We start from the raw sequence: 87,027 nt of genomic DNA, 5'->3' as shown, positions 1-87,027 counted from the left end.
CCTCGGGGGTGGCGGGCTTCGGGGTGACGGGGGTGCTGCCGTGGGTCTCGGTGCCCACCTCGACCGCGCCGGCGGGCGAGGTGATGAGGCCGGTGGTCGCGATGAGCGCTGGCACGAGCAATACCGTGGCCAGCAGATGTCTGGTGCTCCGCATGGATACCTTTCGCCTTTGAAGGGGGTTGTGGTCACCCTCCAAGCGGCGACTGGGTCCGGTCAAGGCGTTTTGCCCAAACGCTCAACCGGCCTGCGGCTTTCTGCGGTCTACCGGTCTTGGGGCTCCTCCGGGCCCAGTTGCTCCTTCGGATCCGGAGTGCCCTCGAGTGGGCGGCGGCGCATGAGCTTGCCGAGCCAGCCGGTGCCGTCGACGCGGGCCACTTCGCCGTCGGGAAGCTCCACGGTGGCACGATCCGTGCCCTCCTCCACCTCGCGGCGGGCGGTGCGGCGGCGCACCAGCGCGCGGAAGAACGCGGCGTGCTGCTCGCCCTCGAAGGCGACGGTGTGCCCGTCGTCGGTGGCCCAGCGGATGTCCTCAGCACCCAGGTCTCCGGTGCGCAGGTCGATCAGGTCTTCCAGGTAGCGCATCACGACGGCGATGGAAGCCGCCACCGGAACTGCGAGGAAGGCGCCGATGATGCCGCCCCAGACGCCTCCCAGCAGCACGGCGAGGAGCACGATGACCGGGTGGAGCTGCATGACCCGGGACTGGAGCATGGGCTGGAGGACGTTGCCCTCCAACTGCTGCACCGCGAGGATCAGGATGAGGGTGAACAGGGCGGTGTAGATGCCGCCGGACACGAGCGCGACGAGTACTGCGAGCACGCCGGCCGTGATGGCGCCGACCATCGGGATGAAGCCCGCCATGAACGTGATCACGGCCAGGGGGAAGGCCAGCGGCACGCCCAGCACCAACAGGCCGAAGCCGATGAACACCGCATCGACGAAGCTGACGATGGCCTGGGTGCGGACGTAGCCGGACAGGGTGGTCCACAGCCTGGTGAGCAGTTCAGTGGCGTGGAACCCGGCCTTGCGGCCCACGACGCGACGGGTGAAGGCCAGGAACCCGTGGCCGTCCTTGAGGAAGAAGAACGTGAGCACGAGTGTCAGCAGGAGCGTGACGATGGCGCTGCCGATGGAACCGCCCACGTTGAGGGCCTGCCCCACCAACTCGCCGCTCCTACCCTGGATCCAGTTGAGGCCCTGGTCGATCCAGCTGTCGAGCTGCTCGTCGCGGATGTTGAGGGGCGGGCCGGCGGCCCAGTCCTGCAGCTGCCGGACGCCCTTGATGGCCTGGCCGGACAACGTGGACCACTGCGACGCGATGCTGGGGGCGATCAACCAGATGAGCCCGGCGAGGGCGCCGAAGCCGCCGAGCAGTGAGATGGCAGCGCCGGCGACGTACGGTACCCCGCGGGCCTTGAGCCAGGCGGTCACGGGCCAGAGGACCGAGGCGAACAGGAGCGCGAGCACGACGGGGAGGATGCCGTCCCAGAACTTGGCGGCCAGCCAGCCGATGACGAACAGTGCGGCGGCCATGAGGATCAGGCGGCCGGCCCAGCCCGCGACCCAGCGGCCACCCTCACCGATGACGTCGGCCCGGTCGACGGGCGCGGATGGGTCAGGCGATGGCAGCGCGACGAGGGTCTCCTCGTCGAACGGCAACCCCTCAACCGGCCTGGGGTCCGTCGGTTCGCCAGTTCTGTCGTCGCTCACGCGATCTCCTCATCTCGATCTGGGGCAACCTTATCCAACCCCACAATGAACGACGGGCGCCCCACCCAAAGGTGGGGCGCCCGTCGCTGCGCGGCTCAGAACTCGATGAGGGCCTGGCCGCCCTGCACCGCGTCGCCGGGGGCGACGAGGATGCTGGCGACCTTGCCGGCCGTGGGGGCCGTGATCTCGGTCTCCATCTTCATGGCCTCGAGCACCAGCAGCACCTGCCCGGACTCGATCTCTTCGCCTTCAGCGACGAGGATCCGTGCGACGGACCCTGCCAGGGGCGCGACGACAGCGTTGGAGCTGACAGCGCTGACCGAGGCCTTCGTCGGGATGGGATTGGAGCCTGCGTTGACGCCGATCACGATCGGCCCCAGCCCGGGACGCTCCTCCTCCTCGATCTCGACATCGATTTCGTACTCCGTCTGGTTGACGGTCACCTTGAGCTTCATTGTGGTGTCTCCTTAACGGACGTGCGGGACGGAGCGGTCATGGACGCGGGTTCGGGTGGCGGCGGCCCAACGGGTCTGCGAGCCGTACCGGATGGCGCGCACCCGGGCGCGGTGCCCGAAGTACGCCGCCACCGCGGCGCCGATGGCGATGAGGTCCGCCTCTGGGATCTCCTTGGCGGACTGCAGCTCGGAGACCTGCGCCTCCAGCCCCGCGATTCTGTCCGTGAGTTGCGCGACGAGGTCGCGCAGCTCCTGCATCTGGGTGTCTTCCATGTCGACTCCGATCACGCAGGGCCGAGGCCGTGCTTCTTGGCCGGGCGGATCTCGCGCTTGCCGATGAGCAGTTCGAGCGCCATGGCGATCTCGCGGCGGGTGTCGGCGGGATCGATGATGTCGTCGACGAGGCCACGGCTGGCCGCCATGTACGGCGTCGAGAACGTCTCCCGGTACTCCTCCACCAGCTCGGCGCGGCGCGCGTCCTGGTCTTCGGCTGCGGCGATCTCACGACGGAACACGACGTTGGCCGCGCCCTCCGCACCCATCACCGCGATCTCTGCGGTGGGCCAGGCGAACACCTTGTCGGCCCCGAGGTCCTTGGAACACATGGCCAGGTACGCGCCGCCGTACGCCTTGCGCAGCACCACGGTGATCTTCGGAACGGTGGCCGCGGAGTAGGCGTAGAGCATCTTCGCGCCGTGGCGGATGATGCCGTTGTGCTCCTGGGCGACACCGGGGAGGAAGCCCGGCACGTCGACCAGGTTCACCACGGGGATGTTGAAGGCGTTGCAGAAGCGGACGAACTTGCTGGCCTTGTCCGAGGAGTCGATGTCGAGGACACCGGACATGACGCTGGGCTGGTTGGCGATGATGCCGATGGTGCGGCCCACGATGCGGCCGAAGCCCACCACGATGTTCCGCGCCCAGCCGGCCTGCACCTCGAGGAAGTCCGAGTGGTCGACGATCTCGTGGATGATCTCGCGCACGTCGTAGCCCTTGTTGGACTCGACGGGGATGATGCCCCGCAGCTTCTCGTTGGGCTCCACCACGTCGTCGGGATTGACGACGGGGGCGTCTTCGGTGTTGTTCTGCGGCAGGAAGCTCAGCAGCTTCTGGGCGATCAGGATGGCCTGCTCGTCGTCGTCCGCGACGAAGTGCACGACGCCGGAGCGACCCATGTGGGCGTCAGCGCCGCCCAGGTCGTCCTGCGTGACCTCTTCGCCGGTGACCTGCTTGATCACGCCCGGGCCCGTGATGAACATGTGGGCCTTGCGGGTCTGGATGATGAAGTCCGTCAACGCCGGGGAGTAGGCGGCGCCACCGGCGCAGGGGCCGGCGATGATCGAGATCTGCGGCACCGCGCCCGAGAGGAGCACGTTGGCGTAGAAGACCTTGCCGTAGCCGGAGAGCGAATCGATGCCCTCCTGCACGCGCGCGCCACCCGAGTCGTTGATGAAGACGAACGGGGTGCCGGTGCGCAGCGAGGCGTTGAGGGCCTCGGTCACCTTGATCGAGTGGGCCTCGCCCGCGGAGCCGCCCATGACGGTGAAGTCCTGCGAGGCGATGTGGACCGGGCGGCCCATGACGTAGCCGGAGCCGGTGACGACGCCCTCGGCGGGCATGTCCGCCTTGTCCATGCCGAAGGTGGTGGTGCGGTTCTTGCGGAACGCGCCCGTCTCCTGGAAGGAGCCCTCGTCGAGCATGGCGGCGACGCGCTCACGGGCGGTCAGCTTGCCCTTGTCGCGCTGCTTCTGGAGTTTGTCCTCGCCGCCGCCCGTCTGCACGTGCGCGCGGCGTTCGGCGAGCTGCGCGAGGCGCTCCTCCATCGTGTGCTGCTTTGCCATGAATGTTCTCCTTAGGCCGGCTCGACGGCAACGCTGTGCGAGCGGCCGGCAATGGTGACGTTGTACTTGACGGGGCCGCTGATACCGGGGCGGTCAGCGCCGGCCTTCTGGGCGGTCGCTTCGGACTTGAGCTGGGCGTGGGTCTTGCCGACGCTCTTGGGGCCCTCGTCGCGCGACTTGAGGAACTTCGGCGCCACACCCGGGAACATCGCGTTGGTGAGCACGTCCTCCTCGGAGCCGTCGTAGCCGTCGAGGTTCGAGGCGGCCTTGACCAGTGCGTCCCATTCGGGCTTCAGGTGGTCTGCCGGACGGTCGGTGATGACCTCCTTCTTGGCCTGAGCCTGCGCCAGGGCGACGACATCGGGGTTGCGCTCGCCCAGGCATTCGCCGTAGTAGCCGAGCATCAGGTCCGCGAATTCACCGGTGAGCACCTTGTAGCGGCCCATCAGAACGTTGAACACGGCCTGCGTGCCCACGATCTGCGACGACGGGGTGACCAGCGGCGGCTGGCCCGCGTCGGCCTTGACCCGGGGCACTTCCTCCATGACCTCGCGGATGCGGTCGCCCGCGCCCTGCGCCTTGAGCTGCGACTCCATGTTGGAGAGCATGCCGCCGGGGATCTGGGAGGAGAAGATGTCGGTGTCGACCAGGGTGGCCGACTCGAACTCCTTGTACTTGGGGCGCACCGTGGCGAAGTGGTCACGGATGCGCAGGAGGCGCTCCATGTCGAGGCCGGTTTCGTAGCCGGTGCCCTCGAGCATCGCGACGAGCGACTCCGTGGGGTTGTGTCCGGGGCCCAGCGACATCGACGAGATCGCGGTGTCCACGACGTCGGCGCCGGCCTCGATGGCCTTCATCAGCGACACGAGCGTCACGCCGGTGGTGGAGTGGCAGTGCACGTTGATCTGAACGTCGCCGTAGGTGTCCTTGATGCCCTTGACGATGTCGTAGGCCTGCTGCGGCTGCAGGAGCGCGGCCATGTCCTTCAGGGCGATGGACTCGGCGCCCATGTCCAGGAGCTGGCCGGCCAGCCGGATGTAGCCCTCAACCGTGTGGACGGGAGAGACGGTGTAGCAGATGGTGCCCTGCGCGTGCTTGCCGACGTTCTTGACGGCCTGCATCGCCTTGGCCATGTTGCGGGGGTCGTTGAGGGCGTCGAACACGCGGAACACATCCATGCCGTTCTCGGCGGACTTCTCCACGAACTTGTCGACGACCATGTCCTCGTAGTGGCGGTACCCCAGGAGGTTCTGGCCGCGCAGCAGCATCTGCAGCTGCGAGTTCGGCATCAGCTCGCGGAAGGTCCGCAGCCGCTTCCAGGGGTCCTCGTTCAGGAAGCGGATGCACGCGTCGAACGTCGCGCCGCCCCAGCATTCAACCGACCAGTAGCCTGCCTGATCAATGTCTTCGCACGCATCCACCATGTCTTCCATGGCCATGCGAGTCGCCATCAAACTCTGATGTGCGTCGCGGAGCACGAGCTCCGTCACGCCGATCTTTCGCGCTGTCATGGCAACTATCCAATCATGGCCACTGCGCGCTCCATGGGGCACCCCCGAGAAAGCCGGGCGTCAGGGGAAAGTAGTCTGTTGTGTTGTCCGTTCGCGGACGCTCCGGGTACGCGGAGACAGCAAACGGGACCACCCGCGAGGGATGGTCCCGTTTGGTTCAGGGCCGTGTGGCCGAACCGTTGTCAGTGACGACGGTCGTCGGTGACGGAATCCTTGAAGTCCTCAACCTTGTCGGCGACTGAGCCAGAGGCATCGCCAACCTTCTCATCGACCTCGTGACCCACTTCCGAGACATTTGCCTCAATGCGATCACGCTGGCCGCTTCGACGGAGTTCTTCGTTGTCGGTTGCGTCGCCGATGCCTTCTTTGGCCTTACCGACGGTTTCCTTCATCTTGTCTCCGAGTCCCATAGGCTGCCTCCTAGCGGTCGGTGGATAGGACTTCCCAATGTACCCGCGGGGCTCGGGTCAACCAAGGGTTTCGGGAAATCCCCGCCATAGGGGTGGGATCTGGGCCGCTCCGCCTCGGCCGAGGACCGCCCCGCACCCCGCCCACAGCGCGGGGCCACCAGGCACCCGACGACGGATCGTGCCGCGGATCGTGCCGACTGTGCATCGGTGCCGGTGCCCACTCCCACGCCTGTGGTCGACTTTCGGACGACCCCTTCCCGGGCCGCCCGCACCGGCTCCGGGGGACGCGAATCAATGGAGATACCCATGACCCAGGAACTCACGACGCTTGAGAAGGCCGCCCTGCTGAGCGGCCAGAACGTCTGGCAGTCACGCGACCTGCCCAGGCACGGCGTCCCGTCGTTCTTCATGGCGGACGGCCCGCACGGCGTCCGCAAGCAGGTGGGCTCCGGCGACCACCTCGGCCTCAACGCCTCCGAACCGGCCACCTGCTTCCCCACCTCGGCGACGGTGGCCTGCAGCTGGGACGTCGAACTGGCCGAGGAGGTGGGGCACGCGCTCGGGCGCGAGGCCGCCGCGCTGGGCGTCAACGTGCTGCTGGGCCCCGGCCTCAACCTGAAGCGCAGCCCCCTGGGCGGGCGCAACTTCGAGTACTTCTCCGAGGACCCCTACCTGAGCGGCAAGCTGGCCGCCGGCTACGTGCGGGGCATCCAGGCCGAAGGTGTCGCGGCCACTCCCAAGCACTTCGCGGTCAACAGCCAGGAACTGCGCCGGATGGCGTCAGATTCCGTCGTCGACGAGCGCACGCTGCGCGAGGTGTACCTCACCGCCTTCGAGATCGTGGTCCGCGAGGCCGAGCCCCGTGCACTGATGAGCTCCTACAACCTCGTCAACGGCACGTATGCCCATGAGAACCGCCACCTGCTCACGGACATCCTGCGCGGTGAATGGGGCTTCGACGGCGTGGTGATCAGCGACTGGGGCGGCAGCAACGACCCCGTCGCCGCCGTCGCCGCCGGCGCCAACCTGGAGATGCCGGCCCCAGGGCTGGATTCAGTGCGCCAACTGGTCGAGGCCGTCCGCGACGGGCGCCTGGCCGAGGCCGACCTCACAGCCCGCGCCGCCGAAGTCGTCAGGCTCGCCCTCGCCGGCGCCGACGCCGAGCGCCCCACCGTCGACCACGACGCCCACCATGCACTCGCCCGCCGCGCCGCCGAGGAGTCGATGGTGCTGGTGCGCAACGAGGACGCCATCCTCCCCCTCTCCCCCGGCACCCGCGTGGCGCTCATCGGCGACATGGCCGACACGCCGCGCTACCAGGGGGCTGGCTCGTCCCAGGTCAACCCCACCCGGCTGAGCTCCGCCCGCGAGGCCATCGCCGACAGCGGCCTCGAGCTCACCGCGTTCGCGCAGGGCTACCGTCGCCACTCCGGCATCGACGGCGACCTCGAGGCGCAGGCGGTATCCGCCGCGCGCGCCGCCGACGTGGCGCTGGTCTACCTGGGCCTCGACGAGATCAGCGAATCCGAGGGCGTCGATCGCCGCCACATCGACCTCCCCGACGCCCAGCTTTCCCTGCTGCGCGCCGTCGCCGCCGTCAACCGCAACGTGGTCGTCGTGCTCAGCGCGGGCTCCGTCGTCGACCTGGCATGGGCGGAACAGACCCGGGCGGTGCTGCACGGCTACCTGTCCGGCCAGGCCGGCGCCGAGGCGGCCCTGCGCGTGCTGACCGGCGGGGTCTCCCCGTCGGGCAAGCTCGCCGAGACCTACCCCGTCTCGCTGGCGGAGACGCCCACGTTCGGGCGCTTCCCCGCCGAGGGCCGGCCAAGCGTCTACCGCGAGGGCGTGTTCGTCGGGTACCGCCACGCGGAGGCCGCGGGCCGCGCGGTCCGCTACCCGTTCGGCCACGGCCTGAGCTACACGAATTTCACCTACTCCGACCTGCACCTCAGCGAGGCGGGCGCGCAGTTCATCATCACGAACACCGGCCCCGTCGCGGGCGCGGAGATCGCCCAGCTCTATGTGTCGACGCCGGGCAGCGCCGTCGTCAGGCCGGTCAAGGAACTCAAGGGCTTCGCGAAGGTGCACCTCGCCGCGGGCGAATCCGCCAGCGTGACCATCCCCTTCGACCGATACACCTGGCGCCACTTCGACGCCACCTCCGGCGGCTGGGAGATCGAAGGCGGGCTCCGCCGCGTCCTGGTGGGCGCCAGCTCCGCCGACCTGCGGCTGAGCGGCGAGCTGCAGCTCCCTGGCGTCGCCGTCGACGCGACCGTCGCGCCTGAGACCGTGCGCCGGGCGATGCTGCGCGGCCTCGCCGACGACGAGTTCAGCGACCTGTTCGGCATCACCGTGCCCAGGGACGCCACCTCCGGCGCGCTGGACCGCAACGACCCGCTCGGCGACCTCAGCCGCGCCCGCAGCCCCCTGGGCCGGTTGGCGCACTGGATCCTCGTCACCCTGCGCCGTCGAAGCGAGGCCAAGGGCGAGCCGGACCTCAACATCCAGTTCCTGTACAACATGCCGTTCCGGGCCATCGCGAAGATGTCCAACGGCGTGGTCAGCGACGAGATGGTCGACGGCATCGTCGCGTTCGTGAACGGCCACCACTTCCGTGGGCTGCGCACCATCGTCGGCGGCTTCCTCCGCAACCGGCGCCTGGGCAGGGACCTGTCCCGCCAGCTCAACGCACACTGAAATCACCAAGGAGCAGACCCGCCCATGTTCACCAAGATCCGCACCGCGTGGGGCCGTTACAGCGAGCGCCACCCGGAACTGTCGAAGTTCCTGATGTTCTTCCTCCTCAGCAACGGGGTCACCGTGCTGCAGATCATCGTCATGCCGTTGTTCCGCGCCATCTTCGCGCGCACCTCGCTGATCGACACCAACTTCCAGGTGTGGCCGGTGGGCGCCAACGTCGACGGCTCGCAGTACTTCATCTTCGACTACGCAGCCGGCGCCCTGCCCGACGGCGGGGGCGGCCTGGCCTACTTCCTCGCCGTCCAGCTCGCCATCGGCATCGCGCAGATCATCAACTTCTTCGCCCAGCGCAACATCACGTTCAAGTCGAACACCAGCATCTGGCGGGCCGCCTTTTGGTACCTGGTGGCCTACGTCGTCATCACGGTGGTGGCGGCGGCCGCACAGGGCTTCTACAAGGCGCCGATCTACACCTTCCTGATCGACACCCTCGGCTGGGGACAGACCGGCGAGACCGTCGCGGATGTCGTCACGATGATCATCAACGCGGCCATCTCGTTCTGGGTGTTCTACCCCATCTTCAAGCTCATCTTCCGTCAGGAGCCCGTGCCCGCCGAAGACGTCGCTGAGCAGACGGTCTGAGGACCGGACATGACGACCCTGACCCTGGCCGTGCCGAGCTACAACTCGGCCGCCTACCTCCACCGCTGCCTCGACTCCCTGATGCCGCTCGACGACGACCTCGAGGTCATCGTCGTCAACGACGGCTCCAGCGACGACACCTCGGCCATCGCGCACCGCTACGCGGAGGCGCACCCCGGGCAGGTGCGCGTGGTGGACAAGGCCAATGGCGGCCACGGGTCGGCGGTCAACGCCGGCCTGGACGCCGCCACGGGACGCTACTTCCGGGTGGTGGACAGCGACGACTGGCTCGACCGCGAGGCGCTCACGGCGCTGCTCGGCGTGCTGCGCGGCCAGGACCGGCTGGACCTCGTCGTGACGAACTTCGTCTACGAGAAGGAGGGCCGCACGCACCGGCACGCCATGCGCTACCGCTCCACCCTCCCCATCGGGCGCGAGTTCGGCTGGGACGAGGTGGGCCGCTTCCGCGCCGACCAGGGGATGCTGATGCACGCGCTGACCTACCGCACGGCGGTGCTGCGCAACTCCGGCATGCGCCTGCCGGAGCACACCTTCTACGTCGACAACCTCTACGCCTTCGTGCCCCTGCCCTATGTGCAGCGGCTGTTCTACCTGGACGTGGACCTGTACAGGTACCACATCGGCCGGGCCGACCAGTCGGTCAACGAGGCCGTCATGCTGAAGCGCCTGGACCAGCAGCTGCGGGTCAACCGCCTGATGATCGGCGCGCTGCCGTCGCCCGGTTCGACGCCGAAGGCCCTGCACCGCTACCAGGTGCACTACCTGGGGCTGGTGTGCGCCGTCTCCTCGATCATGCTGATCCGCGCCGGCGGGCCGGAGCAGCTGCAGCAGAAGCGCGAGCTGTGGCGCGACCTTCGCGCCGCCCACGCGCCGGCGCACCGACAGCTACGACGCAGCGGCATGGGCCAGTTGGTCAACCTGCCCGGCCGCACCGGGCGCAGCGTCTCGGTGCTTGCCTACCGTGTGGCCCAGTCGGTCGTCGGGTTCAACTGAGCGGGAGTAGCACCGTCAGGGTGAACCAGTTGTCGCGGCCGACGAAGGTGGCCTCGCCGCCGTACTTCTCGGCCGCCTGCTTGATGCTCTTCACGCCCAGGCCGTGCGTGCCCCCCACCTTCCGGGTGGCGAGTTCGCCCTCCTCGTAGCGCAGCTCGCCGTCGAAGTAGTTCTCGAACTTCAGCACGACGAAGCGGGCCTGGTTGAACACGGCCACCCGGATCAGTCGCTGCTCCGGGTCCGGCAGGCGCAACACCGACTCGATGGCGTTGTCCAGCGCGTTGCCGCAGATGCTGGCCAGGTCCATCACGTCGACGAAACCCAGGGCGCCGCCGTCAGCCACGGCCGTGAAGTTGATGCCCCTGGATCGGCAGTAGCGGGCCTTGGAGGTCAGCACCGTGTCCAGCACCGGGTTGCCGGTGTCGAACGCGGCGCCGAACTCGTTGAGCGACTCCTCCAGGGCATCGAGGTGCTTGCCCCGCTGCTCCGGATCCCGCTCGGACCGGATCACGGCCAGGTGGTGCTTGAGGTCGTGGGAGGCGCGGCTGACCTGTTCGATGTCTCGCTTGGCCGCCAGGTACTGGTCGTGTTGGGTGCGCAGGATGGCGTCCATGGCAGCCACCTCCAGGTCTGCCCGCTGCTTGCGCAGCTGCTCGTGCTGGGCGTACAGCGCGATGTAGCCGGCCAGGTCCACCAGCGTGCGGATGTAGAAGACCTCCAGGGAGATCTCGCCGCTGAACGGCGTGTTGGGGGTCACGAAGCTGAGGTTGCTCAAGCCGAACGTGCCCACCGCCATGGCGATGGCGATCGCCAGCATCCGCGGCTCGACGGCCGGCGCCATCCCGTCGAAATGCCGCCGCTCCAGCACGTGCGCGACCCCGAAGGCGGCCGCATACAGCGCCAGCAGCACCAGCGTGGGGAACAGTGCGGTGATCCCTGGCTCGGGGTGGAAGTAGAAGGCATGGATCTGCCACTCCAGCGACGCGACCAGCTCCGCCAGCACGAACGCCCGGGCGGTCACGTAGCCGGCGTCGCGGGCGTTGACCGTGGTGGCGATACCGACGAAGGCGAGCATGCACGCGGCCGCCAGCCCCATCCCGAGCGTCCACAGGTACTGCGGCAGCGTGCCGGCGAACAGTTGCACACCGACCAGTAGCCCCAGGCCCCCGGCCAGGGCGGCCACCGTGCCGGCGACGCCCCACCGTCGGGGCAGGACGAGGATGTAGACGACGCAGGCGAGCCACTCCGCCAGCCCTGTGAACTCCCGCGGGATGTTGGGCAGGATCTCGGTCACGCGGGGTTCCCGCCGAAGTAGGCGGACAGGGCCTCGAGGAACGGCTTCTTCCGCGCGCGGCTGACGGGCAGGGAGACACCGCCGGTGTGCTTGGATTCGCTGCCGCTGAACCCCTCCACATGACGCAGGTTCACCAGCAGGAAGCTGTTGGAGCGGTAGAAACCGCGCGGCTCGAGTTGGGTGGCCATCTCCTTGAGCGTGCCGATCATCGACAGCTTCTCGTCCACCATGTGGAAGACGAGCCGGTGCTTGATGCTCTCGATGTAGATGACGTCAGCCAGGTTCACGCGCAGCATCTCGCCGCCGACGCTGAGCATGATGTGCTCGTCGCGGGCCTTGTCGAGACGCTCCAGCGACCTCTTCAACTCCTGCGAGAACGCAAAGTACGGAACGGGCTTCAACAGGTAGCTCAGGGCGTCCACCTCGTAGCCCTTGATGGCGAACTGCGCCATGTTCGTGACGAAGATCAGGATGACGCCCGGGTCCACCTCGCGGATCAGGCGGGCGGTGGCGAAGCCGTCCAGGTTGTCCATCTGGACGTCGAGGAAGATGATGTCGAACCGGGGGCGGTAGGCGGCGGTCAGTTCCGAACCGTCGGCGAACTCCTCCACCTTGAACTGGACGCCGCTTTCGAACTCGTACCGGGCCAGATAGCCCTGCAGGAGGTTGCGGCTCTCCGGCTGGTCGTCGACGACGCCGATGGTGATCATCAGTCCCTCCTCGGTCGCCCTCACATTACCAATCTGGCCCCTGTCCACGCTGGTAGCCTTACCCGGGAGCCGCATCCGGGAGGGAACATGGATCTGTTGGTCGTAGGGTCCGGGCTCTTCGGGCTGACCATCGCGGAGAGGGCCGCCACCGAACTGGGCCTTCAGGTAACCGTCGTGGAGTCCCGCAACCACATCGGGGGCAACGCCTGGAGCACGGTCGACGAGGCCACGGGCATCGAGGAACACCGCTACGGCGCGCACATCTTCCACACCTCCAACGACAACGTGTGGGGCTACGTCAACCGGTTCACCCGGTTCACTCCCTACGAGCACCGGGTCTACGCCCGTCACCGCGGCGAGGTGTTCCCGCTGCCCATCAACCTGGGCACCATCAACCAGTTCTTCCGTCGCGGGATGAGCCCCGACGAGGCTCGCGGTCTCATCGCGGAGCAGGCAGCGGAGCTGGGCGGGCACGAACCGGGCAACCTCGAGGAGAAGGCGATCTCACTGATCGGCCGGCCCCTGTACGAGGCGTTCATCCGCGGCTACACGGCCAAGCAGTGGCAGACGGACCCGCGCGAACTCGCGTCGGGCATCATCACCCGGCTTCCGGTGCGCTTCACCTACGACAACCGCTACTTCAACGACACCTACCAGGGCATGCCCCTGGACGGCTACGCCGCCTGGCTGCAGCGCATGGCGGACCATCCCCGGATAGACGTCCGGTTGGGCGTGGATTTCCTCGAGCCCGGGCACGAATTCAGCCGCGGCTCCGCCGTCGGCCAGGTGCCCGTGGTCTACACCGGCCCGCTGGACCGCTACTTCGAGCACCGCTACGGGGCCCTCGGCTGGCGGACGCTGGATTTCGACCGTCGCGTGCTCGACGTCGATGACCATCAGGGCACCGCAGTCATCAACGAGTGCGACAAGGACGTCCCCTACACGCGCACGCTGGAGTTCAAACACTTCCACCCCGAGCGCACCCACCGTTCCGGCACCGTCGTGGTGCGGGAGTTCTCCCGCTTCGCGCAGGCCGCAGACGAGCCGTTCTACCCCGTCAACACCTCCGAGGACCGGGCCGTCCTGGAGCAGTACCGGCAGGCCGCCTCGGACGAACCACGCGTGTTGTTCGGCGGGCGGCTGGGCACCTACCAGTACCTCGACATGCACATGGCGATCGGCTCGGCGCTCAGCCGCTTCGACAGCGTCGTGCGCCCCTGGTTCTGACCCCGGACACACAGCTGCGGGGCCCGCTCGGAAGCGGGCCCCGCAGTTGTCGTCAACCTTCGGTGTGGGTCAGGCTGCGCTGACCTCACCGGAGTGCCTGCGCACCCGGCGCCACACCAGGAACGCGCCCAGCAGGACCAGGGCGCCCAGCACGGCGGTGACCGCGTACTGGATGTAGACCCAGGTGGGGGGCGTGTAGTCCACCGTCGCGCCCGGGGCCAGCCCGTTCATCGCATTGGAGTTGGCCACCGTGAACAGGATGTTGTGGGTGGCGTTGCGGATGTCCGTCACGGCCTTCGCCGACGTCGTGTCCACGAAGGACTTCGACGGCTGGAACGTCAGCGTCAGGTCCGTGCCCGCGCTGATGCTCTGGTTCGGGTTCATGTACGGGTACAGGTTGAAGTCCGAGATCGCGAAGCCCTGGAAGCCCCATTCGTTCCGCAGCACGTTGGTCATCAGCGCCTCGGAGCCGCCGGCCCACGTGGCGCCGATGCGGTTGAAGGAGCTCATGATGCCCGCCGCGCCGATGGTGGTGTCGGTGCGGGTGCCATCGGCACCCGAAATGTAGGACACGTCCATCGAGATGTTCTTGACGGCCATCTCGAAGGGCTTGAGGTACAGCTCGCGGATCGTCTGCTCGGTTGCCCACGTGGCGATACCGTTGTTGACGCGGTTGGTTTCCTGCTCATTGAGCGCGAAGTGCTTGAGCATCGTGTAGACGCCCTTCTCGGCGACACCGTTGGCCACAGAGGTCAGCAGCGCACCCGACAGCAGCGGGTCTTCCGAGTAGTACTCGAAGTTGCGGCCACCGAACGGCGAGCGGTGCAGGTTGGCCGCCGGGGCGTACCAGCCGTTGATGCCCTTGTGGAGCGCCTCGTTGCCGAGCATGCGGCCCATCTCGGTGCCCAGGTCGACGTCCCACGTCTGCGCGATGAGGAACTGCGACGGGTAGGCAACGCCGTTGATGGACGAGTTGATGAACGACGAGAAGCCCGCGGGGCCATCCGGCTCCAGGGTCTGCGGCTTGGCGATCGAGCCGATGCCTGCGGTCTGGTAGGCGCCGTTGAGCAGCAGGTCGGACATCTCGGAAACCGTCAGCGAATCCAGCAGTTCGGCCCACTGGGGATCGTCCTTGGCAAGGCCGCGCATGTCGATGAGGGTCAGGTCCGACCCCTTGCCGGTGGCAGGCTTGTCGCCGTCGAACTCGTCGGCCGCAGCCTCGTGGTCCCACGGTGCGAAGCCGGCGACGATGGCGTCGCCCGCCACGTACTGATCCTCCGAGGGGGCGGTCGGGAAGGTGCCCGCGAAGTCGGCGCGCGACATCGAGACGACCTTGCCGTCCTGGGGCTCGGCGGCGAACTGCTCCGAGACGCCGTCGAACTGGTTGGTGACCTCGGTGAGGTCCGTGGAGCGGTGGTTGTCGCCGGAGTACACCACGGTCTCGTCCACGGTGTAGGCGCCGGGCTCCACGCCGTCGGCGAGGGTGTGCGAGTCGGTGCGCAGGCTGATCTCGTAGTCGCCGGCCTCCAGGACGTAGGCGCGGTTCTCCAGGTGGTCGTAGGACGCCATGTCCTCGACCGCGAACTCGAGCGTGAGGGTCTCCGAGGCGCCCGGCTCGATCATGTCCGTCTTGGCGAAGGCGCCGAGGACCACCTCTGCCTTCTCGATGCCACCCGGCGTGTAGGGCGCCGAGTAGTACAGCTCGACGACGTCGCGGCCGGCGACGGCACCGGTGTTGGTGACCTCCACCTCCACCGAGATGGCGCCGTCCACGGCACCCGCCTCGGAGGACACGACGCGCCAAGCGAAGTCGGTGTAGCTGAGGCCGTGGCCGAACGGGTAGACCACCGCGTCGTCGTAGTCGATGAAGCCCTCAGCGGCCGCCGTTTCGTAGTAGCGGTAGCCGATGTAGATGCCCTCCGCGTAGTTCACGAACGGGGCGTCGGAGGTCAGCGTCGCGTTGGAGGTGGCGCGCTCCACGGCCGAGACCGGGAAGGAGGCCTCGATGTTGTTGTAGATGAAGTTGCCGAAGTTCGCGTAGGTGGGGTCCTTCGTGAAGTCGGCGGCCCAGACGTCGGCGGTGCGGCCCGAGGGGTTCACGTCGCCCGCGAGGATGCCGCCGAGCGCGGAGAATCCGCTGGCGCCAGGTGAGCCGGCCAGCAGGATGGCGTCGACCCCGGCGTCGTCCTGGAGATCGCCCAGTTCCATGGTGGTGGAGGCGTTGACGACGACCACCACGGTGTCGAACGACGACTTCGCGAGCTCGATGAGGTCGCGCTCGTCCTGGTTGAGTTCCAGCTGGTGCTGACCCTCGACGGCGTTCTCGTCCCAGCCCGCCATGTCACGGGTGAGGTCGCCGCCCTCGCCGCCGGGGCGGCCGATGAAGACGATGCCCGCATCCGCGAAGTCCTGGAACGAGCCCTGGAGGGCCTCGTACTGTGCGACGGGGAGCTCACCGATGGTGTAGCTGGAGGCCTCAGGGTTGTCCATCTCGATGTGGCCCCGACGGTTCTCGGCGGCGAACGCCTCGATGGCCGTGTAGACCTCTTCGTTGATCTCGAACCCGGCGCCCTCGAGCCCGCCGCGGGCGGTCACCGCGGAGCGGGTGTCGACGGAGCCGGAGCCGGCGCCGCCGAAGACGGGGTCCGCGGCCGCGCGGCCCAACATGGTGACCCGCCGGGCCGAGGCGAGCGGCAGGGCCGCGCCATCGTTCTTGGCGAGCACGATGCCACCTGCGGCGATCTCCTCGACGAGTTCCTTGGCCGCCGCGTCGACATCATCGATGGTGGCGAAATCGGCCGTGTAGTACTCGGTGTCCCACCCCTCGGATTCCTCCGAGTTGGTGAAGGTGTACGTACCAGAACCGAGCTGGGAGGCGACCCAGCCGCCGCCGACCACGAGCGCCACGTTGGCGGCGATGATCAGGGCGGTCACCGTCACGAGGACGGGGACCCAGATCCACAGGAACCTCTTGTTCGGCATTGGCGCCTTCCGGCGATCAGAGACCTTCTTCGGTCTGGCGTTCACTACTTGTCTCCTTCGAGCACAGGTTCAATGATGAGGTGTGGGGGCGGTTACTCGGAAACTTCGGAGATTTCGCCGTCCTGGTCGATCTGCCAGGTCTTGTCGTCGGCGGCGGAATCGGCTTCGATGGTGAACTTGCCGTCCTTGATCTCGATGGTTCCCTGCACGCGGGAGGTCTTCTCCGAGAAGCTGTAGGGCATCACGAGCAGGCCGTACTTCACGGTGGGGGCCTCGACGTCGCTGGCCAGCATGACCTGGTTCCAGTCGTCGTCCTTGAGTGCTTCGAGCACGGTCTGGCGGGCGTTCTCCAGGTCTTCGGCCACGTCCACCTCGCTGGCGGCGGGCGCGCTGGCGGCGGGGGCGGCGGCGTCGTCCCCGGCGGAGCAGGCGGTGACGCCCAGGGCGCCGGTCATCGCGAACAGGAGGCCGAGTCCGGTGGTCAGAATCTTGTTGGTCTTCACTTCTTGTTCCTTATCGTCTGTGGCTCCGGGCGGGTCCCGGTGCCGGGAACGGGTGGCGGGCCGGAAGGGGATTCGGCCCGCCACCCGGGCGGTGGGGTGGGTCAGCCGGCGATGGGGCCGGCGTAGTTCAGGCCGAAGCCGTAGTCGTAGGCGTTGCCGTTGGCGTCGGTGTAGGGCGTCACGTCCTTGGCGACGTCCTCGAACTGCTTCTCGACGGTGTCCATGTCCGCGGGGAACTGGATGGGCAGGCGGCCCTTGGGCTCGTACAGGCCCAGGGAGACCTCGATCAGCGCTTGGTCGCTCGTGCCGAAGCCGACGACGATGGCATCGGATTTCGCCTCGAACTCCGCCGGGATGACCGGGTTGGCCGCCTTGAGGACGGTCACGACGGGGATGTCCTTGCCGCTGGCTTCGACGGCCGCGACGGCCCGCTCGAACGAATCCAGGTCGGCCTCGTTGGAGATGCGCGAGGTGTTGCCGAAGTAGGAGCGATTCTGCTTGGTGCCGTCCTCGAGAAGGTCGCCCGAGATCGACACCTTGCGGACGTTCTCGCCGTCGGCGGTGTAGGGACGGTACTGCAAGGACAGCGGGTACCACTCGCCGGTCGCGGCGTCGAAGCCCGAGTTGCCGAACACGACGCCGGCCACGGGGCTGTCCATGCCGACGAGAACGAGGTCGACATCGCTCAGGTCTGGCGCGGTGTAGCCGACGACCTTTCCGTCAGCATCCTTCTCCACCTCGTCGGTGACGACCTTGGAGAAGTACTTGGCAGCGACGTCGAGGTCCATGGTCGGGCCCTCGGTGTAGGCCGGTTCGCCGAAGATGCTCGCCGTGCCGACGTCGTAGGACTGGGGGATGTACACGGTCTTGTCGGACCACTGTGCCGCCTCGGCCGCGGCGATGGTGCCGTCGTCGTTCTTCAGCATGACCACCGAATCGAGTTGGGCGGCGTAGCCGGCCTCCACCTTGTCCTCGCTCGCCAGTGTCTCGGCCGACTGCTCGGGGTCGAGGAAGGCGCTCTCGTAGAGGCCGGGGTTGAAGAACATGGTGAGGATGCGGGCGCCGGACTCCTGGAAGCGGGTCTCCGCGTCCATCTCGAGCTCGCCGGCCTCGAACTTCTGCTGCCACAGGTCAGCGGCCTCGAGCAGGAAGGTGGCGTCGTTCACGCCGCCGAACATGTCGTGGCCGGTGCCCAGCACCTCGACGTATCGCTCCGCCGGGCTGAGCTCCTCCGCGCCCCACGCGGTGCCGATGAAGGCGCCCTCGTCCTTGGCCCCCGTCATGACTCCCCAGTCGGTGACGATGACGCCCTGGTAGGAGTTGTCCTCCCGGAGGATCGCCATGCGGCTGGCGTCGTACGCCGTGCCCATGCGGTCCTCGAACAGCGGCTCGCCGTCGGCGTCCAGCGCGATCGAGTAGGCCGTCATGACTGCTGCGGAGTCGAGCGCACCCTGGAAGACCGAGACGTGCTCGGCCAGGTTGTCGCCCGGGTAGACGCCGTACTTGCCGGCGTCGGTGTGGGCCTCGCGGCCACCCTCGCCCGGCCCGTCGCCGGCGAAGTGCTTGATCATGGCGTTGACGGACTCCGTCCCCCAAGCGTCTTCGCCCCCGGTGCCCTGGAAGCCGTCGACGTAGGCGGCGGCCAGTTCGGCCGCCTGGGCGGCGTCCTCACCGAAGGTGCCGCCGACGCGCAGCCAGCGGGGTTCGGTGGCGAGGTCGATCTGGGGGCTCAGCGCGGTGGAGATGCCCAGCGCACGGTATTCAGCAGAGGCCATCTCACCGAAGTTCTGGGTGTGCTCCGCGTTGAACGTTGCCGCCAGGCCCAAGTTGGAGGGCCAGCGGGAGATGTCGGCGCCATCGGCGTTGTAGCCGCCGGAGCCGGCGGTCGACCGCGGGTCGGAAGCGAAGTTGACCGGCACGTAGGGGGTGTCCTCCGTGGACAGGGTCTCGACGAACGCCTGCATCTCGTTGACCCACGGCACGGTGACCTTGGCGTCGCTGCCGGCGGCGTTGAGGACGGCGCGCAGGTTGGACTCGGACAGGTAGGTCTTCTGCGCGTCGGTGAGGCCGTCCGCAGGGGTGCGCTCGTGCGAGCTGAACAGCATGAGGCCGGCGATCTGCTCGACCGACATCTGGCCGGCGAGGTCGGCGGCGCGTTCGGTGGCGTCGACCCGCCAGTCCTCCCACGTGTCCAGCTCACCGTTGGCGTTCATGTCCTTGAACGCGTACATCGCACCCTCGATCTCTTCCTCGAGCAGGGTGACGCCGCTCTCGGCGCCGTACGACAGGGTGGGGCCGTCACCAGGGTTGTCGACAACCTTGAAGGTGGTGGTGCCGTCGTTGACCTCACGCTCTGTGTAATCGCCGGTGGTGGTCTCGCTGACCGATTGCGCAGCCGAAGGTGTCGGGGACTGGGTCCCCTGCTGCGCCGGGGCTGCGGTGCAACCCGAAAGAGCCATGGCCGCCACGCCGGCAAGAGCCAGGACACGCACGGCGGAGCGCTTCATCGGATGCCCCCCTGCACCCTCACGCTGAAGTACCTTCATCTATTTCTCCTCGTCGAGTGGGACGCGGCCGGACGGCCGCGTGTTACCGCGAGAAACTCAATCAGCCGTCCGGAGAGGCGCTCGCCGCCTGAGCACAACCTGTCGGTCTGTGCGCACAATCGGCCGGGAGGGGGCCCATATACGGGCCGGAGCGGCAGCCATCAGGCTGCCGCTCCGGGTGTCGTCGATGCGAGGTGGATCAGGTGAACTGGACAATGTTGTTGAAGAGCCACGTGTCCACGACGCGGTAGGTGGTTGCGCCGGCCGACACCGGCTCAGCCACCTTCGCCATCGCGTACGCGCGGCAACCGTTGCGGCCTGAGGTGGCGGTGTCGCACTCGACGCGCCACCTCCGCCCGTCCGTGGCGGTCCACTCGCCCTTGTAGCCGACGGTGCCGTTGCCGCCCACCGGGTTGCCCTTCCACAGCGCGCGCGGCGACGGCTTGTACGTCAGGTTGTTGAACGCCCAGCCGTCGAGCCGGTTGAACGTGCCCGCCTGGTAGAGGATCTGGGTGGCCCAGATCTCCGTGCGGCACCGCTCCGTGGCGGAGTACGCCTCGCACGTCGTGCGCCACTTTCGGCCGTTGAGGTCCCACGTGCCGGGGGTGGTGTAGACGTTGAACAGCTTGCTGTCCATGGCGAGCTTCCAGTCCATGAACTGCTGCGGCGTGCCGACAGGGGTGAGGCCGGTCTCGCCGTGGGTGACGTTGACCACCCGCATCTCGTAGCGGCCGGAGACCAGCCCGACGGGGAGCTGCCCGCGGAGCTTCGTGATGCCGGCCCCGGCGCCCTGGACGGGCCCGTTGGCGTCGAGCGGGACCCACTTCGTGCCCTGCTTGAGCTGCACGCTGTAGCGCCCCGAGCTCGACGCGTTGTACAGCAGGCGCGTGAACGCACCGTCCTTCGTGGGGGCTGCCTCGAAGCCGCGGTCGCGGGGGCGCTTGCTCACCAGGGAGACGCGGTCCATCCCTGCGTACCGGTCTGCCGAGTTGAGCACCATTCCCCGCACGGGCCGCCAATCGCTGGGCTGCACCGCGATCGTCGCCTGCGAGGTGTACTCGCCGGGCAACGCGCGCGTCTTGATGCTGGCGCGTGCGACGCCGACGGTGTCGGTCGCCTTGACCTTCCTGGGAGTGACCATGACCGGGTCCGAGAGGGGGGCGAACATCACCCGGTTGTCGGCGTCGCGGACCTCGTAGACGATCGCGCTCAGCGAGACGGTCACGCCGGGCACGCCGCGGACGGACACCTGCAGCGTGACGCCCTCCTCCGGGCTGGTGGTGAGGAACTGGGAATCGATCGCGATGGAGCAGGTGGAGCCGTCGGTGGGGACGCCACCGCACAGCTTGATGGTCTCCTCCCCCGCCGTCGCCTGCGCTGCCGGGGAGCCGAAAGCGAGACCAGTCACGGCCAGGGCCGCGGCGATGACCGCTCCCAGCCAGGCTTTCGTGGACTTCATCGGGATCCTGGTGCCGGTGAACCTGCCCGCCCGGTGGAGCACTGCGCCCCCCAGGGCCAGCACCGCAGCTGCTGCGGCGCTGAGAAACTTCTTCACCATGGATCTTCCCTCTCGTTAGCGGATCCGAGGGCATTCTGTCTGGGTCCGGGGTCACCTGGGGCGCCCTGTCCAGACTGTCCACAGGCCGACGCCCGAGTTCTCGCCTCGCAGCCCGTACGCTTCTGCCATGACCAATCAGATCGCCGAACAGCACTCCGCCCTCGCCGGCAAGCTCGCCGCCATTGCGGCCAACGTCACCGACTGGGACGCACCCACCCCCGTGCAGGAATGGCGCGCCCGCGACGTGCTGGCCCACCTCATGGGCTGGCTCCCCGGCATGCTCAACGGAGCCGGAGTGGAACTCCCCACCGTCGAGGTGGGAGACGACGTGCTCGCAGCGTGGTGGAAGCACACCGCCAACGTGCAGGCCCTGGTGGAGGACGACGAGCAGGTCGCCCGCGTCATCGACGTCGGCCAGGGCGACCAGACGCTCGGCCAGGTGCTCGAGCAGTTCTACCTCTCGGACCTGTTCATGCACCGCTGGGACCTGGCGAAGGCGTCCGGCCAGGACGCCCAATGGGAACCCGAGGTGGTGGCCGGGATGGTCGAGGGCATGGCCCCCATCGCCGAGGCGCTGGGCGCTTCGGGCGAGTTCGGCACCCCCGTCGTGCTGGACGAGTCGCACACTCCTGAGGAGCGTCTCGTGGCGCTGATCGGGCGCGATCCGAACTGGGCGCCCATCGTTCACTGAGCCCACCCGCTGGGTCCCTTCTCACCCATTGGTGTCCTTCCCACCTGGGCGCTGCTGTGACAGGGTGGAAAGACGGCTGGCCGACGGCCGGCTCAACCCATCGGGAGGTAAGCGATGACTACCGCACGAGAACTCATGACCTCACCCGCCCAGTGCCTGTCGCCGGACGACACCCTCGTTGACGCCGCCAAGCAGCTGGCCCAGCACGATGTCGGCTCCATGCCGGTGTTGGAGAACGGCCGCCTGGTCGGCGTGCTGACAGACCGCGACATCGTGGTCAACGGCATCGCCAAGGGCGTCGACCCGGCGTCGTGCAGCGTCCGCGACGTCGCCACCAGGGACGTGGTGTGCGTCGACGTGGACGACGACGCCTCCGTCGTGGCCAAGGTGTTGGCAGACAACCAGATCCGCCGCGTCCCCGTCCTCGACGGCGACGAGGTGGTGGGCATCGTCGCGCAGGCCGATGTCGCCGTTCAGATGGACGTGTCCACCGTGGGTGAAACCGTGGGGGCGATCTCCGAGGAGTGACCCGCCCAGGATATTCCGAGTGCGGACCTATCAGGTGACTTCACCGGATAGGTCCGCACTCCATTTTGTCAGTGGGTCTCGTTCATGGGTCTCGACCACCGGGCAGGCGGGGCACTGCTGCATCCGCTCTGACCAACCGCCGCGACGCAGGAGGGTCGCCACCTGGGTTGCCGCTCCACAGGGCTCGTCATTGGTGTTGTGCCAGCCGTAACGGAGCGTGCGGCTGTCGTCGTCCACGATGTTGGCGTTGTCGCGGCGCATGTCGCGGGACCAGTTGCCGTGGTCACGCTGACCGTCCAGTTCGAGGATGAGACCGTATTCCTCGTACATGCCGTCGACGCGGCCCGCCTCGCGCTGGACCTGCCTGTCAGGCAGCGGCAATCCGTGGGCCTGCAGCACCTTCCGGTGGAACTGCCACTCGAGGGCCGACTCGATGCCCCTCCCAGCGGCCGTCGACAATTCCTCCAGCACAGCCCTGTGCCGGAGGGCCCTCCGCTTCCCCACCGTCGCCAGGACGCGCCCCGGTGTCGTCTTCTTCTGTGCGAAGGCACGAGCCACGGCCGAGACGGCCTCGTTCTCGTCTGCTTCGTCAGCGATGTCCAGCAACGTCTCTTCGACGCTGGTGCGCCGCGGGGTGAGACGCCCGCGACGGCTGGACCTCCGGAACCGCACGCTCCACTCGCCGACGGCGAACCCCAGGTGCTCGCGCGGCGCCCAGATGGTCACGTCCGAGGGCTCGTCGCGGACCACGCCGTGCAGGAATCCGGCCGCCCGGCTGCCGACCGCCGCGTCAGCACCGCCCCGGAGAACGCCCGACCAGGCCGCGCCGAGGAACGACGGCGGGTCGAGCAGGTACAGACCTTGGGCGACGCGGTGCCAGTCTCGCGCCATGCGCGAGATCACATCCTGGCTGAGCCCACCGTCGATCAGCTGTGCCGTGGTGAGTACTCCTGATTGGTCGTCAGCGAGGTGCCGGAGGGGTGGGGGTAGAGACTGTCGAGGTCGCATACGCCCAACCTTGAGCGCGCCGTCGGAGTAACAGCCAGCGTTTCGAGCGAACGGACAACACCCGACCGGGAACGGACAACACTTCAGCGTCCTCAGACAACACCGCTCACCGAGACAGACCCTCATCAAGTGCGGAGTTCCCGGGCATGTATGCCCAGGAACTCCGCAGTCGAAAATGCGGTCAGCGACTCAGCTCAGCCAACCACCGGTGAATCCGCTCCACCTGGTACCCGCCGCCGCCCTCGTGGCCGTTGAAGGGGTACACCTCAATGGATTTGTCGCCCGCGTAGTGGTGATAGGCGGCGTACACCGTCGACGGCGGGGTGATCTGGTCCATCAGCGCCACCGAGAACAGCCCAGGCGACTCCGCCCGCGCGGCCATCGACATCATGTCGAAGTACGACAGCGTGCGCATCACCTGCTCGGCCCGCTGCGGGTAGACCGCCAGGTAGTCGGCGACCTCCTTGTACGGATAGGCGTCGGTCAGCCCGATGGCCCGGCGGAAGTGCGACATGAACGGCACGTCGGCCGCGCACCCGGCGATCCGCACGCCCCGGTGCCGAGCCAACCCGGCCACCGCCAGCGCCATGGCGCCGCCCTGGCTGCCGCCGGTGATGAACAACCGGTCGGCATCCACCCGTTCGTGGCCGGCGGCGGCCTCGGCCAACCGCACGGCGTCGACGAACAGGCGACGGTAGTAGTAGCCCTCCGGGTCCAGGACGCCGGCGGTCATGAAGCCGGGCACGCTGCCCGACGTCCGTAGCCCCGGGTCTTCGCTGCCCGGCTTGGGGCTGCCGTTGCGCCATCCCTGACCCCGCGCGTCGATCACGAACTGCGCGTACCCGCCGACGGCGAAGTGGATGTTCTCGAACGGCATGCCGCGGCCCATGGAGTACCCGGTGTACTGCACGACGGCGGGCAGCGGCCCCTCGATGCCCCGGGGCAGCGCGAGCCACCCGTAGACGCGGTGGCCGTCGAAGCCGAGCCAGCTCACCTCGAACGCGTCCAGCACCGCGAGGTGCGTCTCGACGGGTTCGCAGGTGAAGTCGAGCGGGCCGGAGCCGTGCTCCTCGAAGGTGCGGGCCCAGAACTGGTCGAAATCGGCGGGCTCGTCGAGTTCCGGCGCGTAGGTGGCCAGCTCGGTGGGAGTGAGGTCGAAGAATGCCATGGGATCAGCCTAGGGAGATCGACGGGACCAGGACACGACCCTCGCCCACTTCGCGCACCGCGCCTGTGAGGGTGAAGGCGCCCACCAGCGGCGTGTCCTCGCTGCTCGCACCCACCTTGACCTCCATGGCGCCGGGCTCGACGATGCGGGTCTTGGCCAGCCCCGTGAAGCTCATCAGATCCGCGTGCAGGCCGAACGTGACCGTCCGCGACTCCCCCGCCTCCAGCGGGACCTTCGCATAGGCGACCAACTGCTTCAGCGGGCGCACCACCTGGCCGGTGAGGTCCGAGAGGTACACCTGGACGACCTCGGCGCCCGCCCTGTCGCCGGTGTTGGCGACGGTGGCGGTGACGGTGAGTTCACCGTCGACGGGCACCTCGGTGGCGGAGAGCCGGAGGTCCGAGATCTCGAAGGATGTGTAGGAGCTGCCGTGGCCGAACGGGAACAGCGGCCGCGGGTCCAGGTTGGACACGCCGTCGGAGAACCAGCCCAGCGGGGGCGCGATGTAGGTGCCGGGCTGGCCGCCCGGATGGTTCGGGATGCCGACGGGCAGCTTGCCGGTGGGATTCACGCGGCCGGACAGCACCCCTGCCATCGCCATGCCGCCCTCGGCTCCGGGCATGAAGGCCTGGACGATGGCGGCCACCCGGTCCGCGAACGCGCCGAGCGAGTAGGGACGACCCGAGACCACGAGCAGCACCGTCGGGGTGCCGGTGGCGAGGACGGCCTCGACGAGGTCGGCCTGGGCGCCGGGCAGGCGGAGGTCGACGGCGTCGCAGCCCTCGCCGGAGGTGCCGTGCCCGAACATGCCGGCCTTGTCACCCACCGCCACGACGGCGACCTCGGCGTTCCTGGCCGCCTCCACCGCGGCGGCGATCCCGGAGGTGTCGGGCTCGAGGATGGGCACGCCCCGCTCGACGGCGACCTCAGCCCCCGCGAACTCCGCGCGCAGGGCGTCGGCCAGCGACAGCATGTCCAGGCCCATCTCCATGTCGGGGTGCCGCTGCATGACGTGGTTCGGGAAGGAGTAGCAGCCGAGGAAGGTCAGGGCGTCGTCGGCGATGGGGCCGACCAACGCGATGCTCTTCGCCTGGAGCGGCAGCAGGTTCTGGTCGTTGGCGAGCAGCACGATGGACTCTTCCGCCACGCGGCGGGCGATGTCGCGGTTGCGCTCACTGTCGAGGTGCACGGCGGCGCCGGCCGTGGCCGGGTCCCAGCCGTCGTCGAGCAGACCGAGCTGGATCTTCTGGCGCAGCACGCGGCGGGCGGCTTGGCGGATGTCCGATTCGGCAAGGATGCCGCGCTCGACGGCCTCCGCTAGGTGCCCGAACGCGCCGGTCTCGGGCAGTTCCACGTCCATGCCCGCGTGCAGGCTGAGCGCGCCGGCCTCGGTGAGGTCGTCGACGACGCGGTGCATCGCCTGCAGGAAGCTGACGGACCAGTAGTCGGACACGACGGTGCCCTCGAAGCCCCAGCGATCGCGCAGCACGTGCGTCAGCAGGTGGCGGCTGGCGGCGGCGGGCACGCCGTCGAGGTCCGAGTAGGAGTTCATGACGCTGGCTACCTTGCCCTCGCGCACCGCCATCTCGAACGGGGGCAGGAGGATGTCCTCGATCTCGCGGGTGCCGATGCTCACCGGGGCGTGGTTGCGGCCGGCGCGCGAGGCGGAGTAGCCCACGAAGTGCTTGAGCGTGGCGAGGACGCCCGCGCCCTGCAGGCCCTTCACATAGGCGGTGCCGACGGTGCCCACCAGCATCGGGTCTTCGCCGATGGTCTCCTCGACGCGGCCCCAGCGGTAGTCGCGCACCACGTCGAGCAGCGGCGACAGGCCCTGGTGGACGCCGAGCGCGGCCATGTCCTGGCCGATGGCGGAGGCCATCTCCTCGATGAGCGCGGGGTCGAACGTCGCGCCCCACGCGATGGCCGCGGGGTAGACGGTGGCTCCCCACGCGGTGAGCCCGGTCAGGCACTCCTCGTGGGCGATGGCGGGGATGTTGAAGCGGGAGTGTTCGACGACCCGGCTCTGGAAGCTGGCCAGGTTCCCCACCCCGTCCTCCACCGTGACGGGCGCGCTGCCGAACACGCGGGTGAGATGACCCAGGCCGTTGCGGCTGACCTCCTCGAACTCGCCGCTCGACATCACAGACTCCATGGGGGCGACCTCGCCGCCGCCCTCCGCGCGCTCCTTCGGGCGCGGCCAGAAGGCGCCGAGCTGGCCGGCCATCTCGGACAGCGTCATCTCGTCGAGCAGGGAGTCCACCCGCTCATCAAGGGAGTGTTCGGTGTTGGCCCAGGGATTCATGTGCTGCTCCATCGTCATCGAGTGAGTGTGTCGGTTACGAAAACGTTACCGAAAACGTTTGACATCGTGCACTTAGCTTGCCAGGATTAGTCTCACGGCACAACTAAATGCCATCAAAGTCAATGCTGACTGGAGGAACCACACATGAAGAAGGCCCTCATCGGAACCGCGATCGCGGCTCTCCTGCTGAGCGCGTGCGGCGGCGGGGCGACTGAGCCCGGCGAGACCAATGCGCCCAGCGACGCGGCAAGCTCAGCTGCCGGCGGCGAACCCGTCACCCTGAGCTTCTGGCACAACTCCACCACAGGCCCAGGTAAGGCCTACTGGGAGGACACCACCGCGGCATACACCGCGGAGAACCCCAACGTCACCTTCGAGATCCAGGTGATCCAGAACGAAGACATGGACGGCCGCCTGCAGACGGCCCTCAACTCCGGCGACGCGCCCGACATCTTCATGGCGCGCGGCGGCGGCAAGCTGGCCGACATGGTTGAAGCCCAGCAGATCATGGACATCACCGACGCCATCTCCGACGAGACCAAGGCGGCCTACGGCGAAGGCATCGTCAACACCTTCAACGTGGACGGCAAGATCTACGGCCTGCCCACCTCGCTCCTGCCCGGCGGCATCTACTACTCGAAGGACCTCTTCGAGGCGGCCGGCATCGAGGGCACGCCCGAGAACATGGACGACCTGAACGACGCCGTCGCCAAGCTCAAGGAATCCGGCGTCGAGCCCATCGCACTGGGCGGCAAGGACGCCTGGCCGGCAGCCCACTGGTACTACTTCTTCGTGCTGCGCCAGTGCAGCGAGGACACCATCAACAAGGCCGCAGACCTCGACTTCTCCGACCAGTGCTGGCTCGAAGCGGGCAAGCAACTGAAGGAGTTCGCCGACACCGAGCCGTTCAACCAGGGCTTCCTCACCACCTCCGCCCAGCAGGGCGCGGGTAGCTCCGCCGGCCTCGTCGCCAACCACCTGGCCGGTATGGAACTGATGGGCGCCTGGAACCCCGGCGTCATCGCCTCCCTCACCCCGGACGAGCAGCCGCTGCCTGACCTCGGCTGGTTCCCGTTCCCGGCCGTCGAGGGCGGCGAAGGCGACCCGACGGCGATGATGGGCGGCGCCGACGGCTACGCCTGCCACATCGATTCCCCCGCCGAGTGCGCCGACTTCCTGAACTTCTACGCCAGCAAGGCGAACCAGGAGGCCTACGCCACGGCGTTCAACACCCTCCCCGCCAACGGCGACGCGGCAGACGCGGTGGAGGACCCCGCGCTGAAGGACATCCTCGGCGCCTACTCCAACGCGGCCTACATGACGGTCTGGCTCGACACCTTGCTGGGCCAGAACGTGGGCAACGCGCTCAACGCCGGCGTCGTCAACATGCTCGCCGGCCAGGGCACGCCTGAGGACATCGTGTCCGCAGTCGAGTCCGCCGCCGCCAAGGGCTGACACGGAGGCCGGTCGTGACTGAAACCACCACCACTACTGCTCGGGTCGGCGCCTCCACGGCGCCGGCCCGGGCCGGCCGGCCGCGCCGAGCACGGGCTGACTGGCTCAAGCGCGCGGAGATCATGCTCCTCGCGGGCCCTGCGATCGTGATGTTCGTAGGCTTCGTCATCTTCCCCGTGGTCATGGCGGCCTACTACGGCTTCTTCCGCTGGCGCGGCTTCGGCCCGCCCACCGAGTTCATCGGGCTGCAGAATTACGTCACCATCTTCACCGACGGTCTCTTCCTCTCCGCGGTGCAGCACAACGGGTTCATCGTCATCGCGTCCCTCATCATGCAGGGGCCCATCGCGATCGGATTCGCCCTCCTCCTCAACCAACAGGTCCGGGGACGCTCCGTCATCCGGGTGCTGATCTTCGTTCCCTACGTGATCGCCGAAGTCATCGTCGGCACCGGCTGGTCCCTGATGCTGCAGAGCACGGGAGCCATCAACGACTTCCTCGGCAAGATCGGCCTGGACGCGCTCCAGCAGGACTGGATCGCGAACCCGAAGATCGCCATCTGGACCCTGATGATCATCATCTCCTGGAAGTACATCGGCTTCGCCGTGATCCTCATGCTCGCGGGCATGCAGGGCATCCCCGACGAGCTGTACGAGGCCGCCGCCGTCGACGGGGCGTCCTACTGGCAGATCCAGCGCGCCATCACCCTGCCGCTGCTCGGCCCCACCATCCGCATCTGGGCGTTCCTGTCGATCATCGGCTCGCTGCAGCTGTTCGACCTCGTCTACATCATCTGGGGTCAGTACGTGGCAGACACCGCCGGCACCTCGACGATGGCCACCTACATGGTCCGAGAGGGCCGCCTCGCCGGTAACTACGGCTACGGCAACGCCGTCGCCGTCGTCATCTTCCTGATCTCGCTGGTCATCGCTCTGACCTATCAGCGCTTCGTGCTGCGCCGCGACACCGAGGGCGCCCTCACGGAGAAGCCCGGAAAGGACAAGAACTGATGTCCCAGGCCGCCCTCACTCAACGTAGCCGCGCCGCTCGCCGCCCCCGTGGCGGCAAGAGGCAGAGCAGTTCCAGCGTCCCCTGGGGTAGCCCCAGCCTCTACCTGCTCGCCACGGTGTTGATCGCGCTGTGCATCGGGCCGGTGCTGTACATCATCCTCGGCGGCTTCCGCAGCAACGCGCAGATCACGACGAATCCGTCCGGCCTGCCGAATCCGTGGATCCTGCAGAACTACACCGACGTGCTGACCTCCAGCACCTTCTGGATCCAGTTCGGCAACTCGACGATCTCCGCCACCCTGACGACGGTGGGCTGCGTCGCGCTGGCCCTGGCAGCGAGCTACGTCATCGCCCGCTACCAGTTCCGGGGCCGCAACGCCCTGTTCTCGCTGTTCGCCGCAGGCCTGATGTTCCCGCTGACGGTCGCCATCACGCCCCTGTACATCCTGATCCGGACCCTGGGGCTCACCGACAGCCTGGCAGGCATCATCCTGCCGCAGATCGCGTTCGCGCTGCCCGTCACCGTCATCATCCTCGTGCCGTTCCTGCGGGCCATCCCCAAGGAGATCGAGGAGGCCGCGATGATCGACGGTTCCGGCCGCGTCGGCTTCTTCTTCCGGATGGTGCTTCCGCTGTCGCTGCCGGGCGTCATCACGACGGGCATCCTGGCGTTCATCGGCGCCTGGAACAACTACATGCTGCCGCTGTTCATCCTGAGCTCCCCGGAGAAGTACACCCTCCCCCTGGGCGTCCAGGCGTTCGCGTCGCAGTACTCGGTGAACACCGCCGCGGTGCTGGCGTTCACGTCGCTGTCCATGCTCCCCGCGCTGCTGTTCTTCAGTATCTTCGAGCGCCGGATCGTCGGCGGTCTCAGCGGCGCCGTCAAGGGCTGATGGGGCTGACATGCACGTGTACGGTCTGTGGAGGGAGGGTTCATGCGTCGAGTGACGATCACTGATGTCGCCCGCGCCGCGGGCGTGTCGGTATCGACGATCTCGAAGGTCATGAACGGGCGCGACGGCATCGCCGCAGACACCCAGCAGCGCGTGCAGCAGGTCATCGATGAGCTCGGCTATGTCGGCAACATCGGTGCCCAGTCGCTGCGCGCCCGCCGCACGGGGGTCGTCGGGGTGCTGGTGAGCCAGTTCGAGCCCTACTCCGCCGAGATCCTCAAGGGCGTCGGCGCCGCCGCCGAGGGCACTGATCTGGAGATCATGGTCTGGGCTGGCGCCTCCCACAACCCGCACGCCCCCACCGGCTGGGAGCAGAAGCTGCTGGGTCGCCTGGCCGGCAGCCTGATCGACGGCGCCATCATCGTCACGCCCAGCGTCGAGGCAACCTCCGGGAACTTCCCGGTGGTGGCCGTGGACCCGCAGCGGCTGGACCTCACCCGGCCCGCCGTCTCGGTCAACGACGAGGGCGGCACGCGCTCCGCCGTCAACCACCTCCTGGGGCTGGGGCACCGCCGGATCGGCTACCTCGGTGGCCGCGACGACCTGGCCTCCGCCGTCTCACGCGAGGCCGGCCTGCGCAAGGCCATGGCGGCGGCCAAGGTGCCCCTCAACGAGCGGCACGTGCTGTCCGGCGACTACACCGCCGTCGGCGCTGCCGAACCCGCCGCACGGCTGCTCGACGACCCTGACCGCCCGACGGCGATCGTCGCGGCGAACGACGTGTCGGCGCTGCAGGTGATCGCAGCGGCCCACGCTCGCGGCCTGAGGGTCCCCGAGGACCTGTCCGTCGTGGGCTTCGACGACGTGCCCGAAGCCGCGAGGCAGGGTTTGACCACCGTCGCCCAGCCGTTGCAGGCGATCGGCGCGATGGCGTTGAGCATGCTGCTCGACCTGCTGGCCGGGCGCGAGATGACTGACCCGCACCGTCAGTTGCCGACGCAGCTCATCCTGCGGGGCACCACCGCCGTGGTCGCCTCCTGACGCGAGGCTCGGTGGTTGGCGTGTGGGAACCGCACGATCCCGCTCGACGTGAGCCTGGTGGGCGGACTGCCGACCGCTGCTGGCTTTGATGCCGTCCATGGACACAAACCCAGCACTGGCGTCGACCGCTCGGCCTCAGTGCTGGGAATGGTGCCATACACGGGCTCAAACTCAGCGGTGAAACCCGACGGTGAACTGAGGTCGCCTTGCGGGCCGGGGCACCCACCTGCGCGTTTGCTGCCGCTTTCAGCGCAACCCGATTCGGCCGAAACTCCCCCCGTCGGAGGTCGCCGGGGCTGGGGCGCTCGGGCGACGTGAGCTCGTCCCGGGTCAGGCGCTGGCGGCCGAGCCTGCCGTCACCTGCGCTGAGCAAGGCAGCAACCGCGAGTTCCCCGCTCGGCCGGAACTCGGCAGGCGACTTGTGCCCGCCAGCGGTCAGGCCCTGCAAGCCGAGGCTGCCATCACCTGCGCTGGGCAGGCAGCAAGCGCGTGATCCCCGCTGGGCCTGAACCCGGCGGGCGACTGCAGGTCACTGCTGGCTTTGATGCCGTCCTCAGTCACAAACCCAGCAGTAGCGTGGACCGCTCGGCCTCAGTGCTGGGAATGGTGCCATACACGGGCTCAAACTCAGCGATGAAACCCGACGGTGAACTGAGGTCGCCTGGCGGGCCGGGGCACCCACCTGCGCGTTTGCTGCCGCTTTCAGCGCAACCCGATTCGGCCGAAACTCCCCCCGTCGGAGGTCGCCGGGGCTGGGGCGCTCGGGCGACGTGAGCTCGTCCCGGGTCAGGCGCTGGCGGCCGAGCCTGCCGTCACCTGCGCTGAGCAAGGCAGCAACCGCGAGTTCCCCGCTCGGCCGGAACTCGGCAGGCGACTTGTGCCCGCCAGCGGTCAGGCCCTGCAAGCCGAGGCTGCCATCACCTGCGCTGGGCAGGCAGCAAGCGCGTGATCCCCGCTGGGCCTGAACCCGGCGGGCGACTGCAGGTCACTGCTGGCTTTGATGCCGTCCATGGACACAAACCCAGCAGTAGCGTGGACCGCTCGGTCTCAGTGCTGGGAATGGTGCCATACACGGGCTCAAACTCAGCGATGAAACCCGACGGTGAACTGAGGTCGCCTGGCGGGCCGGGGCGGCACCCGCCTCCGCGTTTGCTGCCGCTTTCAGCGCAACCCGATTCGGCCGCAACTCCCCCGTCGGAGGTCGCCGGGGCTGGGGCGCTCGGGCGGACATGAGCTCGTCCCGGGTCAGGCGCTGGCGGCCGAGGTGCCGTCACCTGCGCTGGGCAAGGCAGCAACCGCGTGGCCCCCGCTCAGACTGAGCCCGGCAGGCGACTGCAGGTCACTGCTGGCTTTGATGCCGTCCTCAGACACAAACCCAGCACTGGCGTCGACCGCTCGGCCTCAGTGCTGGATTTGGCGCCGTAGACGGGCTCAAACTCAGCGATGAAACCCGACGGCGAACTGAGGTCGCCTGCCGGGCTCAGGCCACACAGGGTGTTGTCCAACCCGCGCCAAGTGTTGTCCCAGAGGACCTTCGTGTTGTCAGTTGCCCCTGAGGTGTTGTCCGTTGCCGCCATCCCCTCCCCATCGCACCCACGCGAGCACAGACTGGCGCCGTGCGACATCGACAACATCTCTCTTCATCCCTCGAGAAACTGGCCGCAGACCAGGCCGGGGTGCTCAGCACGCGGCAACTCCTCGACGGCGGGCTGAGCCGCAAGGTCATCTCACGCATGGCGCAGGGCTGGCGGCCGGTGGCTCAAGGGCTGTACCTCCTCGGGGCGCCGTCGTTCACAGCGGCCGCCTGGGCGGGAATCCTCCGCGGAGGCAAGCACGCGGCGGTCGGCGGCCGCGCGGCCGGGCACGTGTACGACATCGTCCGCGAGGCTCCTACCGACGTGACCATCTGGGTCCCCACCGACCATCATGACTTCGCCCTCGACGAGTGGCGCATCACCTTCCGCAGAGGCGAGCGCAGACGGCTGTACACGCTGCCTCGGACGTCGGTGGAGGAGGCGCTCCTCGACATCGCCGACACTGGGGACGAGAACGAAACCGTCAGCGCAGTGGCCAGGGCACTGGCGAAGGACAAGACGACGACCCAGCGGATCAGCGAGGCTGTCGACGGCCGGTCGCGCGTCGGGCACCGTGCTGTCCTGGCCCAACTCTGCACCGAGGCAGCGAAGGGCATCGAGAGCGCGCTGGAGTGGCGGTTCCACACCAACGTCCTCGTCCCCCATGGCCTCCCCATCCCGGAGCGTCAGGTTCGCCGCCAGGCCGGACGTGTGGATGGGATCTACCGCGACTACAAGCTCATCCTCGAACTCGACGGGCTGGCCGACCACCAGGACGCCACGCGCGACATGGACCGGGACAACCTCAACGTCGTGCAGGACGACAGCCGGACCCTGCGCTATGGCTGGACCGGCGCGAATCAGGAAGCATGCGCCGCCGCCCGCCAGATGGCGACCGTCCTGGGGAGGGGCGGCTGGCCGGATCAGCTCCGACGCGCACTGTGCTGCCGGACATCCTGAGCCCTCCAGCGCTGGATGTGGTGCCAAGCCCCTGCCCTGCGACGACCGATTGTGCCGCCGAGGCGTCCGATCATGCAGCGGCCCTCCGTCCTGCACCCCACGAGGCCGGGTAATGATCATGTCCGCCACGACCTCCACGACGAGGCCCACGGCGGATGCGTTGGACAAATCCCAGCCCAGACGAAGGAGTCTCGGAATGATGCAACCCCTCACACGACGTGCCCTGCTCGGTTCGGCCGCAGCAATCCCCGCAGTGGCCGCCCTCCCGCAGTTGGCCTCGGCGTCCACCTCGGTGGGCTTCGACCTGAACGCCACGGTGCTCGACGGCGGCGAGCAGGTGACGTCGCTGACCATCCGGGCCGGCGTGCTCGGACAGTTCGACCCCTCGAGCCTGACCCTCGAGACCTTCTCGGTGCTTGCACGGGCGGAGAGCCCGCTCCCCGCCTCCTCGAACCAGCTCACCCTCGGCACCTACGACGTCCAACGCGACGTGACCGCGGCCCGCATCGACAACCGGGGCAACATCACCCTCGAACTGGCAACCGCCGAGGGCGTTCCAGGGGGCGCCACCTTGGGCTACACCGTCCCGGCCGGGCGCAACGTCGAATTCAACCTCACCTACACGATCACGCAGAACGCCCCGCTCCGGCTGCGCAACCTGCGCCAGGTGACGATCGCCCGATTCGTCCAAGGTGAACTGACGAACCCCGAGGTGGACGCCTTCAGCTACGGGACCTCCATCTCCGGGCTGAACTACCGCCTGTTCACCCCCAGGAACAACGGCCACGGCCAGGGCGGCAAGCACCCGCTGATCGTATGGCTGCACGGAGGCGGCGAAGGCGGCATGGGCGCGCGCCAGACGAACGAGGCACAACTGCGCGGCAACCGTGGCGCAGTCGGTTTCGTGACGCCGGAGGCGCAGCAGATCTTCGGCGGCGCGTACGTCGTCGCCCCGCAGTCGCCCAGCGCGTGGATGACCGACGGCGACGGTTTCGCGCCGAAGATCGCCGCGCTCGTCAACGAGCTGCTCGCGTCGAACCACAAGATCGACCCGCAGCGGGTGCACGTCCTGGGCTGCAGCAACGGCGGCTACATGTCGCTCAAGATGGCGGTCGAGTACCCGGAGAAGTTCGCCTCCATCGTCCCCATCTGTCCCGGTGCGACGCCCAACTTCTTCACCGACGCTGAGTTGCAGAGCGTCAGCTCAACCCCGACGTGGCTGGTGCACTCGAAGGACGACACCGTCCTACCGTGGGAACCCAACACCGGGCGGGCGGCGGCGCTGATCGACGACGACATCGTCACGCTGTACGACACGGTGACGTGGCAGGGCCACCAGTTCATGGGGCACTGGTCCTGGATCTACGTCGCCCGTAACGACCCCCAGCACAACGGTCAGCACATCTGGCAGTGGATGGCCCAGCAGCACCGCTGACCTCCACACACCGGCCCGGGACGAGGGCCCGGCGGCTGACGGGTGTCAGTTCCGGGCCCTCCTGCGGGTTGAGCTCTGGAAGCCGAGGTCGCCTTTCGCCTGCGCTGGGCAAGGCAGCTAGCGCGTCAGGCCGCAGAGCCTGAGCCCGGCGGGCGACTCTCGGCCGGCTGCCGAGTTTGATGCCGTCCTTGGGCATGAACTCAGCACTGGCGCTGGGCCCTTGGTTTGAGTGATGAGTTTCGCGCCATAGACGGGCTCAAACTCAGCAGTGAAGGGCGACGGTGTGCTGGGGTCGCCTGCCGGGCTGCGGTCCGCGCCGCCTGTCGCGAGGCTGCGTCTTTGAGGCCAAACCTGGTCGACCTGACGGCTGCCGCCCGTCGTCGCGCTTCCTGGGCTATCAGCGGAGTGGTGCTCGTGTGGCTTGAGCGTTGGAAGCCGAGGTCGCCTGTCGCCTGCGCTGGGCAAGGCAGCCAGCACGTGAGGCCGCAGAGCCTGAGCCCGGCGGGCGGCTCTCGGCCGGGTGCCGAGTTTGATGCCGTCCTTGGGCATGAATTCAGCACCGGCGCTGGGCCCTTGGTTTGAGTGATGAGTTTCACGCCATAGACGGGCTCAAACTCAGCAGTGAATTGCGACGGAGTGCTGGGGTCGCCTGCCGAGTCTGGGGTGCGCCGGCCTCGCGTTTGCTGCCTTCTCCAGCTGCACCCGATGCGGCCGAAGCCTCAGCGCAGCGTCAGGTCCTCAGGTTGGGCGTCGACGAGGTCGAAGTCCACGGCGACCCCATCAGCGACAGCCCGGTAGCGCCCCTTCCACCCCTCGACGGCGAGCCGACCCTCGGCGTCCGTCCGCAGCGTGGCCGGCGGCGTCCACCACTCCTCCTTCACCAGGCGACGCAGCGCGTCGTAGGCCGGCTTCGGAGTGCCGTCGAGCCGCACCAGCCCCGCGGGGGCGCCGAGCCAGGCGTCGACGTCGGAGATCCCCCAGTACGTGGCCGAGACGACGCTGGGGTGCTGCCACAGCAGCCGCAGGTGCGCCTCGAGCTCCTCGGCCTGCCGGGCCTCGCCGTCGGGGGTGGTGGGCCAGGAGTCGACGACGTGGTCGTTGAGGTCGACGATGTGCTTGGGCATGAGGTCGCCGGAGACCAGCGTCATCTCGGTGAAGTGCAGCGGAAGGCCGTAGCGGGAGAACTTCTCCAGGACGCGTTCGGTCTTCTCCGGCCCCCACCAGCCCTGGTGCATGTGGCTCTGCAGGCCGATGGCGTCCACGTGGATGCCGCGCTCGAGGACCGCCTCGATGAGGGTGTCGTAGGCGCTGGACATGTCGAAGTCGTTGAGGAGGAGCGTGGCCGACGGGTTGGTGGCGCGGGCCTCCTCGAACGCCAGGCGGATGGTGCCGACGCGGCCGAGTTTGCGCGCGAGCCGGGTGATGCCGTTCTGCTCCGCGGTGAAGACCGGCATGATGACCACCTCGTTGATGGCGTCCCACATGTCAATGAGGCCGGCGAAATCCGCGACATCGCGGCGGATGCGCTCGCGCTGCACGCGTTCGATCTCGTCGGTGCTGAGGTCCAGCAGCCACTTCGCGTCGACGCTGTGCCACACCAGCGGGTGCCCCTTGAGCGTGACGCCGTGCCGTGCGAACCATTCAGCCGTGCGGCGGAGCTCCTCCGTGTGGGGCTTGCCGCGTTCGGGCTCGAAGCGGCCCCAGTAGAAGGGCAGGGTGGCCCAATTGAAGACGTCGAGCCAGAGGGCGGCGAGCGCGGTGAGGCGGCCGGCCTCGTCGCCGTCGGGCTCCAGTTCGTTGTTGTGGAGCGGGAGGAAGTCGAAGCCGATGCAGCCGAACCCGAACTCGTGCCGGGTCTGCTCGACGGTGACCTCGGCGTCGGCGAGGGGCGTGCCGTCGGCGCGGCGCAGGGTGAGGGTGCGGGCGGCGCGGCGGTGCGCGAGCGTCGGATCGGGCTGGGGCGATTGCTCGGGGTACATGTCCCTCCAGTGTTTTTGTCTTACCTCACAACAATAGCTAGGACCTGACGCTGCACTGAGGCTTCGGTGGCATCGGGTGCAGCTGGACAAGGCAGCAACCGCGGCAGGCCGGCGCGACCGCAGCCCGTCAGGCCACCCCGGCTCGCCGTCGCAGCTCACTGCTGAGTTTGACCCCGTCAATGGCACCAAACCCAGCACTGAAACATCGCGCCCAGCTCAAGTGCTGAGTTCATGCCCAAAGACGGCATCAAACCCAGCAGCAACCCGAGACCGCCTGCCGGGCCCGGCCCGCACGAGCTCACGCGCTAGCTGCCTTGCCCAGCGCAGGCGGAGGCAACCTCGGCTTTCATCCCCCAGAACGCAATCGCGGTCCGCCGGGCTTGACCCGACGGACCGCGACGACGTACTCACCCAGCCCTAGCTGCTCAGCATGACCTGACCGCCGGTGACCGGGATGGCCTGGCCCGTCTCGTAGGCCTGCTCGACGATGTAGTACACCGCGCGCATCACGTCGGCGCCGTACGTGCCGCGACGCAGCGGCACCTTGGCCTCGTAGAAGTCGCGGACCTCCTGGACGGTGGTCGCGCCAGGTACCTTGCCGGAGCGCAGGTACTGCACGAACAGGCCGCGGTCCGGGTCCGACCACAACGGGCCGTCGTAGAAGTTGCCCGGGCAGATCGCGTTGACCTTGACGCCGTGCTCCACCATCTCCAGCGCGAACGACTGCACCAGCCCGATGCCGCCGAACTTCGAGCCCGCGTAGGCGCCGTTCTTGTTCGAGCCGACGAGGCCGGACTTGGAGTTGATCTGGATGATGTCGGTGGTCCACTCGGGCGCGGTGCGGTGCTGCGCGGCGAGCAGGCGACCCAGGTGCTTCGTGACGAGGAAGAACGCCGTGTAGTTGATGTCGGTGGTGAAGGCGAAGTCCTTCAACTCCTGCTCCAACACCGGGCCTGCGCGCACGACGCCGGCGTTGGAGACGACCAGGTCGAGGCCACCGGTGCGCCGGGCGATCTCCTCAGCCATCGCGGCGACGGAGTCCTCATCGCCGACGTTGACCTTGATGGCCGCGGTGCGATCGGTGCCCAGCTCCTGGGAGAGGGCGGTGGCGCCGTCGATGTTGAGGTCGGCGATGTAGACGAACGCGCCGGAGTCGACGAGGCCGTGCACGATCTCAGCGCCGAAGCCCTGCGCGCCGCCGGTCACGACGGCGACCTTGCCGGCCACCACCTCGGAGCGGAACGCCGCGGAACGCGCCTCGGCCGACTTCGCGTCGGGCAGGACGGAGACGTCGCCGAGGGTCTCGACGGCGAACGAGTAGCTCTCCCCCGCCACCTCGACGGCGAGCTGAGCGGGGAGGGGGAGTTCGGCGCCCTGGAGGGCGTCGGGCAGCTCGTCGATCGAGGCCGCCTGGAGGCTGACGGGCACGGCGGGCTCGGCCGGGTCGCTCAGCGTGAGGACGACGGGGACGCCGTGCCGGGCGAGGTACGCGCCCCGCACCATCGGGGCGATAGTGGTGATGGTCATGGGTTTCTCCTTAACGGTTCCTGAGCCGGGCGGCTGGCTCAGGGAATGAGCCGCGCCGCGGCGTCGGCGACGGACAGGCCGTCCTGGACCATTTCCCGGCCGACGGCGGAGTAGCGCGCAACGCGCTCCTTCAGCGGCAGCCCGGCAAAGGGCGAGTTTTCGGCGAACAGGCCGAGCGAACGGTCGTGTTCGGCGAGCCGCTCATGGGCGACCATCGCCCACGTGGCGTCGTTCAGGTGGTCCAGCTCCGGGCGCTGCAGCTCGGGGCAGTTGAACACCTGGCGCGGCGTGTTGATGTCCACACCGCTCACCTCGAGCAGGCCGTTGCGGTCCGCCAGGTCAGCGATCCGCGCCATCTGCTCAGGAGTGTTGCGGGGCGGCATGTACGTGATGGCCGGCATCCCGATCTCGCCGAGGAACTCGACGAGCTCGTCGAGGAAGTCGTCCTCGAACTTCTCCGCCTTCTTGTCCCCCGTCGGCGACGCGGTGACGTCGCCCAGGTACGCGTAGCACGGGATGGCCCCGATCGACTTGGCGAAGGCGATCACCTCAGCCATCGTCGGGCATTCGCCGCCGTCCACGAACCGCTCGGGGATGACGTAGATCTGGTCGAGGAACTCCGCCTTCATCACGCCCAGGAGGTCGAAGGTGAGGTGCGGGTTGTCGACGTCGGCCAGCTGCGCCTTGACCTTGTCGGACAGGTTCAGCCCCAGCTGCGCGAGCCCGTCGACCAGCGACCCGCCGCGCCCGAAGTGCGCGATCAGCTTGTCCGCCATCGCGGCCAGGAGGTGACGCTCGGTGACCGTGCCACCGAGCAGGAACTGCGAGCGCCCGACGATGTCGGTCTCCACATCGATCAACGGGGCGCCGAGCTTCTCCAGGATCGCGTTGGCGTTCTCCACCATGGTGGCGGTGCGCTTCAGCCGCGCCTCGCGGATGGGCTTGAGGAACTCCGCGGCCGCGTCGCGCGACGAGGCGGGGATGCCCTGCACCGTCATGTAGACGATGCCGGCGGTGTCCGGGTTGTTGAGCTTCCGGTCGTGGAACGGGGCGCGACCCGCCGCCACGTCGTCGGCGGAGTGCACGTAGACGCGGCACTCGAAGCCGGTGACCGAGCCGAGCCCGACGGCCTCAGCGGCCGCCGTCATCTCCGCGGCGCCGGCGGCCGAATCGTGATCGACCGAGCCGACGACGGTCAGCCCGGCCTCGCGGGCCCGCAGCGCCGCCATGGCCGGGGTGTACGGGCTGAAGCTGTAGATGGTGTGGACGTGGTTGTTGGATTCCGTCACGAAGGGCGGGAAGTCCGGGTTGGTGGCGAGGTGCTCCCGCAGCGCGTCGAGTCGCTCGACCGGGGTGGCATTCGGGTCGTTGATCGTGGTGGTCATGCTTCTCCTTTTCACTGCATCGCTGCGCACTTCGCAGACTTCGGCCGAACGTCGCAGACCTCCGTCGGACGTCGCAGACCTCGGCCGACGTCGCAGACAGAGGACTGTCTGCGACCCCGCAGGCCGTCTGCGACGTCACGCCCAGGTCTGCGACGTCACGGGCGGTCTGCGAGGGGGTGGGCCGGGCGACACCGGAGCGGCGCCCGGCCCACCGTCGTCAGAGGCCCAGCTTCGCGCGGCGGACGATTTCGCCGTCGGTCTGGTTGGACTCGGGCGTGTGGCCCTTCAGCGGGAGCATCCGCTCGTGGATGGCGTCGACGATCCACTCGGGCTGCGGGAAGAACAGCTTCTCCAGCTCAGCGGCGGGCGTGATGATGTTGCGCGAACCCACCACGGTGACCGGTGCGTCGAGGCTGTCGAACGCCAGGGTCTGCACCCGGGAGGCGACATCGTGGAGGAACGAGCCACGATCCACCGCGTCCGACGACAGCAGCAGGCGGCCGGTCTTCTTCACCGACTCCAGCACCACCGTCAGATCGAGCGGGGCGATGAAGCGCAGGTCGATGACCTCCGCCGAAACCCCATACTTCGATTCCAGGATCTCTGCGGCCTCCATGGCCCGGTACAGCGTGGGGCCGAGCGTCGCGATGGTCACGTCCGCGCCTTCGCGGCGGACGACGGGCTGGCCCTCTTCCACCTCGTAGTACTCCACCGGCACGCCGTCCTCGACGAACTGCTCAGCCACGTCGTACAGCAACTGCGACTCGAAGAACACCACGGGATCCGTGCCGCGCAGCGCCAGGTTCATCATGCCCTTGGCGTCGAACGGGGTGGAGGGGTAGTAGACCTTCAGGCCGGGCATGTGCGCCACGAGCGCGGACCAGTCCTGCGAGTGCTGGGCGCCGTACTTGGAGCCCACGGACACGCGCATCACCAGCGGCATCTTCAGCAGGCCGCCGGACATGGACTGCCACTTGGGCGCCTGGTTGAAGATCTCGTCGCCTGCGCGGCCGAGGAAGTCGCAGTACATCAGTTCGACGATGGCGCGGCCGCCCGAGAGCGCGTAGCCGACACCGGCGCCGATGATGGCGGCCTCGGAGATGGGCGAGTTAAACAGGCGGTGGTGCGGCAGCAGTTCGGTGAGGCCGCGGTAGACGGCGAACGCGCCGCCCCAGTCGCGGTTCTCCTCGCCCCAGCCGGCGAGCGTGGGGTCCGTGGCGAAGCCGTGCGCGACGGCCTCGAACAGCGCGTCGCGGTAGTTGTAGGCCTTGGCCTTGGAGACCGCCTTGCCAGTGGCGTCCTTGTAGAAGCGGCTCTTGGCGAGCAGCGACTTGGCGCGGGCGTTCTCCGAAAGCGGCTGGAGGAGTTCCGGCTCGCGGGTGGTGTCCAGCGAGGGCTCGTTACCGTCGGAGTACATGACGGATTCGATGAACGCGGTGTCGACGCGGGGGCTGGAGCCGTCGTCCTTCGTGGCGATGGCGATGATCTTGGTCAGGCGCTCGTCGAACGTGGCCTGGATCCCGTCCACCTCGTCCTGGGTGAGGACCTTGTTGTCGACGAGGTACTTGGCGTAGTTCGTGAGGCCGTCGTGGGCCTGCCACAGCTCGACCTCTTCGGGCGTGCGGTAGGACGAGGCGTCCGACGGCGAGTGGCCGGAGAAGCGGTAGGTGATGGTGTCGGTGAGCACCGGGCCGTGGCCGTTCTCGAGGATCTCGCGCTTGCGGGCGACCGCATCGGCGACGGCGAGCGGGTTCAGGCCGTCGACGCGCTCGGCGTGCATGGCCTCGGGGTTCACGCCCATGCCCACGCGGGCGAGGATGTCGTAGCCCATGGTCTCGCCGGCAGTCTGGCCGCCCATGCCGTAGAAGTTGTTGAAGAAGTTGAACCAGATGGGCGGGTTGCCGTCGACGCCGTCCTTCCACAGGGTGCGGTACTGGTCCATGGCGGACATCATCATGGCTTCCCACACGGGGCCACAGCCCATGGAGGCGTCGCCGATGTTGGCGATCACGATGCCGTTCTGGCGGTTGATGCGCTTGAACAGCGCGGAACCGGTGGCGATGTCGGCCGAGCCGCCGACGATGGCGTTGTTCGGCATGGAGCCGAACGGCGCGAAGAAGGCGTGCATGGAGCCGCCGAGGCCGCGGTTGAAGCCGGCGGAGCGGGCGAAGGTCTCAGCGACGGTGCCGTAGAGGATGAAGTTCTCGGCCAGGTCTGCGAGGTTCTCGAAGCCCACCTTCTCGGCGAACCCGAGGGTCTCGCCGTCGAGGAACTGCTTCATGATGTTCTCGAGCTGGTCTTCGGGCAGCTTGCGGGCCGCGGAGTAGCACTTGGCGAGGATCTCGCCGTGGGAGCGGTGGGAGCCGAAGACGTAGTCGTCGGGGTTCAGCTGCGAGGCCTGGCCCACGACGGCGGATTCCTGGCCGATGGACAGGTGCGCGGGGCCGCGGTGGTCGTACTCGACACCGTTCCAGGAGCCGGTCTTCTTGATGGAATCCAGCATGGTCTCGAACTGACGCACGGCGATCATGTCGTGCAGGATGTCGACGAGGCCCTGCTTGCCGTACTTGGCGAGCTCCGCGTCGAAATCCGGCGTGTACTGGTTGACGGGAACCTTCGGTGATTCGATGTACGACGCGGAACGTACGTTGCTCGGGTCGACGATGAGTGACTTGGTCATGGGTGTGTATCTCCTGGTGTCAGATCTTCGCGGCCCAAGCCGCTTCTCGGATCAGTTCGCTGACGGTTGGGTGGGGGAAGACGACCTGGCGCAGGTCGGTGATGCTGAGTTCGGTCTCGAGCACCACGGAGGCGCCCCAGACCATTTCGGAGGCGTAGCTGCCGAGCACGTGGACGCCGAGCACGGTGAGGCTGTCGGCGTCGTAGACGAGCTTGCAGGCGCCGGGCGCCTTGACGCCCTCTTCGGCGACGAAGCGGCCGGACAGGTAGGCCGGCACGACGACCTTGCCCACCGTGTAGCCGGCCGCTGCGGCCTGCTTCTCGGTGAGGCCGATGCCTGCCGCCTCCGGGGCCGAGTACACGGCCCACGGGATGGTGTTCCAGCGCATGATCTCGCCGCGGCGGTGCGCTTCAGGGTCGAGGATGTTGGCGACGGCGATCTCACCCATGCGGTAGGCCGCGTGGGCCAGCAGCGAGCGGCCGGTGACGTCGCCGACGGCCCACACGTTGGGCAGGTTGGTGCGCATCCGGTCGTCCACGACGATGCCCTTGCCGGAGAACTCCAGGCCGGAGCTCTCCGCGCCCCAGCCCTGCACGAGGGGGCGGCGGCCGACGGCCATCAGCACGACGTCGGCCTCGACGGATTCCTCCGCACCGGCCAAGGTCACGTACTTGACGGTGCCGCCGTCGATGGCGGTGACCTTGCATTCGAGCTTGAACTTCACGTCGGCGAGGCCCTTGCGCAGCTGCGCGGCGAGCTCGTCGTCCATGAACGGCACGATCTCCGGCAGCATCTCCACGACGGTGACCTCGGAGCCCAGCATGGCGAACAGGCTGGCGAACTCGAGGCCGATCACGCCGCCGCCGATGACGGCCAGGCGCGCCGGGATCTCCTCGATGGCGAGCATGCCGGTGGAGTCGACCACCTTCGGGTTGTCCTTGGAGCCGGGGATGGGCGGCATGACGGGGACCGAGCCGGTGGCGAGGATCACGTGCTTGCCGCTGTACTGCGTGCCGTCGACGGTGACCTTGCCCGGGCCGTCGAACGTGCCGTGGCCCTTGACGACGGTGACGCCGGCCTTCTTCTCGGCCTGACCGACGCCGCCCACGAGGGTGTCGACGGTCTGCTTCTTCCACTTCTGCATGGTGGGCCAGTCCACCGAGATGTCGCCGGCGTTGACGCCCAGCTTCGCGCCGTGCTTGGCGTGGGCGTAGGTCTTGGCCGCGTTGAGGAGCGCCTTGGTGGGGATGCAGCCCACGTTCAGGCAGGTGCCGCCCAGCGCGTCGGCCTCCACGAGGAGGACCTTCTTCTTCGCGTGGCCGAGGCGCTCCGCGGCGATGTAGCCGCCGGGGCCGCCGCCCAGCACGATGACGTCGAATTCGTTCATTCCGCTCTTCCCTCTCAGCCCAGGACCGTGATGTCGATGTTTTCGATGTAGCGCACGAGGTCCTGCAGGAAGCGGGCCGCGTCGGCGCCGTCGATCACGCGGTGGTCCGCGGTGAGCGAGAAGCCGATGCGCTGTTCCGCCCCGACGGTGCCGTCGTCGTTGATGACGGCCCTGGGGAAGATGGCGTCGACGCCCAGGATGGCCACCTGCGGGACGTTCAGCAGCGGGGTGAAGCTCTCGATGCCGAAGCCGCCCAGGTTGGAGACGGTGAACGTCGCGCCGGCGAGCAGATCGGGGTTGATCTTGCCGTCGATGGCCTGGAACGCGAGGTCCTTGCTGGTGGTGGAGAACTCGCGCAGGCTCATCTGCGACGCGTTGCGCACCGTCGGCACGAGGAGTCCGCGCGGGGTGTCCACCGCCATGCCCAGATGCACGTTCTGATACGTGGTGAAGACGCCGTCCTCGAGGTGGCCGTTGTGGTTGGTGTTCTTGGCCGCGGCCTTGACGGCGGCGAAGCCGACGAGGTCGCCGATGGTGACCTTGTTGAGGCCCAGTTCCTCGGGCGAGCCCTTGAGCTTCTTGCGCAGGGCCAGCAGGCCGGCGGCCTTCGCCGTCGACGTGTAGGTGAGCTGCGCGGAGCTGGCCAGCGAGTGCATCATGCGCTCGGCGATGACCTTGCGGATGCCCTTCACCGGGGTGGCGGTGGAGGGGCCGGGGTACTCGCGGGCGCCGGACGTGAGGAATGGCGCGGCCTGCGGGGCTTCGGCCGGGGCTTCCTTGCCGAGGTCTGCGGTAGCGACGCGGCCGCCGAGGCCGGTGCCCTGGCCGGGGAGCGCACCCGCGCGGGCTGCGGCGAGCGTGGTGCCGCCGGCCGCGAGGACGGCCTGCACGTCGCGCTCGATCACGCGGCCGCCGGGGCCGGAGCCCTGCGGGACGGCGTTGATGTCGATGTTGCTGGAGTTGGCGAGGTTGCGGGCCCGCGGGCTGGTCCCGGCGTTTCCTGAGCCAGCCGCCTGCGGCTGGTCGGAGGACGCGGGAGCCGACGTGGCAGGTTCATCCGCAGGCGCCTCGACAGGCGCAGCAGCCGACCCGGCTTCCTCAGCTTCGCCGTCCTTGCCCTTCCAGCCGGCGGCGTCGAGCGCGGGCTGGGGATCCTCCCCCGCCGCGCCGACCACCACGAGCGGCTCCTTGACGGGGACGTCGTCGCCCTCGTCCCAGAGGATGGCCAGGACGGTGCCCGCCTCGGTGGACGGCACCTCCATGGAGGCCTTGTCTGTCTCGACCTCACACAGCACGCCGTCGACAGCGACCTCGTCGCCGACCTTGACCTGCCAGGAAATGATCAGGCACGACTCGACGCTGTTGCCGAGTTGCGGCATGACTACAACGGTTGCCATTGCGTTTTTCCTTCTTTGTTAGACGACGCACACCTGGGTGTGCTCTTGCAGCGCTTCCAGTGCCCCTTCGGGCAACCCGGAATCGGTGATGATCCCGGTGATGCCGTTCAGCGGCAGAAAACTGACGAAACCGGCCTGGCCGAACTTCGTGGAATCGGCCACCAGCCAGGTCTCCTCCGCGCGGTCCCGCATGGTGGAGGCCACCTGTGCGCCCTCGACGAACCGGGTGGTGAGGCCGCGCTCCGGGGAGAACCCGTCGGTGCCGAGGAACGCGATGCGGGCGTTGAACTCCCCGATCGCGCGCTCGGCGAGCGGGCCGACGAACGACTCGGACTCGCGGCGGAAGACGCCCCCGGTGAGGATGACGTTGACGTTGGCATTGATGCGCGCGTTGTTGAAGACGAGCGCCGAGTTGGTGACCACTTGGACGCCGCGTCGGGCACTGAGGTTGCGCACCACCATGGCGCACGTGGTGCCGGCCTCGATCATCACTGCGTCGTCGTCGCGGATCATGGCGGACGCGGCCGCGGCGATGCGCGTCTTGGTCTCGACGTTGAGTTGTTCGCGCTGGAGGATCGATTTGAGCGTGGTGGGCCTGGCCCCGCCGCGGGTGCGCACGAGCATCCCTTGCTGCTCCAATGCCCGGAGATCGCCTCGGATGGTGACCTCTGACACCCCCAGATCCGCCGCGAGGGAAGACACCGTGAGCGCGCCGTCATCGCTGAGGCGCGACATGATCTCGCTCTCGCGGCCTGCGCGTTCGACGGTCACTGTCGATCACTTCACTTTCGTTGGGGTTACGAATCGCTTTCGATACCGCCACTATACGCCTCCTTTCGAGCCTTCGCACCGGGGGGTCACCGATTCTTCAGGACGACTTTTCGCTCATCGGGCCTGGTCACCTCCCCAGGGGTGGGTCAGACGTCCGACGTCTTTACATAAGATGCGGGAACCCACTCAAAGAGGAGAAACCGTGCACATAACGCGCACCGCGAGGCTCTGGCTCACCGCCGCCCTCGCCTTCTGCCTGGCCCTCATGGGCCTTGTCGCGCCGCAGACGGCGCAGGCCGAGGTGACGATCACCCCGATCGGCGCCTGGCTCCCGTACACCAACGGCCAGGTGCGCATCAGCACTGTGAGCCCAGAGAAGGCGGCGTATTCGGTCGGCGATGTCGTAACCGTCCGCCTCCGCATGGAGTCCAACGCCGCCGCCCCGGCGCGCAACCTGGACGCCTCGTCGACCACGCTGACCAATGCGAACAGCTGCGACTGGGCCGCCTTCCCCGGCGGCACCGGCGGCAAGTACGACTGCGCGCGCACCGGGATGGCCGCGCTCACCTACACGGTCACCGCTGCCGACGCCGAGGCCGGTCGTGCGGTCATCGACCTGACGTGGACGGAAACGCCCACTGCAGGGGGCACCCCCGTCGTGGTGACCATCCACGGCGCACTCCCGGTGAGCGCCGCGCCCGTCGAGTACCTCACGGTCTCGCTGGCCCGCACGGACGCCCTGGGCAGCCCGGTGCGCGTCGGTGACGTCCTGACGTTCAACACCACGTACACCAACCTGTCCACCGTGTCGATCACCGCCTTCCCCCGCACGTCGAACCTCGCCGGAATGCTGCCGCCCAACCCCCCGAACTGCCGTTGGGCGGGCCTGGCTGCCGGCGCCACCAACACCTGCACCACCGCCTCCCACACCGTCACGGCGGCCGACCTGGCTGCCGGGTCCTTCACCCCCACTGTCACGTTCGACGCCACCGCGGACCGCGATGGCACGCAGATCCTCCAGGCCGGCATCACCGCGACTCTTCCGGCGATCCCGATCACCGACGCCCCGCCGCCGCCGCGCGAAGAGGGCCAGTACGTCACCCTCGCCTCCGCCGGCTACGCAGGCTTCACCTGCCACCGCATTCCGGCGCTGACCCAGGCCAACAACGGCTGGATCCTCGCGTCGTGGGACGGTCGCCCCGGCGGCTGCGGCGACTCGCCGAACCCGAACTCCATCGTCCAGCGCATCTCGAAGGACGGCGGACAGACCTGGGGAGAGGCGACAGTGATCGCCGCCGGCCAGCCCAATGCACCGAAGCACGGCTACTCCGATCCCTCGTACGTGGTGGACCGCGAAACGGGCAAGATCTTCAACTTCTTCGTCAAGTCCTACGACGTCGGCCTCTGGGGCTCCGTCGAGGGAACTGATCCCACCGCCCGGAACATCATGCACGCCGCGGTGATCGAGTCTGCCGACAACGGCCTGACCTGGAGCGAACCGCGCATCATCACGCCCAGCATCACCAACGAGAGCACCTGGTACACCCGCTTCGCCTCCTCCGGCGAAGGCATCCAGTTGCGCTACGGCGACCACGCCGGACGTCTCATCCAGCAGTACGGCGTGGGCGTCACCGGCCAGAGCGGCCTGTACGCCGTGTCGGTCTACTCCGACGACCACGGGGCAACCTGGCAGGCCGGCAACCTCACCGATCGCGGCATGGACGAGAACAAGACGGTCGAGCTGTCCGACGGCCGCGTCATGTTGAACTCGCGCGCCCCCGGCACCGGAGCCCGCCGCATCGCCATCTCGGAGGACGGCGGCATCAACTACGGCCCGTCCTACCTCGACACCGCACTCATCGACCCGGCGAACAACGGCTCCATCACCCGCGCGTACCCCAACGCGCCGGAGGGCTCCGCCCAGGCGAAGATGCTGCTGTTCTCCAACGCGGCAGCGACCTCGCGCTCCAACGGCACGATCAAGCTGAGCTACGACGACGGCCAGACCTGGTCGACGTCCAAGGTGTTCGAGCCCGGCTCCATGTCGTACTCGACGCTGACCCCGCTGGCCTACGGACCCACCCCGCAGCCCGGCACGTACGGCCTGCTGTTCGAGGGCACCAGCTCCACCATCCGCTACATGCAGGTGTCGCTCGACTGGCTGGGCGGCTTGCCCGTGTCCGTCACCGCGGCCGCGCAGACGGTCAACCGCGGAGAGAACACCGTCGAGTTCGAGGTGACCAACGTGGGCACCGCAGACCTCACCGGCCTGGTGCTCACCCCCACCGCTGCGGTGGGGTGGACGGTCGCTCCGTCCGCCGAGTTCAACCTGGCCGCCGGCGCCTCCACCACCGTCTCGGTGGACGTGACCGTGCCGGACTGGGCTGACGCCGGGTCTGCCACCCTCCCGGTGACCGTCGGCAACGCCGACGGCCAGAGCAACGGCGCCGCGCGTCTGACCGTCGAACTGCTGCCGCTGCAGAACCCGCCGGCCACCGTCCCGCTCGCCGTGGTGGGCACCCTGCCGGCGCAGAGCGGCCAGGACCAGTCCAAGATGTTCGACGGCGACGTCACCACGCTGTGGCACTCGCCCTGGGCGACCAGCGTCACGCTGCCCCTCGACATCGACCTCACCGTCGGCGAGACTCCGCTGGAGATCTCCTACCTCGCGTTGACCCCGCGCACCAGCGGCGTCAACGGCCGCATCGGTCAGTACGAGCTGTACGCCGGCGATTCGCTGGATGCGCTCACGCTGATCGGCCAGGGCACGATGGCGCGTGACAACACCACGAAGATCCTGCCGGTGGACACCACTGCACGCTTCCTGCGGCTCCGGGTGATCACCGCCGAGACCGATTCGGGCACGCAGTTCGTCTCGATCGCGGAGCTCGCCGCCAAGGTGGCCGTTCCCGACACCGTGGTGGTTCCTGACACCGCTGCTCCCGTGATCACCGCCGTCGCTGACGTGTCGGTGGAGACCGACGCGGCCGTCTCGGTCGCGATCCAGGCCACCGACGACGTCTCCACCGCGCTGACGTACAGCGCTGTGGGGCTGCCCGCCGGCGTCTCGATCGACGCCGCCACCGGCGCGATCTCGGGCTCGGTTGCGGCTGCCGGCACCCACGAGGTGACCGTCACCGTGGAGGACGAGGCCGGCAACAAGGCCACCGTCGAGTTCACCCTCACGGTGACCGCGCCGGTCGTGGATCCCTCGCCGTCGCCGAGCCCCTCGCCGTCGCCGAGCCCCTCGCCGTCGCCGAGCCCCTCGCCGTCGCCGTCGCCCTCGGTGTCGCCGAGCCCGTCGGTGTCGCCGAGCCCGTCGGTGTCGCCCAAGCCTTCGGTGTCGCCCAAGCCTTCGGTGTCGCCCAAGCCTTCGGTGTCGCCGTCGGTGAAGCCGACCGTGACCCCGACGAAGCCCGCCGACACGTTCGTGCCGAGCGCCCCGTACACGAAGCCGGGCGCGTACCTGCTCAACGACCGCCGGTGGGTTACCACCTGTGAGGACTACTCGCAGACCGAGCGCTGCCGCACCGAGATCTGGGCCACCGTGGTCAAGGTCGAGAACGGCCAGTTCGTGCGCAAGACGGGGTGGGCGTTCAACAACCTCACCTACCTCCCGTACATGGACCGCGCGGCGTGGACGGGCAACCCGCTCGGCCAAGCAGGCGAGTTCACCTCCGCTGGTCGTCAGTGGAAGACGGAATGTGACACTGCCGCCACCGGCAGTGGCGCGTGCCGCTCCTACACGATGACGACGGTGTACACCGCAACCGCGAAGCCTGCAGGTGGCTACACCTTCTCGCAGAGCAACGAGTGGGTGTTCAACAACATCGTCATGTTCAAGTAACCCTTCGAATGAAGGCCCCGGAGCGATCTGCCCTGATCGCTCCGGGGCCTTTCCCATTCAGCCGACCAGCGGCCAGATCAACCACAACGACACCAGCACCACGCCCACACCGGCGGCCAACCCGGGCGCGGGCGCCCGGTAGCTCCGCCCGGAGCCGGGCGACTGGAAGATCATCAACCTCACCAGCTCAGCCGCCTGCTCCGCGGTGACGTCCTCCCCCGGCGCCACCACGTCGACCCCCAGGTTGATGAGTTCGTCCGGCCGCTCGAACCGCACCGCCACGGAGTGGTCCACCGGCACCACGACGGTGGCCCGGTCCCGCCCGAACACCTCGTCCAGGAACACCCCGTGCGTCCGCAGCCCCGCCGGGGCGGCCGAGATCCTGCCCTCGGACCACTGGGTGGCAGTCCAGGGCGCCGACGCGGCCATCAGCACCAGGAACACGACCGGCCATTCCACGGGCTCGTCCCAGATGAACAGCGCCAACGCCAGGACGGCCACCAGCCCTGCACCGCACGCCAACGCCCAGCGCAGCCAGCCGGCGTTCCGGTGCGCCCAGACGGGCAGGGCCCGCATGGTGCGGTCGACGGCCCGATGCTTTACCGACGGCACGCCTGCCTCGACGACGGCGCGGCGATCCGTGATGGGCCGCCCGGCCGCGACCTCCGCGAACCAGACCTCGCCGCTCTCGCGCAGCAGTGCGACGGTGGAGCCCTGCGCCCAGTTGCCCACGAGGATGAACGGCTCGCCGTTGGCGGCGCTCTGCGGCCCGAGGAAGGCCTCGAGGTTGGCGCGCTCCTCGGCAGTGAACTCGTCGTCGAACTCGTCGGCCTCCTGCTCCCGGATGAACTGTGCGATCTCGAACGCGCCGACCGGCAGTTCCGGGCCGTCGTCGTCGTATGCGGGACCATCATCCGCGGCGTGTGTCGAAGGACGCTCCTCCTCGTCGCCCTCCTCCCCCGCGTCCAGCTCCCGCAACCCGGTGAGGTTGATCAGCCGCAACGAGGGCACGGTGTCATCCACCGGCAGCGCCAGCGCATCGAACTCCTCGAGCCACAGCAGCCGCACCGTCGCCGATGGACCGCCCCGCTCGAGCAGTGCGCGGCGCCGCGACCGCCGCGTGCCCAAACGCAGGCCGATGGCCGCACCCAGCAGCGGCGCGACGGCGGTGATCCCCAGCACGAACGCCGGGTTCCCCTGCCCCTGGCCCACCGGCGTGGCCCTGTCGCCGTCGATCAGCACTTCGATGGCCTCGCCGGGCTGCGGCTCGTCCTGCTCCTCGTCGGTGTAGAACCGCTCGAAGGTGAATTCCTGCCCGCCGACCTCCACCACCATCTCGTACGGGTCCTCGATCAGCTCCACGACGGTGCCCGACGCGAGTTCGGCCCGCGCCTCGAAGGCCGCGACGTCGCTGAGCATGAAGTGGTGCACACCCAACCCGATCAGCGTGAGCAGCGCGAACGCCCCGGCGACGAGGGCGCCGACCTTCGCGTCGATCCGCGCGTCGTCGGCCGCCCACGAGCCCTCCCATTGCGTCCCGTTGGCCGGCACGACGTGGGGGCCGTGGGGAGTGCTGCGGGAGTCGCGCCAGAGGAACCACAAGAGCCCCGCGACGGCGAACACGGTGGCGACCCAGCCGAGGCCGCGCACGTCAGCGTGCACGGGTGCGGCCTCGAACAGGACGCCCAGCAGAGCCCCGAAGGCGAACGTCAGCCGCGGCGCCCAGTGGAGCGTGACCACCGTGCCGAGCCAGGCCGGGAACAGCCCCATGAGTACGTACCCGGTGGAGCCGAGCGGTTGGCGCACCACGTCGTCGCCCAGCTGCATGGCGCCCAGCGCGAGGCCGCAGAGGATGGCGAGCACGAACCAGCCCGCCCACCAGGCCCACAGGTAGGTGCGGCTACGGCGCAGGTCCTGCGCGGAGAGTCGGTGCATCGGCACAGGATAGGGCCCCAAATTGGGCATCTGCCCACCGGCCGCTCACCCGCGAAACGGCTAGCCGCGTGGTTGGATATCACCAGGGGCTCCCCTCACCCGAAAGGCACAGTCATGGACATCCTGTTCGACACGGCCAACCTGGACGACATCGAGCGGCTCACGCCGATCTACCCTGTCACCGGCGTGACCACCAACCCGTCGATCCTCAAGGCCGAGGGCAAGATCGATTTCTACGCGCACTTCCGCCAGATCCGCTCGATCATCGGCCCCAACCGCACCCTCCACGTCCAGGTGCTGTCCAAGGAGACCCAAGGGATGGTGGACGAGGCCCACCGCCTGCTGGACAAGATCGACGCCAACGTCTACCCCAAGATCCCCCTCACCGAGGCCGGCCTGCACGCCATGCGCATCCTCAAGAGCGAAGGCGTCAAGGTGACCGCCACGGCGATCTACTCCAAGACGCAGGGCTTCCTGGCCATCGCTTCGGGTGTCGACTACCTGGCGCCGTACTACAACCGGATGCAGTCGATCGACATCAACACCCGCGAGACCATCGAGGCACTGGCGGGCTTCATCAAGCGGTTCGACGCCCCCAGCAAGATCATGGCCGCGAGTTTCAAGAACATCGCCCAGGTGTCGCACGCGCTGCAGAGCGGCGCCGACGCCGTGACGCTGTCGCCCCAGCTGCTTCAGCAGGCCCTGTCCGCCCCCGACATCATCATGGCCGTGGACCGCTTCGTCGACGACTGGGAAGAAATTCACGGGACGACGGAACTTCCGCTTGACTGATGAGCAGGAACGAACCGCTTTCAGCGCGCCCCGCCGGTCTCATTGTCTGGCCAATGCCGTGTCCGCCGTCAAGGCCCGCAAACGCCAGAACAAGCGTCGGTCCGTCACGAGTTCTTGTGGGCCCGCTGCTACGCACAGCCGAAACCCTTCGCTTTGGGCCGCCACTATGATCGCCTCGATTTGAACCTCCTCACAATGCCAACGGCCACGGATACCCGTGGCGCTGAGCAACCCCAAAGAGACGTAGGAAATCGGGCCGCATAGCCCAATCCGCAGGGGGGCTAACCTGAGCGAGAGCAAGAGCCGAGATAACCTGCTCCGGCTGGGATTCCAACAGCCCAAGTTGGCGGACCACGAGAGCCTGGTAACTAGTCATTAGGCTTCGCCAGAGTGGATCAATCCTTTCAGCGCGGTCGGCGGCCTCCCTATAGAGACGCATGCCAGTGCCAATGTTCCCATCCGCCAAGTGGGCCAATCCTAGAGTTGCATTCAGGACGAAGTCGTCCCCTGCGATCGGTTCAAGGAGCGCGATGGCCTCCTGAGCATGACCGGCCATCGCTAACACATAGGCAGCATTGTTCGTGATCGCGAGATCTTCAGGGAAGCTTCCCAACGCTTCACGAGCAACCTCCATCGCCTCGTCCCACTTCTCACTCCCAATGCCCAAGCTCACGATGGCCGCTGCGGCTGCCATTGGGTTACCCCGTTCATGAACAAACCATTCCAGGGCCGCATCGGCAGCTGCCTCATTATCACCCTCCAACAGGGCGACCTGGTGATTGAGGTAGGCAAGCCGCAGCGGGGAAAGCCCCCCACGCACACGGTCTAGGGCCGATCTGAGGAACGTCGCGTGGTCGGCAGTACGAGCAAACCTTGCATACAGAACTACCAGTGACTCGCTCGCAGGAAACTGACTCATCAGCTCAACGAGTTGTTTGACCGCTTCCTCATGAGTGATCCGGTCTGCCTCATACCGCAGGACCACAAGGTTGCCACGGATCTCGCCCCCAGCGGCTGTGTCGTCCTCAAGGGCCGCCGCGTCCCGCAGAATGGGGATGGCTCGCTCTAAATCTCCTCTCGCCATTAGCGTCCGAGCTTTAGCTACAAGAAGATCTGGATCTTCGATCACGCCTCGAGCGCTCAATGAACGGATTTCAGCCTCCGCCTCTGCAACCTTCTCCTGCTCAAGGAGCAGGTTCAGGTAGTGCAATGACACGTCCTTACGTCCTGGCGACGAGCGAGTCGCTCTCAGCGCCGCCACTGTTGCCTTGTCACGAGATCCCAAATACCACAGACAGATAGAGAGATTCAGCAAGGAATCGGGGTCATCCGGCTGTTCCCGTAGAGCTGTCCGGAGGTGAGAAGCTGCCTTCCTGTACTCACCACTCTTAAGCAGGATGTATCCCTTGACCGCCTCAGCCAAAGGCTGGTTCATGTCCGCAACTTCCTGAAGCGCAAGGTCCGCATCGCCCGACTCAAACGTCAACATGGCATACATGATTCGGAGGGACTGAGTTCGGACGACTCCTCGGAGCGCGCTATAGGCGTCTTGGACCTGATCAAATTCTAGGAGAATTTCGACAGCCAACCGGAAGGAGACAGGGTCGGCTAGTTCACGCGTTGGCACACCCGATCTCAAAGCGAGTTGAATTGCCTTATGGGCGGTGTCAATGGCCTTTTCGCGCTCTCCGAGGGCCGCGTGACTCTGAGCTAGGGCAGCCATTGTGGTCGACGTGCGTCTGGTGGACGCGGCGCGGGCTGCGCGATCGCGAGTCAGCTGCGCAGACTGGTTCATCAATGCTGCGAAGTCAGCAGATCCGGACCTTCCAGAGGCGACAACAAGGGTCGGCGGAGTATCGTTTCCAGTTGGCGCGGGGGCCGCCCCATCGGGTTCGGCCCAGTCGGCGGGGCGGGCGTCGCCCAACACACCGAGACCAGTCATGCTCTTCTCCTTCGGCAGTCGGCTGCGGATGACATTTTCTCTTCGATCGAAAGACGCTTGGCCAAGATGTCCGCCCTTTGAAGGAGCCACTCAAGGCCTGGCTGCGTTGAACGCCTACTTGACATCGAGACGCGGGGGAACCTCTCGATGGGTACCGGATGGCACAATTGGGACAGCAAGGCTTCACTGTCGAGCCGAATGCTGGGTGGCATTTGCTCAACGACCTCGGTGACTGCGCGCCGATACTGTGGTTGGAGAACGGCGAGGTCGCGTCTTGTCCCCTTGCGAAGATCATCCCGACCTTGATCCACCGCATCCCGCCAAGAGTCCATTGCCACAGACGTCATAGGGTGGCCAGTTGCCAGTTCGGCAAGCAGAGACCCCAGGCCGTACAAGTCAGCAGCCCGAAAATCCTCTTCCCGTTGCCCCCCCTGCAGCCAGAGAAGCTCCGGCGCTGCAAAACGAAGGTCGCCGCGACCACCCAGGTATTCCTCGCGGGCGAGAGTCGGCGCAGCGGACGTGTCCCGAGACCGACCCAGATCGGCGATTCGAACCTCAGTGCGCTTGCCTCGGACGACAAGGAGGCAGTTCTCCGCTTTGATATCACGATGCACGATTGACTTAAGATGCATCTGATGCACCCCCTTGATCGCACCGCGCCACAGCGAGATGCGCTCGGGCCATGCCAACTCGCCGAGCCGGTCGGGATCTGCCGTGAGTTCGTCAAGGGACCCCCCGGCCAGGTTCAGGATGTGATACTTGAGTTCCAACGGGATCGAGAACCCGTTCATCGACATCTCGATCTCGAATTGCCCGGAGTCGACCAGCGTCACGACGGCGTCACACTTGTTCAGCTTGTCGAGAAGCCTGCCTTCGGTAGCGAACTCGATTGCCGATTGAGGATTGGTGCTGGGCATGAGGATCTTGACGGCCACTTGCGACGAGCCTCGGACGTCGTCCGCAGAGAAGACGAGCCCGAAGCCTCCGTAACCAATCAGTTCCCGAAGCCGATAGGGGCCAACAGCTTGCCCGCATAGTGCCGTCGCCCAGGAAACGGGATCCGCTGTCACGGATTGGCCCCATGCTGAGCCCTTAGGCGCGTCAGTTCCTCTGGATGTTTCTGAAGGATTCGCACGATATCAGGGGGGATCTCCCCCTGGGCGAGCGAGATCCTCTCAGCTGGGATGCCGTAGTACTCCGAGAGACGTTCAGAGAGTTCGGCCGCCAGGACTCGCTGCCCACGCTCAACCCTTGATAGCTGAGAAGGAGCAATCCCGATTTCAGCGGCCATCGAACGCAGCGTGCGACCTTGTTCACGTCGGAGCTCGCGCAGCAGAGACGCGGCACTGTTCTGGGCAGCCATAGCGAGAGCCTATGCCACGTTGCCAAGTCTGGCAACATGGCTCGCATTGGCCTGAACGCACGTCAGCACCAGAGCTACAATCCTGCTGTCCAGTCTCGGGGCGGAGCTGTAGTCAGCGTTTGTCGCTCCCCGGGCGAACCAGGGTTGGGAGCCTCCGCGCGCCCCCTGCACACCGGCGATTCCCTCAACCCACAGCGTACGACTACTTCGCGATCCTTCAGCGGAACATTGTGCCGACGGATGGACACACTTCCTCGAGTTCCGACCCAACGGACGGGGCCGCCGTGAGCTACGAGACCGAGCATCTGCCACTGGCCATCCGGTGGCTTTCGAACAGCGGTGACGAGAAGGCGGCCGGGTCGTCTGCCGGCCAGCGCCCACCACAGGGGCCGGGCGGCCGCAGAGCGGGACGGGCTGGTTCAATGGATCCCGGGCGGAGTCAGCGCAGCCTCCCACATCGCGGTGTACCTCCTCGACCCTGATGAGGCTGCGGCCCGGCTCCCGCGACCACCCCGCCGGGTAGTCGAACCGGCACTTCCCCCCAACGGGTGGCAATCTACGATCAGGCGAGTACTAGAGCGCAGTCGATCGACATCAACACCCGTGAGACCACCGAGGCCCTCGCCGGCTTCATCAAGCGGTTCGACGCCCCGAGCAAGATCATGGCGGCCAGCTTCAAGAACATCGCCCAGGTGTCGCACGCGCTGCAGAGCGGCGCCGACGCCGTGACGCTCTCGCCGCAGCTGCTTCAGCAGGCCCTGTCCGCCCCCGACATCATCACCGCGGTGGACCGCTTCGTCGACGACTGGGAAGAGATCCACGGCACCACCGAACTGCCTTTCGAGTAGACACCCGGCTCCTCAGAGCGCCTCCCGACGAAGCCAATTTGCCCTGCGGGACAATCGTTTGCTCAAACTGGTTGACAACCCTGGAAGAGGTGTCCTAACGTTGGCGTCACGACGTTGCGCAAACGTTTGTGCAACTGGACGAAGTTGTCCCAAGTCGGACGAATCAAAGGAGATCACGTCGTGGAAAGAATCCGGATCCCAGCCAGCGAATACGCTGATCGGGCCAAGCGTGCCGGAGAGTTGATGCGAGAGCGGAACCTGGATGCCTTGCTCCTCTACGGAAACGAGGCCGATTACGCCAACGCCCGGTACTTCAGTGGTTTTTGGCCGGTCTTCGAGCGCGCCGGCGTCGCCATCAACCCAGATGGCAAGACCGCGCTCCTCGTGGGCCCCGAGTCGGACATCTTCGCCAAGGACACCGCCGCGATCCAGGACATCTTCGTCCTGGCGGAGTACCGCGAAGCCGCGGACCCCGCCTACCCGCACCTCAGCCTCCAGACGTTCCAGGACGCCTTCGGCCACCTCGGCATCAGTGGCCAGCAGCTGCGGATCGGCGTGTGCTCGATTCTCGACACCAACGTGGTGGTCTGGAACTCCCTCCAGAGCAACTTCCCCGGTGCGGAACTCGTCGACGCCCGCGACATCATGGTTGAGCTACGTTCGGTCAAGTCCGACGCGGAGGTGGCCTGTCTCAGGGAGGCCGGCCGCATCACCGATCTCGCCGTCCAAGACGTCATCGCCGCCATCCGCCCGGGAATGACCGAGCTCCAACTCGTCGGCGTGGCGCAGAAGTCGATGTACGAGAACGGTGCGGAGTACGAGGGTCTCCCCCAGTACTGCTTCGCCGAGGAGAGCACCAAGCACGCTATCTCCCGCTCCGGCTATCGGGTCCTCAAGCCGGGCGACATCATCCAGCTCAACCTGTCTGCCGCGGTGGATGGTTACAGCCCCGCCATCGGGCTGCCCGTCTCCCTCGGCCCGCTCAAGGGCGAGAAGAAGGACATCGTGGACTTCATCCTCGAGATGCACATGTGGACGGAGCGTGAGTTCGCGGCCGGCCGCGTCGCCGGCCAGATCGCCCGCGACTACGAGCAGAAGTTCCTGGACGCCGGCCGTAAGGACGCCTACGTCTACGGCCCTGCTCACGGCCTCGGCCTCACCGAGGTAGAGGCACCGTGGATGGAGACCAGCTCCGAGTACACCCTGAAGCCCAACATGACCTTCCAGCTCGACACGTTCGGCATCGGATCCAACTTCGGCGTTCGCTGGGAGAAGCCGGTCGTGGTCCGTGAGGGCGGAGTGGACTTCCTCGCCAACCAGATCGGCACGATCTACGAAGTCGGTATCTGAGCCCGCTGGTGTGCGGCCGCCCTCCCCCAGGCCGCACACCAGCCCCATCGCCCGCATCTGAGAAGGTGCACCACCCAAGCTCCTTGCAGAGCAATGCAGCACCGCAAGGCACAACGCCCGACACATCGAAGGGCACCTAGCCAGGTCCGCAAGGACCGCACGTAACGGACGAGGAAGCCTGCCAACGACGGCGGTCCGATCGTTCCCCGACCGGAAACCTCCTGTCGCACCCAGACCGTGGGAGCACCTTCCACGGCCACTACCTCTGGGTTGGTCCGAAGCCGACCCGCCACCCATTTCATGAATGGAGCAGTTATGCGACTCAAGTCTGCAGCAGTGGCCATGCTGGCCGCTGGAGCCCTAACCCTCACGGCCTGCGGAAACGCGACAAGCGACCCCACGGCCACCGAACCCGCCAACGGCACGACGACCAGCACCACCGAGGCAGCAGGCTCGGACGGGCACGTCTTCGGCGAGGACGAGACCCTCATCGGCGGCAGCATCTTCACCCTCCAGTACGCCTGGTTCCTGGGCGCTCAGGAAGGCATGGAGAAGTGGGCCGAGGAGAACCCTGAGGCGAAGGTCCGTTTCCAGTTCGAAGACAGCCAGCAGGATATCCAGACCAACATCTCCAACCTGGAGAATCTTGTTGCCGCAGGCGCCAAGGGCATCGTCGTCTTCCCCACCGACTCCCGCGCAATCATCCCCACCATGGTTGACCTGCACAAGCGCAACGGCACCCAGTTCGTGGTGGGTGACTACCCGCAGCAGCCCGACGACCCGGCAGACGCCGTCTGGAACACCTTCGTGGGCCACGACATGGTGGCGCTGGGCGAAACGGCAGGCCAGGTCGCCGTCGACTACTTCGAGAGCGCCGGCAAGAAGGACCCGACCATCGTCTACATCTCCGTCCCCACCTCCGGCGAGGTGAGCATCGACCGCTTCGAGGGCTTCAGCAAGGTGGTTCTCGAGGCCTTCCCGGACGCCAAGATCATCGAGGAAGGCGACACCGGCGGTGGCGACCGCAACTCTGCGCAGAGCCTCATGGAGAACGTTCTGCAGCGCGAGCCTGTCATTGACCTGGTGGCCGGCCACAACGACGCAGAGGTCATCGGTGCTTACAACGCTGCCGTTGGCGCCAACCGGGCAGCCGAGATCAAGTTCGTGGGTATCGCGGGCGATAAGGAAGTCCTCCAGTACATCCAGGACGGCAACGAGTCGTGGATCGGGGAGGTTCTCCAGGATCCCGTCGTGTTGGGCTACACCGCGATGGACGCCCTGTGGAAGTCCATGGCCGAGGGCGAAGAGATGCCCGAGCAGTACGACCTCCCCAAGCCTGAGGCCATCACGCCGGCCAACGTCGCCGACTACGACTGGCAGAACTGGAGCTGGCTGGGCTGACCGGCCGCCGTGTGGGCGGGCGGGATTCCCGCGAATCCCGCCCGCCACCCTCCCATCCATGAAAGGTTTCCCGCCATGATCAGCATCCTGCCCGAGCCCAAACACCTCATTCACCACGACGGTTCCACGCGAGCTTTCACCCATCTGCGGCTGACGGCCGACGATGTGGACGCGCTGACGCCCGACGAGGTCCGGGATCTCGCGGTGCTCCGCTTCCACAACTACCCGGGCATCTTCGCCGACGCCCCTGACGCGTTCCCCGTGCACGTGCACCAGGGCAGTATCGAGGACGCGGCAGTGAATCTGGCCAAGCCGGAGATGTTCGCGGAGCAGGGTTACGTTCTGGACATCCGGGACGACGGAGTCAGGCTCTCGGCCCAGGCAAGAGACGGACTGATCAATGGCCTCACCTCACTGAAGCAGCTCCTCGCCGAGCGCGAGGTGCGCGGTGACAACCCGCCCGGCACTCTCTCGCTGCCCACCTGCCTCATGGTCGATTACCCCTCCATCCCCGTGCGCGCCGTCGCTCCCACCTTCAGCTGGTACGCCGGCTACGGACGGATCGGGTTCGACATGCAGCTGTGGGGCTACGACGAATGGGAATTGTTCCTGCATCAGTGCGTCGACCAGAAGATCAACCAGCTGAACATGGTGATGTACGGCTATTGGCCCTTCGAGTTCCCTGAGTATCCCGAAACCTCGTTCACCGACATCCCCGTCGAGGTGTGGAACCAGGAGAACGGGCGCTTCATCAAGGTCAAGTACTCCCACCCCAACGTTGCCGACAACTACTTGCCGCGTTTCATCGAACTCGCCCATCGCATGGGTGTGAAGATCATGGCCTACGTGGGCCTCAACTCCTACAACGGCGGATGGACCATCGCGCACCCCGAGAAGCGGATGGTCCCCCCGGCCGGCAGCGACTTCCTGAACGATTTCGATTCGGTGTGCCTCTCGGACAAGGAGTCCGTCAGCTACATCCTCACCGCGATGCGCCGCATCGCCGAACTCGGCTTCGACGGCTACACCTTGGAGGAAAGCGAGGAGGGCTTCTGGTTCTGCACCTGCCAACGCTGCACCGAGCGGTGGGGGCAGCACGCGGACACGCCCGGCGAAGCGAAGCACCAGGCGAACCTGGAGCTGCTGATGAAGATCCGGGAGGAGGTGCGACAGGTCAACCCGGACATCATCATCGGGATCCGGGCCTTCCGCCAGCCACCCCTCGAGAAGGACCCCGCGTGGCTCCAGGCCACCGCCGATGCCCTGCCGGACGACATCGTGCTGTTCTGGGCCCCTGCGCTCTACGTGCCCCCGACGGAGTTCCAGAAGTGGGTCAAGGCGTTCGGCAAGCACCGGATCTGGGCGCGAGACACGGAGTCCAACTCCATCACCTCGACGATGGGCCGCCTGTACCGCACCTTCGAGTCCAACATGATCCGCTACGGGGATGAGCCCAACGTCCAGGTCATCGAACGAGACATCGAGCAGCACATCGGCAGCGTGGAAGCGGACGTCCACGGCATCAACGGCTACATCTTCGAATGGTTCGGCCTGTTCCTGCATCTCTTCGCGCACGGCAACTACGGTTGGGGCTCACGGCTGGAACAGGACGAGTTCTTCGCCCGCGTGGGCACCACTACCTTCGGCCCGGCTCTAGGTGCCCGCGTGCTACGGGTGATGCGGGAGATTCTCACCATCCACGAGAGCCAGATCCCCCTCTACACGACGCCGTTCCCGTTCCAGTCGAACAAGATGACCGACGCGGACATCCCCCGCATCGAGCAGGCCGTCGCCAACCACGAGCCGCTCTTGACCGAGATCCGGGCGATCCGGGCCGAGCTGCAGGTTAACCCGCGCCTGAAGGTGTGGTCGAAGCACTTCGATCGCCTGGAGAACGCCGAGCGTCGCAACCGGGTCATCTATGACCTCGTCCTGGCGGCGTTGGCCTACGAACGCGAGCGCGAGCCCGAGAAGAGAGACCTTCTCCTGGACGAGGTGCTCCATCTCAACGAGCGCGATTTCGACATCGCCAAAGAGATGTTCTTCGACCTCATGCCGGTGGGATGGACCGGGGTCCGCAGCTGCATGATGCCGTATCACGAGATGAAGCGGCTGATCCACAACCTGCGTCACCCGGAGGACACGGACAACGACATCATCTGCTCCGGCATCGAAGCGCTGGGGTGGCTCTGGCTCTCAGACAAGGACGCATCATGAGCGCGGTCGCACAGGAAGTGACACCCCAGGAGATCACCACCACGCCACTGGTCGAGATCCGCAACGCCCGCATGGAGTTTCCCGGGGTACTGGCCCTCGACGGCGTCTCGTTCGACCTGCGCCCCGGCGAATGCCACGCGCTGGTGGGCGAGAACGGCGCGGGTAAGTCCACCCTGGCCAAGTGCATCATCGGCGAGAACACCCTCACCTCGGGCGAGCTGTTCGTGGGAGGCCAGAGGGTCCCGAAGCACTATGACGTGCGGGACTCGCAGGCCCTCGGGATCGCCGTGGTCCATCAGGAGTTCCAACTGATGGAGGAGATGACCGCGCTGGAGAACATCTACGTCGGCAACTACTCGAAGCGTGGGCCGTTCATCGACCGACGCGCCCAGCGTGCCCGCGCGGCTGAACTGCTCACCTACCTGGGCGTCGACATCCACCTCGACGTGCCGGTCAAGTACCTCCGCACCGCCGAGAAACAACTCGTGCAGTTGGCGAGGGCGCTGTCCCAGGAAGCCCAGGTGATCATCCTGGACGAGCTGACCGCCGTGCTGCCCGAGAACGACATCGAGAACATCTTCCGCATCGTCGAGCTCCTCAAACGAGACGGCAAGGGCATCATCTACATCTCCCACCGTTTGGATGAGATCTTCAGCGTCTGTGATCGCTACACGGTGCTGATGGACGGCCGCCACATCAGGACCGGGGACGTGACCGAGTTGACGAAGCCCAAGCTCGTCGAACTGATCGCGGGGCGCGAATTAAGCCAGGTCTACCCCACCCTCAACCCCCCGGACGACGACGTGGTGTTGCAGGTGGAAGGGCTCACCAGCGACGCGTTCTTCGACGTGGATCTGGAAGTGCGCCGGGGCGAGGTTGTGGGCATTGCCGGCCTTGTGGGAGCCGGTAAGTCCGAGTTGCTGCTGGCGATTTTCGGAGACTACAAGGTCAAGAAGGGCACCATCCGTGTCAACGGCGAAGCGGTCTCCATGACGTCCCCGCGCAAAGCCATCCAGCATGGGCTTGGCCTCATCCCTGACGAACGCAAGCGCCTGGGCCTGAACAGCGCGCTGGATGTCAGGAAGAATGCCACCCTTCCTTCGATGCGCAAGTTCAAGAAGTGGGGTGTGTTCATGGACGACGAGGCTGAGCTGCGAAAGTCCTACGACACCTTGGAGTCGCTTCAGCTCCGCTACTCCAACCTATGGCAGCCCACGACAAAGTTGTCCGGGGGAAACCAACAGAAGATCGTCATCGGGAAGTGGCTGATCGCCGACACAGAGATCTTCCTGATGGATGAGCCCACCCGGGGAATTGATGTGGGGGCGAAGAGCGAGATCTACAGACTCATCGCGGCTCTCACCGCCGAGGGAAAGTCGGTGATCCTCGTCTCGCCCGAGATTGAGGAACTGCTCGGCTTATCGCACCGCATATACGTCCTCTACGAAGGGCGGATCCGTGACTCCTTCGAAGGAGACCGGTTGAACCAATCTGAAGTAATGACCAGTCTGTTGGGAGCAGAGAGATGACTACCGCAACCGCAACCTACGCCGCGAAGAGCACCCGCTTCTCTGGAGGCGTGAGGGCCTTCGTCAACGAGTGGATGATCCTCTTCCTCTTCCTGGCGTTGTTCGCCATCTGCTCCGTGACCATCGACCGGTTCCTGGAACTCGGCAACCTCATGAACATCGCGCGCCAGATCTCGTTCCTGTCGATCGTGGCGTTGGGGCAGTTCTTCGTCATCCTCATCGGTCACCTGGATCTGTCGATCGGCTCGGCCATCGGGCTCCAATCGGTTCTCCTGGCCGGTCTCGTCGCGAACCAGGGGCTCAGCATCTGGGTGGCGCTCCTCATGGTCATGCTGAGTTCGATCGTCCTGGGGATGGTGAACGGGCTGTTCGTGATTTACGGCAAGGTTCCCTCCTTCATTGCAACGCTCGTCACCATGAACGTTCTGACGGGCATCGCGTTCCTGTACTCGCGCGGGCTTCCCATCAGTGGTCTGCCGAGCTGGCTCAACTATCTGGGCATGGGGTACCTGTTCTCGGTGCCTGTGCCCGTCTACCTGATGGTGCTGGTCACGGCGGCATGCTACGTCTTCACGCAGCACACCGAGCTGGGGCGGAGCTTCTACGCGGTTGGCGGTAACGCAGACGCGGCGCGGCTGTCGGGGATCAACGTGAAGTTCATCGGCATGGTGGCCTTCATCATCTGTTCGTTCCTGGCCACGCTGGGCAGCATCGGCCTGACGGCCCGCACAATGTCGGGCTCCGCCACGCTGGGCGACGCGATGCTCTTCGAGGTAATGACCGTCGTCGTCCTCGGTGGAACCTCGCTATTCGGCGGCCGCGGAAACGTCCTCGGAGTTGTGTTGGGCGCCTTCCTCATCGGTGTCATCTCCAACGCGATGGTGCTCATCGGCGTGAACACCTATTTCCAGTGGATCGTCAAGGGCCTCATCCTCATTACGGTGGTGCTCATCGACGTGAACTCCAAGCGCAAGTAGAGCAGCAGGTGCATTACCAAGGCGGTGAGAGATGCCCACTCTGAGAGACATAGCCAACGAACTCGGCGTCAGCGAGTCCACCATCTCGCGGGTCCTGAACGGCAAGGGGAGGGTGAGCGAAGAGACTCGCGAGAAGGTCCTGGCCTATGCGGGCAAGATTCACTACTTGCCGAATCAGATGGCCCAGGCCCTGAAAATGCAGCGGGTGAACTCACTTGGCGTAGTGGTACCAGACATCAGCAACGAGTTCTACGCCCTCCTCTTCAAGTCCATCGACCGGTTGGTGAGCCACGCCGGGTACACCCCGATGCTGTTCAACATTGGTGAGGACGCGGCACGCGAGGAGGCCTTCGTCACGCATCTCCGCTCGTCGACTGTGGGCGGGCTGGTAGTCGCCACCGCAGGGGCCGACGTATATTCGTCGCTGCCCGAATCGCTCCTGCAGCAGATCGTCTTCGTTGACAACCTGCCGAAGGGGGACTTCGGCTGCAACTTCGTGGGTGCCGACAACGTGGGGTCCTCCTACAGCCTGACGCAGCACCTCATCGACCGTGGCCACCGCCGGATCGCCACCGTGGTGGGGCCGGCCGGCGAATCCTCCGCTCGTGAGCGTCTCGACGGGTTCGAGGGGTGCCTGGTGGCCAATGGCCTGGCGCTCAATCCGGAGTGGATCGTGCGCACCAACTTCCAGTACGCCGACGGGTACGCCAAAGTGGGCGCCATCATGGAGGGCGATGATCGCCCGACCGCCGTGATCGCGCAGAACAACGTTCTGGCGTACGCCACTGTCCGGATGGCCCGCCAACGGGGAATGTCGGTCCCCCGCGACCTCGCCGTCGCTTGTTTCGACCACATCGATACGTACGGGTTCATGCGACCCGTCATCACCACAATGGTTCAGCCCGTGGACCAGATCGCCGAAAAGGCCTGGGAACTGCTCCAGGACGGCATGGACGGCCACTACGGCGGCGAGACACACCTCTTCGATGCCGAGTTCCATCTCGGCGAAACCACCTGAGCAGCATGCGCAACGAAGCAAGACAGAAAGACAATCACATGAATCAGAACCCCATCACAGTGGTCATCGGCACCGACATGGAGACCGACGTCGGAAGCTTCACGCCCTATTACGAGGGCCTGACGAAGGGCACGCCGCTCCTCCTGGATCTCTTCGAGGAGACCGACGTGACCACCACCTTCCTGTTCACCGGGGATTCGGTGACGGCACATCCCGAGGTGGCCCGCGAGTGCCTCGCCCGGGGCCACGAGGTGGGAGCCCACTCGCTGCAGCACGAGACCGTCGGCGACCCGCTCTTCGACCTGCCCGGCACCAAGCCGATCCTGGAACACGAGGTGCTGCCCCGCCTCAGGCTCAACACCGAGCTGATCGAGCAGGCCACCGGGGTCCGCCCGGTCTCGTTCCGCTGCCCCCGGCTGTGGGGCTCCACCGCCGTGGTGAGGGCCCTGGACGAACTGGGCTACGTGGCGGATCTCACCTACCCCATGTACTTCCACCGCGAGCAGTTCGCGCCGTACTTCTCCAGCCTCGAGGACTGGACCCAGCGGGGCGAATCCTCGGTCCTGCAGATCCCGAACTTCGCCGACATGGTGATGGAGTCCAACGACCCTGGCCTGGAGCGAGATCGAGATCAATGGCCCCTGTTCCGCACCAAGGGCGGGGGGTACATGCTGGAGCGCTCGATGGCGTTCAAGCAGTTCTGCGACGGCAAGCAGATCGACACCTACCTCTGCTTCTACATCCATCCCTGGGAGTTCTGGCCCATGGAGAAGAGCTACAACTTCGGCGAGGCCACGGTGATCCCGGAGTCGTTCATCACCGAGAACGTGGGTCCGGGCGCCATCGACGAACTGCGCATCCTCATCGAGGGCCTCAAGGCCGAGGGCGCGGTCTTCATGCAGGCGAAGGACGTCCCCGCTCTTGTCAGGGAGCGGCAGTCACAGCGGGTGAGTGTGTGATGGCGGGCAAGAAGACCTGGTACTTCCCCGACGGGGAACTGCCACCCCCGGGCGACGGGGACCCGCAGGGGCACGAGTCCATCATCATCCTCAACCCCAACTCGGAGGAAGCCCGGGTGGAGGTGGCCCTGTACTGGGCGGACAAAGCACCTGACAGGTTCAACGTCGACGTCGAACCGGAGCGGGTGAGGTGCCTGCGCACCAACGTGACTACCGACATGGGCGGGTTCGAACTCCCGCGCGAGGTCCAGTACGGCATCCGGCTCACCTCCGACGTGGGCATCGTCGCCCAGTACGGGCGCCTTGATGTGCGGCAGCCGAACATGGCGTTTTACACCACTCCCGGATATCACGAAGACTGAGCCAGAAGGAGACGTCATGGAAACACCGCTGCGCAGCATCCTCTTGCGTGAGGCCATGTTCCAGGCCCACGAGCAGCCTCTGCTGGACTCCCCCGGCGTGGCGGTGTCCACGTTCCGCTACGCCTCCGGCGTAGCCGCGCTGCGGCTCGTCACCGAGCGTGTCGAACTCATCGTGTTGCCATTCCGCGGGCAGCAGGTGTGGCGCTACACCGTCGATGGCGAGCCGCTGACGATGATCAGCACGTTCGACGAGCCTTCGGCGTCAACCGCGTTCGGGGAGACGTACGGCGGCTTCCTCCTGCATTGCGGGCTCTCGGGCCTGGGCGCGCCCGGGCCCGAGGACACTCACCCGCACCACGGCGAACTGCCCAACGGCCTCTTCAGTGACGCTCGCCTCCTTCTCGGGGACGGATGGGTCGCGGTTACCGGGCAGTTCCGACACCGCGTGAGCCATACGGCCGACGTCACGTTCCAACCAACGCTCACGCTTAGCGAGGACGGCACGGGCCTTGAACTCAACATCCAGATCTCGAATCATCGCAGCAACCCCTTCGGCTACACATACCTCTGCCACGTGAACTGGCCTCTCTTCGAGGGCGGGCAGCTCGTCCAACAGGTCCCGTTCGACGATCAGCACTTCGAGCTTGCTCCACACCCCGCGCAGGAGCCGGCGACGGCCGCGTACCTGGAGGGCATCCGCTCTGACCTGCGTAAGGGAGACTCCGTCGACCCCCAACGCCGGATCGTTCCCGAGTACTGCGCGATCTTCCGGCCGACACCAGACGCCGACGGATGGGCCCACTTCATGCAGACCAGGCCTGACGGGCGGGCCGCGTGCGTGAGCTACGAAACCGAACATCTGCCGTTGGCGATCAGGTGGATCTCGAACACGGGCGAGGAGCAGGCTGCCGGCTTCTGCCTGCCCGCAAGCGCCCACCATCGCGGCAGGGCGGCAGCGGACAGAGACGGTCTGGTCCGCTGGATCCCGGGCGGATCCAGCGTCGCGTTCAACATTGAGGTGGACTTCTTCGACCCTGATGAGACTGCCGCCCGGCTCCTGTGACTACCCCGCCGGGCACTCGCGGCCGGCACCTCCTCGCGACGGTAGCAATCTACGATAGGCGCAGTACTACGGATGCAGTTGATCGACATCACGCCGCGGCGCCCACGATCGGAAAGAGATCCACGGCCCCCCGAACTGCCGTTTGAATAGGCGCCGGTGCCCGTGACCGCCTGACCTACCACACAGATGGGCGCCAGGCAGGGGCTACATAGCAGCAGATGCTGTCCAGCTAGGGGCTTTTCGCGCCCAAACACTCATAACAGTTTGGCAGTTCTCGGCGGACGGAGTATATGGTGGCCCCGTGGGGGAATGGGATGCAGCCAATGATGAAACCAACAAGCCAAGAGGGTCTAACGCTCTGAGCGCGCTCCTGTACCGCATGCCCGCAGCTGTCCGGCGCCTGGTCCTGCTCGTGTGGGATGCGCTCGCCTGGGTGCTCGCGGTGATCGTCTTCCTGTCGATGCGCAACGCGGCGCTGGAGCCCGTTCAGGCCCGGTGGGTGCTCTTCTACACCGCTGCCGCCGTGCTGCTCCAGGTCATCGGCGGGCTTAGTTCGCAGCTGTACCTCGGGCGCAACCGCATCGGCAGCTTCGCTGATGCCGCGAGCATGGGCTTCACCGTCGCCGGTATCGCGGTCCTCAACGGCACCACCTTCCTCCTGGCAGCCGACCACTTCCCCCTGCGGGCCGCAGTGGCGTTGCCCTCGCTGGCCATGATCTTCATGGCCACGGCGCGCCTGGTCTTCCGCTCCATCGTGGACAGCCGGCCCCGCAGCGCGGCGGCGAACGCCATCCCCACGCTGGTCTACGGCGCCGGCAACGCCGGCCACCAGGTGGCCACGCTCATGGACCTCGCCGAGGATGCGCCCTACCGCATCGTCGGTTTCGTCGACGACAACCGCGACAAGCGCAACCTCCGCGTCCGACACCACAGGGTGCTCGGCCTCGGCAGGGACATCATCAAGGTGGCCAAGGAGCGGGGCGCTCAAGCCGTCATCTTCGCCATCTCCGCCGCCAGCCCGGACCTCATCCAGCGCATCAGCACCGCCTGCGAGGAGCACGGCCTGGACCTGCTGATCATCCCGCCGCTGCGGGAGATGGTGGGCGGCCAGGTCACCTTGGGCTCGCTGCGCCAGCTCAACGTGGCCGACCTCCTCGGTCGCCGTCCCATCAAGACCGACCTCAGCGCCATCGCCGACTACGTCACCGGCAAGGTGGTGCTCGTCACCGGCGCTGGCGGCTCCATCGGCTCCGAGCTCGCCGCCCAGGTGCACCGTCTGGGCCCGGCCAAGCTCATCCTGCTGGACCGCGACGAGTCCGCCCTGCACGGCGTGCAGCTCGACCTGTACGGCAACGGTCTCCTCGACACCGAGGACATGGTGCTGTGCGACATCCGCGACGAGGACGCCCTCGAGCGCGTCTTCAGCAAGCACCGCCCGGACGTGGTGTTCCACGCGGCCGCGCTCAAGCACCTCCCGATGTTGGAGCGCTTCCCCCTTGAGGGGTGGAAGACCAACGTGCTGGGAACCCGCAACGTGCTGCGTGCCGCCTACTCGGTGGGCGTGGAACGGTTCGTGAACATCTCCACCGACAAGGCTGCCGCGGCCACCAGCGTGTTGGGCCGCACCAAGCGCCTCGCGGAGCGGCTCACGGCCTGGTACGCCACCGAGTACCAGGTGCCGTACCTGTCCGTGCGGTTCGGCAACGTTCTTGGCTCCCGCGGCTCGGTGCTGATCTCCTTCCAGAGCCAGATCGAGAAGGGTGGCCCGGTGACGGTCACCCACCCGGACGTCACCCGCTACTTCATGACCATCCCCGAGGCGTGCGAGCTGGTGATGCAGGCCGGCGCCATCGGCCTCCCTGGCGACGTCCTGGTGCTGGACATGGGCGAGCCGGTCAAGATCCTCGACGTGGCGAAGCGCATGATCGCGGAGTCCAAGAAGGACATCGAGATCCACTTCACCGGGCTGCGAGAAGGCGAGAAGATGCACGAGGTGCTTTTCAGCACAGTGGAGGCGGGCGCCTCTAGCGAACATCCGCTTATCAGTGAGGTTCAGGTCCCGGCGTTGGATCCCAAACTCATCGCAGACCAGATGGGGTCTGAGGAAGATGTGATGAGGATTCTCGATACAGAGCCAACCCAGGTTCACCGTGCCATCGCTGTTTGAGGCTCCTAATGCACGCTGTTAAGAGTTCGCACGGCCATCTGCCTGACGGGGTGGGACCTTTCCTATGGCAGTTGTCCGAACCCAGACTGGAGACTTGCCAATGAGCATTCCGTTCATCCCCTTCGCGATCCCTGATATTACGGAGGCCGAGATTGACGCGGTCGTGGCCGCGATGCGCTCCGGTTGGCTCACTACGGGCCCAAACGCAGCGGCCTTCGAGGAGGAGTTCGCGGCATACCTGGGGGGCGACGTCAACGCCGTCGCCGTCAACTCGGCAACTGCTGGGCTCCACCTGGCGGTGGAGGCCATCGGCCTTGGTCCCGGCGATGAAGTTCTAGTCCCGACGTGGACATTCACTGCAACTGCGGAGGTCGTGCGCTACGTCGGCGCAAAGCCTGTCTTGGTAGATGTTGACCCTCAGACCCTCAACATGGACTTCGACATGGCAAGCAGTCTCATCACCTCACGGACCAGAGCCATCATGCCCGTCCACTTCGCTGGTCTTCCTATACCGGGGAGTACCATCAGAGAGTTCGCATCACGGCACTCACTGGCGGTCATCGAAGACGCAGCCCACGCCTTTCCGGTTCGGGATGAATCGCGCCTTGTTGGGGCGGGTGATAGCGAGGCCACAGTGTTCTCGTTCTATGCCACCAAGACCATCACGACGGGTGAAGGTGGGATGCTCGTCACCCGCAGCGATGACATCGCCCGCCGCGCACGGGTGATGCGCCTGCATGGGATTAGCCGTGACGTTTTCGATCGGTACACCTCTACGAAACCGTCGTGGGAGTACAGCATTATTGCGGCCGGCTACAAATACAACATGCCTGACACTGCGGCCGCCATGGGTCGAGTGCAGCTCTCGCGCGCGGAGTCCCTGCGACAGCGTCGCGAGAGGATCGCCGGACGTTACGACGACGCCCTCGACGGACTCCCCGCAAAGCTGCCCCCCAAACCGAAATATCCGCGAGGCCATGCCCACCACCTCTACTTCATCCGGCTAACGGATCAGAGCCCCGTGGGCCGCAATGAGTTCATAGAGAAGATGGCCGCAGTTGGTGTGGGAACCAGCGTGCATTTCATCCCGCTCCATCTGCATCCATACTGGAGCGCGGGGCTAGGTGTTGGCGCGAAAGATCTCCCCGTCGCCTCGGAGACGTACAAGACCGTGGTCAGCCTGCCCATCTACCCCTCCATGACTGACTCGGACGTGGACCGCGTTGCAGCCGCGGTGCGCGGGATCTTGAATAAGTAGGAACAGACTTGCGCATCGGGATACTAAGTCAGTGGTACGACCCCGAACCCGGGCCAGCATCAACCACGGGAGTTATGGCTCGGCAACTAGTGGACCTCGGCCACGAGGTTTACGTGTTGACGGGATTTCCGAACTATCCCGATGGAAGAGTCGCGGCAGGTTACCGCCAAACCCCTCTCTTCCAGGAAGTGCTGGACGGCGTAACCGTCCTCCGTGTGCCCCTCTATCCAAGCCATGATGCATCTAGCGTTCGCAGGATCGCGAACTACACGTCCTTTGCGGTGAGTGCCGCGCTCCTAGGGGTTCCGCGCCTACCCCAGCTCGACGTCCTCTGGGTGAACTATTCCCCGATCACCCTTGCTCTGCCCATGTGGCTAACGCGCTATGGCCGCCGCGTCCCGGTCATTTGCGAGGTTGCAGACTTGTGGCCAGATACGTTGGCAGTCGCCGGGCTGAGGTCCAGCGGCCGGGTGGCGCAATTGGGCTGGGGACTGATCGACGCATGGTGCAAGGCCATGTACGCGTCCTCACGAGCGGTCGTTCACATATCTCCCAGCGCTGGCTTGACACTAGAGGGACGAGGTGTGCGTAACGAACGTCTACACTACATCCCCAAGGCAACTAACGAGGAGATCTACCACACCCACGGGAGTTCTCTTCGCTCGGCACTCAACATCGCAGCTGACGCCAACGTGCTCCTTTACGCTGGCGCGATGGGCGCAGCTCAGGACCTTGGCCCGCTGCTTCAGGCCTGCGCCGCGATTGAGCCCCAATGGCGTCCAACTGTGTTGCTGGCTGGGTCCGGCACCCAAGAACCCCTGCTTCGAGACATGACGGTCCAGTTGGGACTTTCGACTGTGCACTTCCTAGGGCGGGTCCCCGAGGAAGACATGACCGACTTGATGGCTACCGCGGATGTGGCGTACATCAGCTTGGCGCAGCACACCACCAGCGGAGTCACGATGCCTAGTAAGACTCAGGCAATATTGGCCTCAGGTAAGGCCATCGTTGTCGCCGGAGACGGGGATGTGGCCGACCTAGTCAGCAGTCGCGGGGTTGGCTTTGCCGCTGCACCAAGCGATGTGCCGTCCATTGAATCTGCTCTGCGGTCTTGGCTGTCCGCGGGCCGGAGCGGAACTACCGAACTCGGTGTCCGGGCACGACAGCTTTACGAGAACGAGTTTTCCGTCAGCCGACTCGGAACACAGGTGGATTCGCTCGTCAATTTGGTCACTTCCACTAGCGCCCAACACCCGTCCAGAAGCATGAGCCAGAAGAGAAAGCGATAGGTGCGAATATGGAGCTCAAGCTGTCATTCGAAACCGCAGACGTTCCGGCACTGGCCGAGCTACACCGGCGTGCTTTTCCAGACTTCTTCCTTTCCAGCTTAGGGACTGACTTCCTTGAGGAGTTCTACGCTGGTTTTCTCGAGGACTCGACTTCGATCATCGCGTTCATTCGAGGTCACGAGGGTGCCCCAGTCGCCGTCGCCGTTGGCACTACAGAACCGGCTGGCTTTTACCGCAGATTACTGCTCCGCCGTTGGTCCGGGTTCGTGAGGGCCTCGCTTCGAGCGACTCTTCGAAACCCCGCGGCGTTACCACGCCTCGTGGCGGCAGTGGCCTACCGAGGGGGGCATCAGCGCCCCCCCCATGGCCGCTCTGCTCAGTTCCATATGCGTCAGCCCCGAAGTTCAAGGCGGCGGCGTGGGGACCAAAGTTCTTACAGCATGGACAGCGCGTGCGGCCCAAATGGGCGCCGGGTCTGCATACCTGACCACCGATGCAGAGAACAACCGCGCCGCAAATGGGTTTTACTTGCGAACTGGCTGGAAACATGCTGGGCAAATAGTAGAGGGGAGGGGACGAGTGATGAACGTGTACCGCCACAATCTCGTGTTGTCCCCATCCGCGGAACGGGGAAACTGCCCATAATGGATATGTATCGGGCCCGAGATGTCATCGCATCGACCCTGGGCCTAATTGTCCTGTCGCCGATCTTCCTGATTACTGCCGTCGCAGTCAAACTTGATTCACAAGGCCCCGCCATATATCGCCAAGAACGCGTGGGACAGAATGGCACGGTTTTCAGAATCCGCAAATTTCGCTCGATGGTGACCGGTGCCGGATTGTCGGTCTCCACCACGACGGACCCCCGGATCACCCGAGTCGGGAAGGTGATCCGTTTAACGAAGATCGATGAACTCCCTCAACTCTTTGATGTGTTGCTTGGTGATATGAGTCTTGTTGGCCCGCGACCCGAAGTTCCTGAATTCGTTGAACACTGGCCCGAGGAGGCGCGCGTCACGATCCTGTCCGTACGGCCTGGGATCACCGATCCAGCTTCGGTTGTTTTTCGTGACGAGGCGGCCATCCTAGCGCTATCCGATAATCCAAGACGCACCTACATCGAACAGATTCTTCCACAGAAGGTAAACCAATACCTGCACTATGTGGCGAACCGGACGTTCCAAGGTGACTTGCGCGTTCTCGCAATTACCGCCTTGGCCATCGTTCGTCAAGGATAGCCGTATTCCGCTGAGGTGATCCACTCCTTAGGACTGTGGGGATGGGCAGCGCTTCTCGCCTTGACGACACGCTGCCCCTCGGAGCTGAGGTTCTGTGCTCCGGGCCAGCACCCAAGAGAGATGTCACCTATGCGTGCAGCAGTCACTTGTTGCCCCAGGCCAGAGAATCCACCCGGCACGACGGGGTCAGCATTGAGGGACATCGACGACAAGCACGTGCTGGCTAGCCTTTGAGAAACCCCTAAGACCGTACGACACCCAGACTCATCGCGCGTAGGGAGAGGGGGATGATCGCCAAATACACGGGGAGTGTGGCCCAACTCGCCAGTGCGACCGTTTCGTCAATTCGGAGCCCGTTGGCACCCCCCAGCAAGTACGCCGCAGAAGTCACCAGCACAGCGAAGACCTGCCAGACGAGCATCCACACTTGCCGTCGGTATACGGTGAAGGTGGTGGTGAGGGTGGTTGTAACGAACCTTCCCCACAGGATCGGCAAAAGTGCTAGTGCAATCATTTCGGTCAAAGACCAGGCGGAACCGAAAATCGGAACGACCAAGTATCGGCAGAACAAAACGAGTCCAACGAAAATCGGAACGGACAATAGCAACAACCCGACCAACACTCGAACCCACAGAAAGCGAGCACGGTCGGGCCTGCTCTTCCGATCAGCGCTCTCGCGCAGATACACTTGAGACACCGCTGTCAGAATCACGTTAAGTGGCAATCCCACCATCCCCATCGCAAGAGAGAACATGCCCAACTCGTCGGGCGTGTAGAAGAGGGCGAGAAGGAAGATCTGACTGTTCCAAGCGAGGGAATTCAGCAAGGCAGTCGGAGCGTTCACTGAAGGGAAGTCTCGATACCGGTGGGCAACTCCGCGAAGTTCACCAGTCCCACGAAATGAAAGGGCGACTAGCAGCACCGACTTCAACCGCCCCCTGGCCAAAAGCCCAATGCTGACAAAAGACTGCAGGAGGGCACCCACGAGAAGCCCCCCAACACCAACACCTAATAGGCCACCGCCGATTTGGACAACTACGGAAGCGCCCTTCTGCAAGGGGGGAAGGTGACTGAGCCGGGAGAACTCGCCTGCCCTCGTGGCCAGAGCCGTGAACGAGAGGGAAACACCCGCCGCAAACGTTCCGACCGGCAGCAACAGCGCCCAGTGTCCCATCGACACGAGCAGGCCGCCGCCGAAGAACTGTGATGCGATCAGGAACAAGAGCAGAATCGCTGAGGAGATGGCCACGCTCAGAATTGAAATGACAAAGAGTCCAATAGCGATCCTGTTGCCATCACCATTGCGAGCGGGAAGAATCACCGCAGCGTCGTACTTGAGCCCCGCCACACTACCCGCGATTACAACCACTGAAGAGAAAAGGCCAAGCACGCCATACTCGGCGGGAGAGTATATTCGTGTGATCAACGGCATTGCGCCGATGGCTATGAGTTGCCCCAGTGCAGTGCCGGAGGCCAACAAGGTGATCGCCCGCAGTGCGGGACCCGGTTTACGACCCACTGGGCTCATCTTTACTCTGGGCGCCTCGCACGTTACTGCTGCCAGAGTCCGCGACAGCACAGAGAACGCCCTCCAGGATTTTCAACTGACCTTTCCGCGAAAGTTGCTTGGCCTCGGGAAGATCTGCCAGTAGTGAAGCCGACGGCTTAGTCCTCAACACCTGGACCATCACTTCGCATGCCGATTCCAAGTCGTCCACCATCCAGCCGAGGCGATTATCCTTCACGACGTGCGCTGCCTCCCCGTGGACATACCCGACCAGAACGACCGGTCTCCGAGCAGCCGCATACTCGAAAAGCTTAGCCGGCAAGGTGCCCGCCTCACGTGGATCATCCCAGAGCAGAAGGATAAGCATGTCCGCGCAGCCCTGGATCTCCAGCGACTCGTCATGCCCGACTGGATCATGAAATTGAACAAGTTGTCGCACGCCTTCAGCATCGATGATCGTGGCCAGCAAGTCTGGATCCGATCCCAAGAAGTGAAACCGTATTTCTGAAGGCGTCAAACTTAACGCTCGGGCAGCACGGAAAAGCAATAGCGGAGAGCGCCGCCCACCGTAGAAGTTGTTCCCGACATAAAGCAGGTTTACCCTTGCTGAGCTCAACGGCACGCGCTGGCCAAGCGGTCTCAGAGTGACGTCATCCGCGCCGTTTCGAACCACAGTCGAGGAAATTGAAAAGCGCTCCGTCAAGTGCCGCGCCATAGTGTCTCCGATGGCGGTGGTTGCCGATGCCCCCGCCAAGATCCGACGCTCGACGCGACTATCAATTCGTCTACGAAGCGAACTAAACGCATAGTAATCGCCGGTAGTCCACAGATCGCGGTAGTCAGCGACCCAGGGGACGGAGTAGCGTCGTGCGAGAGCCGATGCGATGAGGTGGCTGGCAAAGCTCGGCCCAGAGGCGAGGATCACGTCGATCTTCTCGTCCGCTAGTATTCTCCCCCCCTCTAAGTACGCAAAGGGAATCCATCCCCCCTCTTGATCTGGAAAGGAGAGCAGTTCATGAGCCAGCCGGGAAATCCATTTCCGAGCGCGCCCTAGGGGCCCTCCGCCACTTCCTTGAGCTCCGACGGCAGGAGGCGGAGGCGCTTGCGTGATCAGGCCCGGGCGAATGTACCGGAGAATCGGAAGACGAATCCACGGCGTCCGTACCACATCAGATCCGTCCCCTCGGTCCCTGCCCCAGGGTCCGCCTTTCGTCAGTGCTATCACGTGGTGTCCTTGTGAACGCAGAAACGACGCAATTCGGCTAGGTCGGACTGATCCAATCACTGGCTCGGGAGGAAAATGGCTCGAGATAACCAGGACCCTCATGGCGAAACCCTTCCATCTGCCTCGGCAAAACCCTGGGTATGCGGCACCGGAGTCCACTCGGCGTGCAACCGGTGAGGACTAGAACCTTTCGGTGAGACGCCCTCGTGCGACTTGCGCACGCTTGAAATCAGCAGGGCCATGAAGAGAACCGCCCAGGCAGGCCGGAAGTTCGAGTACGCCGTCAGGGTAGTCATCATTATGGTGACTCCAACAGTGGCGGCGAATATAGGAACGCTGCACCAAGAAGCACGAAGCGCTGTGAGGATGATGCCGAGGAACAGCAAGAGACCAATTACGCCTCCGTCTACTAAGACTTGGAGGAAGTGATTATGCATCACATGGTGGTCCAAGGGTGCGCCGTTTGGGCCGAAACCGACGATGAATCGAAAATCGGATGAAGCCACTAGGTCGACACCACTCTTCCATATGTCGGCCCGTAAACTGCCACGATCTTGAACGAGAGCTTCGATGGAAAGCCGGGCCCGAACAGACTCAGGAACGAGGGGCCACACGTACTCCGACACAATCAGGGTGCATACAGCGCCCACTGTGCCAACGATGGCTAAGTTCCGGATACCCCGTCCTGCTTGACGAATGGAAACAATCAGGATCACGACGAGGGCGGCGATCACACCCGCTCGGGAGCCGGTCAGGACAATGATGTAGATGGAGCCGACGGTGGATGCCGCCGCCAACAACCGTCTTGTTCCTCCCGCAGTGATCGAGGATTCGACGAAGTAGGCTAACGGCAGAATCAGATAGGCGCTGAATTCATTCGGGTCCGATCCGCCAGACTCAAGCACCAAATGCGTCCTCGCACCAAGGCGGCTCTGCTCACCGAATGCGAAAAACATCGCGGCGGCGAAGATCGCCATGACCGTCCATGACCGACGAATCAACCAATAGTCGTGACTGTTAAAGGGCAACTGGGCCATTAGGACTAAGACCGCGGTCAAGAGGACAACGCCCAACGCGGATGTCATACTTGCTGTCACCGACGTCACGGTCCAACAGACAGCCATCAGCATCCACGCCGTGTAGGCAATCCAAAAGCGCGCTGCCATGGTGAACGCTAGAACTGTGTGTTTTCGGTATAGAACTATGAGGGTGCAAGCGCCGAGAACGACGCTGACGAGTCGCTGAACCGATCCAAGCGAGCCCCATTGAAGCATGGTAAGGGGAAGAGAAGCGATGAAAAGTGCAACCACTACGCCCGAGGCACTGACACCAGACGCAGGCGAATGAGGCCGACGACTTCCACTATGAACTACAGCGGGGCAACGTTGATGCGACACGCTCAGCCCGCCCGGTACAATTTGCTGTAAGCATTGACGCATTTGTCCCACGAGAACTTCAGAGCTCTCTGCCGTGCGTTTCGGCTCAGTGCTTTTCTGAGAGGCGCATCCTGAACTAAGCGCTCCATGGCGTTCGTCAACGCGGCGACATTCTGCGGTGCTACAAGCAGCCCCTCCTCTTCATCCCTGACAGCATCCACCACGCCGCCCACCGCCGTGACTATAGATGGCAGGCCCGTCGCCATTGCTTCGAGAAGTGATAGGGGGAACCCCTCAGAGCGTGAACCAGAGACGAAGATATCCGAGGTCAACAAGATTGACCGCACGTCTTTGCACTGTCCGAGAAGGTTCACATGTGCCTTCAAGCCAAGAGTCTCGATCAAGTCCTGCAACTCCGCGTAAAGGGGACCGCCCCCAACGATTGTCAGAAAACAATCCTCACGCAGACTTGGCAGCATGCCAGCAAAAGCACGTACGAGGTTCCCGTGTGCCTTAACCGGAAGCAGAGAGCCAACAGCCACAAACCTTGTACCTTGGCGCTGCACCGAGTCTCGATCTGGGGACGGCGCAAACCAGTTCGTGTCAACACCATTTGGAATCAAGCAGACCCGCTCGGAGTCGAGGTGAAATTCGGAAACAGCAGATCGCGTAACGGCGTTCGAAATTGACACCAACTGGAACCCCTGGTGCCGAAGGACACCGCGGACCATGCGCATTCGGAGGCCTCGCTCGGCGAAGCCAGCGATGTTGTGGAGGGTGTGAATGCGGGTCACAGGGCGAGGGAGCAACGCCGAGCCGAGGGAGACGTGCAGCAACGAGCCGATGTTAGTATGGATCACGTCCGGCCTCCTCCGCAGACAGAGCAGGGCGGTTGCCAGCAGCGAGGTAATCCATGAGCGCCGACCGAGCATGACAACCTCCAGTCCGGCCCTTCGTAAACGCGCTACGTTTTCGGCAGTCGCCTGACCCCGTGTGACGATGACGACTATCTCAAAAACATTAGGATCGAACCTTGTTGCAATAGCCAGAACGAAGTTCTCAGCCCCACCCGTCAGCAAGGTGGGCACGGCTAGGAAAACCAGCCGTCGCGTGCATGCCTGCCTATCCTGAGTGCCGGTGCGTCGAGAGTTCAATATTCCGGAATAGATCACAACTAAATCCGCCAGACTCGTCTGTATTGTTCAACAATCTTCGTCGCGGCATAGTCCCGCGTGGCTTTCTTCTTTCCTTCCTGTCCGATTTCATGCCGGAAGTCATCATCTTTCATGACCCAGCTAAGCGCTGCGCAGAGTTCATCTGGGGCCCCAGGCGCGGTCAGCAAGCCTCCACCCTCGTCCAGCATTTCCGGAATGGCTCCCACCCGCGTCGCAACAATGGCTTTACCCAAAAGCATCGCTTCTAAGATCACATTTGGAAAACCTTCCGAATGACTCGGAAGGATGAGCACTTCGGCTGAAGCAAGGTACTCCATCGCATCTTGGTGAGAAAGTTCACCCAGCAGGCGCCATCGAGTGGGCGGGAACCGATCGACGAGTTCCTTCTTGTAGCCCGGGGATACGGCGCCCACGAAGTCCAGATCCCAGTCTCGGTAGGAGGGGGCGAGCTGCGTCCAAGCGGTGAGCAAGTCTTCCACGCCTTTAGACTCTGTCACCCATCCCAAGTAGAGGAGGATCTTCCGCGGCCGCGCCTTTGCCTTTTTGACTTCCCTGAGGGCGACGGGGTTCGGAACGACTTGGACCTTCTCCTGACCCCACCGCTCCACGGCAGACGCGGCACTATTTGCGTCTAGGAGCAACAGATCGTCGATGATTCCGACGAGAAGGTTCATACAGAACGATTCGAAGGCACCGCGCTCGAGAACGACCGGCAAGCGTCCCTGGTGGAGGTGCAGGATTACGCGAGCGCCGACGAGTTTTCCAATGACCGCGATAGCGAAATCCCTCGCGAGCGCAAGCCCCCCGCTAGTCGAGATGTGCAGGACTGAGATCTTCGTTCGCAGAGCGGTTCGCATCAGGCAAAAACTCGTTGAGACGCCGCTTAAGAGACCCCCGCAGACCCGCTCAAGTAGGGTCTGTCCATCTAGAGAGCGTCGTCGCGGACTGGTGTTTATGATCGAATAGGAAACCCCTTGCCGTGACAACTCCGCCGCCACAGTGGCAGTCCAGCGCGTAACGCCGCCCACGGGTGGCATTAGCGGGCTTACCAAGACTAGGTGCGATCGCTGTGCCCAACTCCTGCGGGACAAGAACCTCCTCACGGTCGCTCGGGTCCCGGTATGAAGGCAGGCGGCATAGCTCCATTCGCTTTGCGGTCGACTCGAACAGCATTTCGCGCGTGGTGCGACTGAGCGGTTGAACGGATTAGGTTCAGCACCCGCCGAGATGAGTCAGTAATCAAGTAGTCATGGGGTATGGCGGCAACCCCTGCCTCTCGATGTTGAGAGATAGTGATTGCGACCGCATCCGACACGTCCTTCGGATCCAAGCCGGTGACAATCATCCCGCCAACCTCCAGCGCCTCGGGCCGTTCTATAGCGTCCCGGATCGTCACCGCGGGGAAGCCGAGGATCGTGGACTCCTCGGAGATTGTTCCGGAGTCGGAGATCACACAGCGCGCAGATCTTTGAAGCTTAACATAGTCACTGAAACCGAGGGGTTTGTGCAGAATTACGTTTGCTTTAGGCAGCAGTCCGTACTGCGCGATCCGCTTGCGAGTCCTAGGATGAGTGGAAACAAGCATAGGCACTAGCTGGTCCTCGGCCACAGCAGCCAATGACTCAAGCACATGTTGCAGCCGCTCAATAGAGTCCACGTTCTCTTCACGGTGAACTGAGGCAACTAAGTACTCGCCCTTAGTAAGCGAAAGCCGCTCAAGCACATCCGATGCATCTATGGCCCCGCGATAAAAGTCAATCACCTCACGCATCGGTGAACCCATATGTATGACAGTAGCGGGAGATAGACCCTCGTCCAGCAAATTCCGCCGCGAATGTTCTGAGTAGACCAAGTTGTAATCAGCAACATGGTCAACCAAGTGTCGGTTTATCTCTTCCGGAACATTAGGGTCAAACGAGCGGTTCCCAGCCTCTAGGTGGTACGTCGGCACTTTGAGGCGCCGTGCGATAAGAGCGGAAATACACGAGTTGGTGTCCCCTAAGACAACCATCGCATCGGGCTGTTCCCTCATGAGGACTCGCTCCGTCCCACGCAGAACGTCACCAAGGACTGCGCCCAGAGAACTGGTATCTGCGTCAAGGAAGTGATCGGGACGCCGCAACCCGAGGTCCTCGAAGAAGATCTCGTTGAGTTCATAGTCGTAGTTCTGACCAGTGTGGACGAGCACGTGATCGGTGTGTTGCTCAAAGGCAGCGATGATCCTCGACATGCGGATGATCTCGGGACGCGTACCCACCACGGTCAGTACTTTCAGACGGCCTGCCATCTCAGACCAACTCCTTCACGGTGTCAGGACGGTTTTCGTTGTAGAGCTCATTCACCCAAAACGAGGTGAAGAGGGTTTGCGAACCGGTGTTCGTGATCCTGTGCGGCCACAGAGTCGGCATGTCAATCGAGACGGGGACATCGCCCGTGACGTGGAACGCCAAGACCTGGTTCGTGAAAAGCTTCCGAACCTCGATAGTTGCTTCACCCGCAAGAACGGTGAAGCGCTCGATCTTTCGCCGGTGATAGTGATCGCCCCGGCTGACTCCTGGAACGGTTGTGGAGAAGGAGGACTGGCTCTCGCCACCTGCGCCACGGACGATCTCGAAGAACGAACCCCTAGGATCGGTGTTCTTCCTTAAACGGATCTCAGGCCGGACTGCGAAGGCGTAGGACCGATAGGTGTTGAACAGGTCACGCTCGAATGGGTCCGTCAGGTCAGGAATCAATCCTGATGAGTAAACCTCCGCGAAATGAGCCAGTCGACCGAGGAGTTCGGACACGTGGGTCTGCTCTTCCAGTTCCGCCTGACGCGTCAACGGCACAATTCCCGTAAGCAGGTCCGCTGCGTTCTGCGCGTGCAGAAGCGTGAGCTCCTTGTCGTCGATAACCTTCGGGTGACCGCCCTCTGCCAAAGTGTGACAGAAGGTGGAAGTCACCGCATTATAGAAAGGTCTTCCATGTTCGCCGAATAGGTTCGGCAGGTTCACGTCGACGAACTCCAGGCCTAGTTCGCCTGCTGCGCTGGCGAGAATCGCAGCCGCTTGCTCCTTGGCCTGTCCGTAGACCGAGCCGTTGCCTGCTTGAGTCGAGTTGGCGAACACCACCGCTGACGGCGGATTCTTGACACGACGCAGCGTCTGCGACATCTGGTTTGCGAACAGGACGTTTCCCTCACGGACTTCGTCGTCCGATCCCCTGTTCACGCCAGCTATGTGAATGAGACGTGGGGCCCCCTCGAGCGCCGCCGCCGCCGCGTTGACGTCGAACTCGGCACCAACTGCAACCGGGACGATTGAAGTGCCGTTGGAATGAAGAGCACCTCTCGTGTGCCAGCCAAGAAACCCGCGCGCCCCCGTTAGCGCGACGGCTGGGTTCGTTTCTTCGGGCCACTGCGTCGACACTTCAGCGTGCTCCCACGATGTCTCGGATCTCCGGGAGCCGCATCAGCAGCTCCTTCGTTTCTTCAATGTTCAACTGGTAGGTGTTCGCCGAGGTGTAGTCGTCACTCCGCGAGATGGCCGTTTCGCCCTCGTCGAAGTACAGCTCGTACTGGAGCGAGCGGGCGTCCAGAGGGACACGGAAGTACTCGCCCTCATCGCTCGCCTTCACAATCTCCTCACGGCTAAGGAGCGTTTCGTGCGTCTTCTCGCCGTGGCGAATACCGATAACCCGGATGTCCGGATCATCGATCCCAAACAGACTGGCGACTGCGCGGGCCAAGGTCTCAACGGTGGAGGCGGGTGCCTTCTTGATGAACAGATCACCCGGCGCAGCGTTGGTAAAGGCGTGGTCTACAAGGTCCACGGAGTCCCCGAGTGACATCAAGAACCGAGTCATGGAAGGCTCGGTCAGGGTCAGTGGCTTGCCATCCTGCAGCTGGCGCACGAACAGCGGAATCACAGATCCGCGGGAGTACATCACGTTGCCGTACCTCGTGACCGACACCGCCATGCCCGACTCGGAGAAGTTACGGGCAAAAGCCTGAGCCGTCTTCTCCATCAGCGCTTTGGACATACCCATGGCGTTCACCGGATAGACCGCCTTGTCCGTGCTCAGGCACACCAAGGAACGGACACCCGCGTTCGCGGCGGCCCGGATCACGTTGTGGCTGCCGTTGACGTTGGTCAACACCGCCTGCTGAGGGAAGAACTCGCAGGAAGGAACCTGCTTCAGAGCAGCGGCGTGGAAGACGTAATCGACTCCCCTCATCGCTGGAACGATGCTGCTTTCGTCGCGCACGTCTCCGAGGAAGAATCGAACTCGCTCATCGTTGAGCCGACGGCGCATGTCGTCTTGTTTGGCTTCATCGCGGCTGAAGATGTGAATCCGTTCGACGTTGCGTTCCAGAAGGGAACGGGCCATCGTCGACCCGAAGGATCCGGTGCCACCCGTAATCGCGACGACCGATCCTTCGATTGGGCGTTGGTTGGTGGTTGCTGCCGTCACGGAACGTGTTCCCCCTTTGTGGATCCTCTGGCCCTTGTTACGTTCTCGGACTGGCGAACACGCCCCGTCAAGTCCGACACCCCAAGAACTTCGGCCCGAACCACCATAAGCCCAAGTGCGGCGGGCTTTCCAATTGGGGTCTCGTTGTGATGGCACAGCTCAGGCGGACACAGGCTTCTTAGCGGTGTAGTAGTACCCGTACGTGTCTGAGTGAGAAGCGGGCACGTCGTTTAGGACCACGCCCAGCAGGGTGGCATCGGCGGACTCCAGTACGTCCAGGGCTGCGGCGAGTTGCTGGCGTCTGACCGTCCCCGAGCGTGATACCACCACAGCCCCGCCTGCCTCGGCCGCCAAGACAACAGCGTCGGTGACCGGAAGGAGGGGCGGTGCATCGAGGAGCACGTAGTCGTACTGACGCTCCACGGTCGCAAGAAGGTGCCCCATCGCCTCCGACCCTAGGAGTTCTGATGGATTGGGAGGCACCGTCCCCGAAGGCAGCACGGACAGGTAGCCGGGGGCCACGTCGATGATGAGATCCTGCAGCGAACCGCGCCCCGTCAGGACATCGGAGAGCCCGAGTTGGCTGTCGATCCGCAGCCTCTCGCCCACTTGGGGGCGGCGCAAGTCGGCGTCAATCAGGAGGACGCGCTCACCCGCCAGAGCCAGGACTCGCGCAAGGTTGGTCGCCGTTTCCGTCTTGCCCTCCCCCTCCACTGACGACGTGATGACCATGGATGAGCGGCGCTCGCCGCCCAGGCCGACGAAGCCGATGCTGGTGCGGAGCTTGCGGTAGGACTCAGCGCTGGCCCACTGGACGCCGTCCTTCCCGGCCGCCCGGCCCGCAACCGGCTTCTCGTGGTGGCCGATCTCCGCGAGGACGGAGGCATCCGTGATCTGTGCCAGATCCTCGGCGCTGCGGACCCGGGTGTCAAGGACGCTGCGCAGTACTGCTTGCCCGAAGCCGAGCAGGAGGCCCAAGAGCGCGCCGAGCGCGAGGTTCATTGCCGGGCGGGGGGCAGAGGGTGAAGCGGGCGCGACCGCTGCATCGATCACCGTGGCGCTCACGAGGCGAGTGCCGTCCGGCCCGGCCGGTGCGAGCGCCTCGGTCGAGCGCTGGAGGCTCGCCGCCACTGCGTTGGACAGCTCAGCGGCACCCAGCGAGGAATCGTCCTCCGCAGCAACCTTGATGATCGATGTCGCGGCGGGTGTCGACACGCTCAGCTTTGACGCCAATTGCTTGACCGTCAGATCCAAGCCCAGCTCGTCGATGACCGGCTGCAGCACCAGGGCGGAGGTGGCGACGGAGACGAATGAGCCCACCGTGCGCTCGGCGTACGTCGCGCCCTGAGAGAGTTCGCCCGCCGTGCCGCCGCTCTCCACCGTGATGAAGACGGACGAGGTGGCGCTGTACGTGGGGCTCTGCAGCAAGGTGAAGCCGGCTGCCAGGGCGATACACAGGAATACGGTTGCCAGCGTGCTCCTCCAGTATCGGCGAACGATCTGCAGGTACTGCTGCAACTCCATCAATGATTCCTTGTCCAGCCAGGGCGCTCCAGACCGATCCGGTGCCTTATCCGTTGTTCCACAGGGGATGTTAGGGCGGCGACGGGTCACCGCTTTGTCTACCCTAACCCGAAGTGCCCCGGGTAGCCGACTCGGGGCCGGGTGCACGCCGTCAGAGGCAACGGTGCACTAGCCTCTGAGGCGTTCCGTGAATTTCGATGACAGGAAGACAGGGTCATGCGCACTCCCCGTGATTTCGGCAGGCTGAGCATCATCGGCTTGATCGTGCTCGGCGTGCTCGCCGTCGTCCTGGCCGCCGCCGCGCTGCTGATGAACCGGCCCATCGAGGCCGAGCCCACCCCGAGCGGGAGCTCCGCCGCTGCCGTGACCCCGACGTCGGATCCCGTGGCTGAATCGTCATCACCGTCGGTGGTCGTCTCGGAGTCGGCGACCCCGTCGCCCACCGCAGACGTGAGCGAGAGTGTGCCGCCGGCCGTCGTCGAGACGTCGCCGGAGCCGAATGTGTCTGAGTCGCCGGCCGTCGGCGGGTCCACCGTCGTGGTCATCGGCGACTCCCACTCCATCGGCGACGACACCTGGGTGACCACAGCCGCAGAGGCGCTGGGCTGGGGTGAGGTAGTCAACCTCTCCTCCCCCGGTCGCGGCTACATCACGGCTCCCCGGGAGTGCGACTTCTCCCCGTGCGCGAACTTCGCGAAGTCTGTGGACCTGGTGGTGGACGCGCAGCCTGATCTGGTGGTGACGTTCGGTGGGGTCGCCGACGGGGACTACAGCATCACGCCGGGGGCTGACGCGTACTACGCAGCCTTGAGGAAGGCACTTCCGGACGCCGAGATCGTCGGCATCTCGCCTGTCACCACGGAGGATGTGGCTGAGTACTGGCTGACGCTGCACGGTCGCAGCATCAGCGCGGCGCTGGACGCCGTCGACGGGGTGTTCGTGAGTGCAGGCCAGCCTGGTTTGGGTGACGGCACGTCGTTGTCGGCTGAGGCGCAGGACGCGATTGCTGCGGCTGTCGTGGAGGCGCTGAGTTAGGCCGGCGGGCACTTCGACCAAATCGCAGAGGTGCTGGCTCAGGAAACGAGGCCCGTGTGGTGGGCCGCGAACGCCAGAAGATCGGCCCACTCGCTGGCGACCATCTGCAACGACTTCCCCGCACCGTGGCCGGCTGAGGTCTCCACCCGGAGCCACGCCTCGGCGGGCGACACGGCCTGCAGGGCCGCCGCGAACTTGAAGCTGTGCAGCGGCACCACCCGGTCGTCGTGGTCAGCGGTGAGGATCATCGTCGGCGGGTACTGGGTGCCCTCCTCGATGCGGTGCAGCGGTGAGTAGGCGTAGGCCGCGTCGAAGCCCTCGGGGGTGTCGGGGTCGCCGAAGTCGCTGATCCAGGCCGAGCCAATCGTGAACTTGTGGAACCGCAGCACGTCCAGCACGCCGACGGTGGGCATCGCCGCCGCGAACAGGTCGGGGCGCTGCGTGAGCGCGGCGCCGACGAGGAGGCCGCCGTTGGAGCGGCCGTAGATGGCCAGCTGCTTCGAGGTGGTGACGCCCGTGGAGATGAGGTGTTCGGCGACCCCGATGAAGTCGTCGAACACGCGCTGCTTGTTGGCCAGGCGGCCGTCGTCGTACCAGCGGGTGCCGAACTCACCGCCGCCGCGCAGGTTGGCGATCGCGAGCGCTCCCCCGGCCGCCAGCCACGCGGACCAGCCGGGGCGGTAGTCGGCGAGGACGGGGATCTTGAAGCCGCCGTAGCCGTAGAGGAGCGTGGGGCGGGGGCCCGATTGGTCGTCGTCGGGGGTGATGAGGAAGTACGGGACGGGGGTGCCGTCGGCGCTGGGCGCGCGGTGTCGCTCCATGGTGAAGGACGGCGCGAACCGCTCGGAGGCCGCCGAGAGGCTGATGGGCTGGGCGGGGAG

The 87,027-nt window shown here is 65.8% G+C and carries 66 protein-coding genes; 30 read left to right on the top strand and 36 right to left on the bottom strand.

Translation table 11 applies throughout. The features are described from left to right. Nucleotides 1–261: 261 nt before the first annotated feature. From C3E87_RS10985 to C3E87_RS10960, 6 genes are all read right to left on the bottom strand, one after another. Complete coding sequence (locus C3E87_RS10985) at nt 262–1,710, bottom strand: AI-2E family transporter (protein ID WP_076062724.1); 1,449 nt, start codon at nt 1,708–1,710, stop codon at nt 262–264. 95 nt (nt 1,711–1,805) lie between these two features. Then, nucleotides 1,806–2,165, bottom strand: a complete 360-nt coding sequence (locus C3E87_RS10980) for a biotin/lipoyl-containing protein (RefSeq protein WP_076062722.1) — start codon at nt 2,163–2,165, stop codon at nt 1,806–1,808. A 12-nt stretch (nt 2,166–2,177) separates the two neighbouring features. Beyond that, nucleotides 2,178–2,438 carry a hypothetical protein gene (locus C3E87_RS10975; protein WP_076062734.1) on the bottom strand — a complete coding sequence of 87 codons (261 nt, stop codon included), beginning with the start codon at nt 2,436–2,438 and terminating at the stop codon, nt 2,178–2,180. Between the two features lie 11 nt (nt 2,439–2,449). After that, on the bottom strand, nt 2,450–4,006 hold the full coding sequence (locus C3E87_RS10970; protein WP_076062719.1) for an acyl-CoA carboxylase subunit beta: 1,557 nt from the start codon (nt 4,004–4,006) through the stop codon (nt 2,450–2,452). An 11-nt stretch (nt 4,007–4,017) separates the two neighbouring features. Continuing rightward, nucleotides 4,018–5,517: a methylmalonyl-CoA carboxytransferase subunit 5S gene (locus C3E87_RS10965; protein ID WP_076062717.1), complete on the bottom strand. Its 1,500-nt coding sequence runs from the start codon at nt 5,515–5,517 to the stop codon at nt 4,018–4,020. Between the two features lie 182 nt (nt 5,518–5,699). After that, the gene (locus C3E87_RS10960; RefSeq protein ID WP_076062715.1) at nt 5,700–5,927 is read right to left on the bottom strand and encodes a CsbD family protein; all 228 of its coding nucleotides are present in this window, start codon (nt 5,925–5,927) and stop codon (nt 5,700–5,702) included. A gap of 306 nt (nt 5,928–6,233) precedes the next feature. Between C3E87_RS10960 and C3E87_RS10955 the strand changes: the two genes are divergently transcribed. Genes C3E87_RS10955 through C3E87_RS10945 form a run of 3 tightly spaced genes read left to right on the top strand, consistent with a single transcriptional unit; the run spans nt 6,234 to nt 10,283 of the window. Next, nucleotides 6,234–8,624: a glycoside hydrolase family 3 C-terminal domain-containing protein gene (locus C3E87_RS10955; protein WP_143571004.1), complete on the top strand. Its 2,391-nt coding sequence runs from the start codon at nt 6,234–6,236 to the stop codon at nt 8,622–8,624. Nucleotides 8,625–8,648: 24 nt separating this feature from the next. Next, nucleotides 8,649–9,269 carry a hypothetical protein gene (locus tag C3E87_RS10950; protein ID WP_076062710.1) on the top strand — a complete coding sequence of 207 codons (621 nt, stop codon included), beginning with the start codon at nt 8,649–8,651 and terminating at the stop codon, nt 9,267–9,269. 9 nt (nt 9,270–9,278) lie between these two features. Continuing rightward, nucleotides 9,279–10,283 carry a glycosyltransferase family 2 protein gene (locus tag C3E87_RS10945; RefSeq protein WP_076062708.1) on the top strand — a complete coding sequence of 335 codons (1,005 nt, stop codon included), beginning with the start codon at nt 9,279–9,281 and terminating at the stop codon, nt 10,281–10,283. Here C3E87_RS10945 and C3E87_RS14955 read toward each other — a convergent pair. Both C3E87_RS14955 and C3E87_RS10935 read right to left on the bottom strand, forming a co-directional pair. Further along, nucleotides 10,276–11,577, bottom strand: a complete 1,302-nt coding sequence (locus C3E87_RS14955) for an ATP-binding protein (RefSeq protein WP_076062705.1) — start codon at nt 11,575–11,577, stop codon at nt 10,276–10,278. The genes C3E87_RS10945 and C3E87_RS14955 overlap by 8 nt on opposite strands. Next, nucleotides 11,574–12,287 (bottom strand): LytTR family DNA-binding domain-containing protein, encoded by a 714-nt coding sequence (locus C3E87_RS10935; RefSeq protein ID WP_076062703.1) that lies wholly within the window; start codon nt 12,285–12,287, stop codon nt 11,574–11,576. Before C3E87_RS10935 ends, C3E87_RS14955 begins: the two co-directional genes overlap by 4 nt. 87 nt (nt 12,288–12,374) lie before the next feature. Between C3E87_RS10935 and glf the strand changes: the two genes are divergently transcribed. Next, a complete protein-coding gene (glf, locus tag C3E87_RS10930; protein WP_076062701.1) occupies nt 12,375–13,514 on the top strand; it encodes a UDP-galactopyranose mutase in 1,140 nt (379 codons plus the stop codon). A 69-nt stretch (nt 13,515–13,583) separates the two neighbouring features. Here the strand turns inward: glf and C3E87_RS10925 are convergent, their stop codons facing one another. From C3E87_RS10925 to C3E87_RS10910, 4 genes are all read right to left on the bottom strand, one after another. After that, nucleotides 13,584–16,541: a glycoside hydrolase family 3 N-terminal domain-containing protein gene (locus C3E87_RS10925; protein ID WP_076062699.1), complete on the bottom strand. Its 2,958-nt coding sequence runs from the start codon at nt 16,539–16,541 to the stop codon at nt 13,584–13,586. 47 nt (nt 16,542–16,588) lie between these two features. Further along, nucleotides 16,589–16,999 carry a hypothetical protein gene (locus C3E87_RS10920; protein ID WP_076062697.1) on the bottom strand — a complete coding sequence of 137 codons (411 nt, stop codon included), beginning with the start codon at nt 16,997–16,999 and terminating at the stop codon, nt 16,589–16,591. 101 nt (nt 17,000–17,100) lie between these two features. After that, a complete protein-coding gene (locus C3E87_RS10915) occupies nt 17,101–19,545 on the bottom strand; it encodes a glycoside hydrolase family 3 N-terminal domain-containing protein (RefSeq protein ID WP_198928291.1) in 2,445 nt (814 codons plus the stop codon). A 199-nt stretch (nt 19,546–19,744) separates the two neighbouring features. Next, nucleotides 19,745–21,103 carry a hypothetical protein gene (locus C3E87_RS10910; protein ID WP_076062692.1) on the bottom strand — a complete coding sequence of 453 codons (1,359 nt, stop codon included), beginning with the start codon at nt 21,101–21,103 and terminating at the stop codon, nt 19,745–19,747. A 127-nt stretch (nt 21,104–21,230) separates the two neighbouring features. On the opposite strand from C3E87_RS10910, the gene C3E87_RS10905 reads away from it, so the two are divergent. Both C3E87_RS10905 and C3E87_RS10900 read left to right on the top strand, forming a co-directional pair. Beyond that, nucleotides 21,231–21,794: a maleylpyruvate isomerase N-terminal domain-containing protein gene (locus C3E87_RS10905; RefSeq protein WP_076062689.1), complete on the top strand. Its 564-nt coding sequence runs from the start codon at nt 21,231–21,233 to the stop codon at nt 21,792–21,794. Between the two features lie 114 nt (nt 21,795–21,908). After that, complete coding sequence (locus C3E87_RS10900) at nt 21,909–22,322, top strand: CBS domain-containing protein (protein ID WP_076062687.1); 414 nt, start codon at nt 21,909–21,911, stop codon at nt 22,320–22,322. 30 nt (nt 22,323–22,352) lie between these two features. On the opposite strand, the gene C3E87_RS10895 is transcribed toward C3E87_RS10900, so the two are convergent. The 3 genes from C3E87_RS10895 to C3E87_RS10885 form a co-directional block, all read right to left on the bottom strand. Next, nucleotides 22,353–23,213 carry a hypothetical protein gene (locus C3E87_RS10895; protein ID WP_143571003.1) on the bottom strand — a complete coding sequence of 287 codons (861 nt, stop codon included), beginning with the start codon at nt 23,211–23,213 and terminating at the stop codon, nt 22,353–22,355. A gap of 298 nt (nt 23,214–23,511) precedes the next feature. Further along, nucleotides 23,512–24,498: an acetylxylan esterase gene (locus C3E87_RS10890; RefSeq protein WP_076062682.1), complete on the bottom strand. Its 987-nt coding sequence runs from the start codon at nt 24,496–24,498 to the stop codon at nt 23,512–23,514. Nucleotides 24,499–24,502: 4 nt separating this feature from the next. Continuing rightward, nucleotides 24,503–26,818: a glycoside hydrolase family 3 N-terminal domain-containing protein gene (locus tag C3E87_RS10885; RefSeq protein ID WP_233120792.1), complete on the bottom strand. Its 2,316-nt coding sequence runs from the start codon at nt 26,816–26,818 to the stop codon at nt 24,503–24,505. Between the two features lie 126 nt (nt 26,819–26,944). Between C3E87_RS10885 and C3E87_RS10880 the strand changes: the two genes are divergently transcribed. The 6 genes from C3E87_RS10880 (at nt 26,945) to C3E87_RS10855 (ending at nt 35,168) form a co-directional block, all read left to right on the top strand. Then, nucleotides 26,945–28,255 carry an ABC transporter substrate-binding protein gene (locus tag C3E87_RS10880; protein ID WP_076062679.1) on the top strand — a complete coding sequence of 437 codons (1,311 nt, stop codon included), beginning with the start codon at nt 26,945–26,947 and terminating at the stop codon, nt 28,253–28,255. A 14-nt stretch (nt 28,256–28,269) separates the two neighbouring features. Further along, nucleotides 28,270–29,265, top strand: a complete 996-nt coding sequence (locus C3E87_RS10875; RefSeq protein ID WP_233120791.1) for a carbohydrate ABC transporter permease — start codon at nt 28,270–28,272, stop codon at nt 29,263–29,265. After that, nucleotides 29,265–30,158, top strand: coding sequence for a carbohydrate ABC transporter permease (locus C3E87_RS10870; RefSeq protein ID WP_076062674.1), 894 nt, complete (start codon nt 29,265–29,267; stop codon nt 30,156–30,158). Before C3E87_RS10875 ends, C3E87_RS10870 begins: the two co-directional genes overlap by 1 nt. Before the next feature lie 42 nt (nt 30,159–30,200). After that, nucleotides 30,201–31,199 (top strand): LacI family DNA-binding transcriptional regulator, encoded by a 999-nt coding sequence (locus C3E87_RS10865; protein ID WP_076062672.1) that lies wholly within the window; start codon nt 30,201–30,203, stop codon nt 31,197–31,199. A gap of 1,616 nt (nt 31,200–32,815) precedes the next feature. Then, complete coding sequence (locus C3E87_RS10860) at nt 32,816–33,733, top strand: type IV toxin-antitoxin system AbiEi family antitoxin domain-containing protein (protein ID WP_143571002.1); 918 nt, start codon at nt 32,816–32,818, stop codon at nt 33,731–33,733. Nucleotides 33,734–33,929: 196 nt separating this feature from the next. After that, complete coding sequence (locus C3E87_RS10855) at nt 33,930–35,168, top strand: PHB depolymerase family esterase (protein WP_076062667.1); 1,239 nt, start codon at nt 33,930–33,932, stop codon at nt 35,166–35,168. A 719-nt stretch (nt 35,169–35,887) separates the two neighbouring features. On the opposite strand, the gene C3E87_RS10850 is transcribed toward C3E87_RS10855, so the two are convergent. From C3E87_RS10850 to C3E87_RS10820, 7 genes are all read right to left on the bottom strand, one after another. Next, complete coding sequence (locus C3E87_RS10850; RefSeq protein WP_076062664.1) at nt 35,888–37,147, bottom strand: endo-1,4-beta-xylanase; 1,260 nt, start codon at nt 37,145–37,147, stop codon at nt 35,888–35,890. Between the two features lie 417 nt (nt 37,148–37,564). Then, entirely contained in the window at nt 37,565–38,674 is a 1,110-nt protein-coding gene (locus C3E87_RS10845) for an SDR family NAD(P)-dependent oxidoreductase (protein ID WP_076062662.1), read from the bottom strand. A 38-nt stretch (nt 38,675–38,712) separates the two neighbouring features. After that, nucleotides 38,713–40,059, bottom strand: coding sequence for a histidinol-phosphatase (locus C3E87_RS10840; RefSeq protein ID WP_076062660.1), 1,347 nt, complete (start codon nt 40,057–40,059; stop codon nt 38,713–38,715). Nucleotides 40,060–40,276: 217 nt separating this feature from the next. Beyond that, nucleotides 40,277–42,739, bottom strand: coding sequence for a thiamine pyrophosphate-dependent enzyme (locus tag C3E87_RS10835; protein WP_076062657.1), 2,463 nt, complete (start codon nt 42,737–42,739; stop codon nt 40,277–40,279). A gap of 19 nt (nt 42,740–42,758) precedes the next feature. Beyond that, nucleotides 42,759–44,126 carry a dihydrolipoyl dehydrogenase gene (gene lpdA, locus C3E87_RS10830; protein ID WP_076062655.1) on the bottom strand — a complete coding sequence of 456 codons (1,368 nt, stop codon included), beginning with the start codon at nt 44,124–44,126 and terminating at the stop codon, nt 42,759–42,761. Between the two features lie 14 nt (nt 44,127–44,140). Continuing rightward, nucleotides 44,141–45,523 carry a dihydrolipoamide acetyltransferase family protein gene (locus C3E87_RS10825; RefSeq protein WP_076062653.1) on the bottom strand — a complete coding sequence of 461 codons (1,383 nt, stop codon included), beginning with the start codon at nt 45,521–45,523 and terminating at the stop codon, nt 44,141–44,143. Nucleotides 45,524–45,541: 18 nt separating this feature from the next. After that, nucleotides 45,542–46,294 (bottom strand): DeoR/GlpR family DNA-binding transcription regulator, encoded by a 753-nt coding sequence (locus C3E87_RS10820; RefSeq protein ID WP_233120790.1) that lies wholly within the window; start codon nt 46,292–46,294, stop codon nt 45,542–45,544. A gap of 202 nt (nt 46,295–46,496) precedes the next feature. On the opposite strand from C3E87_RS10820, the gene C3E87_RS10815 reads away from it, so the two are divergent. Beyond that, complete coding sequence (locus C3E87_RS10815) at nt 46,497–50,141, top strand: exo-alpha-sialidase (RefSeq protein WP_076062650.1); 3,645 nt, start codon at nt 46,497–46,499, stop codon at nt 50,139–50,141. Nucleotides 50,142–50,198: 57 nt separating this feature from the next. Here C3E87_RS10815 and C3E87_RS10810 read toward each other — a convergent pair whose 3' ends face one another. Continuing rightward, complete coding sequence (locus C3E87_RS10810; RefSeq protein WP_076062648.1) at nt 50,199–52,076, bottom strand: hypothetical protein; 1,878 nt, start codon at nt 52,074–52,076, stop codon at nt 50,199–50,201. A gap of 114 nt (nt 52,077–52,190) precedes the next feature. On the opposite strand from C3E87_RS10810, the gene C3E87_RS10805 reads away from it, so the two are divergent. Beyond that, complete coding sequence (locus C3E87_RS10805) at nt 52,191–52,868, top strand: fructose-6-phosphate aldolase (protein ID WP_076062645.1); 678 nt, start codon at nt 52,191–52,193, stop codon at nt 52,866–52,868. 190 nt (nt 52,869–53,058) lie between these two features. Here C3E87_RS10805 and C3E87_RS10800 read toward each other — a convergent pair whose 3' ends face one another. The 3 genes from C3E87_RS10800 to C3E87_RS14950 form a co-directional block, all read right to left on the bottom strand. Beyond that, nucleotides 53,059–54,357: a tetratricopeptide repeat protein gene (locus C3E87_RS10800; protein ID WP_158069077.1), complete on the bottom strand. Its 1,299-nt coding sequence runs from the start codon at nt 54,355–54,357 to the stop codon at nt 53,059–53,061. Nucleotides 54,358–54,806: 449 nt separating this feature from the next. Continuing rightward, complete coding sequence (locus C3E87_RS10795) at nt 54,807–55,880, bottom strand: protein kinase (RefSeq protein WP_076062640.1); 1,074 nt, start codon at nt 55,878–55,880, stop codon at nt 54,807–54,809. After that, a complete protein-coding gene (locus tag C3E87_RS14950; protein ID WP_076062638.1) occupies nt 55,877–56,173 on the bottom strand; it encodes a helix-turn-helix transcriptional regulator in 297 nt (98 codons plus the stop codon). The genes C3E87_RS10795 and C3E87_RS14950 overlap by 4 nt, the downstream gene beginning before the upstream one ends. Nucleotides 56,174–56,721: 548 nt before the next feature. Between C3E87_RS14950 and C3E87_RS10790 the strand changes: the two genes are divergently transcribed. The 15 genes from C3E87_RS10790 (at nt 56,722) to C3E87_RS10730 (ending at nt 73,849) form a co-directional block, all read left to right on the top strand. Beyond that, nucleotides 56,722–57,021, top strand: a complete 300-nt coding sequence (locus C3E87_RS10790; protein ID WP_233120789.1) for a transaldolase family protein — start codon at nt 56,722–56,724, stop codon at nt 57,019–57,021. Between the two features lie 180 nt (nt 57,022–57,201). Further along, the gene (locus tag C3E87_RS10785) at nt 57,202–58,371 is read left to right on the top strand and encodes a Xaa-Pro peptidase family protein (RefSeq protein ID WP_255362922.1); all 1,170 of its coding nucleotides are present in this window, start codon (nt 57,202–57,204) and stop codon (nt 58,369–58,371) included. Nucleotides 58,372–58,686: 315 nt separating this feature from the next. Beyond that, nucleotides 58,687–59,772: a sugar ABC transporter substrate-binding protein gene (locus tag C3E87_RS10780; RefSeq protein ID WP_076062631.1), complete on the top strand. Its 1,086-nt coding sequence runs from the start codon at nt 58,687–58,689 to the stop codon at nt 59,770–59,772. A 75-nt stretch (nt 59,773–59,847) separates the two neighbouring features. Next, a complete protein-coding gene (locus C3E87_RS10775; protein WP_076062624.1) occupies nt 59,848–61,989 on the top strand; it encodes a glycoside hydrolase family 20 zincin-like fold domain-containing protein in 2,142 nt (713 codons plus the stop codon). Next, a complete protein-coding gene (locus tag C3E87_RS10770; RefSeq protein ID WP_076062623.1) occupies nt 61,986–63,518 on the top strand; it encodes a sugar ABC transporter ATP-binding protein in 1,533 nt (510 codons plus the stop codon). Before C3E87_RS10775 ends, C3E87_RS10770 begins: the two co-directional genes overlap by 4 nt. Continuing rightward, complete coding sequence (locus C3E87_RS10765) at nt 63,515–64,495, top strand: ABC transporter permease (RefSeq protein WP_076062622.1); 981 nt, start codon at nt 63,515–63,517, stop codon at nt 64,493–64,495. The genes C3E87_RS10770 and C3E87_RS10765 overlap by 4 nt, the downstream gene beginning before the upstream one ends. A gap of 31 nt (nt 64,496–64,526) precedes the next feature. Next, nucleotides 64,527–65,513 (top strand): LacI family DNA-binding transcriptional regulator, encoded by a 987-nt coding sequence (locus tag C3E87_RS10760; protein ID WP_076062621.1) that lies wholly within the window; start codon nt 64,527–64,529, stop codon nt 65,511–65,513. 38 nt (nt 65,514–65,551) lie between these two features. After that, nucleotides 65,552–66,472: a polysaccharide deacetylase family protein gene (locus tag C3E87_RS10755; protein ID WP_076062619.1), complete on the top strand. Its 921-nt coding sequence runs from the start codon at nt 65,552–65,554 to the stop codon at nt 66,470–66,472. Then, nucleotides 66,472–66,834: a sensory rhodopsin transducer gene (locus C3E87_RS10750; protein ID WP_076062617.1), complete on the top strand. Its 363-nt coding sequence runs from the start codon at nt 66,472–66,474 to the stop codon at nt 66,832–66,834. The genes C3E87_RS10755 and C3E87_RS10750 overlap by 1 nt, the downstream gene beginning before the upstream one ends. Nucleotides 66,835–66,850: 16 nt before the next feature. Further along, nucleotides 66,851–67,897 (top strand): DUF4432 family protein, encoded by a 1,047-nt coding sequence (locus C3E87_RS10745; protein ID WP_076062615.1) that lies wholly within the window; start codon nt 66,851–66,853, stop codon nt 67,895–67,897. 379 nt (nt 67,898–68,276) lie between these two features. Continuing rightward, entirely contained in the window at nt 68,277–70,064 is a 1,788-nt protein-coding gene (locus tag C3E87_RS10740; protein ID WP_076062613.1) for a nucleoside-diphosphate sugar epimerase/dehydratase, read from the top strand. A 100-nt stretch (nt 70,065–70,164) separates the two neighbouring features. Beyond that, entirely contained in the window at nt 70,165–71,322 is a 1,158-nt protein-coding gene (locus C3E87_RS10735; protein WP_076062611.1) for a DegT/DnrJ/EryC1/StrS aminotransferase family protein, read from the top strand. Nucleotides 71,323–71,330: 8 nt separating this feature from the next. Next, nucleotides 71,331–72,611, top strand: coding sequence for a glycosyltransferase family 4 protein (locus C3E87_RS14945; protein ID WP_143571001.1), 1,281 nt, complete (start codon nt 71,331–71,333; stop codon nt 72,609–72,611). 363 nt (nt 72,612–72,974) lie between these two features. After that, the gene (locus C3E87_RS14940; protein WP_076062606.1) at nt 72,975–73,256 is read left to right on the top strand and encodes an N-acetyltransferase; all 282 of its coding nucleotides are present in this window, start codon (nt 72,975–72,977) and stop codon (nt 73,254–73,256) included. Further along, entirely contained in the window at nt 73,256–73,849 is a 594-nt protein-coding gene (locus C3E87_RS10730; protein ID WP_076062604.1) for a sugar transferase, read from the top strand. Before C3E87_RS14940 ends, C3E87_RS10730 begins: the two co-directional genes overlap by 1 nt. Nucleotides 73,850–74,090: 241 nt before the next feature. Here C3E87_RS10730 and C3E87_RS10725 read toward each other — a convergent pair whose 3' ends face one another. From C3E87_RS10725 to C3E87_RS10685, 9 genes are all read right to left on the bottom strand, one after another. Next, nucleotides 74,091–75,368, bottom strand: coding sequence for a lipopolysaccharide biosynthesis protein (locus C3E87_RS10725; RefSeq protein ID WP_076062602.1), 1,278 nt, complete (start codon nt 75,366–75,368; stop codon nt 74,091–74,093). Then, nucleotides 75,358–76,683: a glycosyltransferase gene (locus C3E87_RS10720; RefSeq protein WP_076062599.1), complete on the bottom strand. Its 1,326-nt coding sequence runs from the start codon at nt 76,681–76,683 to the stop codon at nt 75,358–75,360. The genes C3E87_RS10725 and C3E87_RS10720 overlap by 11 nt, the downstream gene beginning before the upstream one ends. Next, nucleotides 76,680–77,747 carry an O-antigen ligase gene (locus tag C3E87_RS10715; protein ID WP_158069075.1) on the bottom strand — a complete coding sequence of 356 codons (1,068 nt, stop codon included), beginning with the start codon at nt 77,745–77,747 and terminating at the stop codon, nt 76,680–76,682. The genes C3E87_RS10720 and C3E87_RS10715 overlap by 4 nt, the downstream gene beginning before the upstream one ends. 233 nt (nt 77,748–77,980) lie before the next feature. Continuing rightward, nucleotides 77,981–79,045 (bottom strand): glycosyltransferase, encoded by a 1,065-nt coding sequence (locus C3E87_RS10710; RefSeq protein ID WP_076062593.1) that lies wholly within the window; start codon nt 79,043–79,045, stop codon nt 77,981–77,983. A gap of 86 nt (nt 79,046–79,131) precedes the next feature. After that, nucleotides 79,132–79,989 (bottom strand): glycosyltransferase family 4 protein, encoded by an 858-nt coding sequence (locus C3E87_RS10705; RefSeq protein ID WP_076062591.1) that lies wholly within the window; start codon nt 79,987–79,989, stop codon nt 79,132–79,134. A 242-nt stretch (nt 79,990–80,231) separates the two neighbouring features. Next, entirely contained in the window at nt 80,232–81,419 is a 1,188-nt protein-coding gene (gene wecB, locus C3E87_RS10700; protein ID WP_076062589.1) for a non-hydrolyzing UDP-N-acetylglucosamine 2-epimerase, read from the bottom strand. 1 nt (nt 81,420) lies between these two features. After that, entirely contained in the window at nt 81,421–82,542 is a 1,122-nt protein-coding gene (locus C3E87_RS10695; RefSeq protein ID WP_076062586.1) for a capsular biosynthesis protein, read from the bottom strand. A 1-nt stretch (nt 82,543) separates the two neighbouring features. Then, a complete protein-coding gene (locus C3E87_RS10690) occupies nt 82,544–83,587 on the bottom strand; it encodes a polysaccharide biosynthesis protein (RefSeq protein WP_304442053.1) in 1,044 nt (347 codons plus the stop codon). Between the two features lie 159 nt (nt 83,588–83,746). Next, nucleotides 83,747–85,111, bottom strand: a complete 1,365-nt coding sequence (locus tag C3E87_RS10685; RefSeq protein ID WP_076062584.1) for a polysaccharide biosynthesis tyrosine autokinase — start codon at nt 85,109–85,111, stop codon at nt 83,747–83,749. Between the two features lie 216 nt (nt 85,112–85,327). Here C3E87_RS10685 and C3E87_RS10680 point away from each other — a divergent pair, with 216 nt between their 5' ends. Further along, the gene (locus tag C3E87_RS10680; RefSeq protein WP_076062581.1) at nt 85,328–86,146 is read left to right on the top strand and encodes an SGNH/GDSL hydrolase family protein; all 819 of its coding nucleotides are present in this window, start codon (nt 85,328–85,330) and stop codon (nt 86,144–86,146) included. Between the two features lie 38 nt (nt 86,147–86,184). Here C3E87_RS10680 and C3E87_RS10675 read toward each other — a convergent pair. Then, nucleotides 86,185–87,027 (bottom strand): prolyl oligopeptidase family serine peptidase (locus C3E87_RS10675; RefSeq protein WP_143570999.1); only part of this gene is annotated, 843 nt, incomplete at its 5' end.

The organism is Tessaracoccus sp. ZS01 (assembly GCF_022342445.1).
In the GTDB taxonomy this organism is placed as follows: Bacteria; Actinomycetota; Actinomycetes; order Propionibacteriales; family Propionibacteriaceae; genus Arachnia.
This window is presented reverse-complemented; position numbering and strand designations above follow the sequence as displayed.

Excerpts from the sequence above, each read along its gene's own strand:
- C3E87_RS10915 (WP_198928291.1), bottom strand. The coding sequence starts at position 19,545 with ATGAAGGTACTTCAGCGTGAGGGTGCAGGGGGGCATCCGATGAAGCGC.
- C3E87_RS14950 (WP_076062638.1), bottom strand. The coding sequence starts at position 56,173 with ATGGCTGCCCAGAACAGTGCCGCGTCTCTGCTGCGCGAGCTCCGACGT.
- C3E87_RS10845 (WP_076062662.1), bottom strand. The coding sequence starts at position 38,674 with ATGACCATCACCACTATCGCCCCGATGGTGCGGGGCGCGTACCTCGCC.
- C3E87_RS10840 (WP_076062660.1), bottom strand. The coding sequence starts at position 40,059 with ATGACCACCACGATCAACGACCCGAATGCCACCCCGGTCGAGCGACTC.
- C3E87_RS10685 (WP_076062584.1), bottom strand. The coding sequence starts at position 85,111 with ATGGAGTTGCAGCAGTACCTGCAGATCGTTCGCCGATACTGGAGGAGC.
- C3E87_RS10765 (WP_076062622.1), top strand. The coding sequence starts at position 63,515 with ATGACTACCGCAACCGCAACCTACGCCGCGAAGAGCACCCGCTTCTCT.
- C3E87_RS10855 (WP_076062667.1), top strand. The coding sequence starts at position 33,930 with ATGATGCAACCCCTCACACGACGTGCCCTGCTCGGTTCGGCCGCAGCA.
- C3E87_RS10890 (WP_076062682.1), bottom strand. The coding sequence starts at position 24,498 with ATGGCATTCTTCGACCTCACTCCCACCGAGCTGGCCACCTACGCGCCG.
- C3E87_RS10980 (WP_076062722.1), bottom strand. The coding sequence starts at position 2,165 with ATGAAGCTCAAGGTGACCGTCAACCAGACGGAGTACGAAATCGATGTC.
- C3E87_RS10850 (WP_076062664.1), bottom strand. The coding sequence starts at position 37,147 with ATGTACCCCGAGCAATCGCCCCAGCCCGATCCGACGCTCGCGCACCGC.
- C3E87_RS10960 (WP_076062715.1), bottom strand. The coding sequence starts at position 5,927 with ATGGGACTCGGAGACAAGATGAAGGAAACCGTCGGTAAGGCCAAAGAA.
- C3E87_RS10970 (WP_076062719.1), bottom strand. The coding sequence starts at position 4,006 with ATGGCAAAGCAGCACACGATGGAGGAGCGCCTCGCGCAGCTCGCCGAA.
- C3E87_RS10800 (WP_158069077.1), bottom strand. The coding sequence starts at position 54,357 with ATGTTGACGTTTGAGTCGGGCGATGCGGACCTTGCGCTTCAGGAAGTT.
- C3E87_RS10720 (WP_076062599.1), bottom strand. The coding sequence starts at position 76,683 with ATGAGGGTCCTGGTTATCTCGAGCCATTTTCCTCCCGAGCCAGTGATT.
- C3E87_RS10905 (WP_076062689.1), top strand. The coding sequence starts at position 21,231 with ATGACCAATCAGATCGCCGAACAGCACTCCGCCCTCGCCGGCAAGCTC.
- C3E87_RS10975 (WP_076062734.1), bottom strand. The coding sequence starts at position 2,438 with ATGGAAGACACCCAGATGCAGGAGCTGCGCGACCTCGTCGCGCAACTC.
- C3E87_RS10935 (WP_076062703.1), bottom strand. The coding sequence starts at position 12,287 with ATGATCACCATCGGCGTCGTCGACGACCAGCCGGAGAGCCGCAACCTC.
- C3E87_RS10750 (WP_076062617.1), top strand. The coding sequence starts at position 66,472 with ATGGCGGGCAAGAAGACCTGGTACTTCCCCGACGGGGAACTGCCACCC.
- C3E87_RS10945 (WP_076062708.1), top strand. The coding sequence starts at position 9,279 with ATGACGACCCTGACCCTGGCCGTGCCGAGCTACAACTCGGCCGCCTAC.
- C3E87_RS10950 (WP_076062710.1), top strand. The coding sequence starts at position 8,649 with ATGTTCACCAAGATCCGCACCGCGTGGGGCCGTTACAGCGAGCGCCAC.
- C3E87_RS10715 (WP_158069075.1), bottom strand. The coding sequence starts at position 77,747 with ATGGCAGCGCGCTTTTGGATTGCCTACACGGCGTGGATGCTGATGGCT.
- C3E87_RS10740 (WP_076062613.1), top strand. The coding sequence starts at position 68,277 with ATGCCCGCAGCTGTCCGGCGCCTGGTCCTGCTCGTGTGGGATGCGCTC.
- C3E87_RS10745 (WP_076062615.1), top strand. The coding sequence starts at position 66,851 with ATGGAAACACCGCTGCGCAGCATCCTCTTGCGTGAGGCCATGTTCCAG.
- C3E87_RS10780 (WP_076062631.1), top strand. The coding sequence starts at position 58,687 with ATGCGACTCAAGTCTGCAGCAGTGGCCATGCTGGCCGCTGGAGCCCTA.
- wecB (WP_076062589.1), bottom strand. The coding sequence starts at position 81,419 with ATGGCAGGCCGTCTGAAAGTACTGACCGTGGTGGGTACGCGTCCCGAG.
- C3E87_RS10825 (WP_076062653.1), bottom strand. The coding sequence starts at position 45,523 with ATGGCAACCGTTGTAGTCATGCCGCAACTCGGCAACAGCGTCGAGTCG.
- C3E87_RS10760 (WP_076062621.1), top strand. The coding sequence starts at position 64,527 with ATGCCCACTCTGAGAGACATAGCCAACGAACTCGGCGTCAGCGAGTCC.
- C3E87_RS10900 (WP_076062687.1), top strand. The coding sequence starts at position 21,909 with ATGACTACCGCACGAGAACTCATGACCTCACCCGCCCAGTGCCTGTCG.
- C3E87_RS10955 (WP_143571004.1), top strand. The coding sequence starts at position 6,234 with ATGACCCAGGAACTCACGACGCTTGAGAAGGCCGCCCTGCTGAGCGGC.
- C3E87_RS10895 (WP_143571003.1), bottom strand. The coding sequence starts at position 23,213 with ATGGCGCGAGACTGGCACCGCGTCGCCCAAGGTCTGTACCTGCTCGAC.
- C3E87_RS10910 (WP_076062692.1), bottom strand. The coding sequence starts at position 21,103 with ATGGTGAAGAAGTTTCTCAGCGCCGCAGCAGCTGCGGTGCTGGCCCTG.
- C3E87_RS10965 (WP_076062717.1), bottom strand. The coding sequence starts at position 5,517 with ATGACAGCGCGAAAGATCGGCGTGACGGAGCTCGTGCTCCGCGACGCA.
- C3E87_RS10705 (WP_076062591.1), bottom strand. The coding sequence starts at position 79,989 with ATGCGAACCGCTCTGCGAACGAAGATCTCAGTCCTGCACATCTCGACT.
- C3E87_RS10835 (WP_076062657.1), bottom strand. The coding sequence starts at position 42,739 with ATGACCAAGTCACTCATCGTCGACCCGAGCAACGTACGTTCCGCGTCG.
- C3E87_RS10735 (WP_076062611.1), top strand. The coding sequence starts at position 70,165 with ATGAGCATTCCGTTCATCCCCTTCGCGATCCCTGATATTACGGAGGCC.
- C3E87_RS10730 (WP_076062604.1), top strand. The coding sequence starts at position 73,256 with ATGGATATGTATCGGGCCCGAGATGTCATCGCATCGACCCTGGGCCTA.
- C3E87_RS10865 (WP_076062672.1), top strand. The coding sequence starts at position 30,201 with ATGCGTCGAGTGACGATCACTGATGTCGCCCGCGCCGCGGGCGTGTCG.
- C3E87_RS10810 (WP_076062648.1), bottom strand. The coding sequence starts at position 52,076 with ATGCACCGACTCTCCGCGCAGGACCTGCGCCGTAGCCGCACCTACCTG.
- C3E87_RS10870 (WP_076062674.1), top strand. The coding sequence starts at position 29,265 with ATGTCCCAGGCCGCCCTCACTCAACGTAGCCGCGCCGCTCGCCGCCCC.
- C3E87_RS10805 (WP_076062645.1), top strand. The coding sequence starts at position 52,191 with ATGGACATCCTGTTCGACACGGCCAACCTGGACGACATCGAGCGGCTC.
- C3E87_RS10770 (WP_076062623.1), top strand. The coding sequence starts at position 61,986 with ATGAGCGCGGTCGCACAGGAAGTGACACCCCAGGAGATCACCACCACG.
- C3E87_RS14940 (WP_076062606.1), top strand. The coding sequence starts at position 72,975 with ATGGCCGCTCTGCTCAGTTCCATATGCGTCAGCCCCGAAGTTCAAGGC.
- lpdA (WP_076062655.1), bottom strand. The coding sequence starts at position 44,126 with ATGAACGAATTCGACGTCATCGTGCTGGGCGGCGGCCCCGGCGGCTAC.
- C3E87_RS10755 (WP_076062619.1), top strand. The coding sequence starts at position 65,552 with ATGAATCAGAACCCCATCACAGTGGTCATCGGCACCGACATGGAGACC.
- C3E87_RS10775 (WP_076062624.1), top strand. The coding sequence starts at position 59,848 with ATGATCAGCATCCTGCCCGAGCCCAAACACCTCATTCACCACGACGGT.
- C3E87_RS10680 (WP_076062581.1), top strand. The coding sequence starts at position 85,328 with ATGCGCACTCCCCGTGATTTCGGCAGGCTGAGCATCATCGGCTTGATC.
- C3E87_RS10885 (WP_233120792.1), bottom strand. The coding sequence starts at position 26,818 with ATGACGATGGAGCAGCACATGAATCCCTGGGCCAACACCGAACACTCC.
- glf (WP_076062701.1), top strand. The coding sequence starts at position 12,375 with ATGGATCTGTTGGTCGTAGGGTCCGGGCTCTTCGGGCTGACCATCGCG.
- C3E87_RS10880 (WP_076062679.1), top strand. The coding sequence starts at position 26,945 with ATGAAGAAGGCCCTCATCGGAACCGCGATCGCGGCTCTCCTGCTGAGC.